Source organism: Maricaulis maris (assembly GCF_036322705.1).
Classification (GTDB): domain Bacteria; phylum Pseudomonadota; class Alphaproteobacteria; order Caulobacterales; family Maricaulaceae; genus Maricaulis; species Maricaulis maris_B.
Window position 1 is genome coordinate 1,229,447 of record NZ_AP027270.1, and the last position, 111,045, is coordinate 1,340,491.

113 protein-coding genes (2 of these 113 only partly in view) are annotated in these 111,045 nt (G+C 64.2%); 65 read left to right on the forward strand and 48 right to left on the reverse strand.

Translation table 11 applies throughout. From position 1 onward, the window contains the following. The 11 genes from AAA969_RS05660 to der all read left to right on the forward strand — a co-directional run. Positions 1–105, forward strand: the end of a protein-coding gene (locus tag AAA969_RS05660; RefSeq protein WP_338244498.1) for a hypothetical protein. Its footprint begins 309 nt before the window's first position; the window shows 105 of its 414 coding nt (coding positions 310–414); its start codon lies beyond the left edge, outside the window; the stop codon is at positions 103–105. Then, positions 105–644, forward strand: coding sequence for an RNA polymerase sigma factor (locus AAA969_RS05665; RefSeq protein ID WP_338244500.1), 540 nt, complete (start codon positions 105–107; stop codon positions 642–644). The genes AAA969_RS05660 and AAA969_RS05665 overlap by 1 nt, the downstream gene beginning before the upstream one ends. After that, positions 631–942 (forward strand): hypothetical protein, encoded by a 312-nt coding sequence (locus AAA969_RS05670; protein WP_338244502.1) that lies wholly within the window; start codon positions 631–633, stop codon positions 940–942. Before AAA969_RS05665 ends, AAA969_RS05670 begins: the two co-directional genes overlap by 14 nt. Positions 943–1,025: 83 nt before the next feature. Further along, positions 1,026–1,583: an NnrU family protein gene (locus AAA969_RS05675; RefSeq protein ID WP_338244504.1), complete on the forward strand. Its 558-nt coding sequence runs from the start codon at positions 1,026–1,028 to the stop codon at positions 1,581–1,583. A gap of 25 nt (positions 1,584–1,608) precedes the next feature. Next, entirely contained in the window at positions 1,609–2,043 is a 435-nt protein-coding gene (locus AAA969_RS05680) for a hypothetical protein (RefSeq protein ID WP_338244506.1), read from the forward strand. A 13-nt stretch (positions 2,044–2,056) separates the two neighbouring features. Further along, positions 2,057–2,599 (forward strand): RNA polymerase sigma factor, encoded by a 543-nt coding sequence (locus AAA969_RS05685; RefSeq protein ID WP_338244508.1) that lies wholly within the window; start codon positions 2,057–2,059, stop codon positions 2,597–2,599. Further along, positions 2,596–2,937, forward strand: coding sequence for a hypothetical protein (locus AAA969_RS05690; protein ID WP_338244510.1), 342 nt, complete (start codon positions 2,596–2,598; stop codon positions 2,935–2,937). Before AAA969_RS05685 ends, AAA969_RS05690 begins: the two co-directional genes overlap by 4 nt. A 62-nt stretch (positions 2,938–2,999) precedes the next feature. Beyond that, complete coding sequence (gene panB, locus AAA969_RS05695; protein WP_338244512.1) at positions 3,000–3,827, forward strand: 3-methyl-2-oxobutanoate hydroxymethyltransferase; 828 nt, start codon at positions 3,000–3,002, stop codon at positions 3,825–3,827. A gap of 73 nt (positions 3,828–3,900) precedes the next feature. Beyond that, on the forward strand, positions 3,901–4,662 hold the full coding sequence (locus tag AAA969_RS05700) for a tetratricopeptide repeat protein (RefSeq protein ID WP_338244514.1): 762 nt from the start codon (positions 3,901–3,903) through the stop codon (positions 4,660–4,662). After that, positions 4,655–6,031 carry a PQQ-binding-like beta-propeller repeat protein gene (locus AAA969_RS05705; RefSeq protein ID WP_338244516.1) on the forward strand — a complete coding sequence of 459 codons (1,377 nt, stop codon included), beginning with the start codon at positions 4,655–4,657 and terminating at the stop codon, positions 6,029–6,031. The genes AAA969_RS05700 and AAA969_RS05705 overlap by 8 nt, the downstream gene beginning before the upstream one ends. Positions 6,032–6,041: 10 nt before the next feature. Then, a complete protein-coding gene (gene der / locus AAA969_RS05710) occupies positions 6,042–7,514 on the forward strand; it encodes a ribosome biogenesis GTPase Der (protein ID WP_338244519.1) in 1,473 nt (490 codons plus the stop codon). Positions 7,515–7,532: 18 nt separating this feature from the next. Here the strand turns inward: der and AAA969_RS05715 are convergent, their stop codons facing one another. The 9 genes from AAA969_RS05715 to rpsF all read right to left on the reverse strand — a co-directional run bounded on the left by AAA969_RS05715 (position 7,533) and on the right by rpsF (position 15,881). Further along, positions 7,533–8,249, reverse strand: coding sequence for an SDR family NAD(P)-dependent oxidoreductase (locus AAA969_RS05715; protein WP_338244522.1), 717 nt, complete (start codon positions 8,247–8,249; stop codon positions 7,533–7,535). Further along, entirely contained in the window at positions 8,246–9,727 is a 1,482-nt protein-coding gene (gene purF, locus AAA969_RS05720; protein WP_338244524.1) for an amidophosphoribosyltransferase, read from the reverse strand. The genes AAA969_RS05715 and purF overlap by 4 nt, the downstream gene beginning before the upstream one ends. Further along, positions 9,724–10,368 carry a CvpA family protein gene (locus tag AAA969_RS05725; RefSeq protein ID WP_338244526.1) on the reverse strand — a complete coding sequence of 215 codons (645 nt, stop codon included), beginning with the start codon at positions 10,366–10,368 and terminating at the stop codon, positions 9,724–9,726. Before AAA969_RS05725 ends, purF begins: the two co-directional genes overlap by 4 nt. A 14-nt stretch (positions 10,369–10,382) precedes the next feature. Next, the gene (gene radA, locus AAA969_RS05730; protein WP_338244528.1) at positions 10,383–11,759 is read right to left on the reverse strand and encodes a DNA repair protein RadA; all 1,377 of its coding nucleotides are present in this window, start codon (positions 11,757–11,759) and stop codon (positions 10,383–10,385) included. Positions 11,760–11,851: 92 nt separating this feature from the next. Continuing rightward, a complete protein-coding gene (alr, locus tag AAA969_RS05735; protein ID WP_338244530.1) occupies positions 11,852–12,964 on the reverse strand; it encodes an alanine racemase in 1,113 nt (370 codons plus the stop codon). After that, positions 12,945–14,429 (reverse strand): replicative DNA helicase, encoded by a 1,485-nt coding sequence (locus tag AAA969_RS05740; RefSeq protein ID WP_338244532.1) that lies wholly within the window; start codon positions 14,427–14,429, stop codon positions 12,945–12,947. The genes alr and AAA969_RS05740 overlap by 20 nt, the downstream gene beginning before the upstream one ends. Before the next feature lie 184 nt (positions 14,430–14,613). Then, on the reverse strand, positions 14,614–15,249 hold the full coding sequence (gene rplI / locus AAA969_RS05745; RefSeq protein ID WP_338244535.1) for a 50S ribosomal protein L9: 636 nt from the start codon (positions 15,247–15,249) through the stop codon (positions 14,614–14,616). Positions 15,250–15,261: 12 nt separating this feature from the next. Next, complete coding sequence (gene rpsR / locus AAA969_RS05750) at positions 15,262–15,516, reverse strand: 30S ribosomal protein S18 (RefSeq protein ID WP_011643151.1); 255 nt, start codon at positions 15,514–15,516, stop codon at positions 15,262–15,264. An 11-nt stretch (positions 15,517–15,527) separates the two neighbouring features. Continuing rightward, positions 15,528–15,881, reverse strand: a complete 354-nt coding sequence (rpsF, locus tag AAA969_RS05755) for a 30S ribosomal protein S6 (RefSeq protein WP_338244538.1) — start codon at positions 15,879–15,881, stop codon at positions 15,528–15,530. Positions 15,882–16,124: 243 nt separating this feature from the next. Here rpsF and fabD point away from each other — a divergent pair, with 243 nt between their 5' ends. The 8 genes from fabD to gmk all read left to right on the forward strand — a co-directional run bounded on the left by fabD (position 16,125) and on the right by gmk (position 22,399). Further along, positions 16,125–17,078 (forward strand): ACP S-malonyltransferase, encoded by a 954-nt coding sequence (fabD, locus tag AAA969_RS05760; protein WP_338244540.1) that lies wholly within the window; start codon positions 16,125–16,127, stop codon positions 17,076–17,078. Between the two features lie 4 nt (positions 17,079–17,082). Then, entirely contained in the window at positions 17,083–17,367 is a 285-nt protein-coding gene (locus AAA969_RS05765) for a hypothetical protein (RefSeq protein ID WP_338244542.1), read from the forward strand. Between the two features lie 15 nt (positions 17,368–17,382). After that, entirely contained in the window at positions 17,383–18,120 is a 738-nt protein-coding gene (gene fabG, locus AAA969_RS05770; protein WP_338244544.1) for a 3-oxoacyl-[acyl-carrier-protein] reductase, read from the forward strand. A 158-nt stretch (positions 18,121–18,278) separates the two neighbouring features. Further along, positions 18,279–18,515 carry an acyl carrier protein gene (locus tag AAA969_RS05775; protein ID WP_121212052.1) on the forward strand — a complete coding sequence of 79 codons (237 nt, stop codon included), beginning with the start codon at positions 18,279–18,281 and terminating at the stop codon, positions 18,513–18,515. A 9-nt stretch (positions 18,516–18,524) separates the two neighbouring features. Then, positions 18,525–19,808: a beta-ketoacyl-ACP synthase II gene (gene fabF, locus AAA969_RS05780; RefSeq protein ID WP_338244549.1), complete on the forward strand. Its 1,284-nt coding sequence runs from the start codon at positions 18,525–18,527 to the stop codon at positions 19,806–19,808. Positions 19,809–19,829: 21 nt separating this feature from the next. Continuing rightward, positions 19,830–20,870, forward strand: a complete 1,041-nt coding sequence (gene mltG, locus AAA969_RS05785) for an endolytic transglycosylase MltG (protein WP_338244551.1) — start codon at positions 19,830–19,832, stop codon at positions 20,868–20,870. Positions 20,871–20,889: 19 nt separating this feature from the next. Beyond that, complete coding sequence (locus tag AAA969_RS05790) at positions 20,890–21,753, forward strand: YicC/YloC family endoribonuclease (RefSeq protein ID WP_338244553.1); 864 nt, start codon at positions 20,890–20,892, stop codon at positions 21,751–21,753. Continuing rightward, entirely contained in the window at positions 21,743–22,399 is a 657-nt protein-coding gene (gene gmk, locus AAA969_RS05795) for a guanylate kinase (RefSeq protein ID WP_338244555.1), read from the forward strand. Before AAA969_RS05790 ends, gmk begins: the two co-directional genes overlap by 11 nt. Before the next feature lie 18 nt (positions 22,400–22,417). Here gmk and rsmA read toward each other — a convergent pair whose 3' ends face one another. From rsmA to AAA969_RS05825, 6 genes are all read right to left on the reverse strand, one after another. After that, positions 22,418–23,287, reverse strand: a complete 870-nt coding sequence (gene rsmA / locus AAA969_RS05800) for a 16S rRNA (adenine(1518)-N(6)/adenine(1519)-N(6))-dimethyltransferase RsmA (RefSeq protein ID WP_338247220.1) — start codon at positions 23,285–23,287, stop codon at positions 22,418–22,420. Continuing rightward, positions 23,284–24,309, reverse strand: coding sequence for a 4-hydroxythreonine-4-phosphate dehydrogenase PdxA (gene pdxA / locus AAA969_RS05805; RefSeq protein WP_425325035.1), 1,026 nt, complete (start codon positions 24,307–24,309; stop codon positions 23,284–23,286). The genes rsmA and pdxA overlap by 4 nt, the downstream gene beginning before the upstream one ends. Further along, entirely contained in the window at positions 24,306–25,574 is a 1,269-nt protein-coding gene (locus AAA969_RS05810) for a peptidylprolyl isomerase (protein WP_338244559.1), read from the reverse strand. Before AAA969_RS05810 ends, pdxA begins: the two co-directional genes overlap by 4 nt. Before the next feature lie 86 nt (positions 25,575–25,660). Next, entirely contained in the window at positions 25,661–27,856 is a 2,196-nt protein-coding gene (locus tag AAA969_RS05815; RefSeq protein WP_338244561.1) for an LPS-assembly protein LptD, read from the reverse strand. Between the two features lie 83 nt (positions 27,857–27,939). Beyond that, on the reverse strand, positions 27,940–29,037 hold the full coding sequence (locus AAA969_RS05820; RefSeq protein ID WP_338244563.1) for an LptF/LptG family permease: 1,098 nt from the start codon (positions 29,035–29,037) through the stop codon (positions 27,940–27,942). Continuing rightward, entirely contained in the window at positions 29,034–30,155 is a 1,122-nt protein-coding gene (locus AAA969_RS05825; RefSeq protein ID WP_338244566.1) for an LptF/LptG family permease, read from the reverse strand. Before AAA969_RS05825 ends, AAA969_RS05820 begins: the two co-directional genes overlap by 4 nt. Before the next feature lie 141 nt (positions 30,156–30,296). Between AAA969_RS05825 and AAA969_RS05830 the strand changes: the two genes are divergently transcribed. From AAA969_RS05830 to AAA969_RS05845, 4 genes are all read left to right on the forward strand, one after another. Beyond that, positions 30,297–31,781: a leucyl aminopeptidase gene (locus tag AAA969_RS05830; RefSeq protein WP_338244568.1), complete on the forward strand. Its 1,485-nt coding sequence runs from the start codon at positions 30,297–30,299 to the stop codon at positions 31,779–31,781. Between the two features lie 80 nt (positions 31,782–31,861). Continuing rightward, positions 31,862–32,314 (forward strand): DNA polymerase III subunit chi, encoded by a 453-nt coding sequence (locus AAA969_RS05835; protein ID WP_338244570.1) that lies wholly within the window; start codon positions 31,862–31,864, stop codon positions 32,312–32,314. Beyond that, positions 32,311–32,664 carry a hypothetical protein gene (locus tag AAA969_RS05840; RefSeq protein ID WP_338244572.1) on the forward strand — a complete coding sequence of 118 codons (354 nt, stop codon included), beginning with the start codon at positions 32,311–32,313 and terminating at the stop codon, positions 32,662–32,664. Before AAA969_RS05835 ends, AAA969_RS05840 begins: the two co-directional genes overlap by 4 nt. Positions 32,665–32,677: 13 nt before the next feature. After that, positions 32,678–33,031, forward strand: a complete 354-nt coding sequence (locus AAA969_RS05845) for an I78 family peptidase inhibitor (protein WP_338244574.1) — start codon at positions 32,678–32,680, stop codon at positions 33,029–33,031. 10 nt (positions 33,032–33,041) lie between these two features. Here AAA969_RS05845 and AAA969_RS05850 read toward each other — a convergent pair whose 3' ends face one another. Next, entirely contained in the window at positions 33,042–33,356 is a 315-nt protein-coding gene (locus tag AAA969_RS05850) for a hypothetical protein (protein ID WP_338244576.1), read from the reverse strand. A 278-nt stretch (positions 33,357–33,634) separates the two neighbouring features. Continuing rightward, positions 33,635–35,515, reverse strand: a complete 1,881-nt coding sequence (locus AAA969_RS05855; RefSeq protein WP_338244577.1) for an ABC-F family ATP-binding cassette domain-containing protein — start codon at positions 35,513–35,515, stop codon at positions 33,635–33,637. A gap of 117 nt (positions 35,516–35,632) precedes the next feature. On the opposite strand from AAA969_RS05855, the gene ndk reads away from it, so the two are divergent. The 4 genes from ndk to AAA969_RS05875 all read left to right on the forward strand — a co-directional run bounded on the left by ndk (position 35,633) and on the right by AAA969_RS05875 (position 38,965). Further along, the gene (gene ndk / locus AAA969_RS05860) at positions 35,633–36,055 is read left to right on the forward strand and encodes a nucleoside-diphosphate kinase (protein WP_338244579.1); all 423 of its coding nucleotides are present in this window, start codon (positions 35,633–35,635) and stop codon (positions 36,053–36,055) included. Between the two features lie 206 nt (positions 36,056–36,261). Continuing rightward, positions 36,262–36,936, forward strand: coding sequence for a type 1 glutamine amidotransferase domain-containing protein (locus AAA969_RS05865; protein WP_338244581.1), 675 nt, complete (start codon positions 36,262–36,264; stop codon positions 36,934–36,936). Positions 36,937–37,008: 72 nt separating this feature from the next. Continuing rightward, on the forward strand, positions 37,009–37,806 hold the full coding sequence (locus AAA969_RS05870) for an IS5 family transposase (protein WP_338247222.1): 798 nt from the start codon (positions 37,009–37,011) through the stop codon (positions 37,804–37,806). 139 nt (positions 37,807–37,945) lie between these two features. Next, positions 37,946–38,965, forward strand: coding sequence for an adenosine deaminase (locus AAA969_RS05875; protein WP_338244583.1), 1,020 nt, complete (start codon positions 37,946–37,948; stop codon positions 38,963–38,965). On the opposite strand, the gene arfB is transcribed toward AAA969_RS05875, so the two are convergent. The 3 genes from arfB to purM are packed head-to-tail and all read right to left on the reverse strand — an operon-like array spanning position 38,962 to position 41,106. After that, positions 38,962–39,381: an alternative ribosome rescue aminoacyl-tRNA hydrolase ArfB gene (gene arfB / locus AAA969_RS05880; protein WP_425324990.1), complete on the reverse strand. Its 420-nt coding sequence runs from the start codon at positions 39,379–39,381 to the stop codon at positions 38,962–38,964. The genes AAA969_RS05875 and arfB overlap by 4 nt on opposite strands. A gap of 17 nt (positions 39,382–39,398) precedes the next feature. After that, entirely contained in the window at positions 39,399–40,049 is a 651-nt protein-coding gene (purN, locus tag AAA969_RS05885) for a phosphoribosylglycinamide formyltransferase (RefSeq protein ID WP_338244585.1), read from the reverse strand. A 16-nt stretch (positions 40,050–40,065) separates the two neighbouring features. Further along, complete coding sequence (purM, locus tag AAA969_RS05890) at positions 40,066–41,106, reverse strand: phosphoribosylformylglycinamidine cyclo-ligase (RefSeq protein WP_338244588.1); 1,041 nt, start codon at positions 41,104–41,106, stop codon at positions 40,066–40,068. Positions 41,107–41,251: 145 nt separating this feature from the next. Between purM and AAA969_RS05895 the strand changes: the two genes are divergently transcribed. The 4 genes from AAA969_RS05895 to AAA969_RS05910 are packed head-to-tail and all read left to right on the forward strand — an operon-like array spanning position 41,252 to position 46,775. After that, positions 41,252–42,355 carry a DUF2066 domain-containing protein gene (locus AAA969_RS05895; protein WP_338244592.1) on the forward strand — a complete coding sequence of 368 codons (1,104 nt, stop codon included), beginning with the start codon at positions 41,252–41,254 and terminating at the stop codon, positions 42,353–42,355. Positions 42,356–42,372: 17 nt separating this feature from the next. After that, positions 42,373–43,062, forward strand: a complete 690-nt coding sequence (locus tag AAA969_RS05900; protein ID WP_338244594.1) for a hypothetical protein — start codon at positions 42,373–42,375, stop codon at positions 43,060–43,062. Further along, positions 43,059–45,233, forward strand: coding sequence for an RNA degradosome polyphosphate kinase (locus tag AAA969_RS05905; RefSeq protein ID WP_338244596.1), 2,175 nt, complete (start codon positions 43,059–43,061; stop codon positions 45,231–45,233). The genes AAA969_RS05900 and AAA969_RS05905 overlap by 4 nt, the downstream gene beginning before the upstream one ends. 6 nt (positions 45,234–45,239) lie before the next feature. After that, the gene (locus AAA969_RS05910; protein WP_338244598.1) at positions 45,240–46,775 is read left to right on the forward strand and encodes a Ppx/GppA family phosphatase; all 1,536 of its coding nucleotides are present in this window, start codon (positions 45,240–45,242) and stop codon (positions 46,773–46,775) included. Between the two features lie 562 nt (positions 46,776–47,337). Here AAA969_RS05910 and AAA969_RS05915 read toward each other — a convergent pair. The 7 genes from AAA969_RS05915 to AAA969_RS05945 all read right to left on the reverse strand — a co-directional run bounded on the left by AAA969_RS05915 (position 47,338) and on the right by AAA969_RS05945 (position 52,755). Next, positions 47,338–47,619, reverse strand: a complete 282-nt coding sequence (locus AAA969_RS05915; protein WP_338244601.1) for an RHS repeat-associated core domain-containing protein — start codon at positions 47,617–47,619, stop codon at positions 47,338–47,340. Between the two features lie 24 nt (positions 47,620–47,643). Next, positions 47,644–47,865, reverse strand: coding sequence for an RHS repeat domain-containing protein (locus AAA969_RS05920; protein ID WP_338244603.1), 222 nt, complete (start codon positions 47,863–47,865; stop codon positions 47,644–47,646). Between the two features lie 136 nt (positions 47,866–48,001). Further along, entirely contained in the window at positions 48,002–49,162 is a 1,161-nt protein-coding gene (gene rnd, locus AAA969_RS05925) for a ribonuclease D (RefSeq protein ID WP_338244605.1), read from the reverse strand. A 103-nt stretch (positions 49,163–49,265) separates the two neighbouring features. After that, positions 49,266–50,573, reverse strand: a complete 1,308-nt coding sequence (locus AAA969_RS05930) for an MFS transporter (protein WP_338244607.1) — start codon at positions 50,571–50,573, stop codon at positions 49,266–49,268. After that, the gene (locus AAA969_RS05935; RefSeq protein ID WP_338244609.1) at positions 50,570–51,295 is read right to left on the reverse strand and encodes a lysophospholipid acyltransferase family protein; all 726 of its coding nucleotides are present in this window, start codon (positions 51,293–51,295) and stop codon (positions 50,570–50,572) included. The genes AAA969_RS05930 and AAA969_RS05935 overlap by 4 nt, the downstream gene beginning before the upstream one ends. 34 nt (positions 51,296–51,329) lie before the next feature. Then, on the reverse strand, positions 51,330–52,091 hold the full coding sequence (locus AAA969_RS05940) for a lysophospholipid acyltransferase family protein (protein WP_338244611.1): 762 nt from the start codon (positions 52,089–52,091) through the stop codon (positions 51,330–51,332). A 40-nt stretch (positions 52,092–52,131) separates the two neighbouring features. After that, on the reverse strand, positions 52,132–52,755 hold the full coding sequence (locus AAA969_RS05945; protein WP_338244612.1) for a TetR/AcrR family transcriptional regulator: 624 nt from the start codon (positions 52,753–52,755) through the stop codon (positions 52,132–52,134). A 385-nt stretch (positions 52,756–53,140) separates the two neighbouring features. On the opposite strand from AAA969_RS05945, the gene AAA969_RS05950 reads away from it, so the two are divergent. Together AAA969_RS05950 and AAA969_RS05955 are read left to right on the forward strand one after the other, a co-directional pair. Further along, positions 53,141–53,959 carry a flagellin gene (locus AAA969_RS05950; RefSeq protein ID WP_338244614.1) on the forward strand — a complete coding sequence of 273 codons (819 nt, stop codon included), beginning with the start codon at positions 53,141–53,143 and terminating at the stop codon, positions 53,957–53,959. A gap of 207 nt (positions 53,960–54,166) precedes the next feature. Beyond that, positions 54,167–55,255 carry a ferritin-like domain-containing protein gene (locus AAA969_RS05955; RefSeq protein ID WP_338244617.1) on the forward strand — a complete coding sequence of 363 codons (1,089 nt, stop codon included), beginning with the start codon at positions 54,167–54,169 and terminating at the stop codon, positions 55,253–55,255. Positions 55,256–55,318: 63 nt separating this feature from the next. On the opposite strand, the gene AAA969_RS05960 is transcribed toward AAA969_RS05955, so the two are convergent. The 3 genes from AAA969_RS05960 to AAA969_RS05970 form a co-directional block, all read right to left on the reverse strand. Then, the gene (locus AAA969_RS05960) at positions 55,319–55,531 is read right to left on the reverse strand and encodes a type II toxin-antitoxin system RelE/ParE family toxin (RefSeq protein WP_338244619.1); all 213 of its coding nucleotides are present in this window, start codon (positions 55,529–55,531) and stop codon (positions 55,319–55,321) included. A gap of 13 nt (positions 55,532–55,544) precedes the next feature. After that, positions 55,545–55,817 (reverse strand): type II toxin-antitoxin system ParD family antitoxin, encoded by a 273-nt coding sequence (locus AAA969_RS05965; RefSeq protein WP_338244621.1) that lies wholly within the window; start codon positions 55,815–55,817, stop codon positions 55,545–55,547. Positions 55,818–56,116: 299 nt separating this feature from the next. Then, the gene (locus AAA969_RS05970) at positions 56,117–57,547 is read right to left on the reverse strand and encodes a helix-turn-helix domain-containing protein (RefSeq protein WP_338244623.1); all 1,431 of its coding nucleotides are present in this window, start codon (positions 57,545–57,547) and stop codon (positions 56,117–56,119) included. A gap of 160 nt (positions 57,548–57,707) precedes the next feature. On the opposite strand from AAA969_RS05970, the gene aceA reads away from it, so the two are divergent. Continuing rightward, entirely contained in the window at positions 57,708–58,994 is a 1,287-nt protein-coding gene (gene aceA, locus AAA969_RS05975; RefSeq protein WP_338244625.1) for an isocitrate lyase, read from the forward strand. Between the two features lie 80 nt (positions 58,995–59,074). Continuing rightward, complete coding sequence (gene aceB, locus AAA969_RS05980; RefSeq protein WP_338244627.1) at positions 59,075–60,718, forward strand: malate synthase A; 1,644 nt, start codon at positions 59,075–59,077, stop codon at positions 60,716–60,718. Positions 60,719–60,803: 85 nt separating this feature from the next. On the opposite strand, the gene AAA969_RS05985 is transcribed toward aceB, so the two are convergent. The 4 genes from AAA969_RS05985 to AAA969_RS06000 form a co-directional block, all read right to left on the reverse strand. Then, a complete protein-coding gene (locus AAA969_RS05985) occupies positions 60,804–61,325 on the reverse strand; it encodes a hypothetical protein (protein ID WP_338244630.1) in 522 nt (173 codons plus the stop codon). Continuing rightward, positions 61,322–63,277, reverse strand: a complete 1,956-nt coding sequence (gene acs, locus AAA969_RS05990; RefSeq protein ID WP_338244632.1) for an acetate--CoA ligase — start codon at positions 63,275–63,277, stop codon at positions 61,322–61,324. Before acs ends, AAA969_RS05985 begins: the two co-directional genes overlap by 4 nt. A gap of 97 nt (positions 63,278–63,374) precedes the next feature. Continuing rightward, positions 63,375–65,123, reverse strand: coding sequence for a SulP family inorganic anion transporter (locus AAA969_RS05995; RefSeq protein WP_338244634.1), 1,749 nt, complete (start codon positions 65,121–65,123; stop codon positions 63,375–63,377). Between the two features lie 4 nt (positions 65,124–65,127). Continuing rightward, positions 65,128–66,012, reverse strand: coding sequence for an MBL fold metallo-hydrolase (locus AAA969_RS06000; protein WP_338244637.1), 885 nt, complete (start codon positions 66,010–66,012; stop codon positions 65,128–65,130). Positions 66,013–66,145: 133 nt separating this feature from the next. Here AAA969_RS06000 and AAA969_RS06005 point away from each other — a divergent pair, with 133 nt between their 5' ends. After that, positions 66,146–66,673: a rhodanese-like domain-containing protein gene (locus AAA969_RS06005; protein ID WP_338244639.1), complete on the forward strand. Its 528-nt coding sequence runs from the start codon at positions 66,146–66,148 to the stop codon at positions 66,671–66,673. On the opposite strand, the gene AAA969_RS06010 is transcribed toward AAA969_RS06005, so the two are convergent. Beyond that, positions 66,670–66,996, reverse strand: coding sequence for an ArsR/SmtB family transcription factor (locus tag AAA969_RS06010; protein WP_338244641.1), 327 nt, complete (start codon positions 66,994–66,996; stop codon positions 66,670–66,672). The genes AAA969_RS06005 and AAA969_RS06010 overlap by 4 nt on opposite strands. Before the next feature lie 176 nt (positions 66,997–67,172). Here AAA969_RS06010 and AAA969_RS06015 point away from each other — a divergent pair, with 176 nt between their 5' ends. From AAA969_RS06015 to AAA969_RS06055, 9 genes are read left to right on the forward strand one after another with little or no spacing between them, the layout of a single operon-like run. Beyond that, positions 67,173–67,490 carry a YerC/YecD family TrpR-related protein gene (locus AAA969_RS06015; protein ID WP_338244642.1) on the forward strand — a complete coding sequence of 106 codons (318 nt, stop codon included), beginning with the start codon at positions 67,173–67,175 and terminating at the stop codon, positions 67,488–67,490. Then, positions 67,487–68,371: an ATP phosphoribosyltransferase gene (gene hisG / locus AAA969_RS06020; RefSeq protein WP_338244644.1), complete on the forward strand. Its 885-nt coding sequence runs from the start codon at positions 67,487–67,489 to the stop codon at positions 68,369–68,371. Before AAA969_RS06015 ends, hisG begins: the two co-directional genes overlap by 4 nt. Positions 68,372–68,381: 10 nt before the next feature. Further along, positions 68,382–70,277 (forward strand): histidinol dehydrogenase, encoded by a 1,896-nt coding sequence (gene hisD / locus AAA969_RS06025; protein WP_338244646.1) that lies wholly within the window; start codon positions 68,382–68,384, stop codon positions 70,275–70,277. Continuing rightward, positions 70,274–70,873 carry an imidazole glycerol phosphate synthase subunit HisH gene (gene hisH, locus AAA969_RS06030; RefSeq protein ID WP_338244648.1) on the forward strand — a complete coding sequence of 200 codons (600 nt, stop codon included), beginning with the start codon at positions 70,274–70,276 and terminating at the stop codon, positions 70,871–70,873. Before hisD ends, hisH begins: the two co-directional genes overlap by 4 nt. Beyond that, positions 70,870–71,604, forward strand: a complete 735-nt coding sequence (gene hisA / locus AAA969_RS06035) for a 1-(5-phosphoribosyl)-5-[(5-phosphoribosylamino)methylideneamino]imidazole-4-carboxamide isomerase (protein ID WP_338244651.1) — start codon at positions 70,870–70,872, stop codon at positions 71,602–71,604. Before hisH ends, hisA begins: the two co-directional genes overlap by 4 nt. Then, positions 71,586–72,353 (forward strand): imidazole glycerol phosphate synthase subunit HisF, encoded by a 768-nt coding sequence (hisF, locus tag AAA969_RS06040; RefSeq protein WP_338244653.1) that lies wholly within the window; start codon positions 71,586–71,588, stop codon positions 72,351–72,353. Before hisA ends, hisF begins: the two co-directional genes overlap by 19 nt. Beyond that, on the forward strand, positions 72,350–72,976 hold the full coding sequence (gene hisIE / locus AAA969_RS06045) for a bifunctional phosphoribosyl-AMP cyclohydrolase/phosphoribosyl-ATP diphosphatase HisIE (RefSeq protein WP_338244655.1): 627 nt from the start codon (positions 72,350–72,352) through the stop codon (positions 72,974–72,976). The genes hisF and hisIE overlap by 4 nt, the downstream gene beginning before the upstream one ends. After that, positions 72,976–75,018: a TonB-dependent receptor gene (locus AAA969_RS06050; RefSeq protein WP_338244657.1), complete on the forward strand. Its 2,043-nt coding sequence runs from the start codon at positions 72,976–72,978 to the stop codon at positions 75,016–75,018. The genes hisIE and AAA969_RS06050 overlap by 1 nt, the downstream gene beginning before the upstream one ends. Before the next feature lie 23 nt (positions 75,019–75,041). Further along, positions 75,042–76,250 carry a serine hydrolase domain-containing protein gene (locus AAA969_RS06055; RefSeq protein ID WP_338244659.1) on the forward strand — a complete coding sequence of 403 codons (1,209 nt, stop codon included), beginning with the start codon at positions 75,042–75,044 and terminating at the stop codon, positions 76,248–76,250. A 28-nt stretch (positions 76,251–76,278) separates the two neighbouring features. On the opposite strand, the gene AAA969_RS06060 is transcribed toward AAA969_RS06055, so the two are convergent. The 3 genes from AAA969_RS06060 to AAA969_RS06070 all read right to left on the reverse strand — a co-directional run bounded on the left by AAA969_RS06060 (position 76,279) and on the right by AAA969_RS06070 (position 78,970). Further along, positions 76,279–76,764: a hypothetical protein gene (locus tag AAA969_RS06060; protein WP_338244661.1), complete on the reverse strand. Its 486-nt coding sequence runs from the start codon at positions 76,762–76,764 to the stop codon at positions 76,279–76,281. 83 nt (positions 76,765–76,847) lie between these two features. After that, complete coding sequence (hutC, locus tag AAA969_RS06065) at positions 76,848–77,600, reverse strand: histidine utilization repressor (protein WP_338244663.1); 753 nt, start codon at positions 77,598–77,600, stop codon at positions 76,848–76,850. Beyond that, the gene (locus tag AAA969_RS06070) at positions 77,597–78,970 is read right to left on the reverse strand and encodes a formimidoylglutamate deiminase (RefSeq protein ID WP_338244665.1); all 1,374 of its coding nucleotides are present in this window, start codon (positions 78,968–78,970) and stop codon (positions 77,597–77,599) included. Before AAA969_RS06070 ends, hutC begins: the two co-directional genes overlap by 4 nt. Positions 78,971–79,058: 88 nt before the next feature. Between AAA969_RS06070 and hutI the strand changes: the two genes are divergently transcribed. The 6 genes from hutI to AAA969_RS06100 all read left to right on the forward strand — a co-directional run bounded on the left by hutI (position 79,059) and on the right by AAA969_RS06100 (position 87,267). Further along, positions 79,059–80,267 (forward strand): imidazolonepropionase, encoded by a 1,209-nt coding sequence (gene hutI, locus AAA969_RS06075; RefSeq protein WP_338244667.1) that lies wholly within the window; start codon positions 79,059–79,061, stop codon positions 80,265–80,267. Continuing rightward, positions 80,213–81,787 carry a histidine ammonia-lyase gene (gene hutH, locus AAA969_RS06080; protein ID WP_425324991.1) on the forward strand — a complete coding sequence of 525 codons (1,575 nt, stop codon included), beginning with the start codon at positions 80,213–80,215 and terminating at the stop codon, positions 81,785–81,787. The genes hutI and hutH overlap by 55 nt, the downstream gene beginning before the upstream one ends. Beyond that, positions 81,787–82,599 carry an N-formylglutamate deformylase gene (gene hutG, locus AAA969_RS06085; protein WP_338244671.1) on the forward strand — a complete coding sequence of 271 codons (813 nt, stop codon included), beginning with the start codon at positions 81,787–81,789 and terminating at the stop codon, positions 82,597–82,599. Before hutH ends, hutG begins: the two co-directional genes overlap by 1 nt. Continuing rightward, a complete protein-coding gene (gene hutU, locus AAA969_RS06090; RefSeq protein ID WP_338244673.1) occupies positions 82,599–84,266 on the forward strand; it encodes a urocanate hydratase in 1,668 nt (555 codons plus the stop codon). The genes hutG and hutU overlap by 1 nt, the downstream gene beginning before the upstream one ends. A gap of 449 nt (positions 84,267–84,715) precedes the next feature. Next, positions 84,716–85,918, forward strand: coding sequence for a glycine C-acetyltransferase (locus AAA969_RS06095; protein WP_338244675.1), 1,203 nt, complete (start codon positions 84,716–84,718; stop codon positions 85,916–85,918). Between the two features lie 170 nt (positions 85,919–86,088). Beyond that, on the forward strand, positions 86,089–87,267 hold the full coding sequence (locus AAA969_RS06100; RefSeq protein ID WP_338244678.1) for a hypothetical protein: 1,179 nt from the start codon (positions 86,089–86,091) through the stop codon (positions 87,265–87,267). An 80-nt stretch (positions 87,268–87,347) separates the two neighbouring features. On the opposite strand, the gene AAA969_RS06105 is transcribed toward AAA969_RS06100, so the two are convergent. After that, on the reverse strand, positions 87,348–88,535 hold the full coding sequence (locus tag AAA969_RS06105; RefSeq protein WP_338244680.1) for a phage tail sheath family protein: 1,188 nt from the start codon (positions 88,533–88,535) through the stop codon (positions 87,348–87,350). A gap of 123 nt (positions 88,536–88,658) precedes the next feature. Between AAA969_RS06105 and AAA969_RS06110 the strand changes: the two genes are divergently transcribed. The 4 genes from AAA969_RS06110 to AAA969_RS06125 are packed head-to-tail and all read left to right on the forward strand — an operon-like array spanning position 88,659 to position 92,388. Next, positions 88,659–89,768, forward strand: coding sequence for an NAD(P)/FAD-dependent oxidoreductase (locus tag AAA969_RS06110; protein WP_338244681.1), 1,110 nt, complete (start codon positions 88,659–88,661; stop codon positions 89,766–89,768). Between the two features lie 50 nt (positions 89,769–89,818). After that, complete coding sequence (locus tag AAA969_RS06115) at positions 89,819–90,658, forward strand: hypothetical protein (RefSeq protein ID WP_338244683.1); 840 nt, start codon at positions 89,819–89,821, stop codon at positions 90,656–90,658. Continuing rightward, positions 90,655–91,683 (forward strand): L-threonine 3-dehydrogenase, encoded by a 1,029-nt coding sequence (gene tdh, locus AAA969_RS06120; RefSeq protein WP_338244686.1) that lies wholly within the window; start codon positions 90,655–90,657, stop codon positions 91,681–91,683. Before AAA969_RS06115 ends, tdh begins: the two co-directional genes overlap by 4 nt. A gap of 30 nt (positions 91,684–91,713) precedes the next feature. Next, the gene (locus AAA969_RS06125) at positions 91,714–92,388 is read left to right on the forward strand and encodes a nitroreductase family protein (protein ID WP_338244687.1); all 675 of its coding nucleotides are present in this window, start codon (positions 91,714–91,716) and stop codon (positions 92,386–92,388) included. Between the two features lie 181 nt (positions 92,389–92,569). Here the strand turns inward: AAA969_RS06125 and AAA969_RS06130 are convergent, their stop codons facing one another. After that, positions 92,570–92,773, reverse strand: coding sequence for a superinfection immunity protein (locus AAA969_RS06130; RefSeq protein ID WP_338244689.1), 204 nt, complete (start codon positions 92,771–92,773; stop codon positions 92,570–92,572). A 183-nt stretch (positions 92,774–92,956) separates the two neighbouring features. Beyond that, positions 92,957–94,600 carry a long-chain-fatty-acid--CoA ligase gene (locus tag AAA969_RS06135; protein WP_338244691.1) on the reverse strand — a complete coding sequence of 548 codons (1,644 nt, stop codon included), beginning with the start codon at positions 94,598–94,600 and terminating at the stop codon, positions 92,957–92,959. Positions 94,601–94,763: 163 nt separating this feature from the next. Between AAA969_RS06135 and AAA969_RS06140 the strand changes: the two genes are divergently transcribed. From AAA969_RS06140 to AAA969_RS06155, 4 genes are all read left to right on the forward strand, one after another. Beyond that, positions 94,764–95,753 (forward strand): threonine/serine dehydratase, encoded by a 990-nt coding sequence (locus tag AAA969_RS06140; protein ID WP_338244693.1) that lies wholly within the window; start codon positions 94,764–94,766, stop codon positions 95,751–95,753. Between the two features lie 101 nt (positions 95,754–95,854). Further along, positions 95,855–96,634, forward strand: a complete 780-nt coding sequence (locus tag AAA969_RS06145; protein WP_338244695.1) for a hypothetical protein — start codon at positions 95,855–95,857, stop codon at positions 96,632–96,634. Continuing rightward, positions 96,622–99,612: a hypothetical protein gene (locus AAA969_RS06150; protein WP_338244697.1), complete on the forward strand. Its 2,991-nt coding sequence runs from the start codon at positions 96,622–96,624 to the stop codon at positions 99,610–99,612. Before AAA969_RS06145 ends, AAA969_RS06150 begins: the two co-directional genes overlap by 13 nt. A 181-nt stretch (positions 99,613–99,793) precedes the next feature. Next, positions 99,794–100,240, forward strand: a complete 447-nt coding sequence (locus AAA969_RS06155) for a helix-turn-helix domain-containing protein (protein WP_338244700.1) — start codon at positions 99,794–99,796, stop codon at positions 100,238–100,240. Between the two features lie 114 nt (positions 100,241–100,354). On the opposite strand, the gene AAA969_RS06160 is transcribed toward AAA969_RS06155, so the two are convergent. Beyond that, positions 100,355–102,415 (reverse strand): lytic transglycosylase domain-containing protein, encoded by a 2,061-nt coding sequence (locus tag AAA969_RS06160; RefSeq protein ID WP_338244703.1) that lies wholly within the window; start codon positions 102,413–102,415, stop codon positions 100,355–100,357. Positions 102,416–102,560: 145 nt separating this feature from the next. On the opposite strand from AAA969_RS06160, the gene dapA reads away from it, so the two are divergent. Both dapA and smpB read left to right on the forward strand, forming a co-directional pair. Beyond that, a complete protein-coding gene (gene dapA / locus AAA969_RS06165; RefSeq protein ID WP_338244705.1) occupies positions 102,561–103,442 on the forward strand; it encodes a 4-hydroxy-tetrahydrodipicolinate synthase in 882 nt (293 codons plus the stop codon). A gap of 11 nt (positions 103,443–103,453) precedes the next feature. Next, on the forward strand, positions 103,454–103,924 hold the full coding sequence (smpB, locus tag AAA969_RS06170) for an SsrA-binding protein SmpB (protein ID WP_338244707.1): 471 nt from the start codon (positions 103,454–103,456) through the stop codon (positions 103,922–103,924). Here smpB and AAA969_RS06175 read toward each other — a convergent pair. The 6 genes from AAA969_RS06175 to AAA969_RS06200 form a co-directional block, all read right to left on the reverse strand. Then, positions 103,915–104,277 carry a hypothetical protein gene (locus AAA969_RS06175; protein WP_338244709.1) on the reverse strand — a complete coding sequence of 121 codons (363 nt, stop codon included), beginning with the start codon at positions 104,275–104,277 and terminating at the stop codon, positions 103,915–103,917. The two genes, smpB and AAA969_RS06175, sit on opposite strands and share 10 nt — an antisense overlap. Positions 104,278–104,361: 84 nt before the next feature. Then, positions 104,362–104,694 carry a hypothetical protein gene (locus AAA969_RS06180; RefSeq protein ID WP_338244710.1) on the reverse strand — a complete coding sequence of 111 codons (333 nt, stop codon included), beginning with the start codon at positions 104,692–104,694 and terminating at the stop codon, positions 104,362–104,364. Positions 104,695–104,722: 28 nt separating this feature from the next. Further along, positions 104,723–104,944 carry a hypothetical protein gene (locus tag AAA969_RS06185; RefSeq protein ID WP_338244712.1) on the reverse strand — a complete coding sequence of 74 codons (222 nt, stop codon included), beginning with the start codon at positions 104,942–104,944 and terminating at the stop codon, positions 104,723–104,725. Positions 104,945–105,103: 159 nt separating this feature from the next. Next, positions 105,104–106,102 (reverse strand): GlxA family transcriptional regulator, encoded by a 999-nt coding sequence (locus AAA969_RS06190; protein WP_338244714.1) that lies wholly within the window; start codon positions 106,100–106,102, stop codon positions 105,104–105,106. A gap of 219 nt (positions 106,103–106,321) precedes the next feature. Further along, entirely contained in the window at positions 106,322–106,981 is a 660-nt protein-coding gene (locus tag AAA969_RS06195) for a uracil-DNA glycosylase (RefSeq protein WP_338244716.1), read from the reverse strand. Beyond that, positions 106,978–107,517: an NYN domain-containing protein gene (locus AAA969_RS06200; RefSeq protein WP_338244719.1), complete on the reverse strand. Its 540-nt coding sequence runs from the start codon at positions 107,515–107,517 to the stop codon at positions 106,978–106,980. Before AAA969_RS06200 ends, AAA969_RS06195 begins: the two co-directional genes overlap by 4 nt. Before the next feature lie 22 nt (positions 107,518–107,539). On the opposite strand from AAA969_RS06200, the gene folK reads away from it, so the two are divergent. From folK to pyrE, 4 genes are all read left to right on the forward strand, one after another. Continuing rightward, the gene (gene folK, locus AAA969_RS06205; RefSeq protein WP_338244721.1) at positions 107,540–108,067 is read left to right on the forward strand and encodes a 2-amino-4-hydroxy-6-hydroxymethyldihydropteridine diphosphokinase; all 528 of its coding nucleotides are present in this window, start codon (positions 107,540–107,542) and stop codon (positions 108,065–108,067) included. Positions 108,068–108,160: 93 nt separating this feature from the next. Continuing rightward, positions 108,161–108,532: a DNA-directed RNA polymerase subunit omega gene (rpoZ, locus tag AAA969_RS15075; protein ID WP_425324992.1), complete on the forward strand. Its 372-nt coding sequence runs from the start codon at positions 108,161–108,163 to the stop codon at positions 108,530–108,532. A 72-nt stretch (positions 108,533–108,604) separates the two neighbouring features. Beyond that, the gene (locus AAA969_RS06215; RefSeq protein ID WP_338244723.1) at positions 108,605–110,770 is read left to right on the forward strand and encodes a RelA/SpoT family protein; all 2,166 of its coding nucleotides are present in this window, start codon (positions 108,605–108,607) and stop codon (positions 110,768–110,770) included. Then, positions 110,767–111,045: the start of an orotate phosphoribosyltransferase gene (gene pyrE / locus AAA969_RS06220; RefSeq protein ID WP_338244725.1), read on the forward strand. 306 nt of this gene lie beyond the right edge of the window; the window shows 279 of its 585 coding nt (coding positions 1–279); its start codon is at positions 110,767–110,769; the stop codon falls past the right edge of the window. Before AAA969_RS06215 ends, pyrE begins: the two co-directional genes overlap by 4 nt.

A 111,045-nucleotide genomic window follows, 5' to 3' on the forward strand; every position in this document is an offset into this window, starting at 1 on the left:
GAGGATCAGCAATCGCTCTACTTCGTGGCCATGATACTGGGGGTGTTGAGCCTGGCCTTCCTGGCCTCCGGTATCGGCAGCCTGTTCAACCGCCGCGACCGGTGATGCCGGCGCCGCCAACGGACGCCGCGCTGGTCGCGGCGGCCCGTTCGGGCGATGACAGGGCCTATGCACGGATCGTCGACCGGTATCAGGGGGCGATCCGCGCCTTCCTGCGCCGCCTCTGCCCGTACGAGTCCGACGCTGACGATCTTGCCCAGGAGACGTTTCTGGCCGGCTGGACCGAGCTTCGCGGCCTGCGCGAGCCTGAGCGTCTAAAATCCTGGTTGTTCGCGATCGCCTGGCGCAAGGCGAAGGGGCAAGCCCGAACCATGGCCCGTACCCGTCAGCGCGACCATGACTGGCAGGCGATGCGTCCGGACAGTACCGACCCGCAGCCCGACCGGGCGCTGGCCCTGCAGCAGGCCCTGGCCCAGCTGGTGCCGGAGCAGCGGGCCGCTGTCTCGCTCTGCCTCGGCGAGGGCTGGAGCCATGGGGATGTGGCAAGTGTCTTGGCCTTGCCGCTGGGGACTGTAAAATCACACGTCTTGCGGGGCCGAGCGCGCCTCGCGCAAATCCTGGGAGTGGGTGATGGACAGGACTGATCCGCTTGCTGACTTCTTCGTAGCCGAGGCGGCTCCGTCGGTCGACCGCGCCTTTCGCGTCGGCGTGATGGAGAAGATTGCCCGACGTCGCCTGCGTATCGAATTGGTGCTGCGCCTGTGTGCCGGCCTTCTTCTCGTTATTGGGCTGGCCCTGATGGCACCGGCGGTTCAGGGTGTTGCCGAATTGCTGGGCCGGGACCTGGCGACGGTCTTGCCGGTTGTGGCGGTCGGGATCGGCACCGCCTCTCTAGGTCATGCCTGGCTGACCCGTCCGATTGCGCTGCCACGCCTGTTCTGAGGCCAGGGCCGACGCCGCCCTGTTTTCATCAGCCATGGGTCCATGAATCGTCTATAGTCGATCACAAGGTCGGGGAGGCTTTCATGATCCTGCTAAGTGTCGGACTGGTCCTGTTTCTGGGGGTGCACGCCCTGCGTCTTGTGCCGGGGCTGCGCGATCGGCTCCAGACAGCCTTGGGCGAGACGCCCTACAAGCTGGCCTATACCGCGGTCTCGCTGATCGGTTTCGCGCTGATCATCTGGGGCAAGATCCTCGCCCATCCGACGCCGCAGGTCTGGGCTGCTCCCGAGTGGGGGCGGACACTGGCGCTGTTCGCGGTTCCGCTGGGGATCATCCTGATCACGTCGGCTTACGCGCCCGGTCATATACGGCGCTGGGTCCGCCATCCGATGCTGGCCGGCGTGGTGGTCTGGTCCGGGGCCCATCTGCTGGCCAACGGCGAAGCCTCCGCCGTACTCCTGTTCGGCAGTTTCTTCGTCTGGTCGCTGGCCACATTCATTGCCGCTTGCCTGCGCGAGACTCCGCCGCCGATCGTCAAGGGCTGGGGCGGGGACCTGACGGCCATTGTCCTTGGCCTCATTGTAGCGCTCATCATATTGAAATATCATATGTATTTTTTCGGTGTCGCTGTGATCGGATAATGTCTGCATCCAAATCCGATCGACAATGCATCTTATCGACAAAGGCCGCATGGTGCGGCTCGAAACGGAGGTTGATATGGAAGCGGGCATTCTCGTTCCGATTAGTTTGTTCCTGATGGTGCTGGGCATCGTCTGGATCTCGGTGAACGCGTCGATGCAGAAGCGCAAGGCGACACTCAGAGTGGTCGAAGAAGCGATCCGCGCCGGTCAGACCATGACGCCGGACACGATCCAGGCGCTTGGCATGCCGAACAAGAACCACAATGCGGACCTCAAATCAGGTCTTGTGCTGCTTGCGGTCGCCGCGGCCTTTGTCGTCCTGGGCCTGATGCTCGGCTCGATGGACGCTGACGGGGAAATCACCCGGATCATGACGGCCGTTGCCAGCTTCCCGGGCTTTATCGGCCTGGTGCTCGTTGGCTTTGGTCTGATGGGCCGCAAAAAAGACGCGGACGCGTAGTCGGAGCGAACCGATGAAGGCGTCGGACGAAGAACTCACAGCCCTGGTGGTCGCCACGAAAAACCCGGCGGCCTTCGGGGAACTGGTCCGGCGCCATCAGGGCCTGGTGCGCGGCATGCTCCACCGGATGTGCCGCAACCACGCCCTGGCCGACGATCTCGCCCAGGATGCCTTTATCAAGGCCTATGAGAAGATCGGCAGTTTCAAGGGTACTGGGACATTCAAGTCCTGGCTGTGCTCGATCGCCTACACGCAATTCCTGATGTCGGCGCGCAAGCGCAAGGCGGCGGACCGGGTCCTGGAGAAATACCAGTCCGGGATGGAAGACAGCGAAGCGCCGCGTGACATGGGCAATGTGGTTGATCTCGACCGCGGGCTCGCCACATTGAAAGATGAAGAGCGGATCGCGGTCGTGTTATGTTATTCCTGCGGGATGTCGCATTCGGAAGCCGCTGAGGCGACCGGCATGCCGCTCGGCACGGTCAAGTCCCACGTCAATCGCGGGCGGGCCAAGTTACAGGCGTTCTTTATAGGCGCGGAGGTGATGGCGTCATGACGATGAATGATGCATTCGATGCCCGGCTCAAGGCCGCCTTCGCCGAGGCCGCCGAGCCGCTGGCCACAGAGACCGAGGCCGATGCCTTCTCGAATCGTGTGGTTCGGCAATTGTCCAATCCGGATCGCAAGCGCATTCTCATCCTTGGGGGTGCAGGGTCGACCGGCTCTGCGATCGCCGGCACCCAGCTGGAATCGATTCTCGGACAGATCCACATTCCGACGGATGGCCTGTTGGCCAATGTCGGCTTTCTGGTCAGTCCGGAAGTGATGGCCGCGGCTGCAATGGCCGTCGCCGTCGGCATGGTGGCGATGGTGCTGCCGCGTCGCATCGCCTGAGGCTTTTGCAGTGCAGCATGCTGCGCTAGGGTCCGCCTCCTGTCGACGCAAAGGCCCTGCCCATGTCTGCCCAAACCCGGACCCGCCGCATCACTGCGCCGGAAATTCGTGCCCGCAAGGGTGGTGAACCGCTGGTCTGCCTGACGGCCTATGACGCCCCGATGGCGCGTATCCTCGACCCGCATTGTGACCTGCTGCTTGTGGGCGACAGTGTCGGCATGGTCGTTCACGGGCTGGACAGCACGATCGGCGTCACGCTGGACATGATGATCCTGCACGGGCAGGCCGTCATGCGGGGGGCGAAAACGGCCCTGGTCGCCGTCGACATGCCGTTCGGCAGCTATGAGCAGTCGCCCGAACAGGCCTTCGCCAACGCCGCGCGCGTGATGGCTGAGACGGGCTGCCAGGCGATCAAGATCGAGAGCGGGACCTATGCCGCTGACACCATCCGCTTCATGGCGGCGCGCTCCATCCCGGTCATTGGCCATATCGGCTTGCGTCCCCAGGCGGCCCTGGCCGATGGCGGCTTCAAGGCGAAGGGGCGGACCGAGGCGGAACGCCAGCGCGTGATCGATGAGGCGGTCGCCACAGCGGATGCCGGGGCCTTCGCCATTGTCATCGAGGGTGTCGCCGAGGACCTGGCCCGCGAGATCACCGAGGCGGTCGCCGTGCCGACGATCGGTATCGGTGCCTCGGCGGCTTGCGACGGCCAGATCCTGGTCACCCAGGATATGCTGGGCGTGTTCGACTGGACCCCGAAATTCGTCAAACGCTACGACAATATGGCAGAGCGGACCGATGCGGCTGTGGCGCAATATGCCAGTGATGTCCGCGATCGCTCCTTTCCCTCCGAGCGCGAAGTCTACACGATGAAGCGATCCGACCGCTGACCTCTGTTGCCGCACGGGGGTAGTGGCGCTAGGGTCGGCCGCACATTGATTGAAATTACGGAGCCGCCTCCACGTGGTCGATATTTTTGAAGAAGTCGACGAAGAACTTCGCCGGGACAAGTATCAGGATCTGCTGCGTAAATGGGGCCCGTGGGCGCTAGGCGCGGCCTTGGCCATCATTGCCGGATCGGTTGCATGGCAGGGCTTCGACGCCTGGCAGACGGGGAGTCGCGAGACGGCCTCCGACGCCTTCGTTGCCGCGATGAACAATTACGAAGCCGGTGAGCTCGGTCTGGCTGCGGCCGGACTTGAGACGCTCGCCGGTGAGGGCACGCCGGGCTATGTTTCGCTGGCGCTGATCCAGCGCGGCAATGTCGCGCTTGATGAGGGTGATACCGCCGCAGCCGCAGGCTTCTTCGAGCAGGCAGCGGCACAGGCGACAGACCCGCTGCTCAAGGACATGGCCGAGATCCGCGCGGTCTGGGCCTCCTGGGACGAACTGTCCTTCTCCGATATCGATTTGCGTCTCAGCCGCATGGTGAACGGAGACGCGCCCTATCGTCATATCGCGCGCGAAACGATCGCCGCCGCCGCTCTGCGGGCCGACGAGCTGGAGCGCGCGCGGACCCAGTATCAGTTCCTCGCCTTTGCCAGCGACGCGCCGAGCGGTGTCCAGCGCCGGGCCCAGGAGGCGCTTGCGCTCATTGGCCAGCGCCTGGCGCTCGCGCCGGAAGCCGTGGCTCCCGAGGCCAGCCTGCCGGACGCAAGTGCCGATGAGACCGCCGCGACCGAGACCGAAGAAACCACTGAAGCCGGGGATGCAGGCAATGATTGATGTAAAGCGTATCCGCACCCTGCTGGGTGTGGCCCTGATTGCCCCGCTGGCAGCCTGTTCCACCGTTCCCAATCCGCTCGACCTGATCCCCGGGCGCGGTAATGGCGAGGACAATGAGCGCCTGAATGGCGATGCGCCGACCGATGGTCGCGTCTCCATCCTGAATTTCGAGCAGGGCCTCAGCCTCGATTCCGGCGACGCGGTTCATGTCGTTGATCTGCCGACCGCCTACGTCAACACGGTGTGGCCACAGCCCGGTGGCTATCCGACCAATGCGGTTCAGCACACCCAGGCCAGCGGTCCGCTGGACATTGCCTGGCGCCAGAGCTTTGGCAATGGCTCGGACAATGATCATCGCCTCAATGCGCGTCCTGTTATTGCCGGTGGCTTCATCTATGTGATTGATGCCCGCGGTGAAGTCGTTGCGATGAACGCCGATACGAGTGCCGTCGCCTGGCGTCACCGGATCGAGGCAACCCGGAATTATGACCGGATGTCGTTCGGCGGTGGTCTCGCCTTCGACGGTGGCCGGCTTTACGTCCATACCGGTCTGAATTTCTTTGTCGCTCTTGACGCGGCGAGCGGCAGCGAAATCTGGCGCTCTGAAACGCTGGTGCCGTTCCACGGTTCGCCGACGGTCGCCGATGGGCGCGTCTTCGTCTCGAGCGATGACAATGAGTTGCTGGCACTGGATGCCGCCACTGGTCAGGTCCAGTGGACCTATCAGGGCATCGTTGAATCCGCGCGCCTCCTGACGACACCGAGCCCGGCCGTGCTGGGCGATATTGTTGTCGCGCCGTTCGCATCGGGTGAACTGATTGCCCTGCGGGTCCAGAATGGTAACCCGATCTGGCAGGACAGCCTGACCCGTGCGGGTGGCCTGACCGCCATGTCCGAGATCAATGATGTCGCGGGCAGCCCGGTTGTCGTCGACAACACGGTCTATGCGATGAGCCATTCGGGCCTGCTGGCAGCGATCTCCCTGCGGACCGGCGAGCGCATCTGGAGCCAGCCGGCCGGGGGCCTGCATGCGCCCTGGGTGGCCGGCGATTTCCTCTTCCTGACCACCAGCGAAGCCGAGATCGTCTGCATCAATCGCCTCAATGGCGAGGTCTACTGGATCACCCAGCTTTCGCTGTTCGAGAATGCCCGCGAACGCAAGAACCGTCTGGCCTGGACCGGGCCGGTCATGGCCGGTGGCCGCTTGGTCGTGGCCTCCAGCCGCGGCGACATGGTGGTGCTCGATGCCTATACGGGCAACATCGTTTCTGAGCGTGATTTGCCGGGCGATGTGTTTGTCCCCCCTGTTATTGCCAATGAAACCGTATATGTCGTCACCGATGACGCGCGGATGATCGCGCTCCGCTAGGCGCAAACGCATGACTGCTCACTTACCCCGCATTGCCGTCGTAGGACGGCCGAATGTGGGAAAATCGACTCTTTTCAATCGGTTGGCCGGGAAGCCCCTGGCCATCGTCGATGACCGGCCGGGTGTGACCCGCGACCGAAGAGAGGCGCGTGGGCGATTGGGCGATCTGCCGCTCCTGCTGATTGATACCGCCGGATACGACGACAGCGAGAAAGACGGGCTGGATGCAGAGATGCGCACCCAGACCGAAATGGCGATCCACGATGCCGATATCTGCCTGCTGCTGATCGATGCACGGGCCGGTGTCACGCCGCTGGATGTCGTCTTCGCGGACGTCATTCGCCGCTCTGGCAAGCCGGTGATCCTCCTGGCCAACAAGTGCGAAGGCAAGGCTGGCGAGAGCGGCCTGATGGACGCGTTCGAACTCGGCATGGGGGAGCCGATCGCGTTCTCCGCCGCTCATGGTGCCGGTATCGGCGATCTTTACGATGCGGTGTTTACCGCGCTTGGGCCGATGGCCAAGGCGGCGCGCCGTATCCGTCAGGATGACAGCGACCCGCCGTTGCGGATCGCAGTGATTGGCCGACCCAATGCCGGCAAGTCGACCCTGATCAATACGCTGATCGGTGAGGAACGCCTGATCACGGGACCCGAGGCGGGTATCACTCGCGATGCGATTTCGGTCGACTGGGTCTGGGACGGCCGTCGTGTCCGTCTGCATGACACGGCCGGCCTGCGTCGCCGCGGCAAGGTCGCCGATCGTCTCGAGCGGATGAGCGCAGCGGATACGCTGCGCGCGGTGAAATTCGCCGAAGTCGTTCTCCTGATGATGGATTCCGGCCACCCGCTGGAGAAGCAGGACCTGCACCTGGCTGACATGGCTTACAAGGAAGGTCGTGCGGTCGCGATCGTGGTCTCGAAAATGGACCTCGTTCCGCATCGCGAAGCCTATCTCAAGGAAATCCGTGTCGAGTTCGAGCGCCTACTGCCGCAGATGACGGGCGCTCCGGTGATCCCGATTTCCGCGCTGAAGAAAAAGGGTCTCGATGCGATCATGCCGACCCTGGCCAAGCTCCATGAAAACTGGGACGCCAAGGTCAAGACGCGTGATCTCAATGACTGGCTGCACGAGATGACAGAGCGTCATCCGCCGCCCGCCGTCAATGGTCGCCGCATCAAGCCGCGCTACATCACCCAGACCAAGGGCCGTCCGCCGACCTTCGTGATGATGTGTTCGCGCGCCTCGGACCTGCCGGAGAGCTATAAGCGCTATCTGGTCAACGGCCTGCGCGAGGCCTTCGAGCTGCCCGGTGTTCCGATCCGCCTGATCGTCAAGGCGGGCAAGAACCCCTATGTCGAAGGTGATCGCGGCGGTACCGGTACGGGCGAGAAGACGGGCAAGCCGTCTCATCCCAATCGTACGCCAGGCCGCCCGAAGGGGCAGCGTCAGGCGACCGGCCGGGCTGCCGCCCGCAAACCCTGACGGGCCTTGCCTGTCAGGCTAGCCTTCGAATTTCACGATATCGCCATGGCGCGTGCAGTCGGCGCTGACCAGTTCGGCCAGCGTCGGCCACAGGGCTGACGGCTGCGACAGCGCGTTCGGATCCTCGCCCGGAAAGGCCTTGGCGCGCATCTGGGTGCGCAGGGCGCCGGGATAGACGATGTTGATCCGGAGCTTCTGATTGTTGACGTGCTCATGCGCCCAGCTTTGGACCAGGGCGTCGAGCCCGGCCTTGGACGCCGCATAGGGCCCCCAGAAGGCGCGCCGTGAGCTGGCGGCACCGGAGGAGATGAAGACGGCCCGACCGGCGTCAGAGGCCAGCAGGAGGGGCTCGAAGGCGCGGATCATGCGGGCCGGAGCCATCAGATTGACCCCGATCACTTCGTGCCAGGTTTTCGACTTCACCTGCGCGGCGGGAGTCAACACGCCCAGCGCGCCGGCATTGGCAACCAGGATGTCGAGCTTTTCCCAGCGTTCTGTGATGATTCCACCGAGCTTCTCGATCCCGTCCTGGCTCATCAGGTCCAGCGGCACGAGGGTGCAGCTTCCACCGGCCTTGGTGATCTCGTCATCGAGTTCTTCGAGGCCGCCTGTGGTGCGCGCCGTGGCGATGACATGGGCCCCGGCCCTGGCCAGTTCGAGTGCCATGGCGCGGCCAATACCGCGCGACGCCCCACTCACCAGAGCGAGGCGGCCTTTGAGATCTGTCTGGGTCATGCGTCCACCAGGAAGGAGAGCTGGAATTCCTTGGCCGAGAGATCACGATCATGATCGGCCAGAAGGGTCGGGTATTCGCCCGTGAAATAGTGATCCGCCAATTGCGGCGCCTCGTCATTGCGCGGTGCCCCGATCACGGCCTGGTAGAGGCCGTTGACGGTCAGGAAGCCGAGGCTGTCGGCTTCCAGCTTGGCGGCCATCTCGTCGACCGACATGTTGGCGGCGATGAGTTCGGCGCGGCCGGCCATGTCGATGCCGTAGAAGTCGGGGTGCTTGATCGGCGGGCAGGCAGAGCGGAAATGGACCTCGGCCGCTCCGGCTTCCCGCATCATGCGCACGATCTTCAGCGACGTCGTGCCGCGGACAATCGAATCGTCAATCAACAGGACGCGCTTGCCCCGCACGACAGCAGCATTGGCAGCGTGCTTGCGGCGCACGGACAGGTCGCGCCGGTCCTGGGTCGGCTGGATGAAGGTCCGCCCGACGAAGTGCGAGCGGATAATGCCCAGCTCGAAGGGAATGCCTGATGCTTCGGAAAAGCCGATCGCCGCCGGAACGCCGCTATCGGGCACCGGGATGATGACGTCGACATCGGCCGGGGTCTCGAGCGCCAGTTGGCGACCCATTTCCTTGCGGGCCTCGTAGACGCTGCGGCCTTCGATGACCGAGTCGGGGCGGGCGAAATAGATGTATTCGAAGGCGCAGATCTGGGCCTTGCGGGCCGGTGCAAAGCGCTCTGAGCGCAAGCCATCCTCGTTGACGACAACGGCTTCACCCGGCTCGATCTCGCGCACGAAACGCGCACCGACCATGTCCAGCGCACAGGTCTCGGAGGCAAAGATATAGGCATCGCCAAGGCGGCCCATCACCAGCGGGCGGATCCCGAACGGGTCTCGCGCCACGATCAGCCGGTCATTGACGCAGGCGACGAAAGCGAAGGCGCCCTGAACCTGCTTGAGCGCCGACAGCACGCGGCTGGTCAGCTTGTTCTTCTTCGACAGGGCAGCAAGGTGGAGCACCACTTCACTGTCGGAGGTCGACTGGAAAATCTGGCCGTGATTGACCAATTCCTCGCGCAGGACGCGGGCATTGGTCAGATTGCCATTGTGCGCCAGGGCAATGCCGCCGCCACGCACGTCGGCGAAGAGCGGCTGGACATTGCGCAGGACCGAGGCGCCTTGCGTGGAGTAGCGGGCATGGCCGATGGCGACCCGTCCGGGCAGGCGCTGCGGCATGTCTGGTGAGGTGAAATTCTCACCGACCAGACCGAGATAACGCTCAATATGAAAACGCGACCCGTCATGGGTCGCGATACCGCAGGCTTCCTGGCCTCGATGCTGGAGCGCGTGGAGGCCGAGCGCCGTCAGGATGGCAGCATCGTCGGCGCCATATACGGCGAAGACGCCGCATTCTTCCTGGGGGCGATCACTCTCTGGATCGTAGGTCAGTGTCGCGGGAATGGCGCTGTGGTCGCTCATCCATCGTCTTCCTGGTCATCCGTGGTCGAACCGATGAGGTCATCTAGGCGGTTTCGGTCCCGTCTGCCATAGGACGTGTCATTATTTCTTATTGTTTCTGCAATCGGGTCGCGCGCGCTACCGGGCAGGGGCGCGCTCGATCCGATTCGGGAACTCTCGGGCGCCAGCGTCTGCAGGGCTCGGGCGGTGGCGTTGACCAGCGGGTAGATGCGGGCCTCGCTGATGCTTGCGGGCGGTCGCCCGTTTTCCCCGAATGTCGCGGCCATGAAGATGACGCCGAGACCCAGCAGCACCAGACCACGGATCAGGCCAAAGGCGAATCCCAGCGTCCGGTCCACCACATTGACATCCTCACCCTTGGCCAGGCCGCGCGACAGTGAGCTCGTGACGAAGGTGACCGCCAGGTAGATGATGATGAAGACGACAGCGCCGATCGCCAGCGGGGCCAGCCAGTCCGGGTCGATCATGTCGCGCGCCGGTCCGATGAAGGCCGGCAAGGCCCAAAGCGTGGCCAGAGAGGCCGCCACGAAGGCTGTCACCGAAAGCGCTTCACGCACGAAGCCACGAACCAGCGCCAGAAGCCCTGATGCCAGAAGGATGGTCAGACCGATGCCGTCAAAGGCGGTCAGTGATGAGTCCATCGGCGCGACACTCCCTATTCGCCCGCCATTGCCCGGAGAGTCTGCACCAATTCGAGCGCCGTGGCCACGCCATCGACCCGGATCGGAGCGGTCTCGTCAGCTGCAGCCTGGGGGGCGATGGCCCGCGAGAAACCGAGTTTGGCGGCTTCCTTGAGGCGCGAATCACTGCGTCCGACCGGACGAACATCGCCGGAAAGACTGATTTCTCCGTAAACGACGCCATCTGCGGGCAGGGCGACATCCAGTGCCGACGAGACGATCGCGGCGGCGACGGCAAGATCGGCCGCCGGCTCAGTGATCTTCAGACCGCCGGCCACGTTGAGAAAGATGTCGCGGCCCGCCAGTTCCACGCAGCACCGTGCTTCCAGGACGGCAAGAACCATGGCCAGCCGGCCGCTGTCCCAACCGACTACGGCCCGACGGGGTGTGCCGAAGGCCGCCGGCGCCACCAGGGCCTGGATTTCCGACAGGACCGGACGCGTTCCCTCCATGCCGGCGAAGACGGCCGCGCCGGGCGTATCGCCGCCGCGACCATCGAGGAAGAGCGACGAGGGGTTCATGACTTCCGCCAGCCCCTTGTCGCCCATCTCGAACACACCGATCTCGTCGGTCGGCCCGAAGCGGTTCTTGACCGCGCGCAGGATGCGGAACTGGTGCGAGCGTTCGCCCTCGAAATAGAGCACGGCATCGACCATGTGTTCGACCACGCGCGGCCCGGCGATCTGACCATCCTTGGTGACATGGCCGACGAGAATAACGGTGCAATTGCTCTTCTTGGCGAAGCGGACCAGCTCCTGGGCGCAGGCCCGGACCTGGGCCACCGTACCGGGCGCCGCCGCAAGTTGATCCGACCAGACAGTCTGGATTGAATCGATGACGACAATGTCCGGCTTTTCTGCTTTCAGACCGTCAAGGATGTCGTTGAGCGCGGTTTCCGAGGCCAGCGAAACGGGCGCATCGGCGAGGCCAAGGCGTCGGGCCCGGCGCCGGACCTGATCGATGGCTTCCTCGCCCGAGACGTAGATGGCGCGGGCGTCGCTACGGGCGATCTGCGCCATCATCTGTAGGAGGAGCGTGGATTTGCCGATACCGGGATCACCGCCCACAAGGATGGCCGAACCGGGGACCAGCCCGCCGCCGCACACCCGGTCCAGCTCACTGATACCCGATTGCAGACGTGCCGGTTCGGGGCTCTCGGAACCGAGATCGACCAGGTTCAGCCGCGCCGAACGCCCGCGCCGTTTGGCGGCGGTTGCCTGCGTGCCAAGCGGTGCCGACGGCGTTTCCTCGACCAGCGTGTTCCACTGGCCGCAGGCATCACAGCGCCCGGCCCATTTGGACTGAACCCCGCCGCAGGATTGGCAGACATAAGTGTTTTCGACGCGTGCCATTGGCTTTGATTCCCTTGCTCGGACACATTCAACCCGTCAGGGGTGACAGAACAAGTCACCGGCCAGTGCAAAAGGCTGCGCAGACGTTTTTCTCAGGGGCGGTAATCGCGGTCGAAGCGGATGCCAAGGCGGACCAGAAACTCGTAGGGTATGGTCGCGGCGCTCTGGGCCATGTCCTCGATATCAGCCCCGAGGAAGCTGACCGGGTCTCCCGGCTTGAGGGGGGCGCGCACGGCATCAATGTCCACGCAGATCAGATCCATCGACACCCGGCCCAGGATCGGAACCCGGGCCTCGCCAATCCGGCCAAAGCCGCCATTGCCAAAAGCCCGCAGCAGGCCGTCAGCATAGCCGGCAGCAACGGTTGCGACCCGGCGCGGGCCGTCAACGGTCAGGCTGGCGCCATAGCCGACCGTGTCGCCGGCGCGCAGGGTGCGGATCTGCAGGATCGGCGCCTCGATCGAGACAACCGGCTCAAACGGTGAGGGCTGACCGACCGGTGGCATGCCGCCAAAAAGCGCGAGGCCGGGCCGCAGCACGTCATAGTGATAATCCGGCCCCAACACTGTTCCGGCCGAGTTGGAGAGGCTGGCCGGGATGGCGGGGAAGGCCCGGCGGATACGGTCAAAACGCTGCTGCTGACGCGCGTTGAGCGGATGGTCCGGGGCGTCAGCGCAGGCCAGATGGCTCATGATCTGGCGCAAATGGAGGCCGTCCAGACGTGTCGGATCGGCGATCAGCGCGTCGGTCTCGTCGGCATCGAGCCCGAGGCGGCTCATCCCGGTGTCGAAATGTAGCGCGAAGGGCAGATCGGGTGCCTGTTGCCGCAACGCCTCGAGCTGACCGAGGTCATTGATCACCGGAAACAGTGACAGCGTGCGCAGCTCATCCAGCTCGGACGGCCAGAAACCGTTGAAGACGAAGATGTCCGCCGGTCGCTCGCCGAGCGCTTCGCGGACCTCGCGGGCTTCCGATGTATGGGCCACATAGAAACAGCGGCAGCCGGCATCGGCGAGGGTCGGCACGACCTCGGCCGCGGCAAGGCCATAGCCATTGGCTTTGACAACCGCTCCGACATGCGCCGTCGGGGCCAGGGATTGCAGCGTGGCGTAATTGCGTCGGATGGCCCCGAGATCGATGATCAGTCGCGGAGCCGGTCGGGCAGCAGTGCCGCGGTCGGGCTGGTCAGGACGGGGTGTCGTCAAAACGCGTTTCCAGATCCGTAAATTTCGTCCGAGCGCCGTCGAACGCCATCTTTGCCGTCCCGATCGCACCGTGACGCTGCTTGCCGATGATCACTTCGGCGAGCTTCTCGATGCGACGGAACTCTTCCTCCCAGGCGAGGTATTCCGGTGTGTCCTCGCGCGGTTTCTCGCGTTCCTTGTAATAGGCTTCACGATAGACGAAGAGGACGACGTCGGCATCCTGCTCGATCGAGCCCGATTCCCGAAGGTCGGAGAGCTGCGGCTTCTTGTCCTCGCGGTTTTCCACCTGGCGCGAGAGCTGGGACAGGGCGATCACCGGTACCGACAATTCCTTGGCCAGGGCCTTGAGGTTCTGGGTGACCTCGGAGACCTCTTCCACGCGGCTTCCCCCCGAGCGGTTTTTCGAAGAGGTCACCAGCTGCAGATAGTCGACCACGATCAGATCAAGGCCATGCGTGCGCTTGAGACGGCGGGCGCGGGCGGCGAGGGCGGAGATAGGCAGGCCACCCGTGTCGTCGATATAGAGCGGCAGGCCCTGGATCTCGAGGCAGGCGTCGCGGATCTCCTCGTACTGGGTCGCGTCGATCGTGCCCTGGCGGATCATGTAGCCGGGAATGCCGGTGTAATCGGCGATCAGGCGGGTGGCGAGCTGTTCGGCTGACATTTCGAGCGAGTAGAAACCGACAACGCCGCCATTGATCGTCTTCTTGGTCCCGTCAGGCTGAATCTCGAACTGGTAGTTTCGCGCCACATCGAAGGCGATATTGGTGGCGAGCGCGGTTTTGCCCATCGACGGGCGTCCGGCGAGGATGATCAGGTCAGACGGGTGCATGCCGCCCAGCTTTTCGTCGAGTGACTTGAGGCCCGAGGAAATACCCGACAGGCCGCCATCGCGTTCATAGGCGGCCGCCGCGGTCTCGACGGATTCTGCGAGCGCCTGCTTGAAGGAGACAAAGCCGCGAGAGGCCGAGCCTTCTTCTGCCAGGTTGTAGAGCTGCTGCTCGATTTCCTGGATCAGCTCGCGCGCCTGAACCTCGACATCGGCGCTGGCGGCATTGGCGAGATCATTGCCGATCCGGATCAGCTCCCGGCGCAGCGCCAGTTCATAGATGATGCGGGCGTATTCAACCGCTGCATTCCCGGTCGCGGCGCCTTCCATGAGGACGGCGAGATAGGTGGTGCCGCCGATATCCTTCAGGCCGTCATCGCGGTCGAAAACCGTCTTCAGGACAACGGCATCGGCCAGCGAACCGCGGCCGATCAGATCGGTCGCGCTTTCAAAGATGCGGCCATGGACCGGATCATAGAAGTGCTCGGCCTTGAGCCAGTCGGCGACCCGGTGGAACATCTCGTTGTCATAGAGAAGCGCGCCCAGGAAGGCCTGTTCGGCATCAAGATTGTGCGGTGCCGAATCGAGCGTCTCGGTCTGGCGGTCATCTTCGTAAGGCAGGAGAGCAGTGGTCATGCCTTTGGGATACAGAAGGCACGCCGGGGATACACCCCCCTGAGACGGCCCGGGCCGTGATTGCCCACAGCTCTTTGGGCGGGCTGTGGACAAGTGTGGAAAACGGAGAGGCGGGAGCACAAATGAAAACGGGCCGGTCTCGCGACCGGCCCGTATCCGTTAAAAGCTGAGAAGTTACCCGTGCTTACGCGTCGGTCTCTTCGCTTTCCTCTTCGCCGGCACCGGCGTCTTCGGCAGCTTCGCGCTGGGCAGCCAGTTCCTGGCCTTCCTCGCTGGCTTCGAAGAGTTCGGCAGCCTGGGCGTCCGCGATGGCGCGATCTTCGTCAGCCTGGGCTGCGATCACGTCTTCGCCGGCGGCCTGGCGTTCGGCTTCGTCCTGCGAACGTGCGATGTTGATCGTCACGGTCACGGAAACGTCGGCGTGCAGCTTGATCTTCAGCTCGTGCAGGCCGAGCGTCTTGATCGGCGCGTTGAGGGCGATCTGCGAGCGGACAACCTTGGTGCCGCCTTCAGACACGATCTCGGCAATGTCACGCGAGGTGACCGAACCATAGAGCTGACCGCTTTCACCGGCCTGACGGATCATGACGAAGCTTTCGCCATCGATCGTCTTGCCAGCTTCAGCCGCTTCCGCTGCGCGTTCGGCATTGCGCTTCTCGAGGAGCTCACGCTCCACTTCAAAGCGCGCCATGTTGGCTTCGGTTGCACGCAGGGCCTTGCCTTGCGGCAGAAGGAAGTTGCGGGCAAAGCCGGGGCGCACGGACACGACGTCACCGATGACGCCGAGGTTTTCTACGCGTTCCAAGAGAACCAGTTTCATTGTCAGTTCTCCTTAATCGACCACATAGGGGAGCAGGGCCAGCTGGCGGGCGCGTTTGATCGCACGAGCCAGTTCACGCTGCTTTTTAGCCGAAACCGCGGTGATGCGGGACGGAACGATCTTGCCACGCTCGGACATGTAGCGAAGCAGGAGCTTGGGGTCCTTGAAATCGATCGCCGGTGCATTTTCACCGGAGAACGGGCAGACCTTGCGGCGACGCATGAACGGACGGCGCGCCGGCAGATTTGAAATATTGCCTGATGACATCGTACGTTCTCCTAGTTCCGCTCGCGACGACCGCGGCGATCATCCTTTTTGGTGAGGATGGCCGACGGCTCTTCGGTGTGGGCTTCAACGCGCAGGGTCATGTAGCGGATGACGTCTTCGGACAGACGCTGCAGACGCTCGAGTTCGTTGATCACGTCAGCTTCGGCATCAATGTCGATCAGGCCGTAATGACCCTTGCGCGACTTGTTGATGCGGTAGGCCAGGTTGCGAAGACCCCAGTATTCGATCTTGCCGGTCTTGCCGCCCTTTTCTTCGATCAGGGCTTTGGTCTCTTCAAGAAGAGATTCCATCTGCGCCGGAGAAACGTCCGGGCGCACGATGAAGATGTGCTCGTAAAGTGCCATGAAGGCTCCCTTCGATTACGGTTGCGGCGCATACCATGCCGAAGGGTCGGGCAGGTCTGCGGCGGCTCTTCAATCCAAGCCGGAACACCATGTCCCAACATCACGAACGGAAGACCGCAACCAAGCGAAGCGCGGGCATTACCGGAAACGGCCTGCATGTGCAAGCCGCATCCCCTCTTGCGCACGGGTAGGGACAGGGGCTAGTCAGCCAACACTTCAAATCTTCATGGGGGAGGGATCACCATGAAATTCGCTTTTGTCTTTCCCGGACAAGGCAGCCAGGCCGTCGGCATGGCGCAGGAACTGGCCGGAGAGTTCGCGGCGGCCAAGGCTGTGCTTGACGAAGTCGACGCCGCGCTCGGCCAGGACCTGTCCGGCCTGATGGCCAACGGCCCGATCGAAGAGCTTACCCTGACAGAGAATGCACAGCCGGCGCTGATGGCCGCCAGCCTCGCGGTCATGGCCGTCCTCAGGAGCGAATTTGACGTAGACGTCAACGCAGCCCAATTCGTCGCCGGACACAGTCTTGGTGAGTATTCGGCCCTGGCCGCAGCCGGCGCGCTGTCGATTTCGGATGCCGCAAAGCTGCTCAAACTGCGCGGCCTTGCCATGCAGAAGGCGGTCCCGGTCGGTGAGGGTACCATGGCGGCGCTTCTGGGCGCTGACGAGGAACTCGCTGCTGCCGCGGTCGCCGCCGGAGCCGCCGCCGGCGTGTGTGCGATTGCCAACGACAATGCGCCGGGCCAGATCGTGATCTCCGGCTCCACCGCGGCCATCGACGCCGCCATCGCAAAGGCCGCCGAGCTGGGCCTCAAGAAGGCCATGAAACTCCCTGTCTCCGCGCCCTTCCATTGTCCGATGATGCAGGCGGCCGCCGACGCCATGGCCGAGGCCCTCGGCGCCGCGACGATCAACACCCCGTCGGTCCCGGTCGTCGCCAATGTCAGCGCGCGCCCGACCGACGATGTCGAGACGATCCGCAAACAGCTCGTCGAGCAGGTCACCGGCCGGGTTCGCTGGCGCGAGAGCGTTCTGTGGATGGTCGAGGAGGCGGGCATCACCACCCTTGCCGAAGCGGGTTCAGGCAAGGTGCTGACGACCATGCTCAAGCGCACGACCAAGGACGCGTCCGGCGTGGCGCTCAATGCCGCGGCGGACATGGAAGCGTTCGCGGCCTCCCTGAAAGCGGAAGGCTAGAACCGTGAGCGAGGACGAGCCCCGGACCTATTCCAAGGAGGCGGTACTGAACCGTTTCCGGGCCGCGCGGAAGACGCGCGAGCGGGAATTGCTCTGGCTGGCCTATGCGCTGGATGTGGCAGCCCTGTTTGTCCTGATCGCGATGGGCTGGACCCTGGTCTCTATCCTCGTTTTCGTGGCTGCGCGGTTTGCCTCGAAGGTCCCCACACTGATCGGTTGGGGCTTCCTCGCTGCCTTGGCGGGTTTCATTCTGGCGCCGATGCTCTTTCAATTCATAGCGACTATCTAACCGGAGGGAATTCGGATGTTCGATCTCACAGGCAAGAATGCCCTCGTTACCGGTGCGACCGGTGGCCTTGGCAATGCGATTGCCCGCAAGCTGCACGCCCAGGGCGCCACGGTGGCGCTGTCGGGGACGCGGGAAAATGTGCTGCAGGAGCTGGCCGACGCGCTGGGCGAGCGCGCCCACGTCCTGCCTTGCAACCTGTCCGACGGCCCGGCGGTCGACGCCTTGCCCAAGCAGGCGGCGGAAGCCATGGGCTCGCTCGATATCCTCATCGCCAATGCCGGCATCACCAAGGACCAGCTCCTGATGCGCATGAAGGATGAGGACTGGGATACCGTTCTGAAGGTCAATCTGGAGAGCTATTTCCGCCTCTCGCGCGCCGCCCTGCGGGGCATGATGAAGGCGCGATGGGGCCGGATCGTTGGCATCACGTCCGTCGTCGGTGTGATGGGCAATCCCGGCCAGACCAATTACTGCGCCTCCAAGGCCGGCATGATCGGCTTTTCCAAATCGCTGGCCCAGGAAGTCGCAGCACGCGGTGTCACCGTGAACTGTGTCGCTCCGGGCTTCATCGCCTCGCCGATGACCGATGTCCTCACCGAGGACCAGCGCGCCACCATTCTGGCCAAGATTCCGGCCGGAGACCTGGGCAGTGGCGATGATATCGCCAACGCCGTCGTTTATCTCGCCAGTGCAGAAGCCGGGTATGTCACCGGGCAGACGCTGCACGTGAATGGCGGCATGGCGATGATTTAACGAGCAAACTTCCACCTGTGGGCAGCGTTTCCCATTCTGGTCTTGCCGGAGGAAACATGCTAACTGCCCGCGCATCTTGGGAATGGCTAATGTTTCGCCGCTTCCCGTCTTCTCCTGCACCGCTATATTGGCGCGGTGAATCACTATGAGGGTCTGAAATGTCTGACGTTCTCGAGCGCGTTACCAAAATTGTCATTGAACATCTCGATGTCGAGGCCGAAAAGGTCACCGACAAGGCGAGCTTTATCGACGATCTGGGCGCCGACTCCCTGGATAATGTCGAACTCGTTATGGCGTTCGAAGAAGAATTCGACATCGAAATTCCGGATGACGCCGCCGAGCACATCCAGACGGTCGGTGACGCCGTGAAGTTCATCTCCGAGAAGGTGGGCTAACACCCCCTGATGCGCCGCGTTGTCGTCACCGGTATCGGGCTCGTCACGCCGCTGGGCTGCGGGCGGGAAGTCGTTTGGGAACGTCTTCTCGCCGGTCAGTCCGGGCTCGGCTTGATCGAGCATTTCGATACGTCGGACCTGTCCTGCCGTGTGGCCGGTCTGGTTCCACGCAAGGACGGACGTGGCGGAGGACGCGAGGGCGAGGCCGGGGTATTTGACCCCGACACCGTGATGAGCGTCCGTGATCAGCGCCGGATCGATGATTTCATCCTGTACGGGATAGCAGCCGCCGACGAGGCGATTGCGGACTCGGGATGGCAGCCCAGCTCCGAAGAGGACAGGCATCGCGCCGGCGTCATGATCGGATCGGGCATTGGTGGCCTTGAAACCACCTATGAGGCCTCGATCCTGTTGCACGAAAAGGGCCCCAGGCGGCTCTCCCCCTTTGTCATTCCCGGCATGCTGATCAACCTCGCCTCGGGCCAGGTCTCGATCCGCCATGGTCTGAAAGGCCCCAACCACGCGGTGGTGACGGCCTGTTCGACCGGCGCCCATGCCATTGGCGATGCGGCCCGACTGATTTCGCGCGGTGATGCCGACCTGATGGTCGCCGGCGGTGCGGAAGCGACGGTCTGCCGTCTCGGCATCGCCTCCTTCATCGCCTGCAAGGCGTTGTCCACGGCTTTCAATGACGCGCCGGAAAAGGCTTCCCGTCCCTATGACAGCGACCGCGATGGATTCGTCATGGGCGAGGGCGCCGGCGTTGTGGTGCTGGAAGAATACGAGCAAGCCAAGGCCCGCGGTGCGACGATCTATGCCGAGGTCAAAGGCTACGGCCTGTCCGGCGACGCCTATCACATCACCGCCCCGGCCGAGGACGGCGATGGCGGGTTCCGCTCGATGTCGGCGGCACTCAAGGATGCCGGCCTGACCCCGGCGGATATCGATTACGTCAATGCGCACGGAACCTCGACACCGCTCGGTGACGAGATCGAGCTGCGGGCCGTCGAGCGCCTGTTCGGCGATCACGCCAACGAGGTCGTCATGTCCTCAACGAAATCGGCCATTGGCCATCTGCTCGGAGCGGCAGGTGCGGTCGAGGCAATTTTCTCGATCCTCACCATCCGTGACGGGGTCTGTCCGCCAACGCTCAACCTTGACAATCCGTCGGTCGAGACGGCGATCGATTTGGCGCCGCACACGGCTGTAAAGCGGCCGGTGAGGGCAGCGCTGTCGAACTCCTTCGGATTCGGCGGCACCAATGCGTCCGTGGTATTTGTCGCGGCCGAGTAACGCGTTTTCGGGGATCAAGACATGAGTGACGCCGCTGCGCCCAAGGCCAAATCCGGTCTGGTCAAAATCCTTCTTTGGACCGTTGTTGTGCTGTTCGTGCTCGCGCTTGCCGCAGCGGGAGCGGTGTATGGTGGCTACAAGTGGATGCAGGCCGAGTTCGCGGCGCCGGGCCCTTCGGCTGAGGAGACCATCATTCTTCTGCCGCGCGGCGCCGGGCTGATCACGATTGCCAATCAGCTCGAGACCGAAGGCTTGATCCGCGATCGCCGGATCTTCCGGGCGGCGGTGACGCTGGACGGTGGCGAAGGCGTCCTGCGGGCCGGCGAATACCGGATTCCGGCTGGTGCCTCGATGGCCGAGATCTATGACCAATTGCGGGTCGGCCAGACGGTCCAGTACCCCGTCACCTTCGCCGAAGGCCTGACCAGCGCGATGATCGTCGACACGCTCGCCGCGTCCGACGTGCTGACCGGCGAGATCACTGAAATTCCCGCCGAGGGGACGCTTCTGCCGGAGACATACCTGGTCACGCGCGGGACGTCGCGTCAGGAGGTCCTTGATCGGATGGCGGCTGCCCAGACGGCGTTGCTGGATCGTTTGTGGGACGACCGCGCCGAGAACCTGCCCTTCGACACCCGCGAGGAAGCCATCATCCTGGCCTCTGTCGTCGAGAAGGAGACGGGCGTTGGTGCCGAACGTCCGGAAGTGGCGTCGGTCTTCGTCAACCGCCTGCGTCGCGGGATGCGGCTTGAGAGCGACCCGACCATCATCTACGGCATCAGCCGCGGTGTGGCGCTTGGGCGGGGGCTGCGTCGGTCTGAAATCGATAATGCCGAGAACGCCTGGAACACCTACCAGATCCCGCGCCTGCCACCGACGCCGATCGCCAACCCGGGAACCGAATCAATCGCTGCGGTGCTTAATCCGGCGGAGGGCACGGCGCTCTTCTTCGTGGCCGACGGCACGGGCGGGCATGCCTTCGCCGACACCTATGCCGAGCATCAGCGCAATGTTGCCAACTGGCGCCGGATTGAACGCCAGCGCCGCAACGGGGGCAATTGAGATGGGCGTCCTGTCAGGGATGACCGGATTCGCGCGTGTCGATGGGCGATCACCCGGCTGGACCTGGACCTGGGAGGCGCGCAGCGTCAACGGCAAGGGTCTGGAGGCGCGCTACCGCCTGCCGAATGGTTTCGAGCGTCTCGAGCCCAAGGCGCGGGACCTCGCCAAGGCGCGCTTCGCACGCGGCAATGTCAACGCCACCCTCAATCTGCGCCGTGAGAGCGAGGCATCGGGTGCTCAGATCGATATGGCGCGATTGCGCAGCCTGCTCGACCAGGCCGCGCCCTTGCTGGAGAGCGGTCAGGTCGCGCGACCGAGCCTCGATGGCCTGCTGGCGCTGCCGGGCATGATCGACAGCGAGCAGGTTGGCATCAGTGACGACATGACTGCGCTCGATACGGCCCTGCTGACGAGCCTTGGCGAGGCTCTGGATGCCCTGGTGTCGGCCCGCCGGGAAGAGGGCGCTGCTCTGTCCGCCGTTCTGACCGGCCATGTCGAGGACATCACCCGCCTGATCGGTGAGGCGGCCAGCCATTCTGCGACACGGACCGACGCCATCAAGGATCGCCTGTCTGCCAAATTTGCCGAATTGCTGCCCGAGGGGTTGGACGAGGATCGCCTGGCGACCGAAGCCGCCGTGCTGGCGGTGAAGATGGATGTCCGCGAGGAACTCGACCGGCTGCAGGCCCACATCGTCTCGGCGCGTGACCTGCTTGCCCAAGGCTCTCCGGTGGGCCGCAAGCTGGATTTCCTGTCACAGGAGTTTAATCGCGAGGCGAACACACTATGCTCGAAGTCCTCCGATTCTTCGCTGACCGCCATCGGGCTTTCGCTGAAGAACACGGTCGACCAGTTCAGGGAGCAAATACAGAATGTCGAGTGACGGCTATTCCGGAGCGATCTTTCGTGGTCGCCGCCGCGGCGTTCTGCTCGCGCTGTCCAGTCCTTCCGGTGCTGGCAAGACGACCCTGTCCAAACGCCTTCTGAGTCAGAACCCCGACGTGGTGCTCTCGGTCTCGGCCACGACGCGCAAGCCGCGCCCGGGCGAGGTCGATGGTCAGGACTACCACTTCATCTCGGTCGACGAATTCAAGAAGAAGATCGAGGACGACGAGTTCTTCGAGTGGGCCGAGGTTTTTGGTCGCTATTACGGGACGCCCAAAACACCGGTCATGGAGGCCGTCGAGGACGGTCGGGACGTGGTCTTCGACATCGACTGGCAAGGCGCCCAGGCGCTGGCGGCCGCGGCGCCGGACGATACCGTTCGGGTCTTCATCCTTCCGCCATCCATCGCGCTACTGGAAGACCGCCTGCGCAAGCGCGGCCAGGATACGCCGGAGATCATCAAGGGCCGCATGGCCCGCGCCAAGGACGAGATCTCGCACTGGCACGAATACGACTATGTGATCGTCAATGACGACTTCGCGCGCGCGCTGGAAAAGCTCAATGAGATACTCCACGCCGAGCGACTCAAGCGCTTGCGTCATCCATGGCTGGAAGAGTTTGTCGACGCGATCATGGATCAGTAGGGCTGATCGCGTGATAGCCTAGCTGCGGCTGGCCTCATAGGCCGCACGCCAAGTGCGGGCGAGTGTCTGAAATCCCTCGATATCAATCACCTCGGCCCGTGCGCCCGGATCGATCCTAGCTGCCTCAAGCAGCGCATCCGCGCTGGTGCCGGCTTGCCCGGCGGCCTGCGACAGACTGCGGCGCAGCGTCTTGCGACGTTGTCCGAAAGCCGAGGCGGTGATCCGCTCGAGCGCCACGACATCCTTGAACTGCTGCGCCTCGGGCAGGGGGTCGAGCACGACGACCGCCGATTCGACCTTGGGCGGCGGGGTGAAGGCGCGGGCCGGAATCTTCAGCGCCAGCCGGGCCGAGCACCGTGACTGCGAAATCACGGCGAGGCGGCCATAGGCCTTGTCACCCGGCGCAGCGACGACCCGGTCCGCTACCTCGCGCTGGAACATCAAGACCGCGCGGCGCCACCAGATCGGCTCGGCCTGCAACCATTTGATCAGCAATTGCGTGCCGACATTATAAGGCAGGTTGGACAGGATGACCTTGTCGCCCGGCCCGGTCAGCAGGGTCCGTTCATCGACAGCAAGCGCGTCGCCCCGTTCGACGGTCAGCCGGCCACCCGAGGCCAGATTGATTTCCTCCAGCGCGCCGAGGAATCGGGCGTCCATCTCCACAGCCAGCAGGGACGCTGCTCCCTCGGCCAGGATGGCCCGGGTCAGTCCGCCTGGCCCGGGGCCGACCTCGATCGCCTGGTCCCGACTCATGTCACCGGCCAGGCGGGCGATCTTGGCGGTCAGGTTGAGGTCGAGCAGGAAGTGCTGACCGAACGCCTTCTTGGCCCCGAGATCATGGCTGGTGATGACATCACGAAGCGGCGGCAGGTCGTCGAGGCTCATCGGCGGCACGCTGCGATCCGTGTGGCCTGATTGAGCGCGGCGAGCAGGCTGTCAGCCCTGGCGATACCCTGTCCGGCAATATTGAAGGCGGTGCCATGATCCGGCGAGGTGCGGACGATGGGCAGGCCGAGCGTGATGTTCACGCCGCCATGAAAATCGAGTGTCTTCACCGGGATCAGTCCCTGGTCATGATAGAGGCAGATGGCCGCATCATAGCCAGCCCGTGCCTCGGCATGGAAGAGCGTGTCGGGGGGCTGGGCATCGGTGATGTCGATCCCGTCCGCGCGCAGCCGTGCGGCGAGGGGGTTGAGCAGGGTCAGCTCCTCATCACCCAGCGCCCCGCCTTCGCCCGCATGCGGGTTGAGACCGGCGAGGGCCAGTCGCGGCCGGGCGATCCCGAAATCGCGGCGCAAGGCCGCGTCTGTCAGTCGCGCAATGGCGTCCACGCGGTCTGGCGTAATCAGGGTCAGCGCGCGGGCCAGCGGCTCATGGATGGTCACGAGAACCACGCGCAGTCCGCCACCGGCGAGCATCATGGCCGGACCTCGCGGACCGATGACCGGATGACCGGCGCACAGCTCAGCGAGAAATTCGGTATGGCCGGGAAAGCTGAAACCGGCCGCATACATCACCGATTTGGCGATTGGGGCGGTCACCAGAGCGCTGGCCTGCCCGTCGAGGCAAAGGCGGACACCGGTCTCTATGGCGGCCTTGATGCAGGCAGCGTGCGCGGCATCAGCTTGACCGGGGATACAATCAGAGCCGAGCGACACGCCGACGTCCAGGACGGGCAGACCCCGGGGCATCACGTCATCGGCGTCGGAGAGCGTTGCCAACTGCCGGGGCGGCGGTAGATCCTGTTGCTTGGCCGTGGTTGCAAAGGCTGCGACATCTCCCAGCGCCACAAAGGTACCGGCATCTGGCGCGGTACGCCAACTCTGCCAGGCCTTGAGGATGATCTCGGGGCCGATCCCGGCCGGATCACCCATCGACACGACGACGGGTGATGGACGGCTCATCAGTTTCGGATCTCGACCGTCGAGTCGCGGCGCAGGTCGCGCAGCCAGCGACGCGAGAGCAGCGACAATTGCTGGCCGCGAAGCTGGCCTTCCAGATCGTCACGTGTCGGAACGCCGGGGCCGGCGATGGCACGGTCACAGACGATCAGCGCCTGCAGGCCGACCGCCGATTGCAGGACGCCCGTATTCTCACCCTCATCGAGCGGCTGCAGGGCATCGCGGATGGCCGGAAGAACAGCGTCCGCGGCGATGCTGCCGAGCGGGGTATAGATTGCGCCGGCGATGCGACCGGACACGGCTTCCGCCTGGCTACAGGTCGGGTCGGCGGCCAGTTCGCGCGTCAGGTTGGCGCGCGTCGCGTCGGTGACGGCGCTGGTCGGGACCGTGATCTGGACAAGGTCATATTGCAGGGTCGTCGTGCCATCACGAGCGCCGACAAGGGCGATAACCATGAAGCCACCGGGAACCTCGATCGGGTTCGACAGGGCACCGCGGCCCCCGCTTTGCTCGTACTGGCCGCGCATCTGGGGCATGATCGCCGCGACTTCGGGCTGAAGCTGGCTAGCCGTAATCCAGCCGATATCACCACCATTGGCAGCCGAGGGCGCATCCGAGAACTGGCGCGCCAGCTCCGGGAAAGTCGCGCCTTGCTGCAGCTGGTTCATCACCGTGATGACGCGCTGGATGGTTTGCTCTTCCTGGCCCGGCCCGGCGACCTCGAACAGCATCTCGAAAATGCGATATTGCGGCTGCGACGCGCTGGCTGCGAGACGTTCGAGCGCCAGCTCAATCTGCTGCTCGGAGATCCGGATGCGCGAGCCATAGCGGCCATTGACGATGATCTGCCAGGCGATTTCCGCTTCCAGCTGGTGACGCAGGGTCGAAACATCGACACCGGAATTCTGCAGGTCCTGGATGATGACATCGACCGTGGTGCCGTTGCGATCAGCCAGATCAAGCAGCGAGTTTGTGATCTCGCCATCGGAGACTTCGATATCATACTCGGACGCGGCCTGGAGCTGCAGGTGTTCGTCGATCAGTCCCCGCAGGGCCTGGTCCTGGATCCGCGCCAGTGTTCCTTCATCAATCTGCGACATGCCGGTCGAAGCGATGATCAGGCGCATGCGGTTGCGCACATCGACCGTCGTGATCGGCTCGTCATTGACCAAGGCTGCAACGCCTTCTGTCGTCTGCGCGTGCGCACAGGCGCCCCACAACAGGGTGGCGGAGGCAAGCAGGGAAAGAACAATTCGTTTGGCGCAGGTCATCAGCAATCGCATGTTGGTTCGGCGCGGAACATTACCCAAACTCGGTCCCGGCGCAATCGCCGGACACTGTTGCGCGCGGGGTTGGATCAATCCGGTCCGAAACTTCCGAGCGTGAACAGGGTGATGCGGAACTGGATCGATTCCGACGGCCCGAGCTCGGATATTCCGAGATCCTCACGCTGGTAGACGATATCGAATTGCGAACAGTCGTCGCCATAGCGAAGACCCAGTTCCTGGCGACGCGTGATCTCGCGGTCGAGATCACGGGTTATCTCCCCGATGGCGCTCCAGTGCTGGGTCAGACCCACTTCGAAATCGCCGCGCAGCTCACGCTGTGCCCCGATGCGGGTCCCGGCATCATCACTGATATCGAGATAACGCACGGTTCCGCTGAACCGCTCGCCGGCATATCCGAAAGAGACGTCGAGCCGATTGGTATCGAGGCTGTCCGGATCGACCCGCGCCTGGACTTCGGCACTGAAACCGGCCAGGTCGATCTCACCGGCCACAACGTAATCGGAACTGTCTTCGGTCAGACCACTGGCCGGATTGAAGACGGCGACCCCATCAAGGCGTTCGCTCTGACCGACGAACAGGCGCGCGCGACCGTCATCGCCCCACATCGCCGTTGTTCGCAGGCCGTAGCTGATGCGCTCGCCCTCTTCCCAGATGTCATAGCCGGGCGCCCGGACGGGTTGGAACAGCAGGCTCTCGTCGAGATCAATGGCGAGGCTGTCCTCGTTGACGATGCGACCGGCATTGCGATTGTCGCTGGCCGAGATCACCGAGATGACCGGCTCCACAATCCAGTCCGTGGTCTCTCCACCGCGATAAAAGGGCCAGCTGATTTCCGTGCCGACGAGGCCGAGTGTCCGGGAGAGCCTGTCTGATACCGGGTCTGTCAGTGGATCAACAACCGGCAGGTCATCGAAGCTGTAGCTGTCGGCGCGTGCCAGCGCGAAGGGTTCGACCACGATCCCCGGTGAAGTGACCCAGCGTGTTCGCCAGTCGAGTTGGGCCGTCACGCGGTCATAGTCGGTCCCGACCTCGCGCCGCAGGACGGCTGCGCTCGCCTCGACATTGAGCCGGCCCCAGCCCTCGGGTGCATTGAACACGCGTTGATAATTCAGGACCGGAGCGAGCACGGGAATGATGTCGTCATCGGCATTGGTGCGCAGCGACTGGTAGGAGGCCGCCACGATCGATCCCGTCGAGTTTCGCGTCCGCCCGTCGAGGTAAATCTGGCTGACCAGCTGGCGGCTCAGCGAATTGAGCGGGGCGCCACGATCCTTGTCCGCCTCCGAGAAGTCGTACCGGCGCAGGTGCAGGTCGTCGGAGGTGCGCTGAACGCCGAAGCCCCAACGCCAATCCGGATTGATCGCCCATTCGCCACCGCCGAACAGATGCCAGCGCGCGTCCCGCTCGCCATAGCGTTCGCCATCGCTGTCGATCTCGAACTCGTCGGTATAGCTGCCTTCCAGCTCCATGAAGCCGGACCAGAAACGCTTGCGATACTCGCCATAGATCAACGGGTTGACGTTGGTCATCACGCGCGGCGCAATCACCATGTCCTGAGACGGCGAAATCGACCAGTAATAGGGTTGCTGGTAGACAAAGCCGAGGCGTGAGGACGCGCCGACCTTGGGGAAAAGGAAACCGGAATGGCGCTCGGATGACGGGTCTGCATGGGCAAAGACCGGTGAGTAGAGAACCGGGACACCGCCGATCTCCAGCCGTGCATCACGGTAGTAGATCATCTGCTCGTCGGCATCCTGCACGATTTCACGGGCGCGCAGGCGCCAGGTCGGCTCATGCGCGCCGTCTTCGCAGAGTTCGCAGGCGGTATAGTAGGCGTCATTGAGCTGGAGCGAGCCGTCTGCGCTGCGGATTGCGGCGGCAGCGGCCACTTGGCCATTGTTTTCCAGGAGGCTGGCAAAGCCGATGGCAACGCCGGCAGCGAGCTGGCTGTCGAGTTCAACCTCGTCGGCGTATTGCGGAAACGGGCCCTGACCCAGAATGATGACATGGCCGCGGGCGACAACGCGATTCTCGTCGGGGTGGTACTCGATCTCGTCGGCAAGCAGGGTGCGCGGGTCCTGGCGGACGCGCACATTGCCGCGGGCGATATAACCGGTCCCTCCGGCGATATCCTCGACGTGGTCGGCTTCCAGATAGATCGGCGCCTCGTCGACTTCAGCCCCCTGAGCGAGAACCGGTGCCGTGAAGGCGAGTGCTGATGTGCTCAGCAATACTGCCGCTAGGCGGCGTACATGCGACGCCATGCGCGTCACTCCCTCTGGTATCCCGGCCCCCGCAGGCGGGTCTTGATCATGACTAGCCGATGCCGGGGGCATCGTCCACGTCGTCAACCGTCTTCGGTCGAGGCAATATAGATCAGGGCGAGCAGGGCGGTCAGTGCCGGTGCCGACCAGGCCGCGGTGGCGGGCGGCAGGGCGCCGGAAACCCCGAATGAGCTCAGCATTTCCTGAAAGAAGAACATCACAAAGCCGGCAATGCCGCCTGCCATCGCAAAGGCGGCGGCGCCGCCCAACCTGTGCAGGCGCAAGGTCGCCGCCGCCGCAATCAGGGTTGAGGCCAACAAGGTGAGCGGAAGGGCCAGCAGGGCATGCAGGCGTAATTCATAACGCTGGGTCGCAAGTCCGGCTTCTCGGGCCGAGCTGATCAATCGCGGCAGATCCCAGAACGCCACGCCCTCGGCCGACCGGGCGCGTTCGAACAGGGCCTGCCGATTGATCGAGGTCGGCATGGTGATATCGCCGAGGTCGAGGCGTGAGGGGGTCGGCGTGCGTTCGACGGCGCCGGTCACCTCCCAGAAGCCGGACCGCAACTCCGCCGATTCGGCATCAATCCGGCGCTCCAGGCTGGGCGTGCCATCAGCAGCCTCGGCGAACTGGAAGAAGACCGGGTCCTGCAGCACCTGGCGGTCTTCCTCAAGCTGGGTCGCCGCAATCACGGTGAAGCCGTCGATATTGGTCTCGCGCAGCCAGACCGGCTGGGCTGCGCCCTCGACGCGTCGGACATTCATCAGGCTGTCGCGGCGTGCCTCGAATTCGGCATTCATATTGGCGGCCAACGGGTTGAGACCTGCCGCACCGATGATGCCAACCACGACCGCCAGCACCATGGGCGCCGTCAGGATGCGCCAGGCCGACATGCCGGATGCTCGCATCACGATCAGCTCGCTTGACCGGTTGAGGCGAAACAGCGAGGTCAGCGTGCCGAACAGGAAAACGAAGGGCAGGGTGCTCTCGAGCAGGGACGGTGCGCGCAGCATCGTCAGACCGAGAAGGTCAAGGGTCGAGACATCGACCCGCGTCCCGACCGCCCGCGACTGTTCGACGAAGTCGACCAGGATGATGACGGTGGCGATGGTCGCGAAGGCCAGCGCCAGTCCGCCAGCGGTCTGGCTTGCCATGTAACGATTGAGACGGCCGCCGATCATGCGCTCGCCCCGCTCGCCTTGATCTGCCGTGGTCGCGTACGGGCAGGCCAGTAGATGACAGCGATCGCGCCGATCATGCCGGCAATCGGGATAAGGTATTGGGCGACGTTCATCGCGGCATCATCGGCACTGGCCGACTGCATCGCGAAGCCGATCAGGCGCAGGGTGAGGCCGGCGCCGACCGCGATCATGACCCGGCGGCCATAGCCCATGCGGGAATGGTCACCGGCTAGAAAACAGGCGGCCGCGATCAGCGCAAAGGCAAGATTGTAGAGCGGCCCCGAGAGGCGATAATGCGCTTCCGCCCAGGCCCGTTCCGGCCCGCCGGTGCGGGCGATTTCGGCGGCTGACGGCCACAGGAGCTCGTGCAGGAAGCGGTCTGATTCCTTGAAGAACATAGCATCGGCCGGTCCGACAAACTCTCCGAGGTCGAACTCATAGCGATCGAAATTGGCGTAGTAGAGCTCGCCGGCGGCATCGATCTGCTGGAGATTGCCGTCGATAAGGACCATGGCGGAGCGATCACCCGAGCGGACCACCACGCCTTCGCGGGCCGAGTAGGTCGAGGCCCCGTCCTCGCCACGACTGTCGTGGATCAGGATGTCCTGCATGCGGCCGTCACGGCTGCGATCACGGGCATAAATAGTCACGCCCTGGCCGAGCTGGGAGAAGGCACCTGGCGTGACCAGGCTGGCAGCAACGTCGGATCTCAGCGTGTGCAATTCACGGCGCATCTCGCGGTAGGCGATCGGCTGGGCCAGCAGGTTCACCACAAGATTGGCCAGCAGCACATAGATGCCCAGCCGGATAACCGGTGAAAGCAGGCCGAACCGGCTCAGCCCGGCAGCCGAGGCAATCACCAGCTCGCTGTCCGAGGTCAACCGGTTGAGCGTGGACAGGACGGCGACAAAGAGCGCGATCGGAACCAGCAGCGCTGTCAGTTGGGGCAGGGCCAGCGCCGTTACCTTGACGAAGGTCAGCGCGGTCTCCGAATAGCCCGAAACAAGGTCGACATTCGACAGGCTCTGCGTCAGCAGCGCCAACCCGGCAAAGGCGGCGATGGCCGTGATGAACGGCCAGAGCAACTGATTGAAGAAATACCGTTGAAGGAGAATCATGGACCGGCTTGTGCTGCGCGTTCAGCCTTCTATCTCACGTCGTGATCGGATACCACTTCCGCGACACAAGTTTTCGGCGTCGGCTTCAGGCCCGTGACGCCGCGCACCACCAACCCACGCGACTGGATGAGAGGGAATACCATGAAAATCGAATTCGCTGCCGCTCCGAACGCTGCCGGCGCGATCGCCGTACCGGTCTATGAAGACGCCACGCTGTCGCCGGCTGCCGCCGCGCTCGACGCGGCATCCGGCGGCGCTGTAAAGCGCGCCATTGCGGCCTCGCGCTTTACCGGAAAACCCTCCCAGACCCTGGAAATCATGGCGCCGGCCGGCAGCGAAGCCAGCCGCGTTGTCCTGTTTGGTCTGGGTGCCAAGGACAAGCGCACCGCTTCGACACTGGAAAAGGCGGGCGCAGCCGTCGTTGCCAAGCTTCTGCTCAGCGGCGAGACACGCCTGTCGATCCAGTTTGACGGTGAAACCGATGCCGAGGGCGCAGCCCGGGCCGGTCTTGGCGCGCGTCTGGCGGCCTATCGTTATGACCAGTTCCGGACCAAGCTGAAAGACGACCAGAAGCCGTCCCTGAGCGAGCTCACTATTGCCGTCTCCGATGTTGACGGCGCGCGCAAGGCCTGGGCCGGCTGGGGTGCCGTGGCTGACGGTGTCGACCTCGCCCGCGAAGTGACCAACCTGCCGCCGAACATCCTCAACCCGGAAACCTATGCCAAGAAGATCGAGGGCATGGCCGAGTTCGGACTCGAGATCGAAGTCCTCGACGAGGTCCAGATGACCGAGTTGGGCATGGGCGCCCTTCTGGGTGTCGGCCAAGCGTCGGAATTCGAGAGCAAGATCGCCATCATGAAATGGAATGGCGGCAAGGCGGGCGAGAAGCCGCTCCTGTTCGTCGGCAAGGGCCTGACCTTTGACAGTGGTGGCATTTCGCTCAAGCCGGGTGCCGGCATGGACGAAATGCGGGGCGACATGGGTGGTTCGGCCGCTGTGGTCGGCCTGATGCGCGCACTCGCCGGTCGCAAGGCCAATGTCAATGCCATCGGTATTGTCGGCCTGGTCGAGAACATGCCCGACGGCAATGCCCAGCGTCCCGGCGACATCGTTACGGCGATGTCCGGCACGACGATCGAAATCCTCAACACCGATGCCGAAGGCCGTCTCGTTCTCGCTGACGTGCTCTGGTACGCGCAGGACCGGTTCGACCCCAAGCTGATCATCGACCTGGCGACCCTCACCGGCGCCATCCTGATCGGTCTCGGCAATACCCGCGCCGGCATTTTCTCGAACTCGGACGAGATCGCGGCCCAGCTGTCCTCGGCCGGTGACGCGTCCGACGAGCCGGTCTGGCGCCTGCCGCTCGGCCCGGATTACGAAAAGCACATCGAGACCAAGAATGCCGACATCAAGAATGTCGGTGAGGGTCGTCTCGCCGGCTCGATCTCGGCGGCCGAGTTCCTCAAATGCTTCGTCAATGACAAGCCCTGGTGCCATATCGACATCGCCGGTACGGCGATGGGCGGCATGAGCATGAAGGACGATCCGCGCCAGCCGAGCTGGGGCACGGGCTGGGGTGTGCGCATCCTCGACCGCTTCGTGCGCGACAATTACGAGGGCTAGGCCCTTGGCGTGATCAGGGCGGCCCCGAGTGGCCGCCCTTTTCATGTCGGGATAGGGTTTGGCGATGCGGGGGAGCAGGCATGAGCGGCGATCTCTGGTTTTACCATCTCGAGCGCTCCTCGCTGGACGAGGTTCTGCCCGAGCTTCTGGAAAAGACGCTGGCGCGTGGCTGGCGGGCCCTTGTTCGCTCGCCCGATGCCAAGCGTCGCGAGGCCATCGACCAGCTTTTGTGGACCTGGCGTGACGACAGCTTCCTGCCGCATGGCCAGGTGGAGGCCGGGTCGCCCGAGCGTCAGCCGGTGCTGATCGCCGAGGACGAAGCCAATCCGAACGGCGCGCAATGCCTCTTCCTGCTGGATGGCGCCGAGCCCGAAAAACCGTCATCCTTTGACCGCATGATCGTCATGTTTGACGGGCAGGACGAGGTGGCTGTGCAGGACGCACGGGCCTTGTGGAAGAAAGCCTCGGGGCGGGGCTGTACGGTCTCATACTGGCGCCAGTCGCCGGAAGGCCGATGGGAGAAGAAGGCATGACACGATTTTTGTTGATCGCTCTGGCGGGCCTCTCGGTCACCGCCTGTTCGACCGCCGGTCAGCTGATGGATGGCGGGCATCCCATCGATGGCGGCGACACGATGATGCCGGCGCCCGACTTTGCCGAGGACGGCATCGGGGACAACTCGGTTGATCCCGACGCGTTCTGCGGGGCCAATGCCATGGGGTATCTGGTCGGCCAGCGGGTCGGTGAGGTCGATCTGGACAGTCTGCATGGCCAGATCCGCCTGATCTATCCCGACACGCCGGTGACCCGCGACTATCGCCGCGAACGGCTCAATCTTGACCTCTCGGACGCCGGTGTCATCCTGCGCCCCTGGTGCGGTTGAGCGAGGCTGGTCAATGAATGTGCGTGTGATCCTTCTGGGCAGTGTCGTCCTCCTCGTCGCGGGCTGCGCCCTGACAAGCCGCGGTGGCCCGGCCTCCGGACCACAGGCCGCTGGTGAGCTGCCGCCGCTCGGCGCGGCCGAGGATGTCGCGGACAGTGCCGTGCGCGCGCCCATCACCGGCACGTGTGGCATGGAGAACCTGCAGCACTATGTCGGCCAGCCGCGCGTCAACGTCCCGCGCGGGGCAATGCCGGACGTCTATCGTGTCGTGGGGCCGAATTCGGCCGTGACAATGGATTACCGGGCCGAGCGGCTCACCATCCGGGTCAATGAGAGCGACATCGTCGAAAGCCTCGCCTGCGGCTGAGCCGGCGAGCTCAGCCCGCGAACAGGTGCTGTAGTCGCCCGACATGATGACGGGTGAGCGAGAGCGAGTGCGCGGCGAGCCAGTCGCTGACCGCGTGGGCGGTGCGGATCGCCGCCTCCGGACTCAGGATCGCCTCCTGATCGCCAGCCTCGAAGTCCGGGCTCTGGTGCGTGTCCGGGTCGGCCGGCATGACCCCGTCGACACGCAATCTGTCCGGGCTGTGAAAGCTGTTGTCATGACGCGAGGCCGATGGCTGCGGCGCGTGCGTCGCGCCGGCCTTGCGCACGGCGGGGGTGCGAGGCGCGGATGTCGGTTCGATCTTCATGATCGTGGACCGTTGTGCGGGACTTCCGAAACAAGGAAATTGCCGGACCACAAGGGTCCGGCAGGGGCCATGTCAGCCAGTTTGTGTGCCACCGGGCCAGCATCCATGTGGTGAATGACGCCCGGCAGCGCGCCTTCGGATCTCATTGATCCATCCACCTTGTTCCAGGATGCTCATATTATATGACCATAAGTGCGAAGGGTTTCTTAATGGGACGAACGGCAGGCGATTGTGCCGCAAGCCATTGAAACCTTGTCCGGTTAGCTCCGCTTCTGGCGCTACCCCGCCTGCGCCGCTTCCAGCTTTTCCTCGGCTTCCAGCCAATTCATCTCGGCCGTGTCGAGCAACTCCACCGCCTTGGCGCGCTTGATCTGGAGGTCGGTCGCGGTCTTGGGGTCTTTCTGGTAAAGGCCGGGGGCGGCGAGGGCGGTGTCGATGACGTTGATGACGCCGCGCAGGCGATCGGCTTCCTTTTCCCAGCGGGCAATCGTATCGCGCAGCGGTTTGAGGGCCTTGCGCTGATCGGCGGCGGAGCGGCGGGCAGCGGTCTTTTCGTCGGTGGCGGCGGTCTTCTTTTTCGTCCCGTCTTTCGGGGCACGGCCGAGCAGGGACTGGCGATAGGTCTCGATATCCTCGTCATAGGGTTTGACCGTGCCGTCGGCGACGACCCAGAGCCGGTCGACACAGCTCTCGATCAAATGCCGGTCGTGCGAGATCAGGACGACGGCGCCTTCATACTCATTGATCGCCTGGATGAGGGCGGCGCGGCTGTCCATGTCGAGGTGGTTGGTCGGCTCGTCGAGGATCAAGAGGTGCGGGCCTTCAAACGTGATCAGGTTGAAAAGCAGCCGCGCCTTCTCACCGCCTGACAGCGTGTCTGCGGGTGTCTCCTGGCGGTCACCGGGCAGGCCGAATGTGGCCAGCCGGGCCCGGCGCTGGGCCTCGGTCGCATCCGGCATCAGCTCGATGATGTGCTGGTAGGCCGACATGTCCGGCGACAGGCTGTCGATCTGGTGCTGCGCGAAATAGGCGATCTGCATCTTCTTGTGCTTGCGCAGATGCCCCTCGAGTGGATCGAGCCGGTCGCACAGCAGCTTGGCCATGGTCGACTTGCCGGCGCCATTGCGGCCGAGAATGCCGATCCGGTCCTCGGTATCGATATTGAGAGTGACGTCGCGCAGCACCGGCTTGCCGGGCGCATAGCCGGCCTGCAGGTCGACCATGCGCACAATGGGCGGTGCCATGCGGCGCTGCGGGCTGGGGAAGTTGAAGGGCGCCACCGGGTCCTCGACCTGGGTCGCCACGATCTGCATTTTCTCCAGCCGTTTGACCCGGGACTGGGCCTGTTTGGCCTTGGAGGCCTTGGCCTTGAAGCGGTCGACGAAGGATTGCAGGTGTCGTCGCTCGACCTCCTGCTTCTCGACCATCTTCATCTGCAGGCGCTGTTTTTCCGCCAGCGCCTTCTCGAAATCATCATAGCCGCCGTCCCAGACGGTCAGCTTGCCGTTCTTGAGGTGGGCAATCTTCTGCATGGCCCCGTTCAGCAGGTCGCGATCGTGGGAGATCACCAGCACGGCGCCGGGGAAGGTCTTGAGATAGCTCTGCAGCCACATCACGCCTTCCAGGTCGAGATAATTGGTCGGCTCGTCGAGCAGCAGCAGGTCGGGCCGGGCAAACAGGGTTGCTGCGAGGGCAACGCGCATGCGCCAGCCGCCGGAGAATTCCCGGCACGGACGGCGCTGTTCCTCGCCGGTAAAGCCCAGCCCGGCCAGGATAGAGCCGGCGCGGGCTTCCGCGGTATGGCTGTCGATGTCGGCGAGCCGGGTCTGGATCTCGGCAATGCGGTTGGGCTCGGTCGCGGTCTCCGCTTCCGCCAGCAGGGCGGCGCGTTCGTGATCGGCAGCCATGACGACATCAATCAGCGCGTCATCTCCGCCCGGCGCTTCCTGGGCGACCGATCCGACACGAACGCCTTTTTGCACGCGCGCCTCACCGCCTTCCGAAGCGATCTCGCCGCGGATCAGGCGGAACAGCGTCGATTTGCCGGTCCCGTTCCGTCCCACCAGACCCATCTTGGTCTTGGCCGGCAGGAAGAGGGTCGCCTGATCGAAGAGCATCCGCCCTTCAATGCGATAGGTGAGGTCATTGATGTGCAACATGGGAGAAGCCGCGTAGCGCGGCTTGTGGTGCCGCGCAAGCGCCGCTATAAGCCGCGCGAATCCACAGGCCGGGTGTGTGCCCGGACAATCACAGTTTCAGTCTCAAGGACTTCTCTCATGGCGATCCAACGCACCTTCTCCATCATCAAGCCTGACGCCACTGCCCGTAACCTCACCGGCGCCATCAACGCCAAGATCGAGGAAGCCGGTCTGCGCATCATCGCCCAGAAGCGCATCCATCTGTCGCGCGAGCAGGCCGAAGGTTTCTATGGCGTCCACAAGGAGCGTCCCTTCTTCAACGACCTCGTCACCTTCATGATTTCCGGCCCGGTCGTGGTCCAGGTTCTCGAAGGCGAAGATGCGATCGCCACCTACCGCAAGGTGATGGGTGCGACCAATCCGGAGCAGGCTGATGCCGGCACGATCCGCAAGGAATTCGCCGAGTCGATCGAAGCCAATTCGGTGCACGGTTCCGACGCGCCGGAAACCGCTGCCGAAGAAATCCCCTTCTTCTTCTCGGACGACGAAATCGTCGGCTAAACCGGGCGCGATACCAAGACAGGAAGGCCCGGCGCTTGCGTCGGGCCTTTTTCTTTGCCGGTTGTCCAAGTGGATCGGACTCAGGTCGGGCCCTTGAACTGCACCGAGGTCAGGCGCACCTGCAAGCCATGGCCGACGCGCCCGATAATCGCGGCGCCGCCGCGCCGGGCGAACGCTAATTCCCAAACCCCAATGGAGACGATGTGATGAAAATCCTGATGGTGCTGACCTCGCACGACAAGCTCGGTGACACGGGCGAGAAAACCGGCTTCTGGCTGGAAGAGTTTGCGGCGCCCTATTACGTCTTCAAGGATGCCGGTGCCGAGATCGTGCTGGCCTCGCCGGCCGGCGGCCAGCCACCGCTCGATCCCAAGAGCGACGCCGAGGACTCCCAGACCGAAGCCACCAAGCGCTTCAAGGCCGATGAGGCGTCCAACAAGGCCCTCGCCACGACCCACAAGCTGGCCGATATCACCACGGACGGGATTGACGCCATTTTCTACCCCGGTGGCCATGGGCCGCTCTGGGACCTCGCCGAGAACGCGGACAGCAAGCGCCTGATCGAGGCCTTTGCCGCTGCCGACCGTCCGGTCGGCGCGGTCTGTCATGCCCCCGCCGTCTTCCGGCACACCAAGGGCAGCGACGGCAAGCCGCTGGTCAGCGGCAAGCGGGTCACCGGCTTCACCAATAGCGAGGAAGCCGCGGTCGGACTGACCGATGTTGTCCCCTTCCTGGTCGAGGACATGCTCACCGAGAATGGCGGCCATTACGAAAAGGGCGATGACTGGGCCAGCTTCGTGCTTGTCGACGGCAAGCTGGTGACCGGCCAGAACCCGGCATCATCCGAAGCGGCCGCCGAAAAACTTCTCGGCCTGCTTTAGGTCATAAACTCATAAACGGGATTCCGTTTTTTGCCGAAGCCTGATTCAACCTCCTTGAGGAGGATTTGGATCATGGGCCGTCGTCGTTACGAACTGACCGATTTCGAGTGGTCGATCATCGAACCCTTGCTGCCGAACAAGCCACGCGGGGTGCCGCGCGTGGACGACCGCAAGGTGATCAACGGGATTTACTGGCGCCTGCGCACCGGCTCGCCCTGGGCGGAGATCCCCGAGCGCTACGGTCCGGCGACGACCTGCTACAACCGGTTCGTCCGATGGCGCAAGCTGGGTGTCTGGGATCGGATATTCGACGCGGTTACAGCCGCTTACGACGGCGACATCCAGATGATCGACAGCTCTTCGATCCGCGTTCACCAGCATGGGGCGAACGCAAAAAGGGGTCCGCACGCCGCCGCGAGAGACACCCCTGACACCCGATGCATGGGGCGCTCGCGAGGCGGGCTGACCACGAAAATCCATGCGCTTGTGGATGCCAACGGCCTACCCGTCGCCCTCAAGCTCACCCCCGGCCAGGCTCATGACGGACGCAGCGCCACCGACATGCTCGACGGCATCGGCGAAGGCCAGATCCTGCTGGCCGATCGGGCCTATGATTCCGACGCGTTGCGCGTCTCGCTCAAGGCCCGTGGCGCATGGGGATGCATCAAGCCGATGCCGAACCGCAAGAACATCCCCAGCTTCAGCGCCTTCCTTTACCGGCAGCGCAATCTCGTCGAGCGCTTCTTCAGCAAGATCAAACACTTCCGGGCCATCGCCACGCGCTTCGAAAAACACGCCGAGAACTATCTCGCCGCCGTCAAACTCGCCGCCATCCAAATCTGGCTTCGATTTTATGAGTCGGTGACCTAGTCTGAGCGAGGCCGGGGCGGGTATTTCTCCGCCCCGGCTGTCGGCCCGGCACCGTCCAGCCGCAGTGCTGCTGAACCAGCGCTTGCGCCACGGCGCGGGCACGAGGACCATGGTGCATCCCCAGACGCAGGAGCCCGCCATGACTGATCTCGCCCGCCTTGTTCAAGCCCTGCCCAAGGCCGAGCTGCACCTGCATCTGGAAGGCTCGCTCGAGCCCGAACTCATGTTCGAGTTGGCGCAGCGCAACGGGATCGAAATTCCCTACGCGTCGGTCGAGGACATCCGCGCGGCCTATGATTTCTCCAATCTCCAGGATTTTCTCGACGTCTATTATGTCGGCATGAATGTGCTGATTACCGAGGCTGACTTCTTTGATCTGACCTGGGCCTATCTAAAGCGCGTCCACGCCGAGAATGTCCGCCATGTCGAGATATTCTTCGATCCGCAGGGCCATACTGATCGCGGCATCGCCTTTGCCACGGTGGTCGACGGTATCACCCGCGCCCTCGATCAGGCGAAGGCCGAGCTGGGCATCACCTCAAAGCTGATCCTGTGTTTCCTGCGTCACCTCTCCGAGGAGGCGGCTTTCGAGACACTGGAAATGGCCAAACCGCATCTCGACCGGATTGACGGCGTCGGGCTGGACAGTTCCGAGCTGGGTCACCCGCCGTCCAAATTCCAGCGCGTCTTCGACGCTGCCGGTGACCTGGGCCTCAAGCGCGTGGCGCATGCCGGTGAGGAGGGGCCGCCGGACTACATCCACGAGGCGCTCGACCTCCTCAAGGTCGACCGGCTCGATCATGGCAATCGCGCCCTCGAGGACGGCACGCTGGTCGCTCGGCTGGGCCGCGAACAGATGACGCTGACCGTTTGCCCGCTGTCCAACCTGCGTCTGTGCGGCATTGCCCGGCTCGAGGACCATCCCTTGAAGCGGATGTTGTCATTGGGGCTGCGCGCCACCGTCAATTCCGACGATCCGGCCTATTTCGGCGGTTATGTGAATGACAATTATCTCCGCACGGCCGCGGCGATCGGCCTGACGGCTGATGAGATCATCGAACTGGCCAGGAACTCCTTCCTCGGGAGTTTCCTGCCTCAGGCGGAGATCGAGCGGCATCTCGCCGAAATTGATGCGGTCGTGGAAGCGCTGGCAGTCTAATCCTCGGCGCCCGGCTTGCGGCGCAGGGATTTGGTCTGCGATTTTTGCCCCTTGGCCGCCTTCACCCGTTTTATCGAGGCCAGCGACGGACGCGCTTTCTTGCGCGGTTTCGGGGCGATCAGCGCCTGCTCGATCAGCCGGCGCAGCCGATCGCGCGCGGCGGCGCGGTTGCGTTCGCGCTCGCGATGGGTGTCGGCGCGGATGACCAGGCCGCCCTCCTTGGTCATGCGCGATCCGGCGAGGCGCACCAGGCGTCGTTTGGCGGCTTCGGGCAGGCTTGTGTTGCCGGCAAGGTCAAACCGCAACTGGACGGCGCTCTCGGTCTTGTTGACATGCTGGCCGCCGGGACCGGAAGCGCGGATAAAACGCTCCTCGATTTCGGACTCGTCAATATCGAGGTCGTCGGAAATGCGCATGACCCCGCCCCATCCCGTCAGTCGTGCGGGTTCATCAGGAGTTCGGCGCCGAATTCGCGCACTTGCAGGCGGACCCGTTCTCCGGCGACGCGAGCCTTGCCGGAGCAGGCGAGGGCGACGCATTGGGCGTAGAGGGCGTGTTCGGCCTGCAGGACCCGGTTCGACAGCGTCTCCGCCGTGTCGCCCGGCAGCACCGGGACCGCGGCCTGGCCGATGATGGGCCCGTCATCCATCTCCGGACGGACATAGTGCACCGTGCAGCCGTGGATGCGCACACCGGCTTCAAGGGCCCGCTCATGCGTGTGCAGCCCCTTGAAGGCCGGCAGCAGGGACGGGTGGATATTGATCAGCAGGTCGCGCCAGCGTTCGGTAAACCAGGGCGTCAGAATGCGCATGAAGCCGGCGAGGCAGACGATTCGGGCGCCATACAGCTTGATCGTGGAATCGAGGGCTTCCTCGAAGGCCTCGCGATCGTCGAAATCACGATGATTGACGACCTCGGTCTCGATCCCGGCCGCACGGGCGATGTCGAGGCCGGCTGCATCGGGGTTATTGGACGCCACCAGCACGATCTCGGCCGGGAAGTCCTCGTCCTTCGCCGCCTCGATCAGGGCCTGCATGTTGGAGCCGCGCCCGGAGATGAGCACGGCGATCTTGGTCTTCGCCATCTGTGTGCCCCTCGCGTCAGGCCGGTTTGAGTTCGCCGATGATCATGGCGGTCTCACCGGTCAGCGCAAGCGCTTCCATCGCCGCATCGACATTGGCCGGCGCCACGGCGAGCAGCATGCCGATGCCGCAATTGAAGGTACGGTGCATCTCGTGCGCCTCGATCCCGCCGGTTTCGGCGAGCCACTGGAAGACCGGTGGCAGCGTCCAGGCGCTGTAGTCGATATGCGGGACCAGATGGTCCGGGGTCATGCGCGGCGGGTTTTCAACCAGTCCGCCGCCCGTGATGTGAGCGAGGCCGGTGAGCAAGTTGGACTTGATGAGCGGCAGGCAGGCCCGGACGTAGAGGCGCGTCGGCGCGAGGAAGGCCTCGCCGAGCGTCAGGCCCGGGGCGAAGGGGGCTTCATCCGACCAGTCCAGACCGGCCAGCTCGACAACTTTGCGGACCAGCGAAAACCCGTTCGAGTGGACACCGGAGGAGGCGAGGCCGATCAGGACATCGCCGGCGGCCATCTTGTCGTGGTCCGGCAGGAGGCGTCCGCGCTCGGCGGCACCAACGACGAAGCCGGCCAGGTCGAAGTCATCGCCCTCATACATGCCCGGCATTTCCGCCGTTTCGCCGCCGATCAGGGCACAGCCGCTGTCCTTGCAGCCGGCGGCAATGCCCGAAACGATGGCTTCGCCGCGCGCCGGGTCGAGTTTGGAGCAGGCCAGATAATCGAGGAAAAAGAGCGGCTCGGCGCCCTGGGCGAGGACGTCATTGACGCACATGGCGACCAGGTCGATGCCGACCGTGTCGACCTTGCCGGTCGCAATCGCCAGCTTGAGCTTGGTACCGACACCATCGGTCCCCGAGATCAGGATCGGATCCGTGTATCCGGCGGCCTTGAGGTCAAAGGCGCCGCCAAACCCGCCCAGATCGGCTGCCGCACCGGCCCGGCGCGTCATCGCGGCCAGTGGCTTGATGCGATCGACCAGGGCGTCGCCGGCGTCGATGGAGACGCCGCTCTCGGCATAGGTCAGCCCGTTCGGGCGATCTTGGTTTCCGGTTCCGGACATGCCGTTTCCTTACCTCTGTCAAAACAGGTCTGTAAAAACAGGCGCGGTGTATGTCGAAACACGCCCCGGACGCAAGCCGCGGGCTTCACGCCCGGCAGCGTGTGGTTATAGTGCGGGCCAAGACAAAGTTACAGGAGTCGTCCCCGTGCGTTTCATTCTCGCCGCGCTCTGCCTGAGCCTCGCCTGCCTGCCCGCAGCCCGGGCCGACGATCCCTATACGATCACCGGTGTCGCCATCGACGCCACGGCGGACAATGCGCTGCAAGCCCAGACGGCGGCCATGCGGCGCGGCCAGGCCGCCGCGGTCCGGCGCCTGATCGAACGCCTGACCCTAGCCGAGGACCGTGCCGGCACAGCACTCGAGCTGGAAGCCCACATGTCGGAGACCGGCGAAATGGTGTCCGGTCTGGGCCTCGATCCGGCGATTATCGCCGAGATGATCGCCGGCCTCGAAATTTCCGACGAGCAGCGCAGCGCGACCCGTTACCTCGCCCAGCTGGAGGTGACCTTCGATCCCCGTGCCGTCCGTCGCGTGATGGCGGCCTATGGCGTGCCTTATGTCGAATCGCAGTCGCGCCCGCTCCTGGTGCTTCCCGTGTTCGAGGGCGAGACCGGTTTCAGCCTGTGGGAGAACAATCCCTGGCGTGCCGCGTGGTCCGGACAGGAGTTTGGTCATTCTCTGACGCCGGTCATCGTGCCGAGCCGACGCGGCAATAGCGCACCGGTACCGATTACCGCGCGTCAGGCCCTGCAACTCGACCCGGAAGCCCTCACCAATACGGCGCTGATGTATGGCATCAACCGGATCGTGGTGTTGCGGGCTGGCGAGCGCGATGGTGTCCGCCGGCTTGGTGGCTATCTGGTGGAAATCGATCCGTCCGGTGAAATCCTGACCGATACCTGGGGCCCCGAGGTCGTTTATGGCGGCTGGAGCGATGCCGCGCAGATGTTTGTCACCGATCGCGAGGACGACTGGAAGCGGCGCTCGGTTGTGCGCGATCTGGAAACCCGCTCGCTGCGCGTAACCGTGCTGTATGGCGGTCTGGCGGAATGGCACAGTCTGCAGGAAGCCCTCAGCCGGGCCTCGCTGGTCGAGAGCGCCCAGCTCGATGCGCTGTCTCGCGACGGGGCCCGCATGACCGTGGATTATCGCGGTGCGTTCGAACAGCTGGTCTCCGAGCTTGCCGAACGGGGAGCGACGCTGGAAGAACACCCGCGACTGGGGTGGGTGGTCCTGTCCGCCCGCTGAGACGCGCGACAGCAAACATGATGGCAATGACACCGCAAATGGCGCTGGACCTGCCGGCGCGTCGGGATTTCAGCGAGGCCGCCTTTATTGCCGGCGCGTCGAATGCGGCGGCGCGTGAGCTGTTGGCCCGGCCCTCTGAATGGCCGCGCAATGTCATGGCGCTGATCGGACCGGAAGGCGTCGGCAAGTCGCATCTCGCCGCGATCTGGGCCGAGCGGAGCCACGCCGTCACCATTCCCGCGCTGGTGCTGGCCAGCCACCTCGCGGCGCTCGGTCCGAACCAGGCGCTGGTCATCGAGGATGTCGATCAGGGTGTCGATGAAGACGCCCTGTTTCATGTCTTCAACCGGGCCGCCGAGGGCGATATTTCGGCCCTGCTCCTGACCGCCCGGACCTTGCCGGCGCAATGGTCGGTCAGCCTGCCGGATCTGGTGTCCCGATTGCGCGCGCTCGAGCATGTGGACCTGCACGAAGCCGATGACGGGCTGCTGACCCGGATCATGGAAAAACAATTGGCAGACCGGGGCGCACCGGTCCGTCCGGGCGTGATAGACTATCTTCTGCCGCGCATGGAGCGATCCGTCGCCGCGGTGCGCCTGCTCGCCGAACGCATGGACAAGCTGGCGCTTGTGAAAAAGACCCCGATCACCCGCGCGGTCGCGCGCGAGGTGCTGGACAGCTGGACTGAAACCGGAGACGCCGCATGAATGCCCCCGTCGGCGAATTTGCCGAAACCGAGACGCTGATGGACTCGCCCAAGCGCTTCCTCAATCGTGAGCTGTCCTGGGTGCGCTTCAACCTGCGTGTGCTGGCGGAAGCCGCGAACCCGAACCATCCGGTGTTCGAGCGCCTGCGTTTCCTGTCAATCTCGGCCAGCAATCTCGACGAGTTCTACATGGTCCGCGTCGCCGGCCTGCGGGCCCAGATGCACAATGGCGTGACCGCGACCAGCATTGACGGGCTGACCCCGGCCGAGCAGCTCGAGCAGATCCATGCGCTCGCTGGCGAATTGATGCTCAGGCAGCAGACGCTGTGGCGCGCCCTGCGCACCGAGATCGGCAAGGCGGGGGTCAAGGTTCTTGAACCCAAGCAGGTCTCCCAGACCGACGAGGCCTGGTTGCGCGGTGACTTCCTCAAGCACACACTCCCGGTGATCACGCCGCTGGCGATTGACCCGGCTCACCCCTTTCCCTTCATCCCCAATCTCGGCTTTGCGCTCGCCCTGCAGCTGCGCCGGAAGGGGACAGGCAAGCTGATGAATGCACTCATACCGCTGCCCAGCGGCGTGAAACGCTTCGTCGAATTGCCGGCGCGACCGGCGCGCGGCGGCGGCCGCCCGGACCGACGTTTCATGACGCTGGAGAGTGTCCTGACCATGTTCGTCGATACGCTCTTTCCCGGGCACGAAGTGGTCGGCAAGGGCAGTTTCCGGGTCATCCGCGACAGCGATATCGAGGTCGAGGAAGAATCCGAAGACCTGATGCTGGAGTTCGAGAACCTGCTCAAGCAGCGCCGTCGCGGTGTCGTGGTGCGCCTGACGATGGATGACGGCATGTCGCCGGCCTTGCGCGACCTGATCGTCCAGCACCTGCATGCGGGGCCGGAGGACACGGTACCGGTCAATGGGATTCTCGGCCTGGCGCAGGTCAGCCAGCTGATCCCGGACGACCGCGCAGAGCACAAGTTCACGCCTTATGAGCCGCGCTATCCCGAGCGTATTCGCGAGCACCGGGGTGATTGTTTCGCGGCGATCCGCGAGAAGGACATCATCGTCCACCACCCCTATGAGAGTTTTGATGTGGTGGTCGAGTTCCTGCGCCAGGCCGCTGCCGATCCGGACGTCGTCGCGATCAAGCAGACGCTTTACCGGACCTCCAAGGACAGCCCGATTGTCGCGGCGCTGATCGAGGCCGCCGAGAGCGGCAAGAACGTGACCGCGCTGGTCGAGCTGAAAGCGCGCTTTGACGAGGAGGCCAACCTGAAATGGGCCCGCGACCTCGAGCGCGCCGGCGTCCAGGTCGTTTATGGCTTCATTGAATACAAGACCCACGCGAAGATCTCTTTGATCGTCCGTCGCGAAGGCGCCGAACTGCGGACCTATGCGCATTTCGGGACCGGCAATTACCATCCGATCACGGCACGGATTTATACCGACCTCTCGCTCTTCACTGCGGACCCGGCTTTCGGACGCGACGCCGGACGCGTGTTCAACTACGTCACCGGCTACGCCCGGCCGGACAATCTGGAACGTCTGGCGGTCTCGCCGATCGGCATGAAGGAAGCCATCCTCGCCCATATCGAGCAGGAGATCTCCAATGCCCGCGAGGGCTTGCCGGCAGCGGTCTGGGCCAAGCTCAATTCCCTGGTCCATCCCGAGATCATCGACGCGCTCTATCGCGCCAGCCAGGCTGGCGTTCGGGTCGAACTCGTCGTGCGCGGCATCTGCTGCCTGCGTCCGGGCATTCCCGGCCTGTCGGACAATATCCGGGTGAAATCGATCGTCGGGCGCTTCCTCGAGCATTCGCGCATTGTCTGTTTTGCCAATGGCAAGGCGATGCCGTCGCCTGCAGCCAAGGTCTATATCTCGTCGGCCGACTGGATGCCGCGCAATCTCGACCGCCGGGTCGAGCATCTCTGCCCGATCCAGAATCCGACCGTGCACCGTCAGGTGCTCGACCAGATCATGGTCGCCAACCTCAATGATACCGACCAGTCCTGGTACATGGACGGCGAGGGCGATTATCGCCGCGTGGACACGGCCAATGTCGACAAGCCGTTCAGCGCGCATGCCTATTTCATGACCAATCCCTCATTGTCAGGGCGCGGTCATGCGTTGAAGAACGACCAGCCGCCCGTCCTCACCGACAGTACAGGCTGATCTGGATTGACCCATCCGCTGACATCCTCCGACTTCCTGGCCGAACAGGCCATCCACCGCGATATCGCGGTCATTGATGTCGGCTCGAACTCGGTCCGTCTGGTGCATTTCCGGGTCGAGGGTCGCTCGCTCTGGCCGATCTTCAACGAGAAGGTGATGGCCGGTCTGGGGCGCGGCGTGCATGACACCGGCAAGCTGCACCCCGAGGGCCGCGAGATCGCCTTGCGCGCGCTCAAGCGTTTCCAGCGACTGCTCGACGCCAAGGGGGTGAGCGACCGCCATGTCGTGGCCACCGCTGCGGTCCGCAATGCCAGTGACGGGCCGGACTTCATCGAGGCTGTCGCCGAGCGAACCGGTCTCGTGGTCCGTGTGCTGTCGGGGGCGGACGAAGCGCGCCTGTCGGCGATGGGTGTCGGCGCCGGCATCCCCGACGCGGACGGGCTGATGGGGGATCTCGGTGGCTCCAGCCTCGAGCTGACCGGGCTGGATGGCGGCTTGCCGGCGCGCGGCGTCTCGACCTCCCTCGGCCCGCAGGAAATGCTGGGCGATGGTCCGATGGATGAGGCCAGCCTGGTCGCATCGATCGACGCCCAGCTCCTCGCGACCGGCCAGCTGACCGGGCAGGGCGGCCGCTTCTACGCCGTCGGCGGCGCCTGGCGGGCACTCGGCCAGCTCGCCTTCGCGCGCTTTGGCTATCCCTTGAATGTGGTGCACGAATTTGCCCTGACTGCAGCCCGCGCCGATGAGTTGGCCCGGCTTGCCCAAAGGCTCAGCCCGGCCTCGCTGCGCGGAACGGCGGGTGTCTCCTCGCGCCGGGTCGCGACCTTGCCCTATGCCGCACTCCTGCTCCGCCGGATCATGCATCATGGCCGCTTCGACAAGCTGGTCTTCTCGGCCTATGGGGTGCGTGAGGGGGTACTGGCCGCCGGTCTGCCGCCGGCGCTGCTGGCGCTGGATCCGTTGATTGCCGGGGCCGAGGCGATGGCCCGGCCCAATGCCCCGACGCCCGATTTCGGCCGCGCGCTTGCGCGCTGGCTGGTGCCGGCCTTCGGCGCGCTCGAGACAGCCTTCGGCGAGGCGCGTGACAGTGCCCTGCATGAAGCGGCGACGCGTCTGACCGATCTGGGAGCGCGTCATCATCCCGATCATCGTGCCGACCTGGCCCGCGATGTCGTGCTCTACGCCCCCTTTGCCGGCATCGCCCATGCCGAACGGGTCTTCCTCGCTGCGGCCATTCATTACCGCTATGGCGGTCGCCGCGCGCGCCTGGAAGACGATCCCATCTTTCATCTGATCAGCGAGGATCAGCACAACCTCGCCCAGATGCTGGGCCTGTCACTGCGCCTCGGCGCCAAGCTCTCGGGACGCTCACCGGCCCTGCTGGACCGCTACACGCTGAGCGTCGAGGCCGATGTCATCCGGCTGGAAGTCGATGAAAGTGTGCGCGACCTCTATGTCGAGCGCTCGGTTTCGCTGCTCGACCAGCTCGCCGCCGCCGTCGGGCGGACGGGTGAGGTAGTCTATGTGACGGGGCAGAAATAGCCGGGGCAGAGTAATAACCGAAATACCCGGGACAAAATACCCCGAAATACCCGGGACAGGCACCGTTTCCGGCACGATCGGTTCGCCGCGCCTCACAGGAGCGGGCACGCCTGTTGATTGTGTCGTTTCCGCTCTTTTTTCCGCTTTATCCCCCGCTCCACAAACCTTGTCCGCATCCCCTCCACCCCACGCGATAATGCCTGCGGTCTTCGGGACGGGAGGCACTAAACGACCGACCCCATCTACCTGGCGCATTGGAAACGGGCTGGAGATAGTCCGGGAAAACTTCGCGAGCGGGATGCCGCGGACACCACACACACCGCAGACCCACCAACCGGACACCCCCGGTGTTCACCGGCATCCCGCTCCCTCCCACCCCTTCGGCGCAACAGCGTGCGGAGAGCAAAAGCCGTGGGCGCGCTGGCAGGCGGGCGAGACAAGGGTCGGGACCGGATTAATGGTTGCCGGGCCGGTCGACGCCGACCGGAGCAGGGATGTGACCCGGATACGGCGACCTCTCGGCAAGCGGTTTTTGGATAGGTGAGCGCCTGAGGCGCACGAGTTAAGGGGCACTCGTGAAAAACGGTACGTGTCCCCGATTTTTCGGCCAGTAATAACGGGCCCGATAGTAGTAGAGCTCGCTCTCCGGGTCGTAGCGGCGGCCGGTATAGCGGAAGGGGTTGCCGGAGGTGTTGAGCGGCGCTTCGACGCCATAGGGCGTGTAGACATAGCGGTCGGTCAGGGCGCCCGCCTGGTTGGCCAGAGCGATCACCGAGCCCAGCCGGTTGGCGTGGTAGTAGAAGCGGGCCGTGGCCGCGCCGGTGGACGGATTGGTGACGATCATCGCCTCGCGCCGATCGACACCGGATCACAAAAAGGAGGGGCCGGGCACATAGCGCACCAGGTATTGCCCAGCGCTGTTGATCTCGCCGATTTCCATCCCGCCCGCATGCACGAAGCCGGTCCAGGCCGTGCCATTGTTGAGCGTTCGCGACAGGCGCCGACCGATGACGTCATAGCCATAGCTGATGGTCTGACCGGACTGGACGATCCCGGTAAGACGATTGCGCGGAAACGGCGGGACAGGCATAATTCACCTGTCGCGGCACAAGCACACCGCGCAAGCCCCACCTTAACCGCTGGCTGACCAACGATGCCGGGGCCACTTCGCGCGCGGAGCGGCTCTTTCCGGACGGATTGCTTGACCGATCCGACGGGCCTCGGCCTCAGCCCTTGGTCTCGACCACTACGACCTTGCCGTCCTTCAGGGCCAGCGCCACGTCGCCGCGCTTGAGCTTGAGCGCGGGCTCGCCAAAGACCTCCCGGCGCCAGCCTGACATCGCTTCGACATCGGCCTTGTCGTCGGCAGCGATCTTTTCCAGGTCGGCGGCGTTGGCGATCAGGCGCGGTGCCACGCCCTTTTCGTCGGCGACCAGCTTCAGGAAGACCTTGAGCAACTCGACCGTCGGGCCGAGGCCCTGGGGCGGCGGGGCCGGCTTCTCGACCTTCGGGGCGTAAGCCTCCGGATCGGCCATGGCCTCGCCCATCTTGTCGAACAGGCGACGTGCGGCGCTGGAGCGTTCGAAGCCCTTGGGCACGGCGCGCAGCCCGGTCAGCTGTTCCGGCGTGGTCGGGGCGACGCCCGCGATCTCGTAGAGCGCGTCGTCCTTCATCACCCGCTGCCGCGGCATGTCGCGCGTCTGGGCCTCGGTCTCGCGCCAGGACGCAGCAGCCCGCAGGGCGGCGACCCATTTCGGCGTGGTCTTGCGCAGCTTCAGGCGGCGCCAGCTTTCTTCCGGGTCGAGCTGGTAGGTCGACGGACTGGTGAGCGTCTTCATCTCCTCGGCCAGCCATTCGGTGCGGCCCTTCTTTTCGAGGCGCTCGACCATGATCGGATAGAGGTCCCGGAGATGGGTGACGTCGGCGATGGCGTATTTGGTCTGCGCGTCGGAGAGCGGACGGCGCGACCAGTCGGTGAAGCGCGGGCCCTTGTCGATCGGGCGGTTGAGCAAGGTGCGCACGAGGGCGTCATAGGCGATGGAATCGCCCAGACCGAGCGCCATGGCCGCGACCTGGCTGTCGAACATCGGATGCGGGATCAGGCTGTCGCCACCCTTGTGGAAGAAGATTTCCAGGTCCTGGCGCGCCGCGTGGAAGACCTTGATGATCCGCTCGTCCGCCATCAGCTCCCAGAACGGCTCCATGTCGAGGCCTTCGGCGAGCGGGTCGATGATGACCTCGGTGTCTCCGGCTGCGGCCTGGATCAGACAGAGCTGCGGCCAGTAGACCGTCTCCCGCATGAACTCGGTATCTACCGCGACATAGGGATGCTGCAGGAGGGCGTCGCAGGCCGCTTCGAGGGCCTCAGTCGTCGTAATCATTGTCATGAAGCGGCCCTTTAGCGCGGACCGCGGCCTTTGGCTATCGTTTGGGCCAGCCGGGCGACGCTTTCCCGGCTGGCCGATGCAATCAGGGCTCAGGCCCGATGGCTTAGCCCTTTGCGCCGCGCCGCAGATTGAGGCGCCAGAGGATGAACAGCACGGCGAGACCCGAGACGAAGGCGATCATCAGGAAGGCCATCTGGATCGGCAGCTGCAGCAGGGCGATCCCGGCGAGGGAGAACTGGCCCAGCGTCGCCGTTGCCGCATTCATGATCCCGCCGGCGGCCAGCAGGCGTCCGCGCAGCTCGGCCGGCGCCCGGCGCTGGGCCATGGCCTGCAGCGGCACCACGAACAGGCCGGCCGAGACTGCTGCGAGGCCGAGATCCACCAGGATTCGCCAGTTGGCCTTGTCGGCCAGGAAGACGTCTGCGGCGATCAGGGTCGCGCCCTCCGGCACCAGTGGATTGGACCAGGTGGTCAGGGCGACATCGGTCGTGAACACGACCAGGCCGATCGCACCGGTGATCGAGAAGGGCAGGGCGTCTCCCTTGCCCGACAGGGCACCGCAGAGCAGGGCGCCGATCGCGGCGCCGATGGTGAACAGGGCGCTGAACAGCAGGACCACCGTCTCGTCCGCGCCCAGCACGGAGGCGGTGAAGACCGGCATCAGCGTGATGATGGAGGCCGCCAGCATCCAGAACCAGGCAGCGCCGAGCAGCGGCCGCAGGACCTGCGGCGCCCTGAAGGCGTAGGCGAGCACACGGAACGTCTCGCCGATGAAATTGATCGTCAGCGGCATGTCCGGGCGGGCCGCCCTGGCCTCGGGCAATTGCCGGCTGGCGAGCCAGCCCAGGACGGCCATCACGACCAGGCCAAGGCCGACCAGTTCGGGGCCGAAGGGGCGCATCACGAGCCAGGTGCCCAGTCCGATCCCGACCAGCACCGACACGTTCAAAAGGCCCGACATCATCGCATTGGCAGGGACCAGTTCATGGTCTGCCAGAAGGGTCGGCAGGGCGGAGTTCTTGGCCGGGGTGAAGAAGGCCGACTGGGCGCCCATCAGGAAGAGCGCGACCATCAGCAGCAGCGGTTCCTCAAGGAAGAAACCAAGGGCGACGATCAGCATCAGCCAGATCTCGGCAAACTTCGCAAAGCGCATGATCCGGGTGCGGTCGAACTTGTCGGCCATGCGTCCGGCGACCGCCGAGAACAGGAAGATCGGCACGGTGAAGAGCGAGGCTGCGATCGGCACCATCATGGCGCGCTCGATATCGAACAGGGTCAGCCCGCCATAGGTCACCAGTGTGACCAGGGAATAGCGGAAGAAGTTGTCATTGAAGGCGCCGAGCGACTGGGCGAGCAGAAGCGGCAGGAAGCGGCGCTGGGTGATCAGCTGGGCAGCAATCTTGGCACTCATGACACGGTCTCCGTGGCGGCTTGGCCCTCGGCCTCGAGGGCGCGGGTCCGGGTTTCAATGGTGATTTTCAGGCGCGGCAGGAAATCATCGCGCGGCAGGCCGGGCGGGATCGGGTCGAGGAATTCGACTACGGCCGGGCCGGGGAATTTCCGCCACTGGTTCTGCGGCCAACGCAGGCCGGTATTGGTGGCGACCGGGATCACGGTCCGGCCGAGGGTCTCGTACATGAGGTGGACGCCCTTGCGGTAGCGATAGCTCTCGCCGACCGGGGGCAGGCGGCCTTCCGGGTAGATGAGGAGTGGCCGCGGATCGTCGGCGGCGCGCTCAATGGCGTCCTGAAGCGCGCCCTGGGCCCCGCTGAGGCCGGGCGAGTTGACCATGGTGGCACCGGAGGCAGCGACAATGCGTCCAACCAGCGGGAAGCTCTGGATCTCGTTGCCGATCACGAAATTGGTATCGCCGAGGATCGCCATCATCAAAAAGCCGTCGGCCCAGGATTGGTGTTTTGCCGCAATGATCACCGGCAGGCCGGTCGGGATTGTCCCGCGGACCTCGACCGGGGCGCCGAGCACGTGATGCATCAGGCCGCGAATGGTCCTGCAGGCTGTCCGCATGACGGTGCGGACGCCGCCTTGCCAGCCGGCAAGGGCGACCAGCCAGGCGAGTACGGCGAAGAGCGCGAGAACCGGCCAGAACACCAGGTTGAAGGTAAATGAACGCATCGGATCCTCCCCGGATCGTGGCCCTGTCTGCGTCTTACGCGCAGATGACCGCTGGTCGTGTCGGACCGTGCGACGGTTTGGCGACCGGCGCAAACTCCGCTTCCAACTCCCGCGAGCGGGTTTCGACACGGGCCTCAAGCTCGCTCAGGGCTGCGTCGCGGTCCTCGCCGGGCGCGATCGGGTCAAGGAATTCGATCACGGCCGTGCCAGCGAATTTGTGCCAAGTCTGTTGCGGCCAGAAATGACCCAGATTGGTCGCCACCGGGACGATCGGCCGATCAAGCGCGCGGGCCATGTGCCAGACGCCGGAGCGATAGCGCATGCCGGTGCCGACCGCGGTGAGATGGCCTTCCGGATAAATCAGCACCGGACGCGGGCGTCCTTCGCCCTGCGAGCGCACAATGCCGGCCATCAGGCTGTCGCGGGCCTCGCTGCCGCCCTGGTTGGACAGGACAATCGCGCCACAGCGTTTCAGAACCCAGCCAATCAGCGGGAATTTCAGCATGTGGTCGCCGCACACGAAATTGACGTCGCCGCACTTGGCCATCATCACGATGCCATCGCCCCAGGACTGGTGCTTGGCGCCGATCACCACCGGCTGGTTCTTCGGCGGCGTGCCGCGGACCTCGACCTTGATGCCGCAGATCCAGCGCATCAGATGGACGGTAAGCCGTGCATAGGAGCGCAGGCCATGCATCAGCACGGTGCGGCCGGGGACCAGGGCGAGGATCGCGCAGATCACGGCGTAGATGCCGGACAGGGACCAATAAGCGATATTGAAGATAAAGGAGCGCATGGCGGTCTTCCTTGTCGGTTGAGAGGCTTTGTCGGTGCGTCTAGGAGCGCAGCACGGCCATGATGGCGCGGGTGAACTCTGCGATATGAGCCGAGAGCGGGCACGCGATACGGCCGTAAAGGCTGTACTCGGCGGCCTGCATCACCACGCCCAGCGCCATCGCCGAGCGCAGCTCCGGATCACCGTTCGGGATATCGCCGCGCTGCATGGCCTGGGCGATACAATCCGTCATCAGGTCGGAGGGATCGGCACCACCATCACCGGACGCCGAAATGAAGGCGTTGCGGTGGGTCAGGTGGTAGGTGAATTGCGCCGGGTCCTGGTCGGCGAGGGTGCAATAGGCGGTGACCAGCGCCGTGGCGATCTGCTCCAGCGAGGCGTCCGGCTTGAGATGGCTGGCGACCATGTCGAGGAGCTTCTTGTGAATCGCCTCGAACATCAGTCGGGCGAGGGCGTCCTTGGATTTGAAGTGGCGGTACATGGCGCCGTCTGAAATCGTACAGGCCTCCGCGATCTGCTTGATCGAGACGCCGTCGACGCCGTGGCGGGCAAACAGCTCCAGCGCCGCGCGCTCGATCCGAGCCTTGGTCGTGCCGGTCCGGGCGGTCACGCCGATATTGGGATCAGACCCGTCAAAAATGTCGTCGCGCAGCATTCCGGTCATTTCTTGTCCCCTCCAGGGCGTGAGTGAATGGTTATTTACATCTCCATTAGCGGATCGGATTGCGCGGCGCAAGTGAATAGTTACTTACATCCGCGGGAAGTGACCGGTCGCGACATGACGACGTGCTGTCGGGGAGGAGTCTGGTCGGGTGCACGGTGGCGGATAGGCCGACGCGAAGGGGGCCGGACACGCGGCGGCAATCGTCTGAAAACGCGTGCCGAATGCCGGTTGGCCTCGCCAGGCAGGCGAACTCGGGCCGTCATTTAGCGAATAATTTATTATTACCCGGTAGCGTCTCTGTACCGAACGGCATTCGAGATCGACCGAAAACAGGTTGGCTGCGCCGGTCCGGTGGTGGACTGCAGAAGCGTGGGGGAGCCAAGAAATGGCGACGATCAACACCAATTCAGGTGCCATGGTGGCACTTCAAAGTCTGAACAAGACCAATCGTGACCTGGAAACGGTCCAGGCGCGGATCAATACCGGACTGGCGGTCGGGTCCGCCAAGGACAATGGCGGTGTCTTCGCCATCGCCCAGTCCATGCGCGCCGACGTCCGCGGCTATAGTGCCGTGGCGCAATCGCTCGACCTCTCGGCCTCGACAGTCGATGTCGCTCTGGCGGGCGGCGAGGCCATCTCGGACCTGCTTGTGGAGCTGAAGGAAAAGGCTTTGGCCGGCTCCGACAATTCACTCGACCAGGCGTCGCGGGATGCCCTGAACGAGGACTTCAAGGCGCTACGCGACCAGATCGGCAAGATTGTCGAAACCGCTGAGTTCAACGGCACCAACCTCATCAACGGGTCGAAATCCCAGATCTCCGGTCTCGCCAATGCCAATGGCTCATCGACCATCACGATTGGTGCCGAGGACTTGTCCCTGGGCGGCGCGGTTGTGTCGGCGACGGCGTCCTTCGCCTCTGCCGGGGATGCCGCGACGCTGGTCGGTACGATCGAAACGGCGCTCGACAATCTCAATGCCTCTCTCGCGCGCCTCGGCACGGGGTCAAAGGCGCTCGGCATTCACAAGGCCTTTGTCGGCAAGCTTTCCGATGCGCTGGAAAAGGGGATCGGCAATCTCGTTGATGCCGACCTCGCCAAGGAAAGCGCCAATCTCCAGGCCCTTCAGGTCAAGCAGGAGCTTGGCGTCCGCGCGCTTTCAATCGCCAATGCCTCGCCGGCAACGATATTGGGCTATTTCCGCTAGGAAACGGGCCGGGGAATGGCGGGGTTGTGACCGGCGTCGGGGGTGCTGGCGGGCTCCGGTCATTTTTGCGTCGTTTCGCGATCAGGGCTTGCCAAGCGCCTCAAGATGGCAGACGTTTGGCTTGTGAACGTTGTTCACTAAAGCGCAGCGCATAACAAGAATGCTGCACGGACACATGATTGGTCGCACCTGGGGAGGTTACGCACCATGGCATCGCTTCGCGATCTCTATCCCATGCCGGATATCGACAAGCATTGGTCGATTCCGGAGCAATTCAACGCCACATTCGATTTCGAGTATGACGATGGACGGTCCACGCTCATGCACTTGTACCAGAAGGGCAAGGACATGCAGTGGGATGCGGTGAACCGCATCGACTGGTCGCTTGAGCTCGATGCCGAGAACCCGATGCAGCTTCCCGACGAGGGGATTGCCCTGCACGGCTCGCCGATGTGGGAGAAGATGACGAAGAAGGAAAAGATCGAATTCCGTCGTCACGCCCAGGCCTGGAACATCTCGCAATTCATGCAGGGTGAGCAGGCCGCCCTGATCTGTGCCGCCAAGATCGTCGAGTCGGTGCCGGATCTGGACGCCAAATTCTACGCCGCGACCCAGGTCATGGACGAGGCCCGCCATGTCGAGGCCTACAAGAACCTGATGAAGAAGTTCGGTGTCGCCTATCCGATGACCGAACCGCTTCGCCAACTGGTCGACCAAGCGCTGCGCGACAGCCGCTGGGACTTCACCTATCTGGCCATGCAGGTCGTCATCGAAGGTCTGGCCCTGGCCGCCTTCGGCACGATCCGCGACCTTGCCCAGAACCCGCTGGCCAAGATGGTCAATGCCTATGTGATGGAAGACGAAGCGCGCCACGTTGCCTTCGGTCGCCTGTCCCTGCGTGACTATTATCCGCATCTGACCGATGCCGAGCGCGCCGAGCGCGAGGAATTCCTCGTCGAGGCCTGCTACCACATGCGCGACCGTTTCCAGGCCCGCGAAGTCTATGAAGTCATGGGCTTGCCGGTCGAGGAATGCGTCGAGTGGGCGGAAAACTCGGAAATGAACAAGCTGTTCCGCACCCTCCTGTTCCAGCGCATCGTGCCGGTTGTGAAGGATATCGGGCTTTGGGGGCCGAAGATCCAGAAAGCCTATGCCGACATGGGCGTGCTGCACTATGCCGACCAGGATCTCGATGCCCTGGCCAAGCAGGACGAGGACATCGCCAAGGATCTCGACATGCGTCACGGTGATGTGCGGACGGCTTATGTCCACGCCGTCGCTGGCGCCGCCGAATAGGCGAAACGGACACAATTGATCCCGGACCAGGGGCTCCGCGATGCGGGGCCCCTTTTTTTGGGGTCAGGCAAAGTCGTTTAGGTCCATCGAGCCATGCAGAAAAGCGAAGATATCAACGCCGCCATCCCTCGCTCGGTAGAAAACAACATGGGCCTTGTGTTTGAATGACCGGAAGCCTGCCGCGATCTCGTCGCGTTGCCGGACCGCGTCGGGAAATTCCGCCAGCCATCGCAAGCGGGCGCCCAGACTGTGAAGATAGCTGGCGCATCGCGCCATGCCCCATCTCCGCTTAGTATAGTCTGCAATGTCCGCGAGGTCGGCGCCGACCCGCCCGCTTGATAATCGCCTCGATATCATAGTCCTCGACGAAATCGGCGCGCTCGGCGTCGCTCATGCCTTGGCGGACATGGTTTTGCAGGGCGTCCAGTCGTTTGCCGCGATCTTCCAGCTCGCGAAGGCCAGCGCGCACGATTTCACTGACGGTTCCGTAGCGGCCGCTTTCGATTTCCTGACGGATATAGGCTTCCCAATGTGGGCCCAGTGTCAGGCTGGTGGATGCCATAGCGACGCTCCTGTATATTCAAAATGAATATAGTGAGGACGTGTCAACGCGACCCGTAAAAAGAAGCGCAGCGGCGCTCTTCGATCCATAAATCGCTTGTCAGCACGCGGGCCGCATCCGTTTCTTCAGGTCAAGGGCGCCGCAGGCGCGCTTCGCGGACAAGTCCCTTGAGCTGAAGAAACGGATGCGGCTTTCTCTCGGCAAGCGATTTATGGATGGCCTCGCGCGGCGCGCCCTCAGTCGAGTTGTGTCGGCGGGCTCGCAGCAGGTATTAATCGGTCGCCACGTGGCGCTCCTCCTCAGCTCTCCCCGAACGCATAGGGCGATGCGCGAAGCTGGTGCGGGTCCATCGTCAGCTTGCGGTTGAGGGGCGGGAAGGCGCGCTGGGCGCAATCCTCCCGCTCACACAGGCGGCAGGCGAGCCCGATCGGTGCCGGGCTGACATCGCCCATGCCGTCGGCATGGATAATCTTGCCGGCATTGTCCCAGTCGCACCCCAGGGCGATGGCGTGCAGGACAGGCGGCTGGCCGCTCGGGCCGGGTGTCGACTGGCCGCGGGCCAGGGACAGCATGCGGGTGCCATCCGGCAGTTCGAAGGCCTGGGCGAGGATGCGGTCGGGCAGGCGCAGCGCGTCATAGAGATTCCATTTCGGACAGCCGCCGCCGGCGCGGGCGAAGGGCATGATGCCGCCACCGAAGCGTTTGGAGACATTGCCCGCCGCATCGACCCGGATCATGAAGAAGGGCAGGCCGCGCGCGCCCGGGCGCTGCAGCGTGGTCAGCCGGTGACAGACCTGTTCATGGCTGGCCTCGAAGCGGCGCTGAAGCAGGTCGAGATCGTAGCGGCGGGTCTCGGCGGCCTTGAGGAAGGCGTCATAAGGCATCTGCACCGCGCCGGCGAAATAATTGGCGAGGCCGATACGCAGCAGACGGCGGCCTTCAGGACTTGGCAGATCGATCTCGTCACACAGCCTGTCCAGCAGTTCGGCCTGTTCCAGCGATGCCAGAACGACAGCCATGTGAAATCCGCGCGAGGCCGGGGCCAGCGTCTCGGACAGGAGCAGGCGCCGCCCGTGGAAGTCCAGCCGGCGGCGCGCGCCGGCCATCACATCCTCGTCCAGCACGCGGACAGTGAAGCCGTGCTGCTCCTGCAGATAGGCCGCCAGCGCCTGGTCCCGGTTGCGACTGCGCAGGCCGGCGCGCTCGCTCAGCGCGTCGGCGGCCTCCTCAAGCTCGGGGAAGTGGTTGTGATGGGCGTCGATCGCATTGCGCACCGATTCCAGCACCGCACCCGGACCGCCCGTCGTCGCGCCAGAGCCTGAGACCCGGGTCGCGAGGTCGGCCGTTGCGTTCGACATCTCGCGATAGGACTGGAACAGGCGGGTCAGGGCTTCGGCGGCGCGCGGCTGGCTGTCGGCCAGTTCATTGAGTTCCATCCGGTCCAGCTCCAGCCCGGCCAGGACCGGGTCGGCGGCCGCTTCGGTGAGGTCGGCGATCAGCTGCCGGTCGCTTTCATTGGCAAAGCTTCGCACATCGACATCAAAGGCTTCGGCGAGTGCGAGCAATACGCGGGCCGTGACCGGCCGCTGGTTGCGTTCGAGCAGGTTGAGGTAGCTGGCGGACAGGCCGAGCGCTTCGGCCGCTTCAGACTGGGTCAGTCCGCGTTCACGACGCAGTCGGCGCAGTCGGGCACCGGCAAATATCTTTTCGAAGGCCTGATTGTCGCTCATTGTCTGTGCCAAAATTTACAACGTGACACACATACAATGTAATTATCATACACACAAACCTCTTTATAGGAAAAGCCTGATCGACACGCTCTGTTCCGTTTGACAGTTTGGCGTCAACGCAACTCAAGCCAAACCGGCAGTGCCGGCACGGAGTAATGACATGACGACTTTCGCTGACCTGGTCCCCAACACAGCTGCTGACCGCTTCGACGGTATCAATCGCCCCTACACCCCGGAAGATGTGCTCAAGCTGCGTGGCTCGATCACGATCAGCCAGACCCTGGCCGAGCGTGGTGCGACAAAGCTGTGGGATCTGCTCAAGACCGAGCCCTACATCAATGCGCTCGGCGCGCTGTCGGGCAACCAGGCCATGCAGATGGTCCGCGCCGGTCTGAAAGCCATCTATCTCTCTGGCTGGCAGGTTGCGGCCGATGCCAATACCGCCGGAACCATGTATCCGGACCAGTCACTCTATCCGGCCAACTCGGCCCCGGAGCTGGCCAAGAAGATCAACCGCGCCCTGCAACGCGCCGACCAGATCGAAGTCAGCGAAACGGGTAAGGCCAGCCGTGACTGGTTCGCTCCGATCGTTGCCGACGCCGAGGCCGGCTTCGGTGGGACTCTGAACTGCTTCGAGATCATGAAGGCCTTTATCGAGGCAGGCGCTGCCGGCGTTCACTTCGAAGACCAGGTTGCGGCCGAGAAGAAGTGTGGTCACTTGGGCGGCAAGGTCCTGATCCCGACCAGCGGTCACATGCGCAATCTCGCTGCCGCCCGTCTGGCGGCTGACGTGATGGGTGTGTCGACGATCACCGTCGCCCGCACCGATGCGGAATCCGCCAATCTGATCAATTCGGACATTGACGAGCGCGACCATGAGTTCATCGATTTCGAGGCCGGTCGCACCCCGGAGGGCTTCTTCCGCCTGAAGAGCGGTGTCGGGGTTGACCACTGCATCAAGCGCGGCCTGGCCTATGCCGAGATCGCCGACCTCCTGTGGTGGGAAACCTCCAAGCCGAACCTGGACGAAGCGCGCCGCTTCGCCGAGGCGATCCAAAAGAAATATCCCGGCAAGATGATGGCCTATAACTGCTCGCCGTCCTTCAACTGGGAAGCCAATCTCGACAAGGCGACCATCGAAACCTACCAGCGCGAGCTCGGTGCGATGGGCTACAAGTTCCAGTTCGTGACCCTGGCTGGCTTCCACAGTCTGAACCACTCCATGTTCGAGCTGGCCCGTGGCTACAAGGCGCGTGGCATGGGAGCCTATTCCGAGTTGCAACAGGCGGAGTTCGCGTCCGAGACCGATGGCTACACCGCCACCCGTCACCAGCGCGAAGTCGGCACCGGCTATTTCGACAAGGTCTCGCTGGCGATCTCCGGCGGCACGTCCTCTACGACCGCAATGGGCGAGTCGACGGAATCCGCTCAGTTCGCGGCTGAATAACACCCCATTCTCACGTTCCTTTGCCGGGGTGCTGTCCACCGGACGCACCCCGGTTTTGTCTCCATTTACAGGAGCCTTACATGTCTCTCATTGCCCCATCCGGCGTCGAAGTCCTGGGCCATCTCGAGCCCGGCTATCGCGATATCCTCAGCCACGAGGCGCTCGAATTCCTGGCCGGTCTGCACCGTCGCTTCGAAAAGCGTCGCCAGTCCCTGCTGCGCTACCGCAAGGAGCGTCAGGCCGAACTCGACCAGGGTGCGCTGCTGATGTACCCGCACGAGACCGCCGACATCCGCGCCGGTGAGTGGAAGGTCCGTCCGGCTCCCGCCGACCTGCAGGACCGCCGGGTCGAGATTACCGGTCCGGTCGACCGCAAGATGGTGGTCAACGCGCTCAATTCCGGCGCCAAATGCTTCATGGCCGACTTCGAGGACGCAACCTCGCCGCTATGGTCCAACCTGCTTGAGGGCCAGATCAATCTGCGCGATGCCAATCTGCGCCAGATCGATTTCACTGACCCGAAGAACAACAAGCGTTACCAGGTCAAGGACGCCGCCGCCGTGTTGATCGTCCGGCCGCGGGGCTGGCACCTCGATGAGCGCCATGTCCATATCAACGGGCAGGCCCTGTCGGGTTCGCTGTTCGATTTCGGCCTCTATGTCTTCCACAACCACGCATCCCTGAAGGAACGCGGCACGGCGCCGTATTTCTACCTTCCCAAGCTGGAAAGCCGTCTTGAAGCCCGTTTGTGGAGCCTGGTCTTCCAGCATGCCGAAGACGAGCTGGGCCTTGAGCGCGGCACGCTGCGCGCCACGGTGCTGATCGAAACCTTGCCGGCGGCCTTCGAGCTGGACGAGATCCTGTACGAGCTGAAAGACCATATCGTCGGTCTCAATTGCGGCCGCTGGGATTACATTTTCAGCTATATCAAACGCCTCAAGTCCCGCCCGGACCATGTTCTGCCGGATCGTTCTGCCGTGACGATGAGCGTGCCTTTCATGGCAGCCTACTCACGTCGGGTGGTGGCGGTCTGTCACCGTCGGGGCGCCCACGCCATGGGCGGCATGTCGGCCTTTATCCCGGTCAAGAATGACCCCGAAGCCAATGCTGCGGCGACCGAGAAAGTCCGTGAGGACAAGCTGCGCGAAGTGAAGAACGGCCATGACGGCACCTGGGTCGCGCACCCGGACCTGGTTCCGGTCGCGATGGAGGTCTTCAACCAGCACATGAAGGGCCCGAACCAGCTTGAGCGCCCGGCCGATCCGCACGAGCGCCCGGTCACCACGCAGCAATTGCTGGAGGCCCCGGCGGGTGACATCACCGACGCGGGTGTCGACGACAATATCGACGTGGCCATCCGTTATATCGCCGCCTGGCTTGGTGGACGCGGGGCGGTCCCGATCCGCAATCTGATGGAAGATGCCGCGACAGCGGAAATCGCGCGGGCCCAGCTGTGGCAGTGGCGGACCTTTGACAAGTCGACAAAGGAGGGCACCGCGTTGACCGCGGCAATGCTCGGCAACCGGATCGAGGACATCTGCTCGTCCATTCAGGATGAAGTTCCTGACCAGGCCGAGCTGTGCGATCGCATCCGGGCCGCAGGCGACATTCTCGCCGAGCTGGTGCTGTCGACAGAGTTCGCGGAATTCCTGACCTTGCCGGCCTATGACCGGCTGACTGCCGACCTCACAGCACCGATGAAGCTGATGGAGTTTGAGGACTAGGCAGGCTTGAGCTGATGACGGTTGGTCGTCTCAGGCGCGGGGCTCGGGCAAGGTCGAAACGACCGGCCCGGGCCCCGCAACCATTCTAGCCCGTGACAGCGGGCGCGCCCGGCATCCGGTAGCCGCACAGATCGGCCAGTTTCCAGCCCGTCGCGGTCTGTTCGAAGCGGCAGGTCATGTAGTCGCCGCGATACGTGCCATAAGGCAGTGGCGCGTCGAGAAGCGGGGTTTCCGGTGCCGGCGCGACCCGGTCGTAGGCCCGCTGCGGGTAGACCAGGATCTGGCGTGACGCCTCGCTGGCCGGAAAGCCCGGATCGTCGAACACGCAAAGCGGCGGCTGGCTGAGCATGCCGATGACCGTGCCACGCGTATTGCCGTCACTGCCCCAGACATGGCTGCGCAGCATCGGGTCGCGGGAGATAAAGGCATTGCGCAGTGCGCCGGGAGCCAGTGTATCAGCGACGGCGGTCTCGTTGTGGCTGATAATGGCGGAGAAAGCCGCCATTTCGTGCGCCTGTGGAGCCCGGCACATCGGCACGGTCTCGGTGGCGCAGGCCGATAGGCCGATCACGGATGTGGTGGCGACGAGGGCAAGGACACGTTTCATCGGTTTTTCCGGTTTGCGATCAGGTCGTCGACGACGCCCGGGTCGGCCAATGTAGACGTGTCGCCCAGATTGCCAAACTCGTTCTCGGCAATTTTTCGCAGGATACGGCGCATGATCTTGCCCGACCGGGTCTTGGGCAATGAGGGGGCGAACTGGATCAGGTCCGGCGTCGCAACCGGTCCGATTTCCTGGCGCACCCAGGCCTTCAGCGCAGCGACGTCTTCCTCGGCGGGATCGCGTCCCCCCATCAGGGTCACATAGCAGTAGATGCCCTGGCCCTTGACGTCATGCGGATAGCCGACGACGGCGGCCTCGGCCACATCATCATGGGCGACAAGGGCGCTTTCGATCTCGGCGGTTCCGAGGCGGTGGCCGGAGACGTTGAGCACGTCATCCACGCGTCCGGTGATCCACCAGTAGCCGTCCGCGTCCCGGCGGGCGCCGTCGCCGGTGAAGTAATAGCCGGGATAAGTCGAGAAGTAGGTCTCGAAAAAGCGCTGGTGATCGCCGTAGACCGTGCGCATCTGCCCCGGCCAGGACCGGCAGATGACGAGATTGCCGCTCTCCGGCCCGGTATCGGCAAGGCGCTGGCCCTCGGCATCCATCAGCGCCGGCTCGACCCCGAACATCGGTGTGGTCGCCGAGCCCGGCTTGAGCGCGGTGGCACCGGGAAGGGGGGTGATCAGGGCGCCGCCGGTCTCCGTCTGCCACCAGGTATCGACGATCGGGCAGCGGCCATCGCCGACCACGGTGTGATACCAGTTCCAGGCTTCCGGATTGATCGGTTCGCCGACGCTGCCCAAAAGGCGCAGTGAGGCCCGGGAGTGCTTCTTCACTGGTTCGTCCCCTTCGCGCATCAGGGCGCGGATGGCGGTCGGGGCCGTATAGAACGTGTTGACCTGGTGCTTGTCGACAACCTGCCAGAGGCGATCCGGACCCGGCCAGGTCGGCACCCCTTCGAACATCAGCGTGGTCGCGCCATTGGCGAGGGGTCCATAGACGATGTAGGTGTGACCGGTGACCCAGCCGACATCGGCGGTGCACCAGTAAATCTCGCCGCGCTTGTAGTCGAAGACGTATTCATGCGTCATCGAGGCCCAGACCATATAGCCGCCCGTGGTGTGCAGCACGCCCTTCGGCTGACCGGTCGAGCCGGACGTATAGAGGATGAAAAGCGGGTCCTCGGCTTTCATGTGCGTGGGTGGACAGTCCGGACTGGCCGCGTCGACCAGGCTCTCATAGGCGACATCGCGGCGGTCATCCCAGCCAACATCGCCGCCGGTGCGCCGGACCATGATAACTTTCTCGACGCCGCCGACGCTGTGCACGGCCTTGTCGACATTGTCCTTGAGCGGGATCGGTTTGCCGCCGCGCAGGCCTTCATCGGCGGTGATCACGAAGCGGCTACCGCAATCGGTGATCCGGCCGGCCAGCGCGTCCGGTGAAAAGCCGCCGAACACGACCGAGTGAACGGCACCGATGCGGGCGCAGGCCAGCATCGCATAGGCGGCTTCGGGGATCATCGGCATGTAAAGCGTGACCCGGTCGCCCTTGTTGACCCCCAGTGATTTCAGCCCGTTTGCGAGGCGGCAAACATGCTCGTGCAGCTCACCATAGGTGATCCGGGCATCGACCGACGGATCATCGCCCTCCCAGATGATCGCGACGTCGTCGGCGCGCTCGGGCAGGTGGCGATCGATGCAATTGGCGCAGGCGTTCAGTGTGCCGTCGGCAAACCAGCGAATATGCAGATTGTCCTTCGCCCAGCTGACATCGGAGATCTCGGTGAAGGGCTCGATCCAGTCGATACGCTTGGCTTCCTCGCGCCAGAAGGCGTCCGGATCCTCGATCGATTGCCGGTACATTGCGGCGTAGCGCTCTGCATCGATGCCGGCCGCGGCAGCGCGTTCGTCGGAAACCGGGAAGATGGCATCGGGATCGGTATGAGACATGGCGGGCTCCGTGGCGTCTCGGCAGGATTTGCGTTGAACGATAACGATTCAGCTCCGTGAGGCAATCATAGCCCAAGCATCGCCTGCGCGAAGGTTCTTACGCCTCTGCAATCCCTTCGGCCCGCAGCGTGGTCTGTGGGTCGAGGGTGCGCATGGCGGCGTAGTGGGACAGGAAAACCTCGCCCGTCAGTTCATCGAAGAAGCCGGCCTCGATCAGCTTGTCGGCGATCGGCCCCTTGACCTCGGAGAGATGGAGGCGGACGCCGGCATCATTGAGGCGGTCATTGATCACGCGCAGGCTGCCCAGTGCACTGGCATCGACGAAATTGACGGCCGTGAAAAGCAGCACCAGATCGGTCGGACGGCTCTCCCGCGCGATGATCTGGCTGGCGAGGTCTTCAAGGAAGCGGGCATTCGCGAAATACAGCGCTTCATCGATCCGCAAGGCGACGACATGCGGTGAGCAGACGACCTGATGGCGATGGATATTGCGGAAATGGTGCGAGTTGGGGACCTGCCCGACCTCGGCCCAGTGTGGGCGCATGGTGCGTTGCAGAACCAGGCCGACCGACAGCGTCACGCCGAGGGTCAGGCCGACCTCGACGCCGAGGAAGAGTACGCCGGTCAGCGTCAGGAAGGCGGCTGCACCGTCGGCATGGGAGTATTTCCACGCGTGCCAGGCATCCTGAAAATTCGCCATTCGCCAGATCGCCGCGAGAATGGTGGCAGCAAGGGCGGCCTTTGGCAGGTGATAGAAGATCGGCGTCAGGAAGGCGGCGACCAGAAGGATGATGACGGCGGTTAAAACGCCGGCGATCGGAGTCTCGGCACCCGCCGATTCATTGACGACCGAGCGCGCAAATCCGCCGGTGACGGGATAGCCGCCGGTGAAGGCTGAGGCCGCATTGGCCGCGCCCAGCCCCAGTAGCTCACGGTTCGGGTTGATGGTCTCGCGCCGGCGCGCGGCCAGCGACTGGCCCACGGAGACACTTTCCACGAAACCGACCAGCGAGATCAGCGCTGCGGGGCCGATCAGGGCCCGCCAGATCTCCAGCGGCACAAGCGGAAAGGCGAGGGGCGGCAGGCCCGATGGCAGCGCACCGACAATAGCCAGTCCGGCCCGCTCGTGCAGGCCAAAGCCCCAGGCAGAAAGCGCGGTCACGGCGACCAGCATGGCCGGGGCGGCGCGCGTGATCGCAGTGATGCTCCCCGCGTTGAGGCCCAGTCGCTTGAGCGCCGTCGGTAGCAGCGAGCGGGCGCTGAGCAGAAAGGCGAGGCTGGCCAGTCCAACGGTCAGGGCTGTGTAATTGATACCTTCGAAATTACGGATCAGTGAGACCAGCAGTTCAGGGACGGTGGCGCCGTGCATGTCCGTGCCGATGAAATGGCGCAGCTGGCTTCCGATGATGAGGATGGTCGAGGCGGTGATGAATGCCTCGATGACCGGGCGCGAGAGGAAGTTCGCGACGCTGCCTAGCCGGAACAGGCCGAACAGCAGAAGGAAGGCGCTCGACAGCAGCGCGAGGGCGCCGGCCGCGGCCATGATCTGCGCGGTGTCGGTCAGGCCCAGCGAGCCGATCGCTGCCGCGGTCATCAGCGAGACCACCGCAACCGGTCCCACGGCGAGCACCCGGCTCGATCCGAACAGGGCATAGGCGACAAGCGGGGCGATCGAGGCGTAAAGCCCGGCTTGCGGCGGCAATCCGGCGAGCAGGGCGTAGGCCAAGCTTTGCGGGATGAGCAGGATCGCGGTGACGAGGCTGGCCAGTCCATCCTGCGCCAGCAGTTTGCGGTTGTAGCCGTTCAGCCATTCCAGTCCAGGCAGGACGCGTTGCAGGACGTCCATCGGATCAGATCGCGTCCAAGGGAAGCTTGAGATAGCGGCGGCCGTTGGGGGAGGGCGGCGGCAAATTTCCGGCCCGCATATTGACCTGGACCGACGGCAGGATCAGGCGCGGCATGGACAGCTCCGCATCGCGCGCCGTTCGCATCGCTACGAACTCATCCTCGCTGATACCGTCATGGACATGGATATTGCGGGCTTTTTGTTCGCCGACCGTGGTTTCCCAGGCGAAGTGATCGCGGCCAGGCGCCTTGTAGTCGTGACACATGAAGAGGCGGGTGTCGTCGGGCAGAGCAAAAATGCGCTGGATCGAGCGGTAAAGCGTGCGCGCGTCGCCGCCGGGAAAGTCACAGCGCGCCGTGCCGAAATCCGGCATGAAAAGTGTATCGCCAACGAAGGCTGTGTCGCCGAGATGATAGACCATGCAGGCGGGGGTGTGTCCCGGCGTGTAAATCGCCTCGGCGTCTATCGATCCGATCGAGAAGCGCTCGCCATCCTCGAACAGGTGCCCGAATTGTGACCCGTCACGGGCGAAGTCCTGGCCGGCGTCGAAGAGATCGCCGAACACGGCCTGGACATGCGTGACGTGGGAACCGATCCCGATCTTGCCGCCGGTCTCGCGCGCCAGGTAAGGCGCTGCGGACAGGTGATCCGCATGGACATGGGTTTCAAGCACCCAGTCGACGCCGAGGTCCTCACGACGGACATGATCGAGCAGGATATCGGCCGACCGGGTCGAGGTCCGTCCGGAGGCGGCGTCGAAGTCGAGCACACTATCGATGATGGCGGCGCGCTTGGTTGGGGGATCCGACACGATATAGCTCACGGTGAAGGTGTCAGCGTCAAAAAAGGCCTCGATCAGGGGCGTCCGGGTCTTGGTCGTGAGGGTCATGGGATCGGCCTTTCAATTGCCCAAACAGGATCTGCCGAAACAGTCACATAATATATTTGCAAAACTATGCAAGTGCGATTATATGCGTCCCGACGGCCCGGATCCGGGCATTGGCTATCAATGGAACATGACTATGACAGAGCACAAGGATTTTGACCCCGCCGAGGTACAGGCAGGCCTTGAGGCCGGACGGTATCTTCTCGTGGATGTCCGCGAACCGGGCGAGTTTGCCGAGGAACGCATCCCCGGCGCCCTGCTGGCCCCGCTGTCGTGCTTCAGACCGGAGCATCTTCCCCGGGGCGATGATCGCGAGATCATCCTGCACTGCAAGTCCGGCGGGCGCTCTGGCCGGGCCCTGCAGATGTGTCGCGACGCCGGCGTGCCGGTCGCCGGACACGTCAAGGGCGGGATCCTCAACTGGAAGTCTGCCAAGTTGACGACCGAGCGGGCCGAGGATGCCCCGACCGGGATGACCATCCAGCAGGCGGTCATGGCCATGGCCTCGGCGCTTGTGCTGGTGTCCATCGCCCTGTCGCTGGCGTTCTCGCCGGTCTGGTTGATGCTCGGCGCCGGGGTGAGCGCCATGTTGCTGCAGGCGAGCTTCACCGGCTTCTGTCCGGCGAGTTCTGTCTTCGCCAAACTCGGCTTTCGCCCGGCCTAAACGCTGACCGTGGGTGTGAGCGTCTCGCCCGGCGCGCAATAGGTCGCGTAGAGGGCTGACATCACTGACTCGATCCGTCGATCGGCCAGGCCATAATAGATGGTCTGGCCGTTTCGCCGTGTCGTCACGAGCCCCTTGTTGCGCAGGATGGCGAGTTGTTGCGACATCGCCTGGTCGCGCATGCCCAGAGCTTCGGCGAGCTCGCCGACCGAACGCTCTTTCTCCATCATCGCGCACAGCGCCAGCAGTCGGCTGGGGTGGGCGAGGGTCTTCATGAGATCGGCGACGATCTCCGCCATCGGCTGCATGTCATCGTACTGCATGGGGCGACCTGATAATTGCAATTCTCTGCAAGTATATAGAGGTGACCGCTGAAAGCGCAATCCGGCCCGCGGGAGCCGATAGCTGGCCGCTTCCGTGCCGTTAACTGCATCTCGCCTGAATTCGGCATTGTGTTAGCGCGCTAACACGTTATATCGGCGGTCAAGGAGTTCGTGCCATGACCGACACTGTCCAGACCCGCCCGGATGGGCCCACCGATCTCACCGCCCTGAGCCAGGCGCTCCTCGCCTTGCGGGATGCTGGCGAGGCGGAGCGGTTCCTGCGCGATTTGCTGACGCCGGGTGAGATGAAGACGCTGACCGAACGCTGGCGCGTCGCTGGTCTGCTCAATGAGGGCGGTCATTCCTATCGCGAGATCTCCGAAATGACCGGCGCCAGCACTACCACGGTGACCCGTGTTGCGCGCTTTCTCAGCCAGGAGCCCTGGCAGGGCTACCGTACCATTCTCAACCGTCTCAAGGAGAACGGATCGTGACAACCCGTTTGCGTATTGCCGTCCAGAGCAAGGGCCGTCTGGCCGAAGGGGGCATGGACCTCCTCAAGCGTTGTGGCCTTCGTTTCGCCTATGGCCGCGACAAGCTTCACCAGCGTGCCGAGAACATGCCGGTTGATCTGATGCTGGTGCGGGATGACGATATTCCGAACTTCGTCGGTAGCGGGGCCTGTGACTACGGCATTGTTGGCGAGAATGTTCTGGCCGAGGAGCAGGCGGCCGGTGGTCGCGCACGCGAGCTCGAAGTCGCGCTGCGTCTCGGCTTTGCGGGCTGCACGCTGAAAATGGCAGCGCCCGAGGATGGCCCGATCCGCAGTGTCGCGGATCTGGCTAGCAAGGCCATCGCGACCTCTTACCCGGCGCTGACCGCGCAATTCCTGAAGGACCGCGGCATTGAGGCCGAGATCGTCGAGATGCGCGGCTCGGTTGAAGTGGCGCCGCGCCTGCGCATCGCCGATGCGATCTGTGACCTCGTCTCCTCCGGCGCCACGCTGCAAGCCAATGGCCTGAAGGCGTTCGAGACCGTCCTCAAAAGCGAGGCGGTGCTGATCCGGCGCAAGGCCGACCGTGATCCCGGCTCCGACGGGATCGCCAATATCCTGATGCGCCGCGCCCAGGGCGTGATCGCTTCCTCGCAAACCAAATACATCATGCTCAACGCGCCGACCGACCGGCTCGATGCGATCCGCGCGCTTTTGCCGGGAGCCGACGCCCCGACCATTGCCAAGGTCGCCGGTCGTGATGACGTCGTCGCCGTCCATGCGGTTTGTCGGGAACGTGTGTTCTGGGAAACACTTGAAGCTCTGGAAAAGGAAGGCGCGCGCGCCATTCTTGTCCTGCCGATCGAAAAAATGCTCGCCTGAGGCCAAAGCCATGCTGGACATTTTCAACTGGACTGATGCGTCACCGGACGTGCGGGCAAGCGCGCTCGCGCGTCCGTCGACCTCGGGCACCGCCGACGCCGCAGCCCGCGACATTGTTGATGCCATCCGCGACCAGGGCGAGGCGGCCGTGCGGGCCTACGCCCAGCGTCTCGACGGCTATGCGCCCGCCGATTTCCGGGTGCCGGCTGCGACCATCGCCGCGGCCCGCGCCGCGCTTGATCCGGTCGACGCGGAAGCGATCAAGGCCGCTGCGGACGCTGTGCGCCGCTTTCACATTCAGCAAGGCTATCGCAATTACGCGGTTGAGACCTGGCCGGGCGTAACCGCCTCGCGGCGGGCAACGCCGGTGGACACGGCGGCGCTTTATGTTCCGGCCGGATCGGCTCCGCTGGTCTCGTCCCTGATCATGCTCGCCGTTCCCGCCCAGTTGGCCGGCGTGCCCCGGATCGTCGTGGTCGCGCCGCCGAGCGGGGCCGGCGGCGTCAACCCGGCGCTGCTCGCTGCAGCGGATCTGCTCGGTCTCGATGAGGTCTATGCAATCGGCGGCGCCCAGGCCGTGGCGGCGCTCTCGATCGGCGCGGCGGGGCTGCCCAAGGCCGACAAGATCTTTGGACCGGGCAATGCCTATGTTGCGGCGGCCAAGGCCTATGTCAGCAGTCTGCCGGGTGGTCCTGCAGTCGACCTGCCGGCCGGGCCGAGCGAAGTCATGGTGATCGCCGACGGCGAGGCCGACCCTGACCTCGTGGCCAGCGATCTGTTGAGCCAGGCGGAGCACGACCCGTCGGCCCAGGTCATGCTGGTCTGTTTCGATATTGCCACTGCCGAGCGTGTCACCGCGTCGGTCGAGCGGCTGCTGGCGGACCTGTTGCGTGCCGACATCGCTCGCAAGGCCCTGGCGGCGTCGCGGATCCTGGTCTGCGGCTCGGTCGATGAGGCCATCGACATTGCCAATACGTACGCCGCCGAGCACCTGATCCTGCAGGCCGAGGCGGCCGATCGGCTGCTGGCAGGCGTGCGTCACGCCGGCTCGATCTTCGTCGGGGCCTGGACCCCGGAAGCCGCCGGGGATTACGCCGCGGGTCCCAACCACACCCTGCCAACCGCCGGGGCTGCGAAAGCCTATGGCGGCGTCGCGGTAGAGAGTTTCCAGAAGACAACCACCATCCTGCGCGCCAGCCAGCAAGGCGCGGCTGCGATCGCACCGACGGTCGAGCGTCTCGCGGCGCTGGAACAGCTCGATGCGCACGCGCTGGCCATGCGTCTGCGTCGCGAGAAGGCCGAAGCGGCCGAGATCGCCGAGCAGGCCGGTCCGCGCGCAGGCAGCAAGCGTCGCAAGACCAAGGAAACGGACGTCACGGTGACGGTCAATCTGGATCGCGACGGGCCGATCCGGATCGCCACGGGTATTGGCTATTTCGATCACATGCTTGACCAGATCGCCGGTCATGGCGGCTTTGCCCTGGATGTCGCCGTCGAGGGCGATTTGGAGATTGATGGTCACCACACCATCGAGGATGTCTGCCTGACCTTTGGCGAGGCCTTGCGCGACGCCCTCGGCGACAAGCGCGGCCTCGGCCGTTTCGGTTTCGAGCTGCCCATGGATGAGAGCAGGGCGGCGGTCTGGATCGATTTGTCGGGACGTCCCTTTGTCAAGTTCGAGGGCAAGATCCCGGGCGAGAGCGTCGGCGACTTCCCGGTCGAGATGACGGCCCACTGTTTCCGCTCGATCGCGGAGAGCCTTGGCGCGGCCATCCACGTCAAGGTCGAGGGCGAGAATGCCCACCATATGGTCGAGAGCTGCTTCAAGGCCTTCGGCCGGGCGTTGCGTCAGGCCTTGCGTGTCGAGGGCGATGCGATGCCGTCGACCAAGGGCATGCTGGCATGACCATTGCGCTGATTGATACCGGCTGCGCCAACCTGGCCTCGGTCCGGTTTGCGCTGGAACGGGCCGGTCTGGACTATCAGGTCGTTACCCGGCCGGATGAGACCGGCGGGTGTGATCGCCTGATCCTGCCCGGGGTCGGCGCCGCCGGTCCCGCCATGGCGCGCCTGCGCAAGCTGGGCTGGGATGTCGCGTTGAAAGACGAGACGCGGCCCGTGCTGGGTATTTGCCTCGGCATGCAGATGCTGTTCGAGCGCTCGGCCGAGGGCGATGTGGCGTGTCTCGGTCTGATCCCTGGCCGGATCGAAAAATTGCCGACCCCGACCGATGGTGTCTGGCCCCATATGGGTTGGAACGCACTGGAATTCGGCGATCCTGAAGACCCGCTCCTGGCCGGTCTGGAAGCGGGCGCCTACGTCTATTTCGTGCACGGGTTTTACGCCCCGCCGGGTCCGGCCACCCGCGCCAGCTCCACCTACGGAACCGGGATTTCGGCAGTGGTGCGGCATGGCAATATTGCCGGCTGCCAGTTTCACCCGGAACGCTCGGGTGCGACGGGCGCCCGTATTCTGACCAATTTTGCAAAGGGTTCGGCATGATCCTTTATCCGGCGATTGACCTTCTGGACGGGCGTGTTGTGCGGCTCCACAAGGGCGAGTTTGACGCCGTCACCGATTATGGTGACGATCCGCGCGCGGTCGCAGAGCAGTTCGGCGAGGCCGGAGCCGTCTGGGTCCATGTCGTTGACCTCAGCGGGGCCCGCGACGGAGCGCGTCGCCAGGGCGAGATCATCCGCTCGATCTGCGAGACCGGACTGCGCGTGCAGACCGGTGGCGGCGTGCGTAACTCCGAAGACATCGAGGAACTGCTCGCTGCCGGCGTGGAGCGTGTCATTATCGGCTCGCTCGCCGTAACCGACCCCAAGCGCGTGTCCGGCTGGCTGCAGCATTATGGCGGTGACCACATCACCCTGGCGCTTGATGTCCGACAGATTGCCGGTCGCTATCGTCCGGCCCTTAAGGGGTGGACCGACACCAGCGACACAACATTGGAAGACGTCATCGTCAGGTATGAGGGCAAGGGCCTAGCCCATGCCCTGGTGACCGATATTGGCCGCGATGGTGATCTGTCCGGTCCCAATATCGCGCTCTACAAACGCCTTGCGGCCGACTATCCGTCAATCAACTGGCAGGCCTCTGGCGGGGTCTCCTCGCTCGACGACCTGCGCGCGGCCCGCGAAGCCGGCGCGGCGGGCGCGATTACGGGCAAGGCGCTTTATGAGGGCCGATTCACGATCGGGGAGGCCGTGGCATGCTTGCGCGACGCATAATTCCCTGTCTCGACGTGCGCGACGGCCGGGTGGTCAAGGGCGTCCGCTTCCGCGATCACGAGGATGTCGGCGATATTGTCGATCTGGCCCGCCGATATGCCCGCGAGGGGGCGGATGAGCTGGTCTTCTACGACATTGCCGCCAGTGCCCGCGGGCGCACGGTCGAGCCGGAATGGGTCAGCGCCGTGGCGCGCGAGCTCGATATTCCCTTCTGCGTCGCTGGCGGTATCCGGTCGGTCGACGATGCCCGGGCGCGCCTGTTTGCGGGGGCCGACAAGATCTCGGTCAACACGCCGGCACTGGAGGATCCCGCGATCATCGACCGGCTCGCTGCCGAGTTCGGCAGTCAATGTGTTGTCCTTGGCGTCGACAGCCGGATCATCGAAGGCGCCTGGCGGGTCCACCAGTACACCGGTGACCCGGACAAGACGGTGATCGGTCACCGGCGGACGCTGGACTGGATTGCCGAGGGTGTCGATCGCGGCGCGGGTGAGGTCGTGCTCAACTGCATGGATCAGGACGGAGTGCGCGACGGCTATGATATCGAGCAGCTCGAAGCGGCGCGGGCGGTGTGTTCCACACCTTTGATTGCGTCGGGCGGGGCCGGACGGAAAGAGCACTTCAAATCCGTCTTCGAACTTGCCAAGGTCGATGGTGCGCTGGCCGCCAGCGTGTTTCACAAGGGGGTCATCGAGATCGGGCAATTGAAGTCCTGGCTTGGTGGTGAAGGAATCAGGGTCAGACCATGATGGATGCAAAAACGCTCGACTGGAAAAAGGGCGATGGCCTGATCCCGGCGATCGTCCAGGATGTGGCGACACGCCAGGTCCTGATGCTGGGCTACATGAATGCCGAGGCATTGGCGGCGACACTCGAGACCGGCAAGGTCCACTTCTTCTCGCGCTCCAAGCAGCGCCTGTGGAAGAAGGGCGAGACCTCCGGCAATACGTTCAAGCTGGTCAATCTGTCGGCGGATTGCGACAGCGATGCGCTGCTGGTCGAGGTCAAACCAAAAGGGGCGGCCTGTCATACCGGGACGGTGAGCTGCTTTGGCGATGATCCGGGGCCGGGGCTCGGCTTTCTGGCCCATCTGCGCGCGATCATCCGCAAGCGCAAGAAGGACAAGACCAAGGGCTCCTATGTCGGCTCCCTGATGGCCAAGGCGCCGAAGCGCCCGGCCCAGAAGGTTGGCGAGGAGGGCGTTGAAGTTGCCATGGCAGCGGTGTCCGAGAGCAAGGAAGCGCTGACAGGGGAGGCCGCCGATCTATTGTTCCACCTGATGGTGCTTCTGGAGTCGCGCGATCTCAGCCTCGAGGATGTGGTCGACGTTCTGCGCAAGCGTCACGCCATCCGCGCATCCAAGCCGGTCTGATGGGGTCTCAGCTGCGCCTGTCTGCCGGCCAGGCCGCGGGGCTTGCCGTTGTCTTGCTTGGTACTCCGGCCTTGGGGGCCCAGCTCGATAGCGCCGCTGCGGACGTTGTCGTCGTCACTGGCGAGCGTTCGGGCGAAGCGGTCAGCGATACGGTGCTGCCAGTCACCCGGATCGATCAGGCCGCAATCATCGAGATCGGCGCCCAGCATCCCGCCGAGCTGCTGTCGCGGGCGCCCGGTGTCATGCTCAATCGTGGCAATGGCGCCGAGCATCTAACGGCGATCCGGTCTCCGGTCCTTGCGGGTGGTGCCGGTGCCGGGTCCTTTCTTTATCTCGAGGACGGCATCCCGCTGCGGGCGGCCGGTTTTGCCAATGTAAACGGCCTGTTCGAGAGCTTGTCCAACCTGGCCGGCGGCATCGAAGTCGTTCGGGGGCCGGGATCGGCCCTGCAGGGTTCCAATGCGCTGCATGGCGTCATCAACTTTCTGACCCCGGCGCCGGATCAGACCGCGACCCTTGTCGAAGCCGAGCTGGGTTCATTCGGTCGTGCCCGTGGGCAACTGCGTGCAAGTCGCGCCGGTGAGAGGACGTCAGCGCTCATCGCGATCGCGGGGCAACATGAGGATGGCTGGCGCGCCGAGGCCGGGCTGGACCGTGTCGAGGCGCTGGTCCGGCTTGACGGTGAAACGCCCCGGTTTGACTGGCGGGCGACAGCCTCGATGGTCACGCTCAACCAGGAAACGGCCGGCTATGTCGGCGGGTTCGAGGCCTATCGGGATCTCGCCTTGGCGCGCTCCAACAATGACCCCGAGGCTTTCCGCGATGCCATGGCCCTGCGCATGGCACTGGCATTGAGCGGGACAACCGGGAGCGGCCGCAGCTGGCAGGTGACACCTTATCTGCGCGCCAACGAGATGGACTTCCTGATGCACTTTGTGCCGTCCGAGGCACTCGAGGAAAGTAATCATGCCAGCGCGGGCATCCAGGCCTCCGTCCGGACCCTGACCGATTGGGGCAGCTATACGCTGGGCACCGACCTGGAACGCACCCGGGGCGCGCTGCGCGAGACCCAGAGCCGGCCGACGATCTTCTCCTTCGTGCAGGGCGATCACTACGACTATTCCGTCCGGTCCGATGTGGCCGCGCTCTACGGCCAGACACGCTGGCAGCTCTTGGACAGTTTCCGCCTGCAGGCCGGCTTGCGGCTGGAACATGTGACCTATGACTATGACAATGCGCTCGCCGACAATGCTGTCGGGCGTTTCCTTCGCGTTGCCGATCGCGAGGACAGCTATGACCTTGTGCTGCCGCATCTCGGTGCCAGCTGGCAGCTGGACGCCGACAGTGCTGTCATTGCGCGTCTCGCCCGCGGCGCGCGGGCGCCGCAGACTACAGAGCTTTACCGGCTGCAGCCCGGACAGGTTATCGAGGGCATCGAGCCGGAAACGCTCGACAGTCTGGAAATTGGTTATCGCCGCGATGCCGGAGGTCCGGTCAGCTATTCGGTGACCGCCTTTGCCATGCAAAAGCGCAATGTCTTCTTCCGCGATGCCGACGGCTTCAACGTCACCGACGGGCGAACCCGGCATCACGGGGTCGAACTGACGCTGGACTATGCGGTGTCGCCGAAGTTGACCCTCGCAGTCGCGGGCAGCTGGTCCGAGCACAGCTATGACTTTGATCAGCCGGTGACGACGCCGAGTGAGGTGATCCGCTCCGGCGCGCGCATCGATACCGCGCCGGACTGGCTCTGGAATGCCCGGCTCAACTGGGTGCCGTCGGACAGCTTCACGGGTTCGCTGGAATGGGTCTATGTCGGCAGCTATTATACCGACGCGGCAAACCTCAACCGATATGACGGACATGATCTCGTCAATCTGCGCGCTCGCTATCGTATTGCTGACGGGGTTGAAGTCTTCGGCGCGGTGCGCAACCTGCTCGATACACGCTATGCCGAGCGGGCTGATTTCGCCTTCGGAAATGATCGCTATTTTCCGGGTGAGGAGCGCGGGGTGAGTGTCGGGATACGGGTGCGCCGCTAGGCGCTGAAAGCGGGGAGACGGGCATGCTTCAGTCAACAATGGGCCACCTGACCGGGCTGGCCGCCGCCCTTGTACTGGGCGCGGGCGCGCTGGCACAGGACTACGTCCCGGCACGCGGTGATGCGGACTGGGAGCGACGCGAGCCGTCCAGCCTCGGCCTTGATCCAGTCGCCCTTCAATCCGCGATCAATTTCGCCATCGCCAACGAGACCGCCCCGCGTGAGGGCTGGGAAGGCGTTGATGTGCGCGACCTTTCCGTCATGGTCCCGCTGACCTGGGCCTTCGAGCCGTTTTCCAGCCCGGTCGGTGAGCTGCGCCCGCGCGGTGGACCGGCCGGCATCATCCTGCGCGATGGCTATATCGTCGCCGAGTGGGGTGATCTCGAGCGGGTCGATATGACCTTCTCGATCTCCAAGACCTTCCTGTCCCACACCGTCGGCCTTGCGGTCGAGGATGGTCTCATCGCGGATGTGAACGCGCCGGTGTCGGCCTCGGTTGAGGATCCGCTCTTCCATACCGATCACAACAGGCCGATCACTTGGGACCAGATGCTGCGTCAGACGTCGGGCTGGTGGGGCACGCTGTGGGACAAACCGGCCTGGGCGGACCGTCCGGCGCGGGACAATCCGGCCCGCGATCTCGTCGCCGGTCCGCCGGTTCCCGGGAGTGCCTGGGAGTATAATGATGTACGCGTGAATGCGCTGGCGCTGGCCGCGCTTCATGTCTGGCAGCGGCCGCTGCCCGAGGTTCTCGCCGAACGCATCATGGACCCGATCGGATCATCCGGGACATGGGAATGGCAGGGCTATGAGAACAGCCATGTCACGATCAATGGCGAGACCATGTGGTCAGTTTCCGGCGGTGGTCACTGGGGCGGCGGCATGATGCTGTCAGCCTACGACCAGGCGCGCTTTGGCCTGCTCGGCCTGCGTCGCGGCAATTGGTGTGGCACGCAATTGCTGTCGCAAGACTGGTATGACGCGTCGTTGACCCCGACCGATGTGATGCCGTCCTACGGCTACATGAATTTCTTTCTGAACTCGCCCGGTGACGATGCCGCCGCGATCAATGTGGCGAGCGCGCCGGCCAGCAGTTTCGCCTATCTCGGAGCCGGGGCGAACATGATCTATATCGATCCCGAGCACGATATCGTCGCGGTCGTCCGCTGGATCGAAGCGTCCGAGCGCGGGGCCTTTATCGACCATCTGATGGCGGCAATCCGCGAGGACTGACGCCATCAGAGATGGTGATGGCGCGGGCTCAGTCCGGCTGGCGTTCGCAGCGAAGGGTCGCGGCGATGCGGTCGCCCGCAGGCGCGATCGAGAGATAGATCGCATTGGATCCGGCGGTGTCGATGGCGGCACCGTCATTGTCATAAGCCGAGCCTGCGGACAGGGCTGCGTCCACGGCGTCGAGTGTAACGTCGTACTGGTCGTAATCCGCGATCGGGCAATCGATAAAACGGTCAAACTGCCCGAAGACCTGGCGCAGGCGCATGATGTTCTGGGCGTCAGACGGCGCATCCATGGTCAGGTCGAAGGCCGGGTCAGTGCAATAATCCGCGCTCAGCGTAACCACGGTGCCATCGGGGAAGGCGCCGCGCTCGGCCCGGCCGGACGGCTCACTGCGCACGATTTCGACATTGCGAAGGCGCGTCTCGGCGAGATTGAAGCTGTAGGTGGAGTGATCGGTGCAGCCGTCCGAGGCGAGGGCGGTCACCGCCACGAGTGCAAAAAGGTCAATCATCCGATATCCGGTCCCTGTTCTGAACGCCCGCCGCGAATCGGTCGGGCGGGGATAGTTTGACGGCAAGGCGCGGGCCCTGTCACTCAGTCTCGTCGCAGCCCGCCCGAGCTGAAGCGTTCGCTCATCACATGCCGGTCACCGGGATGGGTCAGGCGCGCAAGGGTGACCACGTCGCTACCCTGGAAGGTGCGGCGCTCCAGAACGAGGCAGGCCGCTCCGGCGTTGATCGCAAGGCAGTCGGCGAGCGCCTTGTCCGCATTGACCGCCGACACGGTGTGTTCGGCCTCGGTCCATGGCGTCTTGCGGAGCAGCCAGCCGCCCGGTCCCTCACCAGAGAAATCGGCCTGACCGGCGTCCGGCAGAAGCGCGAGATTGATCCAGCGCTCCTCAAACTCGATGACATCACCATCGGCCGTATGCAGGCAGCGGATGTGCTGAACGCGCGCGCCGGGCAGAAGCCGCATCTGGCGGGCGACCTCATCGCTGGCGGGTACGGTCTGGCTGTCGAGGCAGCGATAGCCATATTGTTGACCGCGGGCCGGGATGGCGCTCGCCATGTCGACAATCTTGAGCAGGGCCGTCGGCGTTTCGGGCTGGGCAACGAAGCTGCCGGCGCGGCGCTTGCGGACGACCAGGCCGTCCTCGGTCAGCGTTCTCAAAGCCCGGCTGACGGTCATGCGGGCGGTTCCGAAATGGTCGCACAGCTCGGCCTCCGACGGCAGCCGGAAGCCCGGCTCCCAGCTCCCGCTGCGGATCTGCCCGAGAATGGCCAAGCGGATCTGGTCGTAGACCGGACCTTCCCCATCCAGCTTCAGCGCGTCTCGCCAGTCCGTCATGACGTCCATCCGTCCATGATCCCTTTCAACGCCCTCCCATAGGCCTGCTCCACCGCGCTGCGGACCAGGGACCGTCCGTCGTGAACCCGCGCCACGCCGCCGACGTAAACACTTCGCACCTGGCGGGCATCGCCGGCGAAGATCCAGCTGTCCAGCAGCGTGTCGCCCCGGCGTTCCGCAAGAACGGGATTGCGGGTGTCCAGCTCGACGAGGTCGGCGCGAGAGCCCACCGCCAACTGTCCCATGGCTTGCCCCAGCGCTTGCGCCCCGCCCGCCGAGCAGGCGTCAAACAGGGTGCGGCCGGTGCTCGATCCGGCCTGACCGAGAAGGTTGCGTTCGCGCCGTGTCAGTCGCTGGCCGTATTCGAGCAGGCGCAGTTCTTCTGCCAGGTCGATACGGATATGGCTGTCCGATCCGATGCCGATCCGTCCAATGGCGGCCAGATAGTCAATGGCCGGGAAGAGGCCGTCGCCGAGGCTGGCCTCGGTCAGCGGGCACAGGCCTGCGACCGCTCCGGAGCGAGCCAGGGTGTGTGTCTCCTCTGCATCCATATGGGTCGCATGGACCAGACACCATCGGGAATCCACCGGCTGATGGTCGAACAGGTACCGCACCGGGCGCTGACCGGTCGCGGCGAGACAGGCATCCACCTCGGCGGTCTGTTCAGCGATATGGATATGCACCGGTCCGGCCTCGGCCAGCGGCAGGATCTCGGTGATGTCGGCCATCGATGCCGCCCGCAGTGAGTGCGGCGCGATACCGATGCGGGCTTGGGGCAGCTGTGCAGCGTGATGACGGGCACGATCAACCAGCCGCCCGTAGAGCTCCGGATCAGCGAGGAAGCGTCGCTGTCCTGGTGTGGCAGGGGTCTCGTTGAACCCGGAATGGCGATAGAAGACCGGCATCAGGGTGAGGGCGATGCCCGTTGTTTCCGCCGCCGCACAGATGCGCCCGGCCATCTCGCCGATATCGTCATAAAGGCCCCCGTCAGGGGCGTGGTGGAGATAGTGGAACTCGCCGACCGCGGTAAAGCCGGCTTCGAGCATCTCGACCTGGACCATGGCTGCAATCGCTTGAACCACGTCCGGGTCGAGACGGTCGAGGAAGCGGTACATGACCTCGCGCCAGGACCAGAAACTGTCGGTGCCCGGACCGCGCTTTTCCGACAGGCCTGCCATGGCGCGCTGGAAGGCGTGCGAGTGAAGATTGGCCATGCCGGGAATAACGCAGCCGAGTCTGTGGTCCCCGGGACCGGCGGACTGGCCGGGCTGCAACTGCGTGATCAGGCCGTCCGCGCCGACCGTGAGGCGAACATTCTCGGCCCAGCCATCGGGCAGCAGGGCCTGCGCGAGATGAAAGTCAGCGGACACAGCGTCTCCCGGCTGGACAGACTCGAAAACCGGGACTTATTGTATAGACAAATATGCGCTTGCAAAGACCCGCCAGGAGCTTGACCGCATGCAGTTTGATCGACTTCTCACCGAGGCCCGTCTGGCGACCCTGGGCGCTGGCGATGACGGGTATGGCGTGATCGAGAAGGCCGCTCTGGGCATAAAGGACGGTCGCATCGCCTGGATCGGTCCCATGGACCGGGTGCCGGGCGAGGCGCGAGCGGTGGAGCGTCTTGCCAGCCGCTGGGTCACGCCGGCGCTGATAGATTGTCACACCCATCTCGTCTTTGCCGGTGACCGGTCGGACGAATTTGAGCGGCGTCTCGGTGGCGAAAGCTATGAGAGTATCGCGCGCTCGGGTGGCGGCATTGCGCGCACGGTCGAGGCCACCCGGGGTGCCGGGGCGGCCGAGCTCGCCGCGAGCGCCCTGACGCGGCTCGACGCACTGGCCCAGGAAGGCGTCGGCACGGTTGAAATCAAGTCGGGATATGGCCTGACGCTCGATAGCGAGCGGACCATGCTGCGGGCCGCTCGTGGTGTGGCCCGGGCGTCCGGCATGCGGGTGTCAGCCACGCTTCTCGCTGCCCATGCCGTGCCCCCGGAATTCATTGGCGAAAGCGGGCGTTATATCGATGAAATCTGTATTCCGTTGATCCGCGAAGCGGCCCGTGAGGGGCTGGCGGATGCGGTGGATGCCTATTGCGAGGGTATCGGCTTTTCGCCGGAGGAGACGCGGCGCCTCTTCATCGCGGCCAAGGCCGCCGGCCTGCCGGTCAAACTCCATGCCGATCAGCTGTCTGATACCGGCGGCGCGAGGCTGGTCGCGGAGTTCGGCGGCCTGTCGGCAGACCATATCGAGTACAGCAATGCCGACGGGATCGCGGCAATGGCGAAGGCCGGCACGGTGGGTGTTCTCCTGCCGGGCGCCTTCTATTCGATTGGCGAGACCCGGAAGCCGCCTGTGGCCGAGATGCGTGCCGCCGGCGTCCGGATGGCGGTCGCAACCGACGCCAATCCCGGCACCTCGCCCATGGTCTCTCTGCTCACTGCGGCCAACATGGCCTGCCGGCTCTTTGGCCTGACCGTGCCGGAAGCTTTTGCGGGCATGACCCGCAACGCCGCGGCGGCTCTGGGCCTGCAGGACGAGATCGGTACGCTGGAAGTCGGCAAAGCGGCCGATCTCGCCATCTGGGACGTCGAACGACCGGCAGAAATCATCCAATGGATCGGACGCCGGCCGCTGCATGGCCGCATCCTCGCAGGAGAGTGGCAGTGAGTGTTGTGGTGATCAAACCGGGCGCCATGGCGCTGGCCGACTGGGCGCAGATCTGGCGCGGAGCGGCGATCCGTATCGACCCCGACGCCCGCGCCGGTGTCGACGCCGCCGCCGCGACGGTCGACCGGCTTATTGCCTCGGGTGCCGCCGTCTATGGCCTCAATACCGGTTTCGGAAAACTGGCCCAGACCCGCATTGCAGATGAGGAACTGGCGACCTTGCAGGAACGTTTGGTCCTGTCGCATGCCGCCGGGATCGGCGAACCGCTCGAAGCGCGCATTGTGCGCCTGATCATGGCGCTCAAACTGGCCAGCCTCGGGCGCGGCGCGTCGGGTATCCGCTGGTCGACGATCGAAGCCATTCAGGCCCTGCTTGATGCCGACCTTCTGCCGGTGATCCCGTCCCAGGGCTCGGTCGGGGCGTCCGGGGACCTCGCGCCGCTCGCGCACATGTCGGCGGTGCTCATCGGTGCCGGTGAAGCGACCCTTGAGGGCGTACGCATGCCCGCTGATGCCGCCCTCGCGAAAGCCGGGCTCAAGCCGGTCCGGCTCGGCCCCAAGGAGGGGCTGGCGCTGCTCAATGGCACCCAGACTTCGACCGCCCTGGCCCTGGCCGGCCTGTTCGAAGTCGAGACGGGGTTCCAGGCAGCCCTGGTTTCTGGCGCATTGAGCGTCGACGCCGCCAAGGGCTCGGTCGCGCCGTTCGATCCGCGCATCCACGCCTTGCGCGGTCACCCCGGCCAGATCGATGTCGCTGCCAGCCTGCGCGACCTGCTCGGCGGGTCCGGCATACTGGCCAGCCATCAGGGTTGCGAGAAGATCCAGGATCCCTACTGCCTGCGCTGCCAGCCGCAGGTCATGGGAGCCGTCCTTGACCTCCTGCGCCAGGCTGGCGCCGTGCTCGAACGTGAAGCCAATGCGGTGACTGACAATCCGCTCATTTTCACCGATACCGACGAAGCCATTTCCGGCGGCAATTTCCACGCCGAGCCGGTCGCCTTCGCCGCCGACCAGATTGCCATGGCTGCTTGTGAAATCGGTTCGATCAGCGAGCGCCGGATTGCGCTCCTCACCGACCCGGCGGTCAGCGGCCTGCCGGCCTTCCTGACGCCCAATCCGGGGATCAATTCCGGCTTCATGATCGCCCATGTCACCGCCGCGGCGCTGGTTTCGGAGAACAAGCAGAAAGCCTATCCGGCCTCGGTCGACAGCATTCCCACCAGTGCCAACCAGGAAGACCATGTCTCGATGGCGACGCACGGCGCCTTCCGACTGCTGAAGATGGCGCAGAACCTTCATGCCGTCATCGGCATCGAGCTGCTGTGCGGCGCGCAGGGTACGGACTTCCATGTCGGCCTGACATCCTCGCCCGCGCTCGAAAGCGCCAAGACCCTGTTGCGCAAGACGGTTCCCGCCTATGGCGATGATCGCTACTTTGCCACCGATATCGCAAGCGCACGCGATCTGGTGACGGGCAGGGGGCTTGTTGCGGTGGCGGGCGCGCTTCCCGGGATTGCCTGATGACTGTTTTCCTCCAGACGCGCGGAACTTCGCCCCTGGTCGTCTCCATGCCCCATTCGGGGACCTTCCTTCCGGACGGTCTGGGCGACCGGCTGACCGATGAGGCCCGGGGGTTGCCGGATACGGACTGGCACGTGCCGGAGCTCTACAATTTTCTTGGCGAGCTGGGGGCCAGTTCGATCCGGGCGACCCATTCTCGCTATGTCGTCGACCTCAATCGCGATCCGACCGGATCCTCGCTCTATCCCGGTCAGGCGACGACCGAGCTGGTCCCGACCACGCTGTTTGACGGTCGTCCCGTTTACAAGCCGGGCGAGGAACCGGACGAGGCCGAGATCGAGCAGCGTCGCACTGATTATTTCGATCCCTATCACCGCGCGCTGACCGAACTTCTGGTCAAGACCCGGATGGAGCACGGATTTGCACTTTTGTGGGACGCCCACTCGATCGCCGATGAGGTGCCGCGGCTGTTTGACGGTGTGTTGCCCGACCTCAATCTGGGCACGCATGGCGGCGAGAGCTGTGACCGCACGATCGAGCGCTGGGCGGTCAAGGCGATGATGGATCACGAGGAATACGCCTCGATCGTCAATGGCCGCTTCAAGGGCGGCTGGATCACCCGCGCCTATGGCCGTCCCAGCCAGAACATTCATGCCGTGCAGATGGAGCTGGCGATGTCGGCCTATGCCGATGAGGGCCTGCCGTGGACCTACAATGAGGCGAAGGCGGACACGCTTCGCAAGGCGCTGAAAGACGTGATGAAAGCCGCACTTGATGCGGCCCGAAGTCTGTATTCCGGAGAGGTGAAGTAGTGACCCAGACCCGCCGCGACAATTCCCGCATCATCCGCGCCAAGCATGGCAGCGAGCTCGACGCGACCCATTGGGCCGCCGAGGCGCCGTTGCGCATGCTGATGAATAATCTCGACCCTGAAGTGGCCGAGAAGCCGGAAGAGCTGGTTGTCTATGGCGGGATTGGCCGGGCGGCGCGCGACTGGGAAAGCTATGACCGCATCGTCGCGACCCTGAAACGCCTCAAGGAAGACGAGACGCTTCTGGTCCAGTCCGGCAAGCCGGTCGGTGTGTTCCGCACCCATCGCGATGCACCGCGCGTGCTGATCGCCAATTCCAATCTCGTGCCCAACTGGGCCAATTGGGACCATTTCCGCGAGCTCGATAAGAAGGGTCTGATGATGTACGGCCAGATGACGGCCGGCTCCTGGATCTATATCGGCTCCCAGGGCATCGTTCAGGGTACGTACGAGACCTTCGTCGAGGCCGGTCGCCAGCATTATGACGGCGATCTCACCGGCAAGTGGATCCTCACCGGTGGCCTGGGTGGCATGGGCGGCGCCCAGCCGCTTGCCGCGACCATGGCCGGCGCCTCCATGCTGGCGGTGGAGTGTCAGCCGAGCCGGATCGAGATGCGCCTTAAGACCGGCTATCTCGACAAGAGCGCGGACAATCTCGACGACGCTCTGGCCATGATCGACGAAGCCTGCGCCCGGGGTGAGGCGGTTTCGGTCGGCCTGCTGGGAAATGCCGCAGAGATTTTCCCGGAACTGGTTCGCCGCGGCGTGAAGCCGGACATGGTCACTGACCAGACCTCGGCCCACGACCCGGTCAATGGCTATCTGCCCGCCGGCTGGAGCCTCGCCGAATGGGATGACAAGCGCGAGAGCGATCCCGCCACCGTCGAAGCGGCCGCCAAGGCCTCCATGGCGACACAGGTCAAGGCGATGCTGGCTTTCTGGGAGCAGGGCATCCCGACGCTCGATTACGGCAATAATATCCGCCAGATGGCCCAGGATATGGGCGTCGAGAACGCGTTTGATTTCCCCGGCTTCGTGCCGGCCTATATCCGCCCCTTGTTCTGCCGCGGCATTGGTCCTTTCCGCTGGGCGGCGCTGTCGGGTGATCCCGAAGACATCTACAAGACCGACGCCAAGGTGAAGGAACTCATCCCGGACAATCCGCATCTTCACCGCTGGCTCGACATGGCGCGCGAGCGCATCCATTTCCAGGGCCTGCCGGCGCGCATCTGCTGGGTCGGTCTGGGCGAGCGCCACAAGCTGGGCCTCGCCTTCAACGAGATGGTCCGCACCGGCGAGCTCTCCGCCCCGGTCGTGATCGGCCGCGACCATCTCGACTCAGGCTCGGTCGCCAGCCCCAATCGGGAGACCGAAGCGATGATGGACGGCTCCGACGCCGTCGCCGACTGGCCCTTGCTGAACGCGCTCCTCAACACCGCCTCCGGCGCGACCTGGGTCTCGCTGCACCATGGCGGCGGCGTCGGCATGGGCTATTCGCTCCATTCCGGCCAGGTCGTCCTCGCCGACGGCACCCCGGAAGCCGCCGAGCGCGTGGGCCGCGTCTTGTGGAATGATCCGGGCACGGGCGTGATGCGTCATGCGGATGCGGGGTATGAGATCGCCAAGGACTGCGCGCGCGAGCAGGGGCTGGATTTGCCGAGCGTTTAGCGGCTTTCCTCCCCACCTTGTGAGGAGGTGTCCCGCAGGGACGGAGGGGCGGCCTAGCCGTTTGTCCTCGCTGCGCTCGGCCCCATCGACCCGCTGCTCTCATTTTTCCCGGAAGCGCGTCAGCGCTATCCGGCACCGACGGGATACTCATCGCTTGTGAAGACGCGCAGTCGGTCCCGGCTCTGCAACCGGCTTTTGCCGGATTTCGGCCGGGAAAAATGAGCGTTGCTTGGCCCAGGGAAGCCCATCTTTTTGTCATCCCGGCCGGATAGCCTGCAAAAGCAGGCTGGAGAGCCGGGACCTATAGGCCCGGTGTTTATAAGTCCCGGCTCTGCGCCCCGCCTTCGCGGGGCAGAAGCCCGCGCCCGCGAAAGCGGGTGGCCGGGATGACAAGCCAGAGGCAGGGCAATAGAAGGTGGTCAACACACACTCACCCTTGGGAGCCCTCCATGTCCGACGCCTTCTTCGCCGACCTCAAAGCCGAGCTTGCCCAGATCGAGGCGGATGGTCTCTACAAGCGCGAGCGGATCATCACGTCGGAGCAGTTCTCCGAGATCGATGTGACGGCGGACGGGGTGTCCAGCCATGTGATCAATTTTTGCGCCAATAATTATCTCGGCCTGGCCAACCGGCCGGAACTGGTCGAGGCGGCGAAGGCGACGCTCGACAGTCATGGCTTCGGTGTCGCCTCGGTGCGCTTCATCTGCGGCACCCAGGATCTGCACAAGCAGCTGGAAGCCAAGATCGCGGCTTTCACCGGCTGCGAGGACGCCATCCTCTATGCCGCTGCCTTTGACGCCAATGGCGGTGTGTTCGAGCCGCTTCTGGGGCCGGAGGATGCGATCATCTCGGACGCGCTCAACCATGCCTCGATCATTGATGGCGTGCGCCTGTGCAAGGCGAAACGCTATCGCTACGCCAATTCCGACATGGCCGACCTCGAGACCCAGCTCAAACAGGCGCGGGCTGATGGCGCGCGGCATATCCTGATTGTCACCGATGGTGTGTTCTCGATGGACGGCTATATCGCCGACCTCCAATCCATCGTGAAACTGGCCAAGCAGTATGACGCGCTGACCATGGTCGATGATTGTCACGCCCATGGCTTCATGGGCGCCAAGGGGCGCGGCACGCCCGAGCATTGCGGCGTTCTGGGCGAGATCGACATCATTACCGGCACGCTGGGCAAGGCGCTGGGCGGGGCGATGGGTGGCTTCACCGCGGCGCGCAAGGAGATCATCGACATGCTGCGCCAGCGATCGCGGCCCTATCTGTTCTCCAACTCGCTGGCGCCCGCCATTGTCGGCGCCTCGCTGAAAGCGCTCGACATGGTCGCCGAGGGCGATGCGCTGCGTACCCGCCTGTTCGACAATGCCAAACGCTTCCGCAAGGGGATGAGCGAAGCCGGCTTCGATCTCCTGCCCGGCGAGCACCCGATCATCCCGGTCATGCTGGGCGACGCCAAGCTGGCCCAGCAGATGGCGTCAAAGCTGATGGAGGAGGGCGTCTATGTGATCGGCTTCTTCTTCCCGGTCGTGCCCAAGGGCAAGGCCCGCATCCGCACCCAGATGTCCGCCGCCCATACGCCCGAGCAGATAGACCGCGCGGTTGCGGCGTTCACGAAGGTGGGCAAGGAGCTGGGCGTTATCTGACCGGAACACCGGGAGCCCCTTTTGGGGGGACGGGCGTCTTCCGGGTCTCGCTATCTGATCGATCGCTTTCCTGTAGAGTCACGATGTATGGATTCGCCTTCCCGGCGAATTTTGCATCCGTTTGAACGCTAGGGGGCATCCAACGGGTATCGGGACACAAGGGGACTGATATGACAGAGACACGCCAGGTGCAGGCCAGCAGCGCGCGAGCGCAGGACGAGATGCTGCCCTTCCTGAACAATTTCCACGACATTTTCACCACGATCGGTGTGGTGATCCTATTGGCTGGACTGGGCGTTGGCGCCGGCCAGGTGATGACCGGGCTGGGCCTGGAAGAAGGCGAGCAGGGTTGGCAGAATGCGCTGATGGCGCTGGTTGGCGGTATCGGGCTGTTTGCCTGGTTGCTGTCGGCCCTGCTGGTCGGCAAGCAAAGGCGCATCCTTCCCGGTATCGTTCTGGCAACCGTGTTCGGGATCGCGACCGGTGTGGTCCTGCTCTGGGGATATGCCCAATTCCTCGTTCACGGTGCCGGCCTCGACGAGGCGGCACTTGAGCGAACCTTCGACGGCGTCGACGGGATGGCCTTTGGCCGTGAGGCGGTCGCCCTGGTGCTGGCCCAGCTCCCGATCACGATCCGGGTCATGCCGGTCATTGCCGGTCTAGCCTTCCTGCTGCCGGTGACGGCTTATTATCTCAGTTTCCGTCTGCCCTTCGCAGGTGGTCTGATGGGTTTGGGTGTGGTCCTGACCGCGGTGATGACCCTGCTGGTCGTTGATCCCTACCTGGTGGTCATCAATGCGCCGGCGATCAATGTCATGGTGGGCCTGGCCCTGCTGCTCGGCGGCATCCTGTTCGACATGCGCGATCCGGGCCGCGAGACGCGTCTGTCAGGCACCGCCTTCTGGCTGCACTTCTTTGCAGCCCCGATCCTTCTGGGGGCTGTCCTGAATGTGACGCAGATCGGCTGGACCTTGCAGGAAAGCGATTTCGCCGATCCGCAATCGGTCAACCTGTTTGCGGCCATGGCCAGCGACAGCGCCGAAGCCTTCCGGTTGGCGGTCACGGCCCTGGTCGTGATCGGCCTGTTCGCCCTGGTTTCGCTGCTGATCAATCGCCGCGCCCTGATCGTCTCGGGACTGGTCACGGCGGGCGTGTCGATCGGTGCGATTGTCAATGCCTCCGATCTCGGTGCCGGAGCGGTGGTTGCCGTGACCTTGCTGGTTCTCGGCGGCGTGGTCGTGCTGCTGGGGGCCGCCTGGAACCCGGTTCGCCGCCTTCTGCTGCTGCCGATCCCGCAGGCGGGACCCTTGGCACGCATCTTCCCGCCGGTCAGTGCCGTCGAGGGCTGAGGCGTTCGGCAAGACGCACAAAAAGCCGCCGGGTGAGGCTCACCCGGCGGCTTTCTTGTGTATAGCGGCGGTGTCGCCGGTCAGGGCTGATCGAGCATGATTTCGCTGTCGAGAACGATGAACTCGGCCGGGCGGAGTGGCGCGAAGCCCAGCTGGACGCGGACCCGACCCTGATCGAGATCGTCCTGGGTCATGGTGGAGCCGAGGCCACACTGCACGAAATAGGACTGGCTTGGTGTCGCGCCCATAAACGCGCCCTCGCGGTACAGGCCGTTGAGGAAGTCGCCCAGTTGTGTGCGGATCGCCTGCCACAGCGACGGGACGTTGGGCTCGGCCTCGACCCAGTCGAGCAGGCGCGGCAGGCTGCCTTCGATCCAGCGCGCCAGGCGGCGAACGGAGATGTAACGGTATTCCGGATCGGTTGAGAGGGTCCGCGCGCCCCAGATCAGCGTGTCGTTGGTCGGGCTGGTCCAGATCGGGTTGACGTGGGCCGCAGTCATCGCACCAACATCGGTCTGGGACAGCGCGCGGGCACTGTAGCCGACCAGGCCAGCACTCATTCCGGCCGGTGCTTTCCAGACACCCGCGGTACTGGTCATTGCCATGATCTGTCCCATCACGGCAGGCCCTGGCGGGATCAGTGCGCCAGTCTGATCGCGGAGCCAGGGGGCGTAGGCAATGGCGTCCGGGTCATCAATCGCGAGCTCCCGGCGCCATAGCGCATAGTCCGGATGGCTGTCAGGGGCGTCGATCACCAGCGTCGCATAGTTTGACCGCGCGGACCGCAAGCCGCGCGCATAGAGGCCAGACCGGGCCGCTGGATCGTCGGCCAGATGGCGGCCGGCGTCGACAAGGTGGAGCAGGGTGAAATCCCCGGCGTCGGCCGCATCCAGGGCGTCGAGCGCTCGCATGTAGTCTGGCCGGCCCGACGCGTCGGGCGCAGCCTGGACGAGGAGGCATCGACCGCCACCCTGACGGTTGTAGGGCGTGGTCACCCCTGATGCGAGATCGAAGCGCGGATCCAGTTCTGACGGGGTGTCCAACGTCTGGAGGGCACCGCTTGGCAGGTCCGTCGACAATGGGCCGACAAAGACCGCGGTATCGAGGGCACGGGGCGGTGTGCCGGTAAACCTCGCGCGCTCCTGGACATAGACCCCCGGCGCGAGTGTCGGCGACAAGCGTCTCTGTGCCGATGCGACACCGGTCGAGGATGCCATGAGACTGGCCGAGGCGGCGCTCGCTGACAGAAGAAGTTGGCGTCGGTTCATGCTCGGATATCCCCTCGAAGCCAGGTCACGGGTGACCGGATGTCATCATGGCGCATTTACCCGACGTCGTCGCGGGACAATCATGAAGCGAGTCGGAGGTCCGGCCAGAAGGAGCGTGCCGCCATGGGTTTCGAGACGGACGTGATCATTGTTGGCGCCGGAGCCGTCGGTCTGGCGACCGGGCGGGCCTTTGCGCGACGCGGTTTCGAGACCATCGTGCTGGAAGCGGGTTCGATGATCGGGCAGGGCGTGTCCTCGCGCAATTCCGAGGTGATCCATGGCGGGCTCTACTATCCGACAGGATCGCTGAAAGCCCGGCTCTGCGTGGCAGGACGCCGTCTGCTCTATGCTTTCCTCGAAAAGCATCACGTGCCGTACAGCAAGTGCGGCAAGCTGGTGGTTGCCACGGAACCCCACGAGATCGAGCGCCTCGATGCCATTCTCGACCAGGCGCAGGCCAACCAGGTTGAGGGCATGCGACGGCTCAGCGCGGCTGAATCACGCGCCCTCGAACCGGAACTGAAGGTCGAGGCGGCCCTTCTTTCGCAGGAGAGCGGGGTGATGGACAGTCATGCCTATATGGACGCGCTGGCGGGTGAAATCTCCGCTCATGGCGGTGCAATCGCCATCAACACGCCCTTCGCCGGTGCGGCGCCGCGCTCCGGCGGGGGTTTTGTGGTGCGTACCGGCGGCGAGCATGCGACCGAGGTCACGACACGCTATCTGGTCATTGCCGCAGGGCTGGGCGCCCAGTCGGCGGCGGCAGCGATCGAGGGGCTACCGGCAGCGCATGTCCCCAAACTCCACTTTGGCAAGGGTGTCTATTTCACCATGGCGGGCAAGGCGCCGTTCTCCCATCTCGTCTATCCGCTGCCGATCCCGGGCGCGCTCGGGACGCATTATCGCCGTGATCTTGGCGGACAGGCGCGCTTTGGTCCGGACCTCGCCTTCGTCAACAGCGAGGACTACACGGTCGACCCGGCGCGAGCCGAGGCGTTCTACGCGACGATCCGCCGGTTCTGGCCGACGCTTGCGGAGGGCGCGCTTGTGCCCGACTATGCCGGCATCCGCCCCAAGCTGCACGGTCCTGGCCAGCCGCAGCCCGATTTCCGGATCGACGGTCCGGAGGTTCACGGGCTGGGCGGTCTGATCGCCCTGTTCGGGATTGAAAGCCCGGGCCTGACTTCGTCGCTGGCCATTGGTGAGACGGTGGCCGAACGCTTATCCGCTTGATCGGGCACGGTGACGGCGCATGATAACCGGGCACCGGGTTGGGGACTGTCATGACACCTTCGCGCTGGGCCTTTGTGGTCACACTGGTACTGACACTGGCGACGCTGGCCTTCCCGCTGGCCCTGTTCGGTACGCCGCCGGATCTCGGCAGCGCGCCGATGGCGAACGGCTTTCAGACCCCGATTCTCGCCTTCGAGTTTGCCAAGGGCATTGACGATATCGCCTTCCTGCAGGGCGAAGACGCGGCGGCGCTCCGGGCCTGGCTGGTCGATGTCCAGTTCAAGGATAACGTCTTCCCGATCGCCTATGCCGGGATGGCAGCCGTCTTCTTCCTCGGCATGGCGCTGCGCGGGCGGTTTCTGGCGGTGATCGGAATCGGCCTCGCCCTGGCCACCATCCCGGCTGACTGGCAGGAAAACGCCACGATGAACGCCATTCTCGCGGAGCTTGAGACACCGGTATGCGGTCACGATGTCGAGCCGGCGGAGGGCCGTGACCAGGTGGTGCTGCGCGACTGTCTGCCCGAAGGATATTTCGATCAGGCCAGCCCGGAGGCCGAGCTGGTGTCCTACGCCTTCGACAGCTTCCTGCCGGTTCGCATCGAGATGCTGCGCGTCGATACCTGGATCAAATGGGGGCTGATCGGCGCCTATGCCGCCTGGCTGGCGGCTCTTTTGTGGATGAACAAGCGCCGCATTCTGGCAATTGCACCGGTGCTGGCAGGCCTCTCGGTCCTGGTCACATTCCTGAGTGGCTCGAACGGCCATGTGGCCGAGGTGATGAGCAAGCTGCTCATTCCGATGATGCTCACTTTCCCCATCGCTGCGGTGATGTATCTTCGCGACAAACCCGCCAAGACGGGCACGCCACAGATCGAGGAAGCCGCATGAAAGCCCTGGTCAAAGCCAAGCCGCAAGAAGGCATCTGGATGGAGGATGTCCCCGAGCCGCAGATCGGCCCGGATGATGTCCTGATCAAGATCAAGCGGACCGCGATCTGCGGCACCGACATCCATATCTACAACTGGGATGACTGGGCCGCCAAGAATGTCCCGACCCCAATGGTGGTCGGCCATGAATATGCCGGCGAGATCGTCGATATCGGCTCCAATGTGACGCGGGTGAAAGTCGGCCAGCGGGTCTCCGGTGAGGGCCATGTTGTTGGTGTCACCAGCCGCGCTGCCCGCGCCGGTCGCTTCCATCTCGATCCCGAAACCCGCGGTGTCGGGGTCAATATCCCCGGCGCCTTTGCCGAATACATGAAACTGCCGGCCTTCAATGTCGTGCCGCTGCCGGAAGACGTGCCCGACGAGATCGGTGCCATCCTCGACCCGCTTGGCAATGCCGTTCACACCGCGCTGCAGTTCGACATGATCGGTGAGGACGTGCTGATCACCGGGGCCGGCCCGATTGGCATCATGGCCGCGGCGATCGCGCGTCATGTCGGTGCACGCCACGTCGTGCTGACCGATATCAACACCCATCGCCTGCACCTGGCCAGCCAGGTCGCGCCGAAAATCCGCACCGTCGATGTCTCCAAGGAAAACATCGCCGATGTCGCCAGATCACTCGGCATGACCGAGGGTTTTGATGTCGGGCTGGAAATGTCCGGCGCGCCGCAGGCCTTCGGCTCCATGCTCAACAATATGGTGATGGGCGGAAAGGTCGCCATGCTCGGCCTGCCGTCCAAGCCGATCGAGGTCGATTTCGGCCAGCTCGTGCTCAAGGCCATTACCCTGAAGGGCATTTACGGCCGCGAGATGTTCGAGACCTGGTACAAGATGATCGCCATGCTCGAAAGCGGGCTGGACATCTCGCGGATCATCACCCACCGCTACAAGGCGGATGAGTTCCAGAAGGGTTTCGACGCCATGCGTGCTGGCAAGTCCGGCAAGGTGGTTCTGGACTGGGATTGATCACTGTCAGACGGGCCGGGGAGGGTCCTGATGGGTATGGAAAAACGTGTGCCGCTGGAAAACTACGTCCAGTATCCCGAAGCCGAGATGCGCGAGCGGGTCAGCCGCTTCACGCAGAACCTGCTGCGTCGTCGCACGGTGCGGGATTATTCCGACCGGCCGGTTGAACGGGCGGTGATCGAACAGGCCATCATGGCGGCCGGTTCGGCCCCGTCGGGCGCCAATCACCAGCCTTGGCATTTCGTGGTGCTCAGCGATCCGGCCAAGCGCAAGGCGCTGCGCGAGGCCGCCGAGGCCGAGGAGAAGGCCTTCTACAATGGCAAGGCGCCGCAGGAATGGCTCGATGCGCTGGCGCCGCTCGGCACGGATGCCAGCAAGCCCTTCCTTGAGCATGCCCCGGTGCTGATCGCGGTTTTTGCCCAGAAGCGCGGCGGCGAGCAGGTCGGTCAGGACAAGAAGAATTACTACATCCATGAAAGCGTCGGCATTGCCTGCGGCTTCCTGCTGGCGGCCCTGCACGAGGCCGGCCTGGTGACGCTGACCCACACGCCCAATCCGATGCGCTTTCTCAACGAGGTCTGCGAACGCCCGGTCGAGGAAAAGCCCTATATGCTGATCGTCGGTGGCTATCCGGCCGAGGATGCCACCGTGCCGGAGCATGCCCTGGTCAAGAAAAGCCTCGACGAGATCACGACCTGGCTTTGAGGCGCCACCTTCTGGTAGTCCCTCGTCGTCACAACAAAAAAACGCCCGGATCGATGGGGGCGATCCGGGCGCAGCATTGTCCGGTTTGGGGCCGGTTGGGGTAGGCGCGTTTGCCAGGGCTGACCGGTGGGGTGTGAGGCTTGGGCGGTCAGCCCGCAAGTTCGAGGTCTTGGGGAAACCCCTAGGCCCGCACGCGCCGGCGGATGGCTGTGAAGGACCAGATCAGCGCGACGATCCAGCCGATCATCGTCCAGCCCAGAAGCAGGTTGGTCAGGAAGATCGCGAAGGTGTTGTCGTGCCCGCGCAGCAGCGCGATCAGGGTCGGTATGAAATAGGCCAGCAGGCCAATCACCGCGACTTCTCCACCCATGACGTAAATCTCCATGATCCTGTCTCCTTCGCCCTCGGAAGGGCTTATCGAATTTCGATATGAATGTAGGAGGGGTTGTGAAACCGCACAAGGGAGGACGAGGGGGGATTAAACCGATTTAAGTCCCGGGTCAGATTGCCTCCACGAAAAAGCCCCGGCCGATGGGCCGGGGCTTGATCATTTCGGCTTTGTTGGCACTTACGCGTCGACGGTCGGGAACTCATAATCCTTGTAGATTTCCCGCAGTTTGGTCTTGAGGATCTTGCCGGTCGCGCCGATCGGCATTTCCTCGATGAACTCGACCGCGTCAGGCAGCCACCATTTCGGCACCTCGCCACGCAGATACTCGATGATCGAGGCCCCGTCCGGCTCGGCGCCCGGCTTGAGCTGGACGACAAGAAGCGGGCGCTCCTGCCATTTCGGGTGCGGCATGCCGACGGCGGCCGCCATACCGACCGAGGGATGACCCATGGCGGCGTTTTCCAGATCGATCGAGGAAATCCACTCGCCGCCGGTCTTGATGACGTCCTTGGAGCGGTCTGTGATGGTCATGAAGCCATTGCCGTCGAGATGGGCGACATCGCCGGTCTCGAACCAGCCATCATCGGTGAAACTTTCCGCGCCGGCGCCGCGGTAATAGCCCGACGCGATCCAAGGTCCGCGGACCTGGACATGGCCGGAGGACTTGCCGTCCCAGGGCAGTTCCTTGCCTTCATCGTCGACGATGCGCATGCCGACGCCAAAGACGAGACGGCCCTGCTTGAGCTTGACCTTGATGATCTCCTCGCGATCGAGGCCGTCATGCTTGGGCAGCAGCGCGTTGACCGTGCCCAGCGGGCTCATCTCGGTCATGCCCCAGCCTTGCTGCATGACGACGCCATACTTGTCCTCATAGGCGCGCAGCAGCGCTTCCGGCAGGGCCGAGCCGCCGATCAGCACGCGCTCGACCGTGTCGATGCGCTTGCCCTCGGCTTCAAGATAGTTGAGCAGTCCAAGCCAGACGGTCGGGACGCCGGCGACGTAATTGACCTTCTCGCTTTCGATCAGCTCGTGAATGCTGGCGCCATCCATCTGCGCGCCCGGCATGATCAGCTTGGCGCCGTTCATCGGCGCCGCGTACGGAATGCCCCAGGCATTGACGTGGAACATCGGCACGACCGGCATGATATTGCCGCGGGCGCCGACACCGATCACATCCGCGGCGGCGCAGGCCATGGCGTGCAGCACGTTGGAGCGGTGCGAATAGAGCACGCCCTTGGGATCACCCGTGGTGCCGGAGGTGTAGCACAGGCCGGCGGCCGCATATTCGTCGAAGACCGGCCAGTCGAACGCCGCCGGATGCTCGGCGATCAGTTCCTCGTAGGACTTGCACTTGGTCTGCACCGAATCGAGATGGCTCTTGTCCGACAGCAGGACCCAGTTCTTGACCGATTTGCAGGCCTTGGAGATCGCATCGACCAGCGGCGCAAACTGCTTGTCGAAGAACACCGTCTTCGACTGGGCGTGGTCGAGCATCCAGATCAGCTGTTTCGGATCAAGGCGCGGATTGACCGTGTGGACCACAGCGCCGATGCCGGAGATCCCGTAATAGAGTTCGAAATGGCGGTGCGAATTCCAGGCGATGGTCGCGACGCGGTCGCCTTCGCGAATCTTGAGCTTCTTCTGCAGGGCATTGGCCAGCTGCTGTGTCCGCTCATACGTTTTCGCGTAGGTCTGGCGGTGTATCTGTCTGCTTTCCGGCAGACGCGTCACGATCTCCTGATCGCCATGGCATTTTGCTGCGTGGACCAGAATGTCCGAGATCATCAACGGACAGTCCATCATGTGTGCGCGCAAAGTCATGTATTTCCCCTAAAAATCAACCGTTGCTTCGTGTTTGTGTTTTGCCAATCAAACGGTCTATCGCGCCACGGCGCAATCCCTTTGCTCAACCGGACTGAATTGCTTATGCGTTTTCGACAAATATGGCGTCGTTTTTCACGCCGTCCAGTGCCGGAGTGAGCCCGTGACCCATCGAGTAGACCTGCCCACCTACGCCAACATTGTGGACGCGGCGCAACGGCTCGCCGGTCACGCTGTCCATACCCCGCTCCTGCTTAATGACCGCCTCGACGCCGAACTCGGAGCGCGGCTTTTCGTCAAGGCGGAATGCCTGCAGCGCACCGGATCCTTCAAGTTTCGCGGTGCCTTCAACCGAATCTCCCGCCTCACGGATGCGGAGAAGGTCCGGGGTGTTCTGGCTTATTCGTCGGGCAATCATGCCCAGGGGGTCGCGGCCGCGGCGAGGCTCAACGGCACCACTGCAAAGATCTTGATGCCGGCCGATGCCCCGCGCTCCAAGGTCGACGGCGTGCATTTCTGGGGCGGGGAGGTCGTCACCTATGACCGCGCCAGCCAAAGCCGTGAGGCCATGGGCCAGGCGATTGCCGAAGCGGAAGGCCGGATTCTGGTCCCGCCCTATGAGGACCCGTTTATCATCGCGGGACAGGGCACCGCCGGCCTCGAAGCGGCCGGGCAGATAAAGGCCGTGGGCGAGGTCGCGGATATCGTCGTCTGCTGCGCCGGTGGCGGCGGCTTGATCGCCGGCGTCGGGCTGGCCATGCGCGAGGCTTTTCCGGACATCGAGATCTGGGCCGCCGAGCCGGACGGCTTTGATGATCACAGGCGCTCGCTCGCCAGTGGTCGCCGCGAGACCAATGAGCGACTGACCGGCTCGATCTGCGACGCGATCATCACGCCAACGCCGGGTGAGCTGACCTGGGCGCTGAACGCGACCCAGCTGACCGGTGGTGCCGCCATCACTGACGATGAGGCGCTTGACGCCATGGCGACGGCCTGGCGCCATCTCAAGGTTGTGGTCGAGCCGGGGGGTGTGGCTGCGCTGGCCGCTGTCCTGTCCGGCAAGATCGACATCGCCGGAAAGACGGTTTGCGTGATTGCGACCGGCGGCAATGTCGACGCCGATTTATTCCGGAAGGCCCTTCAGCGGGGCTGAGCGCGGGCCCTCTCACACAATGCCCAGGGCGAGCCTCGCGTTTGCGTTGCCGGGCTTGCATTTGCTTGTTAACTTCTCCTGTCAGGAGAGGCCACACGCTGATGTCCAGATCAGGTCCTGCCCGTTGGGGATGCGTTGCAATAGCGGTCCTGGCCGCGCCATCGACCGTTTTGGCCCAGCCGCCCCTTGATGATCGGGCGCCGGAAGAAGCCGCCCCTCAGGACGTCGAGCTTCGGAACCCGCAGACCGGAGACGAGCTGCCGGATGACCCGTCCGCGACCGAGACGCCGTTGAGTGATGTCGAGCTTGGCATCCTCGCGGATATCCGGGCCGCCGGGCCGATCGAGCCCGCCACCGACCGTCCTTGCAGCTTCGGGGTCTACGGGCCGCCACTCAATGTTCGCGATCCCAACCTGGCCGTGTCCGGGGTCGAGATATTTGATCCGTGCGGGCTCCGCTTTACGGACCTGTCGGGGCTCTGGGCGTTGTCGGGAAGCTTTCAGGTGATCGCCTATCATGAGCGCCGGGGCGGTGGGCTGAGCATGCGCTTCACGCATATTGACCCCGACAATGACTACTACCGGATCTGGGGCTACATGTTCGGCGATGACTGGTACCGCGGCGTCATCGCGCCGGACGCGGTGGAGCTGCTCGCGATCGCGCGCTATCCCGAGTCCATGCGCGAGGTTTGTCCGGACGACTGGGAGACCCCGTTTCCGGTTCATTCCATCCATCTCGGATACGCCCCCACGGGTCAGGTCACGATAACGGGCAGCCGGATCCGCAACACGCTCTCCCCGCAATGCGAAATGACCTATCTGGACACGGTTGTGGATTCCTTCGCCCGCGTTGAACCGGGAGTGCGCGAATGGACCGACTGAGCCGTCATGTGACGCCGCGTCGAGCCGGCCTGGCCGCGCTTGTCGTGCTGATCCTTGTCGTGATGCTGGTGTGGCTGCGTGGCGACAGCCGGCAGGCGGAACAGCGCGACATCCTCGAGCTCCTGCGGGCCGTCGAGGCCGATTACGCGCTGCCGGGCCTGACGGTCGCAGAGGCAGCGCCGGTTCTCGGCTCGCCGGACGCCAGTCTGGATTTCGTGCGCGACGGGGTCTGGCTGCAATTCTATGGCGGTCGGGCCCTGACGCCGGACGATGTTCTGGTCCTGCGGGGCGCCAATTCTGCCGACAAGGCGATGCTGCTCGCTGCGCTGATCAGCGCGCAGGACGTGTCTGTCCGACTGGTCAGCGCAGCATGGCCGGACGCTGAGCCGATCTTGGGGCAGGTCACGTCGGACCGCCGCGAAAGCCTGTCCCGGCTTTATGCCGCGCTCGAGGTGGACGAGGAGCGGGCGCGCGCCGAGACCGTCGAGGCGGCCCGCGCCATCCCCGCTCGTCTGGAGGACGGGTTTTCGGCTGCGCAAGCGCTGCTGGCCCGATATTGGGCGGGTGATCCGGTCCCGGCGCCGGACCGCGCAGCCCAGGCCTGGGTCTGGCTGGAATACCGGTCGGGCAATGACTGGGTGGTGGCAGACCCTGTCTTTCCGGACCTTCCGCGACCGGCCGATGCGCGACCCTATATTGACCCGGGCCTGACCCCGACCGAGCTCGCGGTGGATCTGGTCACGACCGGTGGCGCTCGCCAACGCCTGATCGACTGGTCTGGCCGGATGATCGACGAGCCGGTTCTGAGCTTTCTGCCATCGGCCGAGCTACGGGCCTTTCTTGACAGCGCGCCCGTTGAGATCAGCGTTCCGGCCTGGCGCCCGGTCATTACCGGCAGCGCTGGTGCGGCTGCGGGGCTGGGTTTTTCAACCGGTGGGGACCTTCTGCCGGTGCCCGAGAGTGGGCCGCTCGATCTGTCCGGTGGCCTGCCGCCACCTCCAGCGATCGGCTCTGCCGAGCTTGTTGCCGTCGACACCCAGGCCTGGCCCGAGGTCGCGCTGAGAGTTCAGACCGATACGCCGGATGGCGCGCTCTGGTATGCCCCGCACCTCCATCTGGAGATCGACGGCGTTGCCGTCACGCCCCGTATCTTCGCCCAGCCGCGACAGTCGCCGGAACTTGTCATCATAACCGACGTGTCGCCCTCGATGATCGATGACGGGTCCATCTTCTCGGCAGGCCTGTTGGGACGAGCCCTGGTCGAGGCGATGGGACGACGTGACCGTTTTGTCGCCGTATCGGCGGCCGCTGAGCCGCGTCTGGCAGCGCCCAGTCAGCTCTATTTTGGTCGCCGGGATGCGGTTCTGGCGTATAATTCCGGCTTGTTGATCCGCGAGGGTGACGACCTTCCGGCGGCGCTCCGGTTTGCCGCCGCGCAGGCCGCTCGGGATGCGGTTTTTCTGGTCATGACGGACGGCCGGCTGGGCGCGGATGAGGCCGGTTTTCTGGCCGCGATCGAGGCTCTGCCGGGCCGCGTGTTCGGCGTCGTGCCGGAAGGCGAGACGGATCGGTTCCAGCGGGTGTTTGACCGGGTCTGGGCCTTGCCGCCGGACGACCGTCCGTCACTGACGGCAGCCTCGATCCGACAGGCGTTCGGCACCGAGCTGGATGTGCGCTTTACCGCCCCGGCGGGCGAGTCGGGGGACATCCAGGCGCTCGACCTGACGCTCGGTGATCGCGGCGTCGCGGTAGCCGGTGAGTATGCCGTGCCGGATGCTGTCGTCGGCCTGCCGGCCCGACTGGAGGTTCAGCTGGCGCGCGGTGGCCGTCCGCTTGGCCAGAGGCGCACACTGGTCGAGCTTGGTGGTGACGATGTTCAGGATCAGCTGCTCGGCAGCCGGGCAATCTTTCTCGCCGGCGGGCAGTTCGCGCCGTCGGCCCTGCGCCGCCGCTATTTCGCCGAGTGGCGGGTTGAGCTTGAAACCCGGCTTGCGCGGGAGGCTGAGACCGAACAGCCCGTTCCGGCCCCGGCAGGACCAAGCTTTGAGGCCGTGGCCAGCGCCAACCAGCTCATCGGACAGGTGGACCGTCTGCTTGGCGAGCCGGCTCGCCGGTTCGACCCGGTCGCGTCGGTCCGGACCGCTTATGTCGATATTAGGGGCACGGACACCGCTGATATCGTGCGCAGTCTTGATATCCTGCATGATGGTGATGCCCGCCACGCTAATGGGACCGTCTCACCGCGTCTCGGCCTGGCACTGGCGACGGTCGAGGCGTGGTCATTGGGCGGGGAGGGCGTCAATACACGGCTCGCCGACAGCCCGTCTGTCACGGTGATCAATCCGGCGACCGAGATTCCCGGCGATTGGCCGGCCGCTGTGACGCGGACCCTGGCCGAGAAGGGGGGCACGCTGCTCGCCACCGAAACCGGCCAAGCCGGATGGCTGATCCAGCCGTCGGGGCATTTGCAGGCGCGGCTGTTTGGTCCCGACGCCAAGGGCGCGCGCGCCCGGGAAGCCATCGCGGAATTCGCTCGCATCCGGAAAATGCTGACCGTGCTCGGCATTGGCGCCAGCGGGGTCGGTTCTCCGCTCGGCGTGAGCGGGGCCCAGCTCGGCGGGATTGTCGGCTTGCTCGACACGGATCTTCGGCTCTGGTGCTTCTCCACCGTCATGCTCGGCTTTGTCACGGATGCCATCGAAACCGGCGAATTCGAGGACGACGCCTATGCCCAGGCAGCTGAAGGCTGCGAGATCGATCCGGAGAATCTCCAGGCTGCCTACTACGCCGGTTTCGCCCAAGGCTATATCACCGGACGGTGGGGTGACCGGGCGACTGACGCTGTCAAGGGCCTTGCCGGCGGCTCGCTGCCGGCGGTAACCGAGATGTTGGTCAATACCGACGCGGGCGCGCTCATCGAGCTGAGCGGTATCGGTTCGCCAATCGGTGAGGCCCTGCGCAATGTTGTCTACGACTGATTGAAGCTGCTGGAGTGACGCGCTAGTCCTGTCTCAGGGCAATTTTTGGGGCTTTATCGCGGAGATGGCGGCTGCCTGGCGTCGAGCTGGCGTGTCTTTGGCGCAGGCCTGGCGTGGAAGGCCTTGGCGCATTCTGGTTCCTCGGACCCATCACTCAAGCCGAGCCACCCAGGAGACTTTCATGGCTTTCAAGACAGACGCCGCCAAAATCAGACGTTGGCGGGATGAGCGGCACTGGTCGCAGGAACACCTGGCCGAATTGGCCGGTATCGGTCTGAGGACCGTACAGCGGATCGAGAACGGTGATCCCGCCTCGCGGGAATCGCTGATGGCGCTGGCGGCGGCCTTCGACGTCGATGCCATGGCCCTGTGTGTCGACCCCGATGTCGAGGCAACGGATCGGGTGCGCGAAAAGAACAGGCGCGTCCGGGAGGGGCTTCGCCTTTCCTTGTGGATCCACTTGGCAAGCTATGGGCTTGGCATGGTCATCTTCGCGGGTATCGGCCTCGGGATGGGCGATGGACGGATCATGCTCTGGCCTGCGATCTGGTGGACCGTCGGCGCGGTTGCCCATGTTGCTACTGTCGTGATTGTGGACCGGGCCACCCGCTATATCGAGCAAGGCTAGCCGCACTTCGGTTTGCGGTCCTGAGCGGTCTTGCCCGGTTCTGACTGGTTCTGACCGGTCGCGGCCAGTCTCGGGCCGATCCGGCGTGACCGCGCCGGATCGGCCCGAAGACCGCTATTCCTCCGGATCCACCATCACCCGGACCGGCATTGAGCCGCGCAGCAAATCGTCTTCGATCAGGAGCGGGACCGCGGCGTCGTCATTCAGGCGTGAGCGATAGACCTGCAGGTTTTCCATCACGCGCTGGACGTAGTTGCGGGTCTCCGAGAAGGGGATGCTTTCCACCCAGTCAACCGGATCGACATCCGGGTCGCGCGGATCACCATAATCCTCGATCCAGCGATTGGCGCGATGCGAGCCGGCATTGTAGGCCGCGAGGGCAAGCACATAGGAGCCGTCGAAATCATCCACCACTTCGGCCAGATGGTGCATGGCCAGCATGAGGTTGTAATCGAGATCATCGGTCAGCCAGCTGAACCGGTATTCTTCGCCAAGCTGTCGCGCGGTTTCCCGGGCGGTCGCCGGCATGAGCTGCATCATCCCGCGCGCGCCTGCACCGGAAACCGCGTGCTGTCCGAACTCTGTTTCCTGGCGGATGATGGAGTGTACCAGAGCATCCTCCGGACGCTGGGCGCGGACATTGGTCTGGGCCGGCAGATGGATGGTCGGGTAGGCGCTTTGGGGCAGGATGATGCCACGCAAGCGGGCCGCCTTTGCCGCCCGGACTGACTGGCGCAGGAAGAGGTAATTGCTGGCGAGGCGCGATAGCAGCACGGCTTCCTGCGGGTCGGTCAGCTGGTCATCGAGCCGGTAGCTGAACAGGCGGAAGTAATATTCCTCATTCTGTTCCGCCAGCAGGCGCATGGCGCGAACCAGGGGCCGGGCCTCGAAGCGGATCACAGCCTCCGGTGTCGGTTCGGGCTCGCGCTCAAGGGCCAGCTGCCGACCGGTCCCGGTGATCTGGGTCAGCGCGATCTGGCCGTAATAGGCGGTCGAGTGCTGACCGGCCTCGGCATAGAGCGCGGCGGCCTCGTCCGGCCGGCCGAGTGTGTCGAGGGCGCGCGCCATCCAGTACGAGCCGCGCGACTGGCTCACCGGCGTCGAGACATTGTCCCGCAGGCGGGTGAAATGCGCGAGGGCGTCCTCGGGTCGATCGAGATGAACCAGGGCGAGCCAGCCGGCCATGAATTCGGCATCGGCGAAATCGGCGCCGGCATTCAGTCCGTGAGCGCGGGCGAGCTGATAGGCCGTGCCGTAGTCACGATCGCGGATCAGCGTGAGGATCATCAGCTTGCGCTCGGTCCACATCAGTTCCAGCGCGGTGACGTCGGCATAGCTGTCGGGCAATTGCAGCAGAAGCGGCAGCGTGCTGTCGCTCATTCCTGACCGGCGACGCCATCGCGCGCGCTCGAAAATCAGGCCGGGATCATTCGACAGGCTCGCCGGGATCCGGTCGACCGCCCGGTCGACCCCGCTCTGGCGGCCGGCCAGCCGCAGGCGCGCATCCGCCAGATTGCGATTATTGCCGGACAGGAGCGGCAGGATGCGGCGGGCGAGGGTGCGTTGATCCGACCAGATCAGATAGTCGATGCGGGCCATGTGGTCGTCTTCGGTGAAGAAGTCGCTATGGCGCTGATAGGTCTCGCTTTGCACCGTGGAGGCCAGGCGGCCCGAGCGCCAGGTGTCACGCAGCAGGGTTTCGCCTTCGACGATCCGGCCGACCTCGATCAAGGCCTCGGCAAAACTGACCCGACCGCGTCCGGTCGTCGGCGGGTTGTCTTCAAACCAGGTCACGATGAAGGGCGCTGTCAGGCCCGACCCGTCAATCTTCGATTCCGCTTCCGAGCGGATGAAGCTGTCACGCGGCCAATTGTCGAGCTCGGTCAAAGCGAGATCGAGCTCCAAAAAGCTCGAGCGGGGATCGTTGAGCGCAATGCGCCACAACAGGATGTCGCGGGCGGCCGTATCGGTCAGCTCCAGACGTAGCTCGCGGACCCGGTCCCAGTCCTCGTCGTCGGCCGCATCCAGGCCCTCCCGGAAACGGGTGAAATCCGCGTCTGACAGGAATTGCGAAAAATTCAACGGTTCCGGACGGATGCGCGGCGCGGGTATCTGCGCCTGCACAGGAACGGAGACAGCAAGGAGCACAAGCGCGGCGAGGCAACGTGCGATCATGATAACGGGAACACTCTCTGATCGTCTGAATTGCCTATCATCACAGCAAATCCCGGCCCCTGTCCAGACTTGACAAGAAGACTTGGCCCTGTGCGGCGCGGCCGATATGGTCGCGCGCTGATTTGGCCGTATCCGGGAATGAAACATGTTCAAAGGGTCCATCACTGCGCTCGTTACCCCCTTCAAGAACGGGGCCGTTGATGAAGCCGCCGTTATCGCGCTGACGGAGCGTCAGATTGCAGCGGGAACGCACGGCCTGGTGCCCTGCGGAACCACCGGTGAAAGCGCCACCTTGACCTTCGAGGAGCACATGCGTGTCGTCGAGATCGTGGTCGAGACCGCCAAGGGCCGCGTTCCGGTCATTGCAGGGACAGGCTCGAACAATACGGCGGTGGCGATCGAGAACCAGCGCCGCGCCCGCGAACTGGGCGCGGATGCAGGGCTGGTGGTTGCGCCCTACTATAACAAACCGAATGCGGAGGGCCTGTTCCAACACTTCAAGGCCATTCACGACGCCGTCGATCTGCCGATCGTGGTCTACAATGTCCCGGGCCGGACCGTGGTTGATATCCAGCCCGAGACGGTGGCCCGGATCGCCGGGCTCGAACGGGTTGTCGGGGTCAAGGATGCCACGGGCGACACTGCGCGGGTCTCGGCCCATCGTCGCCTTATTGGTGCCGACTTCGTGCAATTGTCCGGTGATGATCCGTCAGCGCTCGGCTTCAATGCGACCGGCGGTGTCGGTGCGATCTCGGTGACCTCGAATGTGGCTCCGGCCTTGTGTGCGGCCTTCCAGGACGCCACATTGACAGGAGACTGGGAAACAGCGCGCGCGCTCAATGACCGCTTGATGCCGCTACACCACGCGCTGTTTACCTCGTCCAGCCCGGGACCGACAAAATACGCCCTGTCCGTGCTGGGTGTGATGAATACCGAATTGCGGCTGCCGCTGACCGAACCGAATGAGGCGTCCAACGCGGCCGTGCGGTCCGCACTCGTCCATGCCGGCCTGCTTGACCGGGCCTGATTGAAAGCGCCATGAGCAAACCCAAGACCGAGACCGGAGCTGTCGCCGTTAACCGGCGCGCCCGCTATGATTACGAGATCGAGGAGACGTTCGAAGCCGGGCTGATGCTGATGGGTTCGGAGGTCAAATCCCTGCGTGAGGGGCGGGCCAATATCGCCGAGAGCTATGTCAGCCCGGAGCGCGAGGGCCTGTGGCTGATCAATGCGGATATCCCGCTCTACGGACCGGCCAACCGGTTCAATCATGAGCCTCGGCGTCACCGCAAACTGCTTCTGAAAGCCAAGGAAATTGCCAAGCTGTCCGGGGCTGCGACCCAGCAGGGGCGAACGATTGTCGCCTTGAGGCTCTATTTCAATGGCCGCGGCCTGGCCAAGCTGCAGATCGGGCTCGCGACCGGCAAGAAGACGGTCGACAAGCGCCAGACGATCAAGGATCGCGAGTGGAACAAGCAGAAGTCGCGCCTGATGAAGACTTACGGCTGACGCAGCATGCCTTCATTGTCGGCCCGGTCGATCGCAGCCCGGTCCTGACGTCTGGATCGGCGGTCCCTGAGTTCGGCAATCATCGCCCGGGCGGTCGACAGGTCGTGTTCGATCCCGCTGCGCCAGACACAATCCAGCTCGTCGGGATCCAGGACGACCTGTTGCGTCTCACCGGTCATGCCGGACCAGTTCAGGGTCAGTCGGGGCTGCTGATAGGTGATGAAGGTCAGGCCCGACACACAGCGTTCGCGGGTTTCGACCGTATAAAGTCCCGGCAGCAGTGGTTCCGCGCGACGGCTGACCGTGATCGGAGCCTTCAGCTCGAGGCGCCTAATGCGGGTTCGGTATTTCATGAGCTTGGCCTTTCGGCGCGACACCCGGCGCCTGCCGATGCAGGGCACCGGCAGGCGTAGGGATGCTGTCAGAGTGACCGGAGATTAGCTGCGGACGGGCTCTTTCTTGCCGTCCGCCTTGCCGGACTCATCGGGATTGATCTGGGATCGCGGCGTGTCTGCCGTTGCCTGGCGGCTGTCCGCTTTGGCACCCTGCTGCTTGTTCTGACCGCTGACCGACTCGGTCTTCTTCGACTTCGCGTCGGCGTCACCGGTCTGGCGCTTGGCCTGGCTCACGGCTTCGTCCAGCGTCGCGTAGTGATGGGAGCCGATATGGAACTGCTTGTCAGAGGAACGCGTGATGCCAAGCTTGGTCATCAGGGCTTCGCTCTCCGCACTGATGGTGCGGGTCTGGGAATTATGGGTTTCGGTCTTCATGATAATCTCCAAGTAAATATAGGGTAAGTCAGGCAGCGGGCTGCTGCTCGAACCACTGGTGAACATCATCTCGTGCAGTCTCTTCCGATACAGACATTCGCGTCTGCACCATGGCGCTGAGTTGCCGTTCATCCTTGATAGTGCTGCAGTCGAAGTTAGTCAGAAATGGCCACTTCAGCTGTGCGCTATGCATCGCGGATTTTTGACGCGATAGTACAGCAGGGCTTTCGCCCCCACGAAATCCAAACATTTTGGAACTCCTGGCAAGCGAGGATTGAGCCTGCTTTTGGATGCAGTAAGCGTCTCGCTTGATTTATTATATATAGAGGAAATTTATAAAAAAGTACAGCGATTAAATAAATCCGAATATATAACCGTCAACATGCCGAATGTTTGAGCGTATTGCGGATCAGCTGCCTTCAACGGCGAAGCGCTCGCGATAGGCCTGCGGTGTCACGCCGATCAGGCGGGCAAAGGAGCGCCGCATGCGCTCGTCATTGCCGAAGCCGGTATGACTGGCGACCGTCTTGATCGAGACATTGGGGTTTTCCAGCATCGCCCGGGCGGCATCGACCCGGAATTGCTCCACCGCGCGGGCCGGCGTCAGGCCTGTATCATCGGTATAGAGACGGGCGAAATTGCGCGCACTCATGCCCGAGCGTTCCGCCAGGGCCTCGACCTTCAGATCGGCCTGGAGATTGTCCTTCATCCAGAAGTGGAGGGCATCGAAGCGACCGGTGACCGATCGTTGCTGCTGTTTGAGCGCTTCGGAGAATTGCGATTGCCCGCCTGGGCGCTTCACGTAAACGAGCAGGGAGCGCGCGAGCTCGAGGGCGAGGTCGCGGCCGTGATCGCGCTCGACCAGGGCCAGTGCCAGATCAATGCCGGCAGTTACGCCTGCCGAGGTCCAGATACGGCCATCCTCGATGAATATCGGATCGGGATCGACGTCGGTATCGGGGCAGTCGTCTGCCAGCTGGTCGCAATGGCGCCAGTGGGTGACCGCCCGCTTGCCCTTCAGCAAGCCCGCGCTCCCCAGCAGGAAGGCACCTGTGCAGGTGGCGGCAATTCGGCCGGCCTTCTCGGCCGATTTCTGGACCGCGTGCACGAAGCGGGTGTCGCGCGTGGCCGCGAATACACCGTCACCCCCGGCGATCATCAGCGTATCGCCTTCGTCCAGCCCGATACCGGCCAGGCGTCGGGTGTTGAGGAGGACGCCTGTATCGGTCTCGACAGGACCGCCATGATGGGATGCGATCGGTGTCGCGTAGGCGGAGCGGCCGAGAAAGGTGTTGGCGTCCTGGAAGACCTGCAGGGGTCCGGTCACGTCCAGCAGTTTGACACCGGGAAAGGTGACAAAGGCGACGCTGCGTTCGGTTTCTTCAGGTTTGGCAGAAAAAGGGAGCATGGCGGTATTCATGCCATCAATGGGAATGGATATCCAGTGGCTGATATCCTGAAACCGGCTAATGGGCCAGTCCCTGCACACCCGTGCGCAATGACGGCAAAAAGGCAATCAGCCGCTATCTAGACGAACCCGGCAGCCGGGCCGGGCGGACCGTCAGCCGGGGCTTGGGGGCACCGGGACGTCAGGCCATCATGGTTAATTGTTCACAGGTGGCAGGATTTAACCGTGGTCGAGATAGGCGCGAATGTCGGCGAAGACTCCGTCGAACATGGCCTGCGTCAGGCGTCCGGTATTCGTGTTGTAGCGCGAGCAGTGATAGCTGTCGAAGAGCCGGACCGGCCCACCGGGGCCGACAAGATCGGCCGTCGCGGCATGCCCGAAGGTCGCGGCCTTCAGCGGCAGGCCGAGCGCGCGCAGGGTGTTGTCGTGGGAAATCTTGCCGAGGCAGAGAATGGCCCGGAGCTGCGACATGGCGGCGATGCGACTGGTGAGATAGGGGCGACAGGCATTGGCCTCTGCACCGACCGGCTTGTTCTCGGGCGGGACACAGCGCACGGCATTGGTGATCATCGCGTCGACGAGTTCGACGCCATCTCCGGCATGACTGGCATAGGTCCCGCGCGAAAACCCGAAGCGGTCGAGCGTCGCGTAGAGGAGATCGCCGGCCCAGTCGCCGGTGAAGGGGCGTCCCGTCCGGTTGGCGCCGCGCAGGCCCGGCGCCAGACCGATGATCAGCAGACGCGCATCCGCTTTCCCGAACGACTCGACCGGGGCGTTGTGCCAGTCGGGATGCTCGGCCGCCGTTTTCTCGCGGAAGGCAACAAGGCGCGGGCAGAGCGGGCAGTCCAGCGGAGCTTCGGGCGGAATGCCTGCGCTCATGAAGCGCCTCCGGAACGACCGATCATCGCCCGCAGGTCGTCGAGCTCGATGAAGGCATCGGCTTCGCGGCGCAGATCGTCGGAAATCATCGACGGGCTGGTCTTCAGCGAGGAGACGACCGAGACCCGCGCGCCCTTCGCCCGGGCGGCGGCCAGCGCGTAGCGGAAGTCACCATCGCCGGTAAAGACGATGATGTGGTCGAGATAGGTAGCGGCCTCCAGCATGTCGACGGCGAGCTCGATATCCATGTCGCCCTTGATCCGGCGACGACCATGATCGTCGGTGTATTCCTTCGCCGGCTTGGTGATCACCGAGAAGCCGTTGTAATCGAGCCAGTCGACCAGTGGTCGCAGCGGGTTATAGTCCTCGTGCTCAAGCAGGGCGGTGTAGTAATTGGCCCGGATCAGCTTGCCGCGCTTGCGAAACTCATCGAGAAGGCGTTTGAAATCGATATCAAAGTCGAGCGCTTTCGTGGTCGAAAAAAGATTGGCGCCGTCAATGAAAAGACCGATGCGTTCGTCGGGATAAAAAGCCATGGAAATATCCTTGGAAGAAACAATGAAGACAGAAAAACCGTCCGATCGCATTTATATAGCGCTCGGCGCCAACCTGTCACACGGGGCGTGTAGCCCGCGCGCGACCCTTGCCCTGGCGCGGCTCGCCCTGACCGAGGCCGGCCTGCCGGTCGTGGCGGCCTCGTCGGACTGGCACAGCCCGGCCTGGCCCGATCCGAGTGATCCGCCTTATGTCAACGCAGTCGTCGAGATCGCCTCGACCGCTTCGGCGCGTGAAATTCTTGATGCCCTGCATACGATCGAGGCCCGGTTTGGGCGCGAGCGTGGCGTCCGCAACGCCCCGCGGCCACTGGACCTCGACCTGATCGACTGCCGCGGTGAGCGGATTGAAGCCGAAGATGGCCTGGTCGTCCCTCATCCGCGGGCAACAGGGCGGGCTTTCGTTCTGCTGCCACTGGCCGAGATTGCGCCGGGGTGGACCGATCCCGTGAGCGCCCGCACAATCACCGAACTGATCGCTGCGCTCCCGCAGGCGGATCGCAGCGCAACATACGCGCTGCAAGAGGGCTGAAAACTCTCACCCCGCAGCCTTGCTTTTACAGGGGGAGGGCGATAGGTAACGCGGTTCCAAAACCTCTAGCGCTGGTTCAAGGAGATCGCGCGCATGGCTCGCGTCACCGTCGAAGACTGCATTGACAAGATTCCCAATCGTTTCCGTCTGGTCCTGATGGCAGCGCATCGCGCTCGCAACATCTCGGCCGGCTCCGAGCTGACGATTGATCGTGACAACGACAAGAACCCCGTTGTTGCCCTCCGTGAGATCGCCGACGAGACGCTCGACATGGACTCCCTGAAGGACAGCCTGGTCAACGGTCTGCAGCGCGTGCTGCCGAGCGAGGACGAGGAAGAGTCGGCCCGTGAAGAACGTGGCCAGCAACTCGAAGCCCTGCCGGCCCCGCCGGTCGAGCTCGACGAAGCCGAGATGCTCAAGGCACTCCAGAACGACCGGGACGGCGCGCCTGACGGCCGCCTCTAACGCGTCTTGACCTCCGGCGCGACGGCATCAGACCTGGCATCGTCGCCGCCCGCCATACCCAGTGCGGACGAGTTGATAGCGCGTATCCGGCGCTATTTTCCGAAAGTTGACGCCGACTTCGTGCGGCGGGCCTATGACTTCGCCGCGGAGGCCCACCGGCCTCAACGGCGCCAGTCGGGTGAGCCCTATTTCGCGCATGTCGCGCAGGTGGCAATGATCCTGGCCGAATTGCGCATGGATGTCGCGACGGTCTGTACGGGCCTGCTTCACGATACGGTCGAGGATACGCCGGCGACGCTGGAAGACCTGACTGACGCCTTCTCCGAGGAGGTTGCCGGCCTGGTCAATGGCGTGACCAAGCTTGGCCAGATGGAGCTGCGGTCCAAACGCACCAAGCAGGCCGAAAACCTCCAGAAACTCGTCGTCGCGATCTCGGCCGATATCCGCGTCCTGATCGTCAAGCTGTGCGACCGCCTCCACAACATGCGCACGCTCGACGCCATTTCGCGGCAGGACAAGCGCGAACGGATTGCGCTGGAGACGCTCGAGATCTACGCGCCCTTGGCCCGTCGGATCGGCATCAACCGGGTCTGTGTCGAGCTTGAGGACCTGGCGTTCGAGCACCTCAACCCCGCCGCCCACGAATCGATCAATACCCGGCTGAAGCGTTTGCGTGAGCAGCACGCGCAAGACGTTTCGATTGTCTCTGCGGCGATGACCGAGAGCCTGCTTCAGGCGGGCATTGAAGGTCGCATCTTCGGTCGCGAGAAGCGGCCCTACTCGATCTGGCGCAAGCTGGAGCGCAAGGGGCTGACGTTCGAGGAAATTGCCGACATCTATGCCTTCCGCCTGATCGTCGACACGCCGGATAATTGTTATCGTGCGCTGGGTGTCATTCACCAGGCATGGCGCTGCGTGCCCGAACGCTTCCGTGATTTCATTTCCCTGCCCAAGCCCAATAATTATCGCTCCCTGCACACCACGGTGATGGGCCCGAAGAATGTCCGGGTCGAGTTGCAGATCCGCACCGAGGCCATGGAATCGGTGGCTGAAAGCGGCGTTGCTGCGCATTGGCGCTACAAGAACTCCACCTACACCTATGACGCCACGGCTGCCCAGGCGGCGGGAGGCGATCCGCTGGAAAGGCTGCGGCCCTTCGTCGAAATTCTCAACCAGGGCGGTGATCCGGAAGAGTTTCTCGAGCACGCCAAGCTCGAGATGTTTGCCGATCAGGTCTATTGCTTCACGCCCAAGGGCGACCTCATCTCGCTGCCGGTCGGCGCGACACCGCTGGATTTCGCCTACGCCGTCCATACCGAGCTGGGCCACACCACCGTGGCGGCCAAGATCAATGGCCGCGAGCGACCGCTGCGCACGCAATTGCACAATGGCGACGTGGTCGCGATCGTGAAGGGCGGGGTGCGTCATCCGCCGGCAGGCTGGGAAAATCTCGCGGTCACCGGTCGGGCCCGCGCCGCGATCCGCCGCCTGATCCGCGAGAGCGAGCGCGACGAGTTCCACCGGATCGGCAAGATCATGGCCGAGCACGCCTTCCGCCGCGAAGGCCGGACCCTGATCGAGGATGACCTCAAGGACGCGCTGTCACGGCTTGAGATCAAGGATGTCGGCGATCTCTACGAGACCCTGGGCCGTGGACGGATCAGCTCGGGTGATCTGCTCAATGCCGCCTTCCCGGGGCGTCTCGACGAACGGCCCGATACGGTCGGACGTGACCTCATCCAGGATTCCAAGGCGCGCCTTTATGTGCGCGGCCGGGGCCTGACCCAGGGCGTCACCCTGCATTTCGCCGAATGCTGTTCGCCGCTGCCGGGGGACCGCATCGTCGGCCTGCTGCGCAAGGAAAAGGGAATCGAGATCCACACCATCGACTGCGAACGCCTCGCCCAGTTCGAGGAAAGCGGGATGGATGAGTGGCTCGATCTCGCCTGGACTGCCGAGGCCGAGGACAATGCCGTGTCGATGGCGCGGATCCGCGCGGTCATGCACAACGAGCCCGGTGCCCTGGCGGAGATTGCCAAGACGGTGTCGGAAAACCGCGGCAATATCGCCAGCGTCACAACCCGCAACCGCGCGTCGGATTTCTTCGACATGGAATTTGACGTCGAAGTGTTCGATACCCGCCATCTGGCCAACATCCTGGCCGCGATCCGCATGTGCGAGACCGTTGTCTCGGCCGAGCGGGCGCGTGCGTCGACCGAGGAGATCAAAGAATCATGACCCGCGATGAAGTCCTGGACGAATTCCGCGCCGCCGGTGCCCTGCTCGAGGGCCATTTCATCCTGTCGTCCGGTCTGCGCAGCCCGGTCTTCCTGCAAAAGGCGCGCGTCTTCTCCGAACCGGCGCGCACCGAACGTCTGTGCAAGGCATTGGCGGAGAAGGTGAAAGCCCAGCTGCATGACACGCCGACCGTGATTGTGTCGCCGGCTGTGGGCGGAATTGTTCCCGGCTATGAAACCGCCCGCCAAATGGGTCTCAAGGCGCTTTATGTCGAG

Bases quoted from the DNA above. Each gene is read 5' to 3' on its own strand.
- AAA969_RS05665 (WP_338244500.1), top strand. From the start codon at position 105: ATGCCGGCGCCGCCAACGGACGCCGCGCTGGTCGCGGCGGCCCGTTCG.
- AAA969_RS05670 (WP_338244502.1), top strand. From the start codon at position 631: ATGGACAGGACTGATCCGCTTGCTGACTTCTTCGTAGCCGAGGCGGCT.
- AAA969_RS05675 (WP_338244504.1), top strand. From the start codon at position 1,026: ATGATCCTGCTAAGTGTCGGACTGGTCCTGTTTCTGGGGGTGCACGCC.
- AAA969_RS05680 (WP_338244506.1), top strand. From the start codon at position 1,609: ATGCATCTTATCGACAAAGGCCGCATGGTGCGGCTCGAAACGGAGGTT.
- AAA969_RS05685 (WP_338244508.1), top strand. From the start codon at position 2,057: ATGAAGGCGTCGGACGAAGAACTCACAGCCCTGGTGGTCGCCACGAAA.
- AAA969_RS05690 (WP_338244510.1), top strand. From the start codon at position 2,596: ATGACGATGAATGATGCATTCGATGCCCGGCTCAAGGCCGCCTTCGCC.
- panB (WP_338244512.1), top strand. From the start codon at position 3,000: ATGTCTGCCCAAACCCGGACCCGCCGCATCACTGCGCCGGAAATTCGT.
- AAA969_RS05705 (WP_338244516.1), top strand. From the start codon at position 4,655: ATGATTGATGTAAAGCGTATCCGCACCCTGCTGGGTGTGGCCCTGATT.
- der (WP_338244519.1), top strand. From the start codon at position 6,042: ATGACTGCTCACTTACCCCGCATTGCCGTCGTAGGACGGCCGAATGTG.
- AAA969_RS05715 (WP_338244522.1), bottom strand. From the start codon at position 8,249: ATGACCCAGACAGATCTCAAAGGCCGCCTCGCTCTGGTGAGTGGGGCG.
- purF (WP_338244524.1), bottom strand. From the start codon at position 9,727: ATGAGCGACCACAGCGCCATTCCCGCGACACTGACCTACGATCCAGAG.
- AAA969_RS05725 (WP_338244526.1), bottom strand. From the start codon at position 10,368: ATGGACTCATCACTGACCGCCTTTGACGGCATCGGTCTGACCATCCTT.
- radA (WP_338244528.1), bottom strand. From the start codon at position 11,759: ATGGCACGCGTCGAAAACACTTATGTCTGCCAATCCTGCGGCGGGGTT.
- AAA969_RS05740 (WP_338244532.1), bottom strand. From the start codon at position 14,429: ATGACCACTGCTCTCCTGCCTTACGAAGATGACCGCCAGACCGAGACG.
- rplI (WP_338244535.1), bottom strand. From the start codon at position 15,249: ATGAAACTGGTTCTCTTGGAACGCGTAGAAAACCTCGGCGTCATCGGT.
- rpsR (WP_011643151.1), bottom strand. From the start codon at position 15,516: ATGTCATCAGGCAATATTTCAAATCTGCCGGCGCGCCGTCCGTTCATG.
- rpsF (WP_338244538.1), bottom strand. From the start codon at position 15,881: ATGGCACTTTACGAGCACATCTTCATCGTGCGCCCGGACGTTTCTCCG.
- fabD (WP_338244540.1), top strand. From the start codon at position 16,125: ATGAAATTCGCTTTTGTCTTTCCCGGACAAGGCAGCCAGGCCGTCGGC.
- fabG (WP_338244544.1), top strand. From the start codon at position 17,383: ATGTTCGATCTCACAGGCAAGAATGCCCTCGTTACCGGTGCGACCGGT.
- AAA969_RS05775 (WP_121212052.1), top strand. From the start codon at position 18,279: ATGTCTGACGTTCTCGAGCGCGTTACCAAAATTGTCATTGAACATCTC.
- fabF (WP_338244549.1), top strand. From the start codon at position 18,525: ATGCGCCGCGTTGTCGTCACCGGTATCGGGCTCGTCACGCCGCTGGGC.
- mltG (WP_338244551.1), top strand. From the start codon at position 19,830: ATGAGTGACGCCGCTGCGCCCAAGGCCAAATCCGGTCTGGTCAAAATC.
- AAA969_RS05790 (WP_338244553.1), top strand. From the start codon at position 20,890: ATGACCGGATTCGCGCGTGTCGATGGGCGATCACCCGGCTGGACCTGG.
- gmk (WP_338244555.1), top strand. From the start codon at position 21,743: ATGTCGAGTGACGGCTATTCCGGAGCGATCTTTCGTGGTCGCCGCCGC.
- rsmA (WP_338247220.1), bottom strand. From the start codon at position 23,287: ATGAGCCTCGACGACCTGCCGCCGCTTCGTGATGTCATCACCAGCCAT.
- AAA969_RS05810 (WP_338244559.1), bottom strand. From the start codon at position 25,574: ATGACCTGCGCCAAACGAATTGTTCTTTCCCTGCTTGCCTCCGCCACC.
- AAA969_RS05815 (WP_338244561.1), bottom strand. From the start codon at position 27,856: ATGGCGTCGCATGTACGCCGCCTAGCGGCAGTATTGCTGAGCACATCA.
- AAA969_RS05820 (WP_338244563.1), bottom strand. From the start codon at position 29,037: ATGATCGGCGGCCGTCTCAATCGTTACATGGCAAGCCAGACCGCTGGC.
- AAA969_RS05825 (WP_338244566.1), bottom strand. From the start codon at position 30,155: ATGATTCTCCTTCAACGGTATTTCTTCAATCAGTTGCTCTGGCCGTTC.
- AAA969_RS05830 (WP_338244568.1), top strand. From the start codon at position 30,297: ATGAAAATCGAATTCGCTGCCGCTCCGAACGCTGCCGGCGCGATCGCC.
- AAA969_RS05835 (WP_338244570.1), top strand. From the start codon at position 31,862: ATGAGCGGCGATCTCTGGTTTTACCATCTCGAGCGCTCCTCGCTGGAC.
- AAA969_RS05840 (WP_338244572.1), top strand. From the start codon at position 32,311: ATGACACGATTTTTGTTGATCGCTCTGGCGGGCCTCTCGGTCACCGCC.
- AAA969_RS05845 (WP_338244574.1), top strand. From the start codon at position 32,678: ATGAATGTGCGTGTGATCCTTCTGGGCAGTGTCGTCCTCCTCGTCGCG.
- AAA969_RS05850 (WP_338244576.1), bottom strand. From the start codon at position 33,356: ATGAAGATCGAACCGACATCCGCGCCTCGCACCCCCGCCGTGCGCAAG.
- AAA969_RS05855 (WP_338244577.1), bottom strand. From the start codon at position 35,515: ATGTTGCACATCAATGACCTCACCTATCGCATTGAAGGGCGGATGCTC.
- ndk (WP_338244579.1), top strand. From the start codon at position 35,633: ATGGCGATCCAACGCACCTTCTCCATCATCAAGCCTGACGCCACTGCC.
- AAA969_RS05865 (WP_338244581.1), top strand. From the start codon at position 36,262: ATGAAAATCCTGATGGTGCTGACCTCGCACGACAAGCTCGGTGACACG.
- AAA969_RS05870 (WP_338247222.1), top strand. From the start codon at position 37,009: ATGGGCCGTCGTCGTTACGAACTGACCGATTTCGAGTGGTCGATCATC.
- AAA969_RS05875 (WP_338244583.1), top strand. From the start codon at position 37,946: ATGACTGATCTCGCCCGCCTTGTTCAAGCCCTGCCCAAGGCCGAGCTG.
- arfB (WP_425324990.1), bottom strand. From the start codon at position 39,381: ATGCGCATTTCCGACGACCTCGATATTGACGAGTCCGAAATCGAGGAG.
- purN (WP_338244585.1), bottom strand. From the start codon at position 40,049: ATGGCGAAGACCAAGATCGCCGTGCTCATCTCCGGGCGCGGCTCCAAC.
- purM (WP_338244588.1), bottom strand. From the start codon at position 41,106: ATGTCCGGAACCGGAAACCAAGATCGCCCGAACGGGCTGACCTATGCC.
- AAA969_RS05900 (WP_338244594.1), top strand. From the start codon at position 42,373: ATGATGGCAATGACACCGCAAATGGCGCTGGACCTGCCGGCGCGTCGG.
- AAA969_RS05905 (WP_338244596.1), top strand. From the start codon at position 43,059: ATGAATGCCCCCGTCGGCGAATTTGCCGAAACCGAGACGCTGATGGAC.
- AAA969_RS05915 (WP_338244601.1), bottom strand. From the start codon at position 47,619: ATGATCGTCACCAATCCGTCCACCGGCGCGGCCACGGCCCGCTTCTAC.
- AAA969_RS05920 (WP_338244603.1), bottom strand. From the start codon at position 47,865: ATGCCTGTCCCGCCGTTTCCGCGCAATCGTCTTACCGGGATCGTCCAG.
- rnd (WP_338244605.1), bottom strand. From the start codon at position 49,162: ATGACAATGATTACGACGACTGAGGCCCTCGAAGCGGCCTGCGACGCC.
- AAA969_RS05930 (WP_338244607.1), bottom strand. From the start codon at position 50,573: ATGAGTGCCAAGATTGCTGCCCAGCTGATCACCCAGCGCCGCTTCCTG.
- AAA969_RS05935 (WP_338244609.1), bottom strand. From the start codon at position 51,295: ATGCGTTCATTTACCTTCAACCTGGTGTTCTGGCCGGTTCTCGCGCTC.
- AAA969_RS05940 (WP_338244611.1), bottom strand. From the start codon at position 52,091: ATGCGCTCCTTTATCTTCAATATCGCTTATTGGTCCCTGTCCGGCATC.
- AAA969_RS05945 (WP_338244612.1), bottom strand. From the start codon at position 52,755: ATGACCGGAATGCTGCGCGACGACATTTTTGACGGGTCTGATCCCAAT.
- AAA969_RS05950 (WP_338244614.1), top strand. From the start codon at position 53,141: ATGGCGACGATCAACACCAATTCAGGTGCCATGGTGGCACTTCAAAGT.
- AAA969_RS05955 (WP_338244617.1), top strand. From the start codon at position 54,167: ATGGCATCGCTTCGCGATCTCTATCCCATGCCGGATATCGACAAGCAT.
- AAA969_RS05960 (WP_338244619.1), bottom strand. From the start codon at position 55,531: ATGGCGCGATGCGCCAGCTATCTTCACAGTCTGGGCGCCCGCTTGCGA.
- AAA969_RS05965 (WP_338244621.1), bottom strand. From the start codon at position 55,817: ATGGCATCCACCAGCCTGACACTGGGCCCACATTGGGAAGCCTATATC.
- AAA969_RS05970 (WP_338244623.1), bottom strand. From the start codon at position 57,547: ATGAGCGACAATCAGGCCTTCGAAAAGATATTTGCCGGTGCCCGACTG.
- aceA (WP_338244625.1), top strand. From the start codon at position 57,708: ATGACGACTTTCGCTGACCTGGTCCCCAACACAGCTGCTGACCGCTTC.
- aceB (WP_338244627.1), top strand. From the start codon at position 59,075: ATGTCTCTCATTGCCCCATCCGGCGTCGAAGTCCTGGGCCATCTCGAG.
- AAA969_RS05985 (WP_338244630.1), bottom strand. From the start codon at position 61,325: ATGAAACGTGTCCTTGCCCTCGTCGCCACCACATCCGTGATCGGCCTA.
- acs (WP_338244632.1), bottom strand. From the start codon at position 63,277: ATGTCTCATACCGATCCCGATGCCATCTTCCCGGTTTCCGACGAACGC.
- AAA969_RS05995 (WP_338244634.1), bottom strand. From the start codon at position 65,123: ATGGACGTCCTGCAACGCGTCCTGCCTGGACTGGAATGGCTGAACGGC.
- AAA969_RS06000 (WP_338244637.1), bottom strand. From the start codon at position 66,012: ATGACCCTCACGACCAAGACCCGGACGCCCCTGATCGAGGCCTTTTTT.
- AAA969_RS06005 (WP_338244639.1), top strand. From the start codon at position 66,146: ATGACAGAGCACAAGGATTTTGACCCCGCCGAGGTACAGGCAGGCCTT.
- AAA969_RS06010 (WP_338244641.1), bottom strand. From the start codon at position 66,996: ATGCAGTACGATGACATGCAGCCGATGGCGGAGATCGTCGCCGATCTC.
- AAA969_RS06015 (WP_338244642.1), top strand. From the start codon at position 67,173: ATGACCGACACTGTCCAGACCCGCCCGGATGGGCCCACCGATCTCACC.
- hisD (WP_338244646.1), top strand. From the start codon at position 68,382: ATGCTGGACATTTTCAACTGGACTGATGCGTCACCGGACGTGCGGGCA.
- hisH (WP_338244648.1), top strand. From the start codon at position 70,274: ATGACCATTGCGCTGATTGATACCGGCTGCGCCAACCTGGCCTCGGTC.
- hisA (WP_338244651.1), top strand. From the start codon at position 70,870: ATGATCCTTTATCCGGCGATTGACCTTCTGGACGGGCGTGTTGTGCGG.
- hisF (WP_338244653.1), top strand. From the start codon at position 71,586: ATGCTTGCGCGACGCATAATTCCCTGTCTCGACGTGCGCGACGGCCGG.
- hisIE (WP_338244655.1), top strand. From the start codon at position 72,350: ATGATGGATGCAAAAACGCTCGACTGGAAAAAGGGCGATGGCCTGATC.
- AAA969_RS06050 (WP_338244657.1), top strand. From the start codon at position 72,976: ATGGGGTCTCAGCTGCGCCTGTCTGCCGGCCAGGCCGCGGGGCTTGCC.
- AAA969_RS06055 (WP_338244659.1), top strand. From the start codon at position 75,042: ATGCTTCAGTCAACAATGGGCCACCTGACCGGGCTGGCCGCCGCCCTT.
- AAA969_RS06060 (WP_338244661.1), bottom strand. From the start codon at position 76,764: ATGATTGACCTTTTTGCACTCGTGGCGGTGACCGCCCTCGCCTCGGAC.
- hutC (WP_338244663.1), bottom strand. From the start codon at position 77,600: ATGACGGACTGGCGAGACGCGCTGAAGCTGGATGGGGAAGGTCCGGTC.
- hutI (WP_338244667.1), top strand. From the start codon at position 79,059: ATGCAGTTTGATCGACTTCTCACCGAGGCCCGTCTGGCGACCCTGGGC.
- hutH (WP_425324991.1), top strand. From the start codon at position 80,213: ATGGATCGGACGCCGGCCGCTGCATGGCCGCATCCTCGCAGGAGAGTG.
- hutG (WP_338244671.1), top strand. From the start codon at position 81,787: ATGACTGTTTTCCTCCAGACGCGCGGAACTTCGCCCCTGGTCGTCTCC.
- AAA969_RS06095 (WP_338244675.1), top strand. From the start codon at position 84,716: ATGTCCGACGCCTTCTTCGCCGACCTCAAAGCCGAGCTTGCCCAGATC.
- AAA969_RS06100 (WP_338244678.1), top strand. From the start codon at position 86,089: ATGACAGAGACACGCCAGGTGCAGGCCAGCAGCGCGCGAGCGCAGGAC.
- AAA969_RS06105 (WP_338244680.1), bottom strand. From the start codon at position 88,535: ATGAACCGACGCCAACTTCTTCTGTCAGCGAGCGCCGCCTCGGCCAGT.
- AAA969_RS06110 (WP_338244681.1), top strand. From the start codon at position 88,659: ATGGGTTTCGAGACGGACGTGATCATTGTTGGCGCCGGAGCCGTCGGT.
- AAA969_RS06115 (WP_338244683.1), top strand. From the start codon at position 89,819: ATGACACCTTCGCGCTGGGCCTTTGTGGTCACACTGGTACTGACACTG.
- tdh (WP_338244686.1), top strand. From the start codon at position 90,655: ATGAAAGCCCTGGTCAAAGCCAAGCCGCAAGAAGGCATCTGGATGGAG.
- AAA969_RS06125 (WP_338244687.1), top strand. From the start codon at position 91,714: ATGGGTATGGAAAAACGTGTGCCGCTGGAAAACTACGTCCAGTATCCC.
- AAA969_RS06130 (WP_338244689.1), bottom strand. From the start codon at position 92,773: ATGGAGATTTACGTCATGGGTGGAGAAGTCGCGGTGATTGGCCTGCTG.
- AAA969_RS06135 (WP_338244691.1), bottom strand. From the start codon at position 94,600: ATGACTTTGCGCGCACACATGATGGACTGTCCGTTGATGATCTCGGAC.
- AAA969_RS06145 (WP_338244695.1), top strand. From the start codon at position 95,855: ATGTCCAGATCAGGTCCTGCCCGTTGGGGATGCGTTGCAATAGCGGTC.
- AAA969_RS06150 (WP_338244697.1), top strand. From the start codon at position 96,622: ATGGACCGACTGAGCCGTCATGTGACGCCGCGTCGAGCCGGCCTGGCC.
- AAA969_RS06155 (WP_338244700.1), top strand. From the start codon at position 99,794: ATGGCTTTCAAGACAGACGCCGCCAAAATCAGACGTTGGCGGGATGAG.
- AAA969_RS06160 (WP_338244703.1), bottom strand. From the start codon at position 102,415: ATGATCGCACGTTGCCTCGCCGCGCTTGTGCTCCTTGCTGTCTCCGTT.
- dapA (WP_338244705.1), top strand. From the start codon at position 102,561: ATGTTCAAAGGGTCCATCACTGCGCTCGTTACCCCCTTCAAGAACGGG.
- smpB (WP_338244707.1), top strand. From the start codon at position 103,454: ATGAGCAAACCCAAGACCGAGACCGGAGCTGTCGCCGTTAACCGGCGC.
- AAA969_RS06175 (WP_338244709.1), bottom strand. From the start codon at position 104,277: ATGAAATACCGAACCCGCATTAGGCGCCTCGAGCTGAAGGCTCCGATC.
- AAA969_RS06180 (WP_338244710.1), bottom strand. From the start codon at position 104,694: ATGAAGACCGAAACCCATAATTCCCAGACCCGCACCATCAGTGCGGAG.
- AAA969_RS06185 (WP_338244712.1), bottom strand. From the start codon at position 104,944: ATGTTTGGATTTCGTGGGGGCGAAAGCCCTGCTGTACTATCGCGTCAA.
- AAA969_RS06190 (WP_338244714.1), bottom strand. From the start codon at position 106,102: ATGCTCCCTTTTTCTGCCAAACCTGAAGAAACCGAACGCAGCGTCGCC.
- AAA969_RS06195 (WP_338244716.1), bottom strand. From the start codon at position 106,981: ATGAGCGCAGGCATTCCGCCCGAAGCTCCGCTGGACTGCCCGCTCTGC.
- AAA969_RS06200 (WP_338244719.1), bottom strand. From the start codon at position 107,517: ATGGCTTTTTATCCCGACGAACGCATCGGTCTTTTCATTGACGGCGCC.
- folK (WP_338244721.1), top strand. From the start codon at position 107,540: ATGAAGACAGAAAAACCGTCCGATCGCATTTATATAGCGCTCGGCGCC.
- rpoZ (WP_425324992.1), top strand. From the start codon at position 108,161: ATGGCTCGCGTCACCGTCGAAGACTGCATTGACAAGATTCCCAATCGT.